The 113,605-nt window shown below is 44.3% G+C and carries 87 protein-coding genes, 2 tRNA genes and 1 pseudogene; 58 read left to right on the top strand and 32 right to left on the bottom strand.

Going from position 1 to position 113,605, the window contains the following annotated elements:
* Positions 1–57: 57 nt before the first annotated feature.
* Together gyrB and rpsT are read right to left on the bottom strand one after the other, a co-directional pair.
* Complete coding sequence (gyrB, locus tag HMPREF9145_RS12000; protein WP_021826722.1) at positions 58–2,028, bottom strand: DNA topoisomerase (ATP-hydrolyzing) subunit B; 1,971 nt, start codon at positions 2,026–2,028, stop codon at positions 58–60.
* Positions 2,029–2,636: 608 nt separating this feature from the next.
* The gene (rpsT, locus tag HMPREF9145_RS12010; protein ID WP_007134725.1) at positions 2,637–2,891 is read right to left on the bottom strand and encodes a 30S ribosomal protein S20; all 255 of its coding nucleotides are present in this window, start codon (positions 2,889–2,891) and stop codon (positions 2,637–2,639) included.
* A gap of 218 nt (positions 2,892–3,109) precedes the next feature.
* Between rpsT and recO the strand changes: the two genes are divergently transcribed.
* Positions 3,110–3,832 (top strand): DNA repair protein RecO, encoded by a 723-nt coding sequence (gene recO / locus HMPREF9145_RS12015; RefSeq protein WP_007134724.1) that lies wholly within the window; start codon positions 3,110–3,112, stop codon positions 3,830–3,832.
* 55 nt (positions 3,833–3,887) lie between these two features.
* Here recO and HMPREF9145_RS12020 read toward each other — a convergent pair whose 3' ends face one another.
* The 3 genes from HMPREF9145_RS12020 to HMPREF9145_RS12030 form a co-directional block, all read right to left on the bottom strand.
* Positions 3,888–4,589: an ABC transporter ATP-binding protein gene (locus tag HMPREF9145_RS12020; protein WP_021826689.1), complete on the bottom strand. Its 702-nt coding sequence runs from the start codon at positions 4,587–4,589 to the stop codon at positions 3,888–3,890.
* A 146-nt stretch (positions 4,590–4,735) separates the two neighbouring features.
* Positions 4,736–6,124, bottom strand: a complete 1,389-nt coding sequence (locus HMPREF9145_RS12025; protein ID WP_021826673.1) for a DUF5687 family protein — start codon at positions 6,122–6,124, stop codon at positions 4,736–4,738.
* Positions 6,125–6,161: 37 nt separating this feature from the next.
* Entirely contained in the window at positions 6,162–8,306 is a 2,145-nt protein-coding gene (locus HMPREF9145_RS12030) for a M3 family metallopeptidase (RefSeq protein WP_021826711.1), read from the bottom strand.
* A 193-nt stretch (positions 8,307–8,499) separates the two neighbouring features.
* Between HMPREF9145_RS12030 and HMPREF9145_RS12035 the strand changes: the two genes are divergently transcribed.
* The gene (locus HMPREF9145_RS12035; protein WP_021826652.1) at positions 8,500–9,042 is read left to right on the top strand and encodes a beta-class carbonic anhydrase; all 543 of its coding nucleotides are present in this window, start codon (positions 8,500–8,502) and stop codon (positions 9,040–9,042) included.
* Positions 9,043–9,527: 485 nt separating this feature from the next.
* On the opposite strand, the gene dgt is transcribed toward HMPREF9145_RS12035, so the two are convergent.
* A complete protein-coding gene (gene dgt, locus HMPREF9145_RS12040) occupies positions 9,528–10,865 on the bottom strand; it encodes a dGTP triphosphohydrolase (RefSeq protein ID WP_036907722.1) in 1,338 nt (445 codons plus the stop codon).
* A gap of 103 nt (positions 10,866–10,968) precedes the next feature.
* Here dgt and dut point away from each other — a divergent pair, with 103 nt between their 5' ends.
* From dut to HMPREF9145_RS12085, 9 genes are all read left to right on the top strand, one after another.
* Entirely contained in the window at positions 10,969–11,403 is a 435-nt protein-coding gene (dut, locus tag HMPREF9145_RS12045; RefSeq protein ID WP_021826624.1) for a dUTP diphosphatase, read from the top strand.
* An 18-nt stretch (positions 11,404–11,421) separates the two neighbouring features.
* Entirely contained in the window at positions 11,422–13,203 is a 1,782-nt protein-coding gene (locus tag HMPREF9145_RS12050) for a tetratricopeptide repeat protein (protein WP_021826738.1), read from the top strand.
* Between the two features lie 3 nt (positions 13,204–13,206).
* Entirely contained in the window at positions 13,207–14,112 is a 906-nt protein-coding gene (locus tag HMPREF9145_RS12055; RefSeq protein ID WP_021826686.1) for a DUF4292 domain-containing protein, read from the top strand.
* A complete protein-coding gene (locus tag HMPREF9145_RS12060; protein ID WP_021826731.1) occupies positions 14,113–15,786 on the top strand; it encodes a murein hydrolase activator EnvC family protein in 1,674 nt (557 codons plus the stop codon).
* A gap of 249 nt (positions 15,787–16,035) precedes the next feature.
* Positions 16,036–17,154: a glycoside hydrolase family 43 protein gene (locus HMPREF9145_RS12065; RefSeq protein WP_021826627.1), complete on the top strand. Its 1,119-nt coding sequence runs from the start codon at positions 16,036–16,038 to the stop codon at positions 17,152–17,154.
* A gap of 34 nt (positions 17,155–17,188) precedes the next feature.
* The gene (locus HMPREF9145_RS12070) at positions 17,189–19,012 is read left to right on the top strand and encodes a heparinase II/III domain-containing protein (RefSeq protein WP_021826638.1); all 1,824 of its coding nucleotides are present in this window, start codon (positions 17,189–17,191) and stop codon (positions 19,010–19,012) included.
* A complete protein-coding gene (locus HMPREF9145_RS12075) occupies positions 19,009–20,259 on the top strand; it encodes a DUF2264 domain-containing protein (protein WP_036907728.1) in 1,251 nt (416 codons plus the stop codon). The genes HMPREF9145_RS12070 and HMPREF9145_RS12075 overlap by 4 nt, the downstream gene beginning before the upstream one ends.
* Positions 20,260–20,277: 18 nt before the next feature.
* Positions 20,278–21,456: a DUF4861 family protein gene (locus HMPREF9145_RS12080; RefSeq protein ID WP_021826717.1), complete on the top strand. Its 1,179-nt coding sequence runs from the start codon at positions 20,278–20,280 to the stop codon at positions 21,454–21,456.
* 3 nt (positions 21,457–21,459) lie between these two features.
* A complete protein-coding gene (locus HMPREF9145_RS12085; protein WP_036907731.1) occupies positions 21,460–22,599 on the top strand; it encodes a glycoside hydrolase family 88/105 protein in 1,140 nt (379 codons plus the stop codon).
* A gap of 433 nt (positions 22,600–23,032) precedes the next feature.
* Here HMPREF9145_RS12085 and HMPREF9145_RS12090 read toward each other — a convergent pair whose 3' ends face one another.
* Together HMPREF9145_RS12090 and HMPREF9145_RS12095 are read right to left on the bottom strand one after the other, a co-directional pair.
* Positions 23,033–24,055, bottom strand: coding sequence for a LacI family DNA-binding transcriptional regulator (locus tag HMPREF9145_RS12090; protein ID WP_021826649.1), 1,023 nt, complete (start codon positions 24,053–24,055; stop codon positions 23,033–23,035).
* Between the two features lie 369 nt (positions 24,056–24,424).
* Positions 24,425–25,466 (bottom strand): annotated as a pseudogene (locus HMPREF9145_RS12095) (IS5 family transposase).
* A 467-nt stretch (positions 25,467–25,933) separates the two neighbouring features.
* Between HMPREF9145_RS12095 and HMPREF9145_RS12100 the strand changes: the two are divergent.
* From HMPREF9145_RS12100 to HMPREF9145_RS12140, 9 genes are all read left to right on the top strand, one after another.
* Positions 25,934–27,628, top strand: coding sequence for a sodium:solute symporter family protein (locus HMPREF9145_RS12100; protein ID WP_036907736.1), 1,695 nt, complete (start codon positions 25,934–25,936; stop codon positions 27,626–27,628).
* Positions 27,621–29,924: an FAD-dependent oxidoreductase gene (locus HMPREF9145_RS12105; protein WP_021826634.1), complete on the top strand. Its 2,304-nt coding sequence runs from the start codon at positions 27,621–27,623 to the stop codon at positions 29,922–29,924. Before HMPREF9145_RS12100 ends, HMPREF9145_RS12105 begins: the two co-directional genes overlap by 8 nt.
* Before the next feature lie 2 nt (positions 29,925–29,926).
* Positions 29,927–32,380, top strand: coding sequence for a glycoside hydrolase family protein (locus HMPREF9145_RS12110; RefSeq protein ID WP_021826630.1), 2,454 nt, complete (start codon positions 29,927–29,929; stop codon positions 32,378–32,380).
* A 186-nt stretch (positions 32,381–32,566) separates the two neighbouring features.
* The gene (locus HMPREF9145_RS12115) at positions 32,567–35,923 is read left to right on the top strand and encodes a hypothetical protein (RefSeq protein WP_021826674.1); all 3,357 of its coding nucleotides are present in this window, start codon (positions 32,567–32,569) and stop codon (positions 35,921–35,923) included.
* Positions 35,924–35,943: 20 nt separating this feature from the next.
* Positions 35,944–39,057, top strand: a complete 3,114-nt coding sequence (locus HMPREF9145_RS12120) for a SusC/RagA family TonB-linked outer membrane protein (protein ID WP_021826618.1) — start codon at positions 35,944–35,946, stop codon at positions 39,055–39,057.
* Between the two features lie 12 nt (positions 39,058–39,069).
* Positions 39,070–40,734 (top strand): RagB/SusD family nutrient uptake outer membrane protein, encoded by a 1,665-nt coding sequence (locus HMPREF9145_RS12125; RefSeq protein WP_021826655.1) that lies wholly within the window; start codon positions 39,070–39,072, stop codon positions 40,732–40,734.
* A gap of 281 nt (positions 40,735–41,015) precedes the next feature.
* Positions 41,016–43,142 (top strand): glycoside hydrolase family 31 protein, encoded by a 2,127-nt coding sequence (locus HMPREF9145_RS12130; RefSeq protein ID WP_021826647.1) that lies wholly within the window; start codon positions 41,016–41,018, stop codon positions 43,140–43,142.
* 87 nt (positions 43,143–43,229) lie between these two features.
* Positions 43,230–45,476: a GH92 family glycosyl hydrolase gene (locus tag HMPREF9145_RS12135; RefSeq protein WP_021826677.1), complete on the top strand. Its 2,247-nt coding sequence runs from the start codon at positions 43,230–43,232 to the stop codon at positions 45,474–45,476.
* 40 nt (positions 45,477–45,516) lie between these two features.
* The gene (locus tag HMPREF9145_RS12140; protein ID WP_021826694.1) at positions 45,517–47,160 is read left to right on the top strand and encodes a beta-N-acetylhexosaminidase; all 1,644 of its coding nucleotides are present in this window, start codon (positions 45,517–45,519) and stop codon (positions 47,158–47,160) included.
* Between the two features lie 354 nt (positions 47,161–47,514).
* Here HMPREF9145_RS12140 and HMPREF9145_RS12145 read toward each other — a convergent pair whose 3' ends face one another.
* Together HMPREF9145_RS12145 and HMPREF9145_RS12150 are read right to left on the bottom strand one after the other, a co-directional pair.
* Positions 47,515–48,519 (bottom strand): GNAT family N-acetyltransferase, encoded by a 1,005-nt coding sequence (locus HMPREF9145_RS12145; protein WP_007134694.1) that lies wholly within the window; start codon positions 48,517–48,519, stop codon positions 47,515–47,517.
* A gap of 25 nt (positions 48,520–48,544) precedes the next feature.
* Complete coding sequence (locus tag HMPREF9145_RS12150; protein ID WP_007134693.1) at positions 48,545–49,390, bottom strand: hypothetical protein; 846 nt, start codon at positions 49,388–49,390, stop codon at positions 48,545–48,547.
* 257 nt (positions 49,391–49,647) lie between these two features.
* On the opposite strand from HMPREF9145_RS12150, the gene mraZ reads away from it, so the two are divergent.
* The 23 genes from mraZ (at position 49,648) to HMPREF9145_RS12265 (ending at position 75,358) form a co-directional block, all read left to right on the top strand.
* Complete coding sequence (gene mraZ / locus HMPREF9145_RS12155) at positions 49,648–50,103, top strand: division/cell wall cluster transcriptional repressor MraZ (RefSeq protein WP_007134692.1); 456 nt, start codon at positions 49,648–49,650, stop codon at positions 50,101–50,103.
* Positions 50,104–50,145: 42 nt separating this feature from the next.
* A complete protein-coding gene (rsmH, locus tag HMPREF9145_RS12160; protein WP_021826718.1) occupies positions 50,146–51,096 on the top strand; it encodes a 16S rRNA (cytosine(1402)-N(4))-methyltransferase RsmH in 951 nt (316 codons plus the stop codon).
* Complete coding sequence (locus HMPREF9145_RS12165; protein WP_021826707.1) at positions 51,089–51,619, top strand: FtsL-like putative cell division protein; 531 nt, start codon at positions 51,089–51,091, stop codon at positions 51,617–51,619. The genes rsmH and HMPREF9145_RS12165 overlap by 8 nt, the downstream gene beginning before the upstream one ends.
* Positions 51,616–53,775 carry a penicillin-binding transpeptidase domain-containing protein gene (locus tag HMPREF9145_RS12170; protein ID WP_021826640.1) on the top strand — a complete coding sequence of 720 codons (2,160 nt, stop codon included), beginning with the start codon at positions 51,616–51,618 and terminating at the stop codon, positions 53,773–53,775. The genes HMPREF9145_RS12165 and HMPREF9145_RS12170 overlap by 4 nt, the downstream gene beginning before the upstream one ends.
* 24 nt (positions 53,776–53,799) lie before the next feature.
* The gene (locus HMPREF9145_RS12175; RefSeq protein WP_021826732.1) at positions 53,800–55,251 is read left to right on the top strand and encodes a UDP-N-acetylmuramoyl-L-alanyl-D-glutamate--2,6-diaminopimelate ligase; all 1,452 of its coding nucleotides are present in this window, start codon (positions 53,800–53,802) and stop codon (positions 55,249–55,251) included.
* A gap of 24 nt (positions 55,252–55,275) precedes the next feature.
* Complete coding sequence (locus HMPREF9145_RS12180) at positions 55,276–56,544, top strand: phospho-N-acetylmuramoyl-pentapeptide-transferase (protein WP_021826667.1); 1,269 nt, start codon at positions 55,276–55,278, stop codon at positions 56,542–56,544.
* A 1-nt stretch (position 56,545) separates the two neighbouring features.
* Positions 56,546–57,877, top strand: coding sequence for a UDP-N-acetylmuramoyl-L-alanine--D-glutamate ligase (murD, locus tag HMPREF9145_RS12185; RefSeq protein ID WP_021826692.1), 1,332 nt, complete (start codon positions 56,546–56,548; stop codon positions 57,875–57,877).
* 565 nt (positions 57,878–58,442) lie between these two features.
* Positions 58,443–59,717, top strand: coding sequence for an FtsW/RodA/SpoVE family cell cycle protein (locus HMPREF9145_RS12190; RefSeq protein WP_021826620.1), 1,275 nt, complete (start codon positions 58,443–58,445; stop codon positions 59,715–59,717).
* Between the two features lie 116 nt (positions 59,718–59,833).
* Complete coding sequence (gene murG / locus HMPREF9145_RS12195) at positions 59,834–60,940, top strand: undecaprenyldiphospho-muramoylpentapeptide beta-N-acetylglucosaminyltransferase (protein WP_021826728.1); 1,107 nt, start codon at positions 59,834–59,836, stop codon at positions 60,938–60,940.
* Complete coding sequence (gene murC / locus HMPREF9145_RS12200) at positions 60,941–62,320, top strand: UDP-N-acetylmuramate--L-alanine ligase (RefSeq protein ID WP_021826623.1); 1,380 nt, start codon at positions 60,941–60,943, stop codon at positions 62,318–62,320. It abuts the gene before it with no gap.
* Positions 62,321–62,334: 14 nt separating this feature from the next.
* A complete protein-coding gene (locus HMPREF9145_RS12205; protein WP_021826653.1) occupies positions 62,335–63,528 on the top strand; it encodes a cell division protein FtsQ/DivIB in 1,194 nt (397 codons plus the stop codon).
* 19 nt (positions 63,529–63,547) lie between these two features.
* On the top strand, positions 63,548–64,999 hold the full coding sequence (ftsA, locus tag HMPREF9145_RS12210) for a cell division protein FtsA (RefSeq protein WP_021826637.1): 1,452 nt from the start codon (positions 63,548–63,550) through the stop codon (positions 64,997–64,999).
* 39 nt (positions 65,000–65,038) lie between these two features.
* Positions 65,039–66,373 (top strand): cell division protein FtsZ, encoded by a 1,335-nt coding sequence (gene ftsZ, locus HMPREF9145_RS12215; RefSeq protein WP_021826739.1) that lies wholly within the window; start codon positions 65,039–65,041, stop codon positions 66,371–66,373.
* A gap of 1,158 nt (positions 66,374–67,531) precedes the next feature.
* On the top strand, positions 67,532–69,340 hold the full coding sequence (locus HMPREF9145_RS12225) for an AMP-dependent synthetase/ligase (protein WP_021826712.1): 1,809 nt from the start codon (positions 67,532–67,534) through the stop codon (positions 69,338–69,340).
* Position 69,341: 1 nt separating this feature from the next.
* Positions 69,342–70,472 carry a peptide chain release factor 2 gene (gene prfB, locus HMPREF9145_RS12230; protein ID WP_021826671.1) on the top strand — a complete coding sequence of 377 codons (1,131 nt, stop codon included), beginning with the start codon at positions 69,342–69,344 and terminating at the stop codon, positions 70,470–70,472.
* Positions 70,473–70,516: 44 nt separating this feature from the next.
* On the top strand, positions 70,517–70,666 hold the full coding sequence (locus tag HMPREF9145_RS13865; RefSeq protein ID WP_007134675.1) for a hypothetical protein: 150 nt from the start codon (positions 70,517–70,519) through the stop codon (positions 70,664–70,666).
* Positions 70,663–71,166 (top strand): CYTH domain-containing protein, encoded by a 504-nt coding sequence (locus tag HMPREF9145_RS12240; protein ID WP_021826723.1) that lies wholly within the window; start codon positions 70,663–70,665, stop codon positions 71,164–71,166. Before HMPREF9145_RS13865 ends, HMPREF9145_RS12240 begins: the two co-directional genes overlap by 4 nt.
* 4 nt (positions 71,167–71,170) lie before the next feature.
* Positions 71,171–71,527: an MmcQ/YjbR family DNA-binding protein gene (locus HMPREF9145_RS12245; RefSeq protein WP_021826714.1), complete on the top strand. Its 357-nt coding sequence runs from the start codon at positions 71,171–71,173 to the stop codon at positions 71,525–71,527.
* A gap of 153 nt (positions 71,528–71,680) precedes the next feature.
* Entirely contained in the window at positions 71,681–73,039 is a 1,359-nt protein-coding gene (locus HMPREF9145_RS12250; RefSeq protein ID WP_021826683.1) for a sodium-dependent transporter, read from the top strand.
* Positions 73,040–73,182: 143 nt separating this feature from the next.
* Positions 73,183–74,076, top strand: a complete 894-nt coding sequence (locus HMPREF9145_RS12255; RefSeq protein WP_021826633.1) for a ComEA family DNA-binding protein — start codon at positions 73,183–73,185, stop codon at positions 74,074–74,076.
* An 11-nt stretch (positions 74,077–74,087) separates the two neighbouring features.
* Positions 74,088–74,561, top strand: coding sequence for a DUF4252 domain-containing protein (locus HMPREF9145_RS12260; protein ID WP_081697778.1), 474 nt, complete (start codon positions 74,088–74,090; stop codon positions 74,559–74,561).
* Between the two features lie 317 nt (positions 74,562–74,878).
* Positions 74,879–75,007 carry a hypothetical protein gene (locus HMPREF9145_RS14215; protein WP_081697779.1) on the top strand — a complete coding sequence of 43 codons (129 nt, stop codon included), beginning with the start codon at positions 74,879–74,881 and terminating at the stop codon, positions 75,005–75,007.
* Between the two features lie 141 nt (positions 75,008–75,148).
* Positions 75,149–75,358 (top strand): hypothetical protein, encoded by a 210-nt coding sequence (locus tag HMPREF9145_RS12265; RefSeq protein WP_036907743.1) that lies wholly within the window; start codon positions 75,149–75,151, stop codon positions 75,356–75,358.
* A gap of 251 nt (positions 75,359–75,609) precedes the next feature.
* On the opposite strand, the gene HMPREF9145_RS12270 is transcribed toward HMPREF9145_RS12265, so the two are convergent.
* The 5 genes from HMPREF9145_RS12270 to folP form a co-directional block, all read right to left on the bottom strand.
* Positions 75,610–76,653 (bottom strand): sugar kinase, encoded by a 1,044-nt coding sequence (locus HMPREF9145_RS12270; RefSeq protein ID WP_021826626.1) that lies wholly within the window; start codon positions 76,651–76,653, stop codon positions 75,610–75,612.
* 219 nt (positions 76,654–76,872) lie between these two features.
* Positions 76,873–78,072: an acetate kinase gene (locus tag HMPREF9145_RS12275; RefSeq protein ID WP_021826696.1), complete on the bottom strand. Its 1,200-nt coding sequence runs from the start codon at positions 78,070–78,072 to the stop codon at positions 76,873–76,875.
* Between the two features lie 260 nt (positions 78,073–78,332).
* Complete coding sequence (gene pta, locus HMPREF9145_RS12280; RefSeq protein WP_007134664.1) at positions 78,333–79,355, bottom strand: phosphate acetyltransferase; 1,023 nt, start codon at positions 79,353–79,355, stop codon at positions 78,333–78,335.
* Positions 79,356–79,480: 125 nt separating this feature from the next.
* Complete coding sequence (cdaA, locus tag HMPREF9145_RS12285; RefSeq protein ID WP_007134663.1) at positions 79,481–80,257, bottom strand: diadenylate cyclase CdaA; 777 nt, start codon at positions 80,255–80,257, stop codon at positions 79,481–79,483.
* Positions 80,258–80,360: 103 nt separating this feature from the next.
* Positions 80,361–81,215, bottom strand: a complete 855-nt coding sequence (gene folP / locus HMPREF9145_RS12290; RefSeq protein WP_021826660.1) for a dihydropteroate synthase — start codon at positions 81,213–81,215, stop codon at positions 80,361–80,363.
* Positions 81,216–81,475: 260 nt separating this feature from the next.
* Between folP and HMPREF9145_RS12295 the strand changes: the two genes are divergently transcribed.
* Entirely contained in the window at positions 81,476–82,792 is a 1,317-nt protein-coding gene (locus tag HMPREF9145_RS12295) for a UDP-N-acetylmuramoyl-tripeptide--D-alanyl-D-alanine ligase (RefSeq protein ID WP_021826697.1), read from the top strand.
* A 331-nt stretch (positions 82,793–83,123) separates the two neighbouring features.
* On the opposite strand, the gene HMPREF9145_RS12300 is transcribed toward HMPREF9145_RS12295, so the two are convergent.
* Positions 83,124–83,354: a hypothetical protein gene (locus HMPREF9145_RS12300; RefSeq protein ID WP_021826621.1), complete on the bottom strand. Its 231-nt coding sequence runs from the start codon at positions 83,352–83,354 to the stop codon at positions 83,124–83,126.
* Positions 83,355–83,511: 157 nt separating this feature from the next.
* A tRNA-Phe gene (locus HMPREF9145_RS12305) sits at positions 83,512–83,584 on the bottom strand.
* A 122-nt stretch (positions 83,585–83,706) separates the two neighbouring features.
* Here HMPREF9145_RS12305 and HMPREF9145_RS12310 point away from each other — a divergent pair.
* From HMPREF9145_RS12310 to HMPREF9145_RS12320, 3 genes are all read left to right on the top strand, one after another.
* A tRNA-Pro gene (locus tag HMPREF9145_RS12310) sits at positions 83,707–83,779 on the top strand.
* Between the two features lie 219 nt (positions 83,780–83,998).
* Positions 83,999–84,319: a metal-sulfur cluster assembly factor gene (locus HMPREF9145_RS12315; RefSeq protein WP_021826670.1), complete on the top strand. Its 321-nt coding sequence runs from the start codon at positions 83,999–84,001 to the stop codon at positions 84,317–84,319.
* Complete coding sequence (locus tag HMPREF9145_RS12320) at positions 84,320–85,087, top strand: UDP-2,3-diacylglucosamine diphosphatase (protein ID WP_007134657.1); 768 nt, start codon at positions 84,320–84,322, stop codon at positions 85,085–85,087. It abuts the gene before it with no gap.
* A gap of 232 nt (positions 85,088–85,319) precedes the next feature.
* Here HMPREF9145_RS12320 and radC read toward each other — a convergent pair whose 3' ends face one another.
* The 3 genes from radC to efp all read right to left on the bottom strand — a co-directional run bounded on the left by radC (position 85,320) and on the right by efp (position 87,822).
* Positions 85,320–86,024, bottom strand: a complete 705-nt coding sequence (gene radC / locus HMPREF9145_RS12325; protein WP_021826740.1) for a RadC family protein — start codon at positions 86,022–86,024, stop codon at positions 85,320–85,322.
* A 103-nt stretch (positions 86,025–86,127) separates the two neighbouring features.
* Positions 86,128–87,177, bottom strand: a complete 1,050-nt coding sequence (locus tag HMPREF9145_RS12330; protein WP_021826682.1) for a glycosyltransferase family 2 protein — start codon at positions 87,175–87,177, stop codon at positions 86,128–86,130.
* A gap of 78 nt (positions 87,178–87,255) precedes the next feature.
* On the bottom strand, positions 87,256–87,822 hold the full coding sequence (efp, locus tag HMPREF9145_RS12335; protein ID WP_007134653.1) for an elongation factor P: 567 nt from the start codon (positions 87,820–87,822) through the stop codon (positions 87,256–87,258).
* A 251-nt stretch (positions 87,823–88,073) separates the two neighbouring features.
* On the opposite strand from efp, the gene rpmH reads away from it, so the two are divergent.
* From rpmH to HMPREF9145_RS12350, 4 genes are all read left to right on the top strand, one after another.
* A complete protein-coding gene (gene rpmH / locus HMPREF9145_RS13310) occupies positions 88,074–88,229 on the top strand; it encodes a 50S ribosomal protein L34 (RefSeq protein WP_021826639.1) in 156 nt (51 codons plus the stop codon).
* A gap of 132 nt (positions 88,230–88,361) precedes the next feature.
* Complete coding sequence (locus HMPREF9145_RS12340) at positions 88,362–89,054, top strand: PASTA domain-containing protein (RefSeq protein ID WP_007134652.1); 693 nt, start codon at positions 88,362–88,364, stop codon at positions 89,052–89,054.
* 24 nt (positions 89,055–89,078) lie between these two features.
* On the top strand, positions 89,079–90,146 hold the full coding sequence (locus tag HMPREF9145_RS12345) for an RluA family pseudouridine synthase (RefSeq protein ID WP_021826641.1): 1,068 nt from the start codon (positions 89,079–89,081) through the stop codon (positions 90,144–90,146).
* A 19-nt stretch (positions 90,147–90,165) separates the two neighbouring features.
* Positions 90,166–91,161 (top strand): D-alanine--D-alanine ligase, encoded by a 996-nt coding sequence (locus HMPREF9145_RS12350; protein ID WP_021826648.1) that lies wholly within the window; start codon positions 90,166–90,168, stop codon positions 91,159–91,161.
* A gap of 440 nt (positions 91,162–91,601) precedes the next feature.
* On the opposite strand, the gene HMPREF9145_RS12355 is transcribed toward HMPREF9145_RS12350, so the two are convergent.
* The 6 genes from HMPREF9145_RS12355 to glpA all read right to left on the bottom strand — a co-directional run bounded on the left by HMPREF9145_RS12355 (position 91,602) and on the right by glpA (position 98,903).
* Positions 91,602–92,363: a hypothetical protein gene (locus HMPREF9145_RS12355; protein ID WP_021826699.1), complete on the bottom strand. Its 762-nt coding sequence runs from the start codon at positions 92,361–92,363 to the stop codon at positions 91,602–91,604.
* 40 nt (positions 92,364–92,403) lie between these two features.
* Positions 92,404–93,177 (bottom strand): MIP/aquaporin family protein, encoded by a 774-nt coding sequence (locus tag HMPREF9145_RS12360; RefSeq protein WP_196809782.1) that lies wholly within the window; start codon positions 93,175–93,177, stop codon positions 92,404–92,406.
* Positions 93,178–93,231: 54 nt separating this feature from the next.
* Positions 93,232–94,716, bottom strand: a complete 1,485-nt coding sequence (glpK, locus tag HMPREF9145_RS12365) for a glycerol kinase GlpK (protein ID WP_021826617.1) — start codon at positions 94,714–94,716, stop codon at positions 93,232–93,234.
* Between the two features lie 65 nt (positions 94,717–94,781).
* The gene (glpC, locus tag HMPREF9145_RS12370) at positions 94,782–96,035 is read right to left on the bottom strand and encodes an anaerobic glycerol-3-phosphate dehydrogenase subunit GlpC (RefSeq protein WP_021826703.1); all 1,254 of its coding nucleotides are present in this window, start codon (positions 96,033–96,035) and stop codon (positions 94,782–94,784) included.
* Positions 96,025–97,284, bottom strand: coding sequence for a glycerol-3-phosphate dehydrogenase subunit GlpB (gene glpB, locus HMPREF9145_RS12375; RefSeq protein WP_021826643.1), 1,260 nt, complete (start codon positions 97,282–97,284; stop codon positions 96,025–96,027). Before glpB ends, glpC begins: the two co-directional genes overlap by 11 nt.
* A complete protein-coding gene (gene glpA, locus HMPREF9145_RS12380) occupies positions 97,281–98,903 on the bottom strand; it encodes an anaerobic glycerol-3-phosphate dehydrogenase subunit A (protein WP_036907748.1) in 1,623 nt (540 codons plus the stop codon). Before glpA ends, glpB begins: the two co-directional genes overlap by 4 nt.
* Positions 98,904–100,051: 1,148 nt before the next feature.
* On the opposite strand from glpA, the gene HMPREF9145_RS12385 reads away from it, so the two are divergent.
* Genes HMPREF9145_RS12385 through HMPREF9145_RS12395 form a run of 3 tightly spaced genes read left to right on the top strand, consistent with a single transcriptional unit; the run spans position 100,052 to position 102,754 of the window.
* Complete coding sequence (locus tag HMPREF9145_RS12385; protein WP_021826635.1) at positions 100,052–100,837, top strand: DeoR/GlpR family DNA-binding transcription regulator; 786 nt, start codon at positions 100,052–100,054, stop codon at positions 100,835–100,837.
* 32 nt (positions 100,838–100,869) lie between these two features.
* On the top strand, positions 100,870–102,069 hold the full coding sequence (locus HMPREF9145_RS12390) for a 1-acyl-sn-glycerol-3-phosphate acyltransferase (RefSeq protein ID WP_007134645.1): 1,200 nt from the start codon (positions 100,870–100,872) through the stop codon (positions 102,067–102,069).
* 7 nt (positions 102,070–102,076) lie between these two features.
* Positions 102,077–102,754, top strand: a complete 678-nt coding sequence (locus HMPREF9145_RS12395) for a NigD1/NigD2 family lipoprotein (RefSeq protein ID WP_021826665.1) — start codon at positions 102,077–102,079, stop codon at positions 102,752–102,754.
* Between the two features lie 85 nt (positions 102,755–102,839).
* Here HMPREF9145_RS12395 and HMPREF9145_RS12400 read toward each other — a convergent pair whose 3' ends face one another.
* From HMPREF9145_RS12400 to argR, 4 genes are all read right to left on the bottom strand, one after another.
* A complete protein-coding gene (locus HMPREF9145_RS12400) occupies positions 102,840–104,522 on the bottom strand; it encodes an AMP-binding protein (protein ID WP_021826705.1) in 1,683 nt (560 codons plus the stop codon).
* Positions 104,523–104,532: 10 nt separating this feature from the next.
* Positions 104,533–105,087, bottom strand: coding sequence for a helix-turn-helix domain-containing protein (locus HMPREF9145_RS12405; protein WP_007134642.1), 555 nt, complete (start codon positions 105,085–105,087; stop codon positions 104,533–104,535).
* A 176-nt stretch (positions 105,088–105,263) separates the two neighbouring features.
* Complete coding sequence (locus HMPREF9145_RS13315) at positions 105,264–105,473, bottom strand: PspC domain-containing protein (RefSeq protein WP_007134641.1); 210 nt, start codon at positions 105,471–105,473, stop codon at positions 105,264–105,266.
* 190 nt (positions 105,474–105,663) lie between these two features.
* Positions 105,664–106,137 (bottom strand): arginine repressor, encoded by a 474-nt coding sequence (gene argR / locus HMPREF9145_RS12410; RefSeq protein ID WP_021826734.1) that lies wholly within the window; start codon positions 106,135–106,137, stop codon positions 105,664–105,666.
* A gap of 721 nt (positions 106,138–106,858) precedes the next feature.
* Between argR and HMPREF9145_RS12415 the strand changes: the two genes are divergently transcribed.
* Positions 106,859–108,619 (top strand): alpha-1,3-galactosidase-related protein, encoded by a 1,761-nt coding sequence (locus HMPREF9145_RS12415; protein WP_021826654.1) that lies wholly within the window; start codon positions 106,859–106,861, stop codon positions 108,617–108,619.
* A 205-nt stretch (positions 108,620–108,824) separates the two neighbouring features.
* Here HMPREF9145_RS12415 and HMPREF9145_RS12420 read toward each other — a convergent pair whose 3' ends face one another.
* Complete coding sequence (locus HMPREF9145_RS12420; protein WP_021826658.1) at positions 108,825–109,472, bottom strand: DUF4923 family protein; 648 nt, start codon at positions 109,470–109,472, stop codon at positions 108,825–108,827.
* 24 nt (positions 109,473–109,496) lie between these two features.
* Complete coding sequence (locus HMPREF9145_RS12425; protein ID WP_021826687.1) at positions 109,497–110,231, bottom strand: Bax inhibitor-1/YccA family protein; 735 nt, start codon at positions 110,229–110,231, stop codon at positions 109,497–109,499.
* Between the two features lie 399 nt (positions 110,232–110,630).
* Here HMPREF9145_RS12425 and HMPREF9145_RS13875 point away from each other — a divergent pair, with 399 nt between their 5' ends.
* From HMPREF9145_RS13875 to HMPREF9145_RS12435, 3 genes are read left to right on the top strand one after another with little or no spacing between them, the layout of a single operon-like run.
* Positions 110,631–110,867: a hypothetical protein gene (locus tag HMPREF9145_RS13875; protein WP_021826709.1), complete on the top strand. Its 237-nt coding sequence runs from the start codon at positions 110,631–110,633 to the stop codon at positions 110,865–110,867.
* The gene (locus tag HMPREF9145_RS14085) at positions 110,837–111,139 is read left to right on the top strand and encodes a DEAD/DEAH box helicase family protein (RefSeq protein ID WP_021826619.1); all 303 of its coding nucleotides are present in this window, start codon (positions 110,837–110,839) and stop codon (positions 111,137–111,139) included. Before HMPREF9145_RS13875 ends, HMPREF9145_RS14085 begins: the two co-directional genes overlap by 31 nt.
* Complete coding sequence (locus HMPREF9145_RS12435; protein WP_021826679.1) at positions 111,097–113,403, top strand: hypothetical protein; 2,307 nt, start codon at positions 111,097–111,099, stop codon at positions 113,401–113,403. The genes HMPREF9145_RS14085 and HMPREF9145_RS12435 overlap by 43 nt, the downstream gene beginning before the upstream one ends.
* The last annotated feature ends 202 nt before the right edge of the window (positions 113,404–113,605 follow it).

Raw genomic sequence — 113,605 nt, forward strand, 5'->3', positions numbered from 1 at the left:
AAATCCCCCTCCTGCAAGGAGGAGAGGGAGTTATGAGTTGTTGATACCTATCAAATGTTAAGCATCAATGTTTGCATACGTAGCGTTTTGTTCTATGAATTCGCGGCGAGGTTCAACGTCGTCACCCATTAACATGGAGAAGATTTCATCAGCCTCTGCTGCATTTTGAATGGTCACTTGTTTCAACAGACGTGATTTTGGGTCCATAGTTGTCTCCCAAAGTTGCTCGGGATTCATCTCACCTAAACCTTTATAACGTTGTGTGTGCAGTCCCTTGTCGTCCTCTTTTCCGTCAACATACTTATCAATGAAAGCCTGACGTTGCTGTTCTGTGTAGCAATATTCACTGACTTTCTTATAGGTACACTTATATAAAGGAGGTGTAGCGATGTAGAGATGTCCGTCTTCTATTACCTTCGGCATAAAGCGATAGAAGAGTGTCATGATAAGCGTGTCGATGTGAGAACCATCGACATCGGCATCGGTCATAATGATAATCTTGTCATAACGCAGTTTATCGATGTTGGCTTCTCGGTCATCTTCGCCCTCAACTCCAAAGCGAACGCCGATACTTTGAATGATATTCATCACCGATTCTGCTTCGAAAACACGATGCCATTGCACTTTCTCCACGTTGAGAATCTTACCTCTTAATGGAAGGATTGCTTGTGTATAACGATCACGACCTTGCTTTGCTGACCCTCCCGCTGAATCTCCCTCGACGAGGAATATCTCACATTCCTTGGGGTCTTTATTAGAGCAATCGGCCAGCTTTCCAGGCAAACCACCACCTGTCATGACGTTCTTTCGCTGAACGCTTTCACGTGCTTTGCGAGCTGCAATGCGTGCAGTGGCGGCCAAAACAACCTTTTCGCATATCTTCTTTGCTTCGATAGGATGTTCCTCTAAGTAGTTTGACAGCGCCTCACCAACGGCTTGTTGTACGGCACCTGAAACCTCACTGTTACCCAATTTGGTTTTAGTTTGTCCCTCAAACTGGGGCTCTGCCACCTTAATGGATATCACTGCAGTGAGTCCTTCGCGGAAGTCTTCACCGGCAATCTCTATCTTTGCCTTCTCAATTTGCTTTGCAATGGTTGGTTCAGCGTCTGCATACGCTTTCAAAGTACGTGTTAAAGCAGCGCGGAAACCAGTCAAATGGGTACCTCCTTCAATGGTATTGATGTTGTTAACATAGCTATGGATGTTCTCCGAATAGTCTGTGTTATACATAATTGCCACTTCAATTGGGATGCCTTGCTTTTCAGTTTTCAGATAAATCACATCGTCAAAGAGGTGTGTGCGATGGCGATCTACGTAGCGAACAAACTCTTTTAGTCCGTCTTTAGCATGGAAAACCTCCTGTCGAATCTTGCCTTCTTCGTCATGACGCATATCTGTTAGTGTGATGCGTATACCCGCATTAAGATATGCAAGCTCTCTCATTCGGCTGGCAACTATATCCCATTTGTAAGTCGTTGTAGTGAAAATGGTGGGATCGGGCCAGAATTGTTGGCGTGTTCCGCGTTTAGTTGTCTCGCCAACCACCTTTACTGGGTAGAGCGGTTTACCCTTTTCGTATTCTTGTTGATATATCTTTCCGTCGCGAAATACCTGAGAAAGCATGTGAGTAGAAAGTGCGTTCACACAACTAACACCCACACCATGCAGACCACCACTTACCTTATAAGAGCCTTTATCGAACTTACCTCCAGCGTGAAGTACGGTCATTACCACCTCAAGTGCAGACTTATGGAGTTTCTTATGCTCATCAACGGGGATACCACGACCATTGTCTTCTACCGTGACGGAACCGTCTTCGTTGAGCGTAATCTCAACATCTGTGCAGTAACCTGCCATTGCTTCGTCGATAGAGTTATCCACTGTCTCGTTAATAAGATGGTGAAGTCCCTTCTCACTAATGTCGCCAATGTACATGGCTGGACGCTTTCGAACAGCTTCAAGACCTTCAAGGACTTGGATATTCGAGGCGGAATAACTTGCCTCGGAGTTTTGATTTTCTGCCATTTATTCTTAGAATGTGATTTAATTGCAAAGATACTAAAAAACTAAGAGATAGAGAAACTTTTATGCGCTAAAATATTTTAATGGATAAGGTGTTATAAGTTGAATTTCATGATGAATGAAAACTACTGCAAAAAAGTGTTGAATCGCAATGCAAAATGCGTCATATTACACGATAAAGTGCCTTATTTCATATGGTAAAATGCCTTATTTTACACAGTAAAGTGCCTTATTTTGCACGATGATTTGCCTCAAATCAGTTTGCTCTTAATTATTAACAATGTCAACACTTCTAATTAAGCCACAAACAATCCCCTTCATTTCCACGACTAACCACTCCCCTCCCTCTTCGGGGAACCATAGGTCGCTGTTCGTGAAGCCTGCGAAACGAGGAAAGCAAGGGGCTGGGGGAGAGGCTTTGTTGCTCTCCCTTTATAGCGTTAATGAGATGATATTGCTATGCAATAGCGTGCTTACAGAAGTCGATTCTGATATGCTTTCTATCGTGTTTTTCAGTATTTTGTTTTCTCAATACTATACTTTTATAAACAAATAAAGGTCGCAATTCCCCTTAGAATTACGACCTTTATCTATAAATAAGCCTTGCTTGATTAGCCGAGCTTATTGATATGTAGAGCTAAACCAGACTTAAGGTTAGCAGCTTTATTTGCATGAATGATGTTGTTCTTTGCCAACTTGTCGAGCATCTTCTGTACAACTGGGTACAACTTAAGTGCTTCTTCCTTGTCAGAAAGCGTGCGAAGCTTACGAAGAGCGTTACGCATCGTCTTAGCATAGTACTTATTATGCAACGTTCTTGTCTTTGTCTGACGTATTCTTTTGACTGATGATTTGTGATTTGCCATCTTCTGTTTCCTTCTATTTTATTTTACTTGTAGTCCCTAGCAGAGTCGAACTGCTCTTTAGAGAATGAAAATCTCTCGTCCTAACCGATAGACGAAGGGACCATGTGGCTATTTTGCGGGTGCAAAGTTAGCGTTAATTTTCGAATCAACCAAACTTTTCTTGAAATATTTTTCAAATGGGGTTGTTTTTTCATCTTTTTCATGTAACTTTGTCATCTATGTTGATGAAAACGAAGGCTATAGTGCTTCATGCATTTAAATTCGGTGAAAACAAGCTGATGGTTGATGTATTTACCGAGCAACAGGGACGCATATCGTTTGCTGTCCGCATTGTAAACTCACCGAAAGCAAAGATTAAAAAGCAGTATTTTCAGCCTTTTTCTGTGCTTGAAATCGAATATGATTATCGACAAAAGACAAACATTCAGACGTTCAACAACGTAGGGATTGCCTATCCGTTTGGCTCAATACCTTTTGAGCCGCTTAAGCTTTCGATTTGCTTTTTCCTTGCCGAACTGACTTCTTATGCCACACATGGCGAGCAGGAAAATACTCATCTGTTCAATTATATCGTTTCAAGCATCGAATGGCTTGACCGATGTGATACAGGGTTTTCTAACTTTCACCTCGTATATATCGTTCATTTATTGCGCTTTCTTGGCTTTTATCCCAACCTCGAAGATTATGAAGAAGGGTGTTGTTTTGATATGCGTAATGGTTGTTTTACAAGCACATTGCCGTCTCATCACGATTTTCTTTCTTCGCAAGATGCCTCACTTGTTGCCACATTTTCACGCATGGACTATGCCAATATGCACCTTTTTAAGATGTCACGTGCCGATAGAAACCGCTTTTGTGATATCGTTTTAACCTATTATCAACTGCATATTCCAAAGTTTCCGGAATTGAAATCCTTGCAGGTATTAAAGGAATTGTATTAATTGCAATGCCTTTTTGAGCAACGATGTGCAGCACATTGTTCAATAATATCGCCTTTTATGCCCCGAAATAAGCCTCAAGTTCGGTCATCGCTTCACCTTCTTTGTTGTTCAAATCCTTGATGAGTTGTCCCTTTTCCAATAGCAGAATACGAGACGAAATGTCTGAAACAAAGTTTAGATTATGGCTTGACAGGATGACGGTTGCCCCCGTTTCTTGACAGAAAGTGTGTATCATCTTGGCAATATGGATTTGAGATGACGGGTCAAGATAATTGAAAGGCTCATCCAAAATAAGTACTTTCGGGTGGATAAGCATTGCACCTATGATGCCAATCTTTTGTCGGTTGCCTTCTGAAAAGTCACGAATATACTTCTTAGTACCCAGAATTTCATCGTGCATTAGAATGTTATAAGCTGCCAACCGCTCATCAACCGTGTCCTTACTCAAGCCATATACATTGCCAATGAAGGTGAAATATTCCTCTGGAGTGTAGAAGTCGATGAGGAAACGGCCGTCAATAAACGAGCCCGTATATTGCTTCCAAGCTTCACTTTCGTTTACTTTCATGCCATTGCTCATAACATATCCTTCGGTGGCTTGAATCAAGTCGAGTATCAATCGCATGAGGGTTGTCTTGCCGGCCCCATTATTTCCAACGAGCCCTACAAGCTCTCCGCTGTGTATGTCGAGTGTAGGAATGTCGACAACGGTGTGAGTTTCATACACCTTTTTTAGGTCTTTGATTTCTATATCCATGTTGTTTAATTCATATTTTGTAGTTTATAATAACCTCAACTCATGCAAACGCTTCAAAAAGAGGGTAGACTTTGGAGTCTGTTCTCCTCCTTTTGGGAGTGTCATAAGGCGCTTTTTCCCTCCTGGGGAAGGACAGATAGTGCTCTTTACTTCATGAAATCCTCCATTCGTTTGTATTTTTTAGCCATGAAACGATGGGCTACCCATTGGATGAATGGGCGCGAAAAAGCCAGCATTATCAATCCGATAGCCGAGAGAATTGCATCAACAACGAGCGTGTTGTCAATGAAAACGATGAGACAAATATAGATAAAAATCGGGATGATGATAACAAACGCATAGACGTTCACACCCATACTGGCTCCTTGATAGTTGAAGAATGCCGAGCTAAAGAGGTCTATTCGCTTCGAGAAAAGACTTGTTGGCATGTATAAAAGGTTTACTCCTGCACAGAAAATAAATGCAGATAACACCATCAGTGGCGACCAATAGCCTAAGAATATGCCTGGAACAAGCAGCAGAGTTGCCGTTAGATTTAGGAGTATAAAGAACCAAAACTTCCGCCAAAGCATGTCGAAAACCGAGATGGGTTTCGTCATAAGTCCGTGAAAGAAGTTACCCTCTATGGAGAAAACCCATTGTCCTAAGATGAGCGAAGAGAACATAATAGTCATAAAAACATATATGCCTTCAACCCCATTTAAGTCATTATCAGGGTCCATTCCCATGCTTCTTATGTATGCTTGCAGTGACATGACGCCCAAAAGTAGTAGTTCTCCTCTGAGCAATCGCTTTGAACGAAGCAGTGAAATATACTCCATACTGAAGAGAGATGAGCCTCCAATGCGGCCCACCTTTGATGTTTGACTGCGTTGTTCGTTGTAATGTTTGACGTAACAAAGGTAGACATAGATGCTAATTCCAAAGCCTAATGTGATAAAAAACCATGCAATGGTGCTGCCGATGGCGCCTAACCAGTGCATGAAAAATATCATAAAGAGCGCTGAAATGCAATAGTAGAAGAGCAGTATCAACCATAATGGCAGCTTGTATTCCCATCCTTGAGCCTTTCTAACGCCTGTAATCATCAAGCCATCTGCAAAGTTTTGTGTCAGAGATAGGCAGAAAGCAAGAAGTGTATAGCCTATCGGCATGAGCGTCTTGCCTATGATCAGCACCATGACGGGAATGAACCAATTGAGATAATCAACAAGATTCGTCACGAGCAGGAAGTGATTCCATGTGGCCTTTGGAATGGGTTTGGAGCGCAAATAGTCATCCATTCCTGCGGCATCTGTCTTTAAGAGCAACTTCATCCATAGCTCTAAAGGAGACAAAATCACCACAAATGGGACTATGATTAGCCCTATCCCGCCTCGCGAAGTGAGTTGGTCAAGCTCACCTCCTGCTTGCCAATAGCCTGCACCTAAGCCCACAATAACACACAACATCATGTAGATAAAGAGCCCTAAACGCTTCCAATCAAACGTTCTTCGCTTCTGTATCCACCATAATTTGAGAAGAATCTTCAGCATCTTCAATCTTAACTAATCGTTCAACTAATGCTCGTTGTTACATGCCTCTTGCCTTTAGAAGGGCTGAAGTGTCGGGAGATTTAAGACCAGTAAAGTCAGTAAACGTCTGCATGAGGTCCTTTGTATTGCCTCGACTGAGTACTTTGTCACGGAAATCTTGGCCTGTTCTTGGGTCAAGCGCACCGCGTTTAGCAAAGCAAGTGGCTATATTGTCAGCGAGAACTTCAGTCCATAAGTAGCTATAATAACCCGCTGCATAGCCTCCTCCCCATACATGATTGAAGTAAGAAGTTGCATATCGTGGCGGAATCTGTGTGTCTAATAGTCCTACTTCCTTAAGCGCTTGCTGCTGGAAAGCGTCAGCTTTGTCGGCCGTTGGAATGTCTTTCTCTGGCAACATGGCCCAAGCCATGTCAATACATGTGGCTCCTAAGTTCTCACCGAGTGCGTAAGCAGGTTGGAAATTGATAGAGTTCAGCATCTTTTCTTTTAGGGTTTCGGGCATCGGTTCACCTGTTTTAGTATGGCGAGCAAAGTGATTAAACACTTCAGGTAGACTCGCAAAGCTTTCATTAAACTGTGAAGGCATCTCGACAAAGTCACGTGCTACGGCCGTGCCGCTTAGCGAATTATACTCGCAATTGGATAGAATCCCGTGCAAAGCATGGCCAAATTCATGGAACATTGTAGTCACTTCGTCCCATGTTACGAGTGTAGGTTGCCCCTCAGGTGCCTTTGCATAGTTGCACACATTATATATAATAGGTTGTTGTTTGCGGTATTTGCTCTGCTTAGCAAAGCTGCTCATCCATGCTCCTCCACGTTTAGTGGGGCGACGGAAGTAATCACAATACCACAAGGCTAAAGGCTTTCCGTCTTTGTCTATGACTTCAAACACACGCATGTCCTTATGATATGTGGGGATGTCTCTACGCTCTTTGAACGACAATCCATAGGCTCTGTGCGCGGCATAGAACACTCCATTGACGAGAACGCTATCGATATTGAAGTAAGGTTTGACGTCGTCTTCGGAGAAGTTATACTTCGCTTTCTTCATCTTTGCCGAGTAATAGAAGCGGTCATAGGGTTGAAGCGTGAAGTCTTTACCTTCGGTTTCACGTGCAAACTCCTGAATTTCACGCGTCTCTTCGTCGGCTTTTGGCTTATAAGATGCAATCAGTTGTTTCAAGAAAGCATAGACATTTTCTGGCGTTTTGGCCATAGTGTTCTCCAAAGAATAGGCTGCATAGTTGTTATATCCCATGAGTTTAGCCTTCTCTGCGCGTAGTTTTGCTATCTCAACTACAAGGGGATAGGTGTTAAACTCACCTGTTCCGTCGGCACGATGCACTGAAGCTTCAAACACTCTGCGGCGTAAGTCGCGGTTCTCCAAGTTTGTTAGTATGGCCTGTTGAGTGGTATTGACAATCACAATGCAATAAGGCGCCTTGCCACCACGGCTTTCTGCGTCTTTCTTACATTGCGCAATGTCTGCCTCGCTGAGTCCTTTCAGTTCGTCTTTGCTGTTCACCCATACCACCGCATGATTGGTTGCATCGGTCAAAGTCGTGCCCCATTGCTGTTGAAGTTCGGCAATACGTTTGTTGATTTGCTCCATTCTTGCCTTCTTTTCGGGTGAAAGTAGGGCGCCAGAACGTACAAACTGTTTATAAGTTTCGTCTAACAGTTTCAAGTTCTCACCTTTAAGTTTGCTTCGTTCGTGGTCGTAGACGTACTTGATGCGGTTGAACAGCTTTGTGTTAAACGTAATCTTGTTTTCCCAATCGGTAAGAACGGGCGTCATTTCCTTTTCGGTTTGTGCTATAATAGGCGTCTTATCAGCGCTCGTTAAGCAATAAAACACACTTGAAACGTGGTCAAGCATCTTACCACTTTCTTCAAAAGCCACAATGGTATTCAGGAAAGTGGGCTTCGCTTTGTTGTTAACAATCTTGTTGATTGCCTCGCGTTGCATACTGATAGCTTCTAAAAGTGCTGGCTGATAGTCGGTTTCTTCAATCCAATCAAACTTTGGTGCTTTGAAAGTTAAGTCGCTATAAACCAACAGAGGATTGGGTCTTGCGTCTTCATTCGCCTGTTGTGCTGAGGCTGAAAGAGTCATGGTAGAGGCCAAACCAGCTGTTAATAGCGTGTGTTTGAGGGCTGCTTGGATCTTTTTCATTGTCTATTTCTTTTGAGATTAATTTCATGTTATCGGTTACAAAAATAGCGTTTTCTATACAAAATGCAAAATAAAATGTCACAAACAATATGAATTCATAACAAGAAAACGCTTATTTGAGAATGAAAGAAAGTTTTGATTTCAGAATTTAATCCTTATCTTTGCAACATTGTTATACTCAAAATGCAAGATGATGATTGATGAAATTCTAAACTACAACGCAACGTTTGTTGAGCAAAAAGGCTATGAGCAGTTTATTACTTCAAAGTATCCAGATAAACATTTGGCTGTGTTGTCGTGCATGGATACGCGACTTACCGAACTCCTTCCTGCTGCTTTAGGACTTAAAAATGGTGATGCGAAGCTGATAAAGAATGCAGGTGGGCTTGTCATCTCTCCCTTTGATTCGGCCATGCGCAGTCTGTTGGTGGCCATTTATGAATTGGATGTGCGCGAGATTATGGTCATTGCACACACTGAATGCGGTGCATGCCACATGAGTTTTGAGGCCTTTCGTGAACACATTCTTGCGAGAGGAATCGATGAAAAGACGCTTGAAACCATCCAACATTGCGGGATTGACCTAAACAAATGGCTTGAAGGATTCCATGATACCGCCTCTTCTGTACGGCAAACGGTTGACACTATACGTCGCCATCCACTTGTTCCCACCGATGTGATTGTGCGTGGTTTCATTATCAATTCAGTCACAGGGCAACTTGAAGAGTGTCGATAGGCGTTCGCTATTGCTATCTGTAAATCGATGAAATGATGAGATTTATCTGTTGAAGGGATAGTTCTTGCATGTTGAAGAGATAGTTCTTGTCAGTTAAAAAGATAGCGCTTGCATGTTGAAGGGATAGTTCTTGCATCTTAAAAAGATGGCGCTTGTCAGTTAAAAAGGCCGATTTCATCGTTCCTTTTGCCCGCCATTTTCTTTTCTTCTCTTATCCATCATTTTCTTATGTGTGCCATCTGATAAAACAAAATGCGCCATTTCATCGATTAATTTGCACCATTTCATCGTGTGAAATGAGTCAAATTACACGCTCATTTGCCTCAAATCATTTTGCCTTTTAATATCATCCGTATTGATATCTCCAATTACCCCCAAAACAACTTCCTCCATTTCTAAGGGTAATTACTCCCCTCTCTCTTCGGGGAGGGGCTGGGGGTGAGGCTTTATCTCTACTTACCCACCCCGCTATCAGCGTCTATCCACTACACGATGGGGAGCGCAACGCCATTAATTTTCTGGTAGATATCGAGCGCATATACATCAGTCATGCCACTGATAAAGTCGATAACAGCCATGATTCTCGTTTCAAGATTATCGCTATGGATATCATATTGGCTGCTGACACGACGGATAAGTTGTTGAGAGTAGAATCGTTTGGGGTTGACAGCCGCCTCAACAAACACGCGCATTAGCGTCTCCATAATCTTATAACCCGATAGTTCTATGTCGAGAACAGGCTTACTATGATAGATTTTTTGATATGAAATTTGCGTACAACGATGATAGGCTTCGCGCTGAAGTGGTGCGATATTATCAATCAAACTGCCTTTAAACGTGCCATGAAGGATTTCATCTTCGTGTTCAACAAAGGTCTTAACGCATTCATTTTCAAGTTTACCGATGACGCTTGCACGCATGTAAACAACCTGTTCATTGGCATCCGTTAGTTCCTCTTCCCGTATGCGTTTCTTTATTTCTCCACGCATTTCGTCATCAAAGAAGCCTAATAACAGGTTGGCAGTTTCCTCAAACGATAAGATCTTTAGCTTGTGGGCGTCTTCTATATCCATGATTTCGTAGCAGATATCATCGGCAGCTTCAACGAGATAAACTAACGGATGACGAGCAAATTTCAATGGTTCTCCGGGCTCAGATAAGCGAATTAAGCCCAATTCATCGGCGATTTTGCAATAATCTTTGGCTTCACTTTCGAAGAAACCAAACTTTCCATGTGCCCCCGCAAGACTGCTTGAAAAGGGATATTTCACGATACTTGCCAACATGGAATAAGTCATAACGAAACCTCCTTGACGTCTTCCAAAGAAACGATGTGTTAGTAATCGAAACGCGTTTGCATTGCCTTCAAAGTGTGAAATGTCGTTCCAAAACTGCGAGGAAACTATGGTTTTAAGTTGCTTTCCGTCTCCTTCGGTGAAGAAAGTCTGTATGGCTTTCTCGCCCGAATGACCGAAAGGAGGGTTCCCCATGTCGTGAGCGAGGCAGGCAGCACTAACGATTGTGCCAATCTCTTCAAACAAAGTGTTTTGCAATTCAGGATGTTTCAGCTTCAAACGCTTGCATACATCATTCCCCAAAGACTGCCCGAGACTCGACACTTCCAAGCTATGTGTGAGCCGATTATGTACAAAGATGCTGCCCGGAAGAGGGAAAACCTGCGTCTTATTCTGTAATCTTCTGAAGGGAGCTGAATAGATTAACCGATCATAATCACGCTTAAATTCTGATCGATCATCATGTCTTTCGGCATGACGGTGCTCTTGTCCGAGCCTCTTATTACTGATAAGTTGTAGCCAGTTCATGCGACAAATATAATGTAAAAACATGGATTTTCTTTCTTTTTAAGCTGAAAAATAACATTATCTGCATAGAATTGCGTATTTTTGTGGCTTATAAGGAATAATAATGAAAATAAAAGTAGTAAACAAAGGACATCAACCTTTGCCCGAATATGCCACATCTCAGAGTGCAGGCATGGACCTTAGAGCCAACATCGACAGTCCCATTACGCTCAAACCCATGGCGCGTCAGCTTGTTCCTACAGGCTTGTATATCGCCCTACCAGCAGGATTTGAGGCGCAGATTCGACCGAGAAGTGGACTCGCTTTGAAGCATGGTATCACCGTACTCAATACTCCTGGTACCATTGATGCAGACTATCGTGGAGAACTTATGGTGCTACTTGTGAACTTCTCTGATACAGATTTTGTCATCAACGATGGCGAACGTATTGCTCAAATGGTTATAGCGCGCCATGAACAAGGCTCATTTGAACCGGTAGATATATTAGATGAGACCGAGCGAGGAGCAGGAGGTTACGGTCATACTGGAGTGAAATAAAAATAAAACTACATTGCTTTGAAATCGTCATTCAATAAATTTATAGTCGTAACAGCTATCGTTTTGGTGGCTGCAACAGCAGTAATCCCATCGTTTGCTAACCGCGAAAAGCAAGCAATTAAATCGATTCAATCGGATAAAACGACTTCATTGAGCTATGAAGACAGCGTGCGTTACAACACAATGTTCTTGGATGCGATACTTGCAGAGGCTGCCGGCAAGAATGATTCTGCCTATAGTTTATTGCAAAAATGCATCAAACTCAATCCTGATGCCGCTGAAGCCTATTATTATTTGGCATCATTTGAGTCGGAAAAGAAAAACGATTCGTTGGCCCTTTTCTATTTGATTAAGGCTCATGCGCTATCTCCTGACAATGAAGACTATCAGGAACAATTGGCTGAAAACTATATTAATGCACAGCAATATGCCAAGGCTATTGATGTATATGAAGCGTTAGTGAAGCGTCATGGCGACCGTTCGGATGTGCTTCAAGTGCTACTTCAGCTCTACAATCAGCAGAAAGACTACGATAATATGCTGCGTACGATTGAACGATTAGAGCAAAACGAGGGTAATAGTGAAGGCATAACATTGTCTAAAGTGCGTGTATATGAGCTCAAAGGTGACAAGAAACAAGCTTATAAAGCGCTACAAAACTTGTGCGAAACTTACCCTAACGACCCGAACTTTCGAGTCATGACAGGCAACTGGCTCATGCAGAATGACCGCAAGAAAGAAGCCTTTTCACTATACCAAGGGGTATTGAAAGAGGAGCCAAATAACGCCATGGCACTCGCTGCAATGTATGACTATTACGTGTCTGTAAATGATAGTTTGCAGGCAAAGACTATTATGAACCGCATCCTTTTGAGTGATAAGAGTGACTCAAAGACAAAGCAAAGCATGATAAGACAATTCATTCAGTCGAATGAACAAACGGGAGGTGACAGTCTGAAAGTGCTGAAAATGTTTGATGAAGTGCTGAAGGTTAGTCCCAAAGATGCAGCGATTGCCGAACTGAAAGCAGCCTATATGTCTTTAAAAAAGATGCCAACGGCACAAGTAGATAGTGCACTTGTTGAACTCTTAAGCATTGATCCAGACAACAAAGGGGCTCGAATTCAGTTGTTACAAGACGTGTGGTCATCGAAAGATTACACGCGAGTTATCCAACTAAGTAACATGGGATTGGCTTATGATCCGAATGAAATGAGCTACTATTATTTCATGAGTTTAGCTTATATTCAGCTTGAAAACACGAAGCAAGTTGTCGCGACTATACGCAAAGGAATGAGGCATGTGACCGACCAATCCAATAGGAATATGGTGGCAGAACTCTATGCAATCATGGGCGATTATCTACAGAAAGAGAATAAGTTTAAGGAGGCTTATGCTGCTTACGACAGCTGTTTGGCGTACAAAAGTGATAATATTTACTGCATGAACAACTATGCTTATTACCTTAGTATCAATGGAGATGACCTGCAAAAAGCCGAGCAAATGAGTTATAAAACGGTACAAGCTGAGCCGAAAAATGCCACATATCTCGACACGTATGCATGGATATTGTTCCTGCAAAAGCGCTATACTGAGGCCAAGATCTATATCGATTTAGCTATCAAAAACGATACAGATTCCATCCAGAATTCAGTCATTTGGGAACATGCAGGCGATGTATATGCGAAGTTAGGTGACATAAAAACAGCACTTGATTACTGGCATAAAGCACTCAAAATTGGAAGTGGAAACACGGCAATCCTTGAGAAAAAGATTCGTTTAAAGAAATATATCAAATAACAGATGAAAACAAAATTCAAATACAATAAACTTGTTTTATTGGCTTTACCAATGTTACTTGCGGCATGTGGAGCCAAGAAAAATCTTGTGAAAACAACGAATGCAACAACCACAACGACTGTAACGACGTCAAGAACAGGCACAAACACGGAAATGCAAAGGCTTGCTTTCTTACAGAAAGTGGCTGATAACTCTGTGTATGCAAAGAATATTGTGGGTGACATGAAGTTTAATTTGGTGATTGGAGACAAGAATATCACAGCGACAGGAGCACTTCGTATGCGCAAGAATGTGGTTATTCGGATTCAACTTTTCATTCCTTTGTTGGGCACAGAAGTAGGTAGATTGGAGTTCACTCCTAACTATGTACTTGTTATTGACCGTCTACATAAGGAATATGTCAAGGCAGATTACAACCAATTAGACTTCTTAAAGAACAACGGATTGAACTTCTATAGTCTGCAAGCGCTATTTTGGAATCAGCTGTTTCTACCGGGAACAGACCGTCTAAGCGAGGTTTCCTTGCACCAATTTGAAACCAATTTGCAGACCACCGGCACAACAACGCCTATCACACTGCATCAAGGCAACATGGATTTTGTGTGGAATGCCAACAAGCAGAGTGGCATTATAGACCAAACAAAGGTAGCATATAGAAGCCAACAACATGGTAATTCTACGCTCATTTGGGACTATTCAAACTTCATGAACGTAAGCGTTAAGCGGTTTCCTGCCAAACAAAGTTTCACGTTTACTACCACTGCAATGCGTCAAAAGAAGACGGTTCGTGTGACACTCGACATGGACGAGGTGACAACGAAAGACAACTGGGATGCCAACTCGACTGTATCGAGCAAATATAAAAGGATAGAAACCAACGATATCTTGGGCAAAATTATGACGTTTTAAATGAAAAAGATTGTATTCATCCTATTGATTGGTCTGCTGACATGTAATGTGTCGGCACAGAAAAAGACTGCCGTAAAGCAACGTCCCACGCAGGAACAGAAAGCAAAACCTTCAAAAAAAACAGCAAAAACGAAAGTAAAGACCACTAAAAACGCTGTTGTTTATACCAACGCCTCTATCCGAGGACTGCAAGGACAACGCTCTCTCATCCAGAAAAAGATAAAGGAACAAGAGCAGGCTTTACGCAAAAATCAAGCTGATGTGAAAGAAAGACTCAACACTTTGCTTACACTTAACTCGCAGATTGATGAGCGACAGAAGAACATTAACGGTATAGAAAGCGACATAAACCATATCAATGGGAACATCAATATCCTCAAAGCACAACTCCAAACGCTTGAACAGCAACTGCAAGATCGCAGGACTAAGTATATAAAGTCTATGCGTTATCTCGCTCATAACAGGACCGTTCAAGACAAGTTGATGTTTATCTTCTCGGCGAAAACCTTCACTCAGATGTACCGCCGCTTGCGTTTTGTGCGCGAATATGCCGACTTTCAGAAGGCACAAGGGCAGATGGTGCAGCTGAAACAGGCTCAAGTGGATGGCAAACACAAGCAACTTCAGCAGGTGAAGGGACAGAAAAGTAATCTTCTTTACAAAGGAAAGAAAGAGAAAGAAGCACTTGAAGGTCAGCAGGATGAACAGAAAAAGGTGGTTGCTTCATTGCAAAATCAACAGAAAACGATACAGAAAATCATCACCGAACAACGTCAAAAGGATGCTGCTCTCAATGCACAGATTGACCGATTAGTGGCACAAGAGGTGGCGAAAGCACGTGCACGTGCTGCAGAAGAAGCTAAGCGTCAGGCCGCCGCTAAAGCCGCCGCACAACGCCGGGCAGCTGAGTTGGCCAAGAGAAAAGCTGCTGCAGAGGCCGCAGCAAGAGAGAATGAACGACGCATTGCGGAGGCAAAAGAGCGGGAAGCACGCTTGAAAGCTGAAGCCGAAGCGGCTGCAAGAGCGGCTGAAGCGGCTCGACAGGCACAGCAAGTTGCCGATGAAGCCAAGAAGAAAGCTGCCGCAGAGGCTGCTGCAAGGGCTGCAACGGAGAAGAAAGAACGTGCAGAACAGGCTGCAAGAGAGGCGGAAGCACAGCGTCAAGCTGCTGAAAGAAAGGCAAAGGTTGAGGCTGATCGACAAAAGAAGGAACTCGCGGAGGTGAAGAAACAGGCGGATGACGCCGAACACTTATCTACCGTTGACCGCATGATTAGTGGTGGTTTTGAGGCTAACCGCGGTCGGTTGCCGATGCCAATCTCTGGAAGTTATAAGGTAGTTAGCCACTTCGGACAATATAATGTGACGGGATTGAACGGCGTGACCCTTGACAATAAGGGTATAAACATAAAGGGAAATCCGGGTTGTGTGGCTCGTTCCATCTATGATGGAGAGGTTAGTGCCGTCTTCGGTTATGCCGGAAGTATGGTTGTTATGGTGCGACATGGCGCCTTCATCTCGGTATATTGCAACCTGCGGTCAGTCAGTGTGAGTCGCGGACAAAAGGTAAGTACCCGACAAACACTTGGTGTTGTTGGCTCAGATAACATCCTTCAATTCCAGCTTCGCAAGGAAACCGCAAAGTTAAATCCTGAAGCATGGTTAGGAAGATAAAAGCACTTGCTGCCCCCTTTCACTAAGGGTGGCAGCTTGTTTGCTACACACGACTTTTTAAACTGAATGGAATGACACGATAAAACCATAGGAAATATGAGATAAAGTGCCTCAAATCATCGACTAATATGCCTGAAATCATTTTGCCAGTAAACCTAAGACCTCGCACCATATCCATTGAGCGATTTTGTCGTTCCTCATACATCATAGTCTAAGCCCCCATAAAAGCATCTGCCAAAACAAACCTATATGTCGAAAACCTATCTCATATCATTAACTCTTCTGCTCTCTATCATTGGATGTTTACGAGCAAAAGCCGATATCTTTCCAGGAAAATTATGGCCCGACAACCGTGGTATTCACATCAATGCACATGGTGGTGGTGTCATGAAATATCAGAAAACATACTATTGGTTCGGTGAACATAAGGCCGATTCGACTAATTCTGCAAGGGTGGGGGTTACTTGTTATCGCTCGAAAGACCTTAACTCATGGACTTATTGCGGTGTGGCGTTGGCCGTATCTGACGAAAAAGGCAGTGACATTGAGCGTGGTTGCATCATCGAACGACCAAAAGTGATCTATAATGCCAAGTCAAAACAATTTGTCATGTGGTTTCATTTGGAACGCAAAGGACATGGCTATGCGGCAGCACGCTATGGAGTTGCTGTGAGCAAACGGCCCGAAGGACCTTACACTTTCCTCTATTCTTCGCGTTCGTGTCCCGGCATTCGCCCTGTGAATCTCCCCGAATCACTCGATTGTACGACCTATAGCGCGGGCCTAAAAATGGCTTGGTGGACTCCCGAATGGCGCGAACTCATTGGTAAAGGACTTTTTGTTGACCGCGATTTAGCCCATGGTCAGATGGCAAGAGACCAGACCTTGTTTGTAGATGACAATCAAAAGGCCTATCACATCTATGCTTCGGAAGACAACCTTACGATTCAAATTGCAGAACTTACTGACGATTATCTTCATCACACGGGCCGCTACTGGCGCGTTGATCCGGGTGGACAGAACGAAGCACCTGCCTTATTTAAGCACGAAGATACATACTGGTTGATCACCAGCGGATGTACAGGTTGGGCGCCAAATAAGGCGCGTATGTTCTTCGCGCATAGCATAGAAGGACCTTGGACACAAGTAAGTAGTCCATGTCGGGGGCCGAAAGCTAACATCACCTTTGGCGGTCAAGGAACTTATGTCATCTCATTGGGCACACGAAAGAAGCCCCGTTATGTCTTCATGGCAGACGTTTGGCGACCTAATCACCCGAGTGATGGCCGATATATTTGGCTGCCAATAACGTTTGAAAAGCAACAACCTGTTATCCATTGGATAGAGCGTTGGACGCTAAAACCATAGCCTTTGATGCTTAAACGACTTCAAATCATCAAACATGATAACACTAAAAAAGATACTACTAACCCTTGTTTGTCTGACGAGTTCTATGATTCATGCGCAGACAATGCTGCCAACGGGCACGTCAAACTATTGGAAAGACGCTGTTCCTGAGGTCATGCGGCAAAGCTATATCGCCTATGCCAATGAATATTTGGGTAGGCCTTGGGCCTCAATTCCTGACTCTGTTTTCGGTGAATTTAGGCATAAGGGAAACCGAACACACTATGAACAACTTTGTTTTCAAAAGCGAACACAGCTCGCAGCAATAGCAATGGGTGAGATTATTGAAGGCAAAGGGCGCTTTATTCCCGATTTAATTGCAGGCTTGAATAACCTTCTTGGTGAACCATGGTGGGGCATTCCGGCACATTATGGGCCTGATTATCCAAAGGAAAGTGACCAGACTGTTGACCTCTTTAATGCCGAAACAGCAGGGTTAGTTGCGTGGATTCGTTACATGTTGGCAGACAGATTAGGAGACGAAATGCAGCAAAGGATTGATAAAGAAATCGACAAACGACTGCTTAATCCCGCACTAAACACAAACTATTGGTGGAAACATAGTCGCATGAACTGGACGCCTTGGATTTGTTCTAACTGGCTAACTGCAGTGTTGATAAGTGAGAAAGACGAGACAAAGAAACGTGAAGCCATCCGACAAATTAAGGCAGCTTTGCAGACGTTTATAGATGGATATCCGAATGATGGAGGTTGTGATGAAGGCACTTTCTATTGGGATCGTGCCGCAGGTTCACTCTTTGATTGCATCGAATTGATGGAAAGTTTCGGACTAACTACTAAGGAGTTTGCCTCTAATTTGAAAGTAAAGGCGATGGCATCCTACATATATAAGATGTATATAGGCAATGGTTTCTGCGTGAACTTTGCCGATGCTCACGACAATCATGCAGTCGTTCAACTCAACGTTCTCTATCCTTTTGCTTTGTGGACTGACGACATAACTATGCGCCGTTACGCTGCATGGATAGCGCAACAACAAGGCTTTTTCCGACAGCCGGCAAAGCTTTTTGCAGGTAGTGGCAACTTTCCTACACTCGGACGTGAGTTATTTCTGCTCACAAAACTGCGTCAACTGCAAAGTGAAAAGCCGTGTGAACCCAAGCTCGAAAGCGTCTGGTTACCTAATCTTCAGATAATGACGGCGCGGCGAAAGCTTAAGAATCATAAGACGTTTTATGTCGCAATGAAGGGTGGAACAAATGGAGAGAGCCATAATCATAACGACATTGGATCGTTTATTGTCTATGCCAATGCAAGACCATTACTTATTGATCCTGGGGTGGGTGAATACACTTCAGCCACCTTTTCTGCTAAGCGTTACGAGATATGGACAATGCAATCAGCCTATCATAACCTACCACAAATAAATGGTTTTGACCAACATGAGGGTGCTAACTACCATGCAACTAAGGTGCAATATGAGCCATTTTCGCTTGCAATGGATATTGCTTCAGCCTACCCAAAAGAGGCAGAAGTGAAGACGTGGAAGCGTAGTTTGTCTTTAAAAAGAGGCGATTCCATCGAGATAAATGAGCATTATCAGCTTGACAAATGGATGCAACCACAACGCATTATGCTTTTAACACCAGTGCAACCTGTCATGATTCGACGTGGTGTTTTGCAGCTTGGAGAAAACCAACTCCTTTATCCTCATCAACAAGTTACCATCAAAATAGAAGACATTAGCAGTAAGATGGACTCTCTTTTACACAAGGTTTGGGGAGACAATCTCTATCGTATTGTGATGACAATCGATTCAAAACAACTGATAAATAACATTAAATATACCTTGAAATGAAACAGAGATTAATCGTTCTTCTCATGCTTTTCGCATGCATAGAAGGCTTTGCAAAGAATCCAAAACCATGTGACCGCGACTACTGGGTAGGCCAAGCTTACAAGATGGCTCGACCCGTTTTAGAGAATATGGCCTATGGAAAGTTGCAACAAAACATGTTGACTGAGTTCAGTCCCAGCTTCGATAATCGAAACCGAAAGGTAGTATTCATGGAGACTTTTGGGCGACTTATGGCCGGAATTGCACCCTGGTTAGCACTGCCAGATGATGGTTCTGACGAGGCCAAACAACGCAAACAGCTTCGTGATTGGGCTTTAGCAAGCTACCGAAATGCCGTTGATCCATCTTCTCCCGACTATCTATGTTGGGGCGTTTCTGACCAGAATCTCGTTGACGCGGCATACATTGCAGAGAGTTTTCTGCGTGCCTATGACACACTATGGCAGCCACTTGACAGTCTAACTAAACGTCGATACTTCCAGGAATTTCAAAGACTTCGTCGCATAGATCCACCCTATACGAACTGGCTTCTCTTTGCTTCTACCATAGAAAGCTTCCTTGCAAAGGCGGGTGGAGGATGTGATAACTTCCGCGTAAATATGGCATGTCGCAAGGTAGAAGAATGGTATGTTGGAGATGGTTGGTATGCAGATGGCCCAGTCTTTGCCTTTGATTACTATAGTAGTTACGTGTTTCATGCGATGTATCTTGAGACACTTCAGGCTATGATTGATGCCAAAGTAAATACCAGAATAGACTATAACAAGTACTTCGATCGTGCCTTAAAGCGAGCTCAGAAGTATGCCATTATCTTAGAAAGATTTATCTCTCCAGAAGGTACTTTCCCTGTAATTGGACGCTCAACTCCCTATCGTCTTGCTGCCATGCAACCCTTAGCACTCTTAGCTTGGTATCAAAAGATGCCGAAAGAACTCTCCAATGGTCAGGTCAGAGCGGCCTTAACACAAGTGATGCACCGCATGTTTGACCATCAAAATAACTATAATCAGAAAGGATTTCTTACGATAGGATTCTGTGGTTCGCAACCCGAGACAGCCGATTGGTATACAAACAATGGCTCACTCTACATGACTTCGCTCTCCTTTATGCCTTTAGGTCTCCCGGCTAATCATCCGTTTTGGACAGACGCTCCACAGCCTTGGACACAAGTAAAGGCTTGGAATGGGAAACCTTTCCCAAAAGATCATCGTTGGGGTGATAATATTCAAACGCGTGATAAGTGGTAAAACATAGATAAAAAAACGATGAAATCGATAAAAATAACATCTTTATTATTCTTGCTTTTTAGTCTATGCACGACCCAAGCAAAGGATATTTATGTCACAATTACCAACCCCTTGGCTCATGAACGGCATCAATTGGTGGACCTATCTGCCGACACTATTAGAGCTAAAATGAATGTCAAAGCGACGTCACCCCTACGGGTTCTCAATGCAGCCGGACTTGAACAACCTTGTCAACTCACGTATGATGGCAAGTTAATCTTTGAGGTAAATATCCCTCCTTCAGGGCAAATGACCTATGTAATAGAATCAAAACAGCCTACAACTACACGCACTTGGGTTTATGGAAAGCAATATAAAATTAGAAAAGATGACATCGCTTGGGAGAATGATCGATGTGGATTCCGTGTCTATGGACCGGCACTTCAGAAAACGGGTGAACGCTCTTTTGGGATTGATGTATGGACAAAGAATACACCAGATCTTGTACTTCAGCGCCGCTATACAGACGATTATCAAGGCAATCTAAAAGAGGACTCACTCCAAAAAGCCGGAAAACGCGATGAAGCAGCAGTCATTGATCGGCATACTTCCTTTCATCTTGACCACGGAACAGGCATGGATGCTTATGGCGTTGGACCCACTTTAGGCTGTGGAACGCCTGCAATCATGAGGCATGATAAACTTATTTTTCCTTATTGTTACCATGATTTTAAGATATTGGATAACGGGCCTTTACGATTTACTTTGCTATTAAACTTTGCGCCAAATGCCGATGGTGTGATTGAACATCGCTTGATTTCCCTTGATAAAGCAACACATTTCAATCGCATGACGGTATGGTATGACCAGCTCAATACACCTGAAACTTTAGCCACAGGTCTTGTACTTCGTGGAGAGAATAAACTCAAAATAGACAAAGATTTCATTGCCTATGCCGACCCAACTGACAATCAAAAGGCTTGGGGCTCAACTATCTTTGTGGGCTTGTTATACCCTAATGGTGTCGATGAAACCGGTAAATTTGAAACCATCAACCATGCTCTTGGCTTAAAAAAGAACTATCATGGTGAGCCCTTTACCTATTATTTTGGTTCTGCTTGGAGTGCTTATGACATGCCAACGTTTGCACATTGGACGCTCGAATGCCAAGAATCGCTCGCCAATCTCAAACATCCACTAATCCTAACGATACGATAAAACATGAAAAAATCTATTATTTTATTTGCAATTTTGCTGGCGGTTGTACCCCTGAAAGCCAAGCAAATGACAGCTGAGAACGTTCTCGAAATCATCCAACGCGTAAATAACAACTGGCAGAAACGACATAAACCTGAGACGCGAGCCTTTTGGGATGATGCTGCATATCATACCGGAAATATGGAAGTTGTGAAGCTAATCCCACAACAAGATTATATCGATTATTCGATGAAATGGGCCAATTTTAATCATTGGGAGGGTGCAACAGAGAAAGATCCAAGGCTTTGGAAGTACAAACTTTACGGTGAAGATCAGTATCATGTACTATTTGGTGACTGGCAGATTTGTTTCCAAACATACATTGATCTCTATCATATTGCACCATCAGAACACATGATTTCACGCGCTAAAGAAGTGATGAATTACATGGCAAACTCAAAGGAAAACGATTATTGGTGGTGGGCTGATGCACTCTATATGGTTATGCCTGTGATGACAAAGATGTATCGTTTAACGGGTGAAACGAAATATCTCGATAAGCTTTATGACTGCATTGGCTATGCCGATAGCATTATGTTAGACCCTGAAACGGGCCTATATTTCCGCGATGCAAAGTATGTTTACCCTAAACATAAGACGCTACGTGGGCGCAAAGACTTTTGGGCTCGCGGTGACGGATGGGTCTTGGCAGGCCTCGCAAAGGTGCTACAGGATATGCCAAAAGACTATCGTCACTACGCCTTTTTCGTCGAAAAGTATCGCCGTTTGGCTCAAGCGGTCTCTAAACTCCAGCAACATGAGGGCTATTGGACACGTTCGATGATGGATCCAAGACAGGCACCTGGTCCCGAAACGAGTGGCACTGCTTTCTTTACTTATGGTCTACTTTGGGGCGTAAATAATGGAGTTTTGCCGATGAAATCGTATAAAAAGACTATTCAACGCGCTTGGAACTACCTCAGTACAAAGGCACTTCAGCCCGATGGTCATGTGGGATATGTTCAGCCTATCGGTGAAAAGGCCATTCCTGGGCAAATGGTTAATGCTGCCTCTGAAGCCAACTTTGGCGTTGGTGCCTTTCTGCTTGCTGCATGTGAATATTATAGATGGTTGAAGAATCAGAACGAAACAGCGCACCAGTAAAGGCAAAGAATTAATCATTGGAGCCTATAATGTTCGATGAAATGGGGGAGAAGAAGCCTCAACTCCAGCCCTCTTCAGCCTCACCCCCGGCCCCTCTCCGAAGAGAGAGGGGAGTAGTTATCCTTAGAAATAAAATTAGTTGTTTTGTTGGTAATTGGAGATATCAATACGGATGATATTGAAAGGCAAAATGATTTGACCCAAATGGTCGTGTAATTAGACTCATTTCACACGATGAAATAGTACAGATTATGGTGTAAAATGACATTGTTTATAATGCAATTATAGTTCAATGTCTACATCGTTGACTCATACAAGGCTGAAAAATTTGCACATGTCTGTTGTGTACTTTCGTTTAACAATGTATAGTTTAATAGAAATATCAATTATACTGCTCTATTATACTTATTTTTTATAATGTATCATGCCCTTATTATTTTCTTTTTCCTATGGGTAAGCTTGACTTTCTTATATTTAGTTTCCCATCTAACACAATAGTTTCTGTTGGAGTTGTTAATCCTCTTATCTGTTGAAGAAGATGTTGTGCTGCAAGTTTACCCATATCAAGCGTGGGTTGTGCTACGCTAGTGAGTTCCATAATTCTACCAATGGGTGACTCTGAGAAACCAGCTATTGCCATATCTTGTGGAATACGCAATCCTCGCTTACGTAATTCAAGCATACACCCAATAGCGATAGAATCATTTATAGCAAATATGGCTTTTGGACGTTTTTTGAGACTAAGAAGATAGTCTACCCCTACTTTTGCATGTTCCTGCTGCACTCCAACGTACATAATATATTTTTCTTGAATGGGGATATTGTGTGCAGATAAAGCATCTATATAACCTTGTAATCGCTCTTTTGTTACAGAAAGATTTTGGCAGCCCCCTAGATGTGCAATATTCCGGTATCCACAACGTATCATGTGATCAACAATTTTGAAAGCCCATTTACGATCATCAATAACAATTTGAGTTGCCTGTAGCTTTGGAGGCACACGATTAACAAATACTATAGGTGTTCCGTCAGTGATGATACGATTATAAAGATCTATATTTTGGGCGTCTTTGGTTACCGATACTATAAGACCTTCAACCATACTTGATTCTAACATTTCGATATTTTGACGCTCTATAACTCCTGATTCACTTGACTGACATATTAATACTTGATAACCTTCTGCATTCAGAACCTCTTGAATTCCAATAATAATTTCAGAAAAGAAAAAAGTAGTGAATTCTGGAACTACAACTCCAATCATGTTTGTACGCCGCCTCAATAAATTTCTAGCATTAATATTAGGCTTATAATTTAATTCCTTAGCCTTGCTTAATACAAGTCTGCGCATTTCCTCACTTATCTCATGACTATTATTTAATGAACGTGAAACTGTAGCAGCAGAAACTCTTAAAGCTCTAGCTATGTCTTTAATGGTAGTTTTAGATGATTTCATTCTTATGTGGCAATATTAGTGTGTTGTAAATCCTTGATATAAGACTATATCTTATTCAATTAATAATGCAAAGATAATAGATATTTTTAAATACGCTCTCTTTTATTACGAAAAGTACAAATTCTCTTTTAACATTTTGCATAGTCATAAAACCAAGTAGCTAATCCAAAATTATATATCAATGACAATTTTGTAAAAAATCATGCATTCAAATAAGTTAAGCCTATATCATAATTTTATTCTAATATAAAATATATTGAGACCTCTGCAAAACCACGCTTCACCCACTCCTTCCTACCAACAAAAGCATAAAAGCGGAGCATAAGTTGAGAAATGGTCCGTAGCGTCTTATTTCATCCCATATTTCCCTTATTTGAGAGGATTGGACATAATTATTCCTGGGCTCAATAAAGATTGTATGTCATGGCCTCTATCATGTGCTGCACATGTATCTTTGCCACTTTCTACTCCTCCAAGGAGCCATCTGTGTATGGAGCTGAATGTACGCTCAACACTATACCTGACCTTGCAGATGGCAACATTGATACGCTGTTCCCTTTCCGTGATCTTACGGCCACTGGTACTCTTTGTGCATGATGCGGCTTCTAAGTTTCATCCTGACCAGCGTCTCCCTGTTCTCCACCGAGTCATAGCCATTGTCGGCATAGACAGGCGTACCTTGTAGGAGGTTGGTTTTCTCCAGCGATGTCTCGAGATGTTTGATGTCGCTCTTATTGGCAGCCGTTGTCTCCTCGGCCAGAACCAGACCATTCTCGTCAGTTGCCGTATGGCGCTTGTAGCCGAAGTGGAGCTTTCCCATCTTCTTGCCCCACCAGGCCTCTCCGTCCACATTGGGCATGACAATTTCCTTGAACATGGCTTCTTCCGAGGCCCCCTCATCTTTCTCGTGACGATCCTCCATCACCTCATACTCCTTCCGGCCACGGGGACGGCGGGGAGTATCCGTGATACTTGTGCCAACGATGGCACCGCACTTGACGATAACACCTTTCACTTCAAGCTGGTGGTTGATTTCATTCAGGACCATGTCGTACAGGTCGGCCTCTACCAATGTGTTTCGGAAACGTCAGATGGTTGCGCTGTTGGGAGCAGTATCTTCTATGCCCAAATCGACGAAGCGACTGAAGGAGAGATGGTCGTTCACCTGGTTCTAAACCTCACCATCACTCAGCCCATACTATGTATGCAGAAGTTAGGTCTTGAATAGTAGCTGGCTGTCATAACTCGGACGGCCTGTTGATTTATAGCCCTTAGTATAGGCGATTTCTATGATACCCCGGAGTGGATTCTATTTGATAATCTGGTCTATCTGAGAGAAGATGGTATACTTAGCCTTGCGATGGCCGAGGAACATGTCGGCAAAATTGGGAGAGGAGGGCTTCTGTTTCATACCATAAGGGTACCAATTATGGCTGATATGGGAAAACTTTTAGGAGAATAGTTTTGCAGAGGTCTCATATTTCATAGCAAAGACAAATGTCTGCTGAATAATTTTGTAAAGCTATTAAAAATATCTTACGATTTGCCTCATTGTATTATGTAAAGTAAAATAGTTTATATAGTAAAATGAATGAGATTTTGAGTTCATTCGATACTAATTATAAATTGAGAATAAACTCCGAGCCTTTTCCTACATATGTATGAAAGTCAAGATAGGTAGAACTATTTACATTCTGAATTTATCATGAACTGGCGTATTGTAAAAACTATTTTTATTTCTGTTTATAGACTAATCTATCTGCAAACGTTTGCGTAAATATTCGTTTTTTGCGTTTTATATGTCATTTATTCATTATATCTTTGTCGCATATTATAACTACATATATTACACACACCTTTACAATAATCTTTATAACAATGAATCCTATCGATACAATAATGATGATCTTATTAACCATTGGCGTGCTTTCAGCTGGTATGGCATTTTCTAAACAAGGCAAGAACATAACCTCCTTCTTCGCTGCAGGCGGCGCTGTTCCTTGGCAAACCAGCGGTCTTTCGCTCTTCATGAGTTTCTTCTCGGCCGGCACTTTTGTCGTTTGGGGTTCTGTGGCCTACCTGCATGGCTGGGTAGCTATAAGCATACAATGGACAATGGCCTTGGCCGGGCTGCTCGTGGGCACATGGATTGCCCCACGATGGCACCGCACAGGCTCGCTCACCGTGGCCGAATACATCGACAAACGTCTAGGCGTACATATCCAAAAGACCTATACCTTCCTATTTCTCTTCATCTCACTCTTTCTCACGGCATCCTTCCTCTATCCCGTTGCCAAGATTGTGGAGGTTTCCACAGCACTAAACCTCAACCTCTGCATCATTCTCTTGGGAGTATTCTGCATACTCTATGTGTCGGCAGGCGGACTTTGGGCCGTTGTTTCCACTGATGTATTGCAGTTCTTCATCCTTATGGCAGCCATCATTATTGTGGTTCCGCTGTCGCTCGAACGCATTGATGGCCTCAATGCACTCCTATCACAACTGCCAAGCAGATACTTTCAGCTCACGGTCAACGAGTATCCCCTACTTTTCATCCTCGCATTCGGACTTTATAACGCCATCTTCCTTGGCGGAAACTGGGCCTACGTGCAACGCTTCACTTGCGTTCGCACCACTACCGATGCCAAGCGTGTGGGTTGGTTTTTCGCTGCTTTGTACTTTGTTAGCCCCATATTGTGGATGCTTCCACCAATGGTTTACTACCTGCTTAATCCCTCTTTGAGCGTGATGGAGAGCGAAGGCGCTTATCTGATGATGTGCAAAGAAGTGCTGCCAAAAGGCATATTAGGCTTGATGATAGGCGGAATGATATTCGCCACCACCAGTGCGATGAACTCGAAACTCAACATTGCATCGGGCGTAGTGACCAACGACCTTTACAAACGCCTTTATCCGCATAGCTCGCAACGGCGGCTTATGCTTGTGGCGCGTCTTTCCACAGTGGCTTTTGGCGTTATAAGCATACTCATAGCGCTGCTTATACAGCACATGGGTGGGGTTGTGAATGTTGTTATCAGCCTAGCAGCCCTCACAGGTGTTCCTCTCTACCTGCCCGTTATCTGGACTTTATTCTCGCGCCGGCAAACCGGCTCAACGGTATTGGCCACCACCATCACCACATTAATGGTGAATGTGGTGTTCAAGTTCGCAGTGCCAGTCCTAACAGGCTTTACGTTTAGTCACACGGGCGAAATGGTTTTCGGCTGCGCCTTGCCCATCATCATGCTCGCAGCCTTCGAGATTTATTTTATACTGACCGGTAAAACCAGTAACCGCTATGCCGAATATGCCGCATGGGAACAAGCCAACAACGCCAAGCGCAACGCCCTAACGGCACAAGCACAAGCCGAAGCCAAAAGCGAAAACACATACAGTAAGCGCATCATAGGCCTGGGAATATCCTTCATCGGCCTTGCCATCGCCCTGCTAGGACTGCTCTCCGAGGGGCATACCATGCTGGTTACAGGCACTGGGGCTTGCTTTATGCTCATTGGAGTGGCCTTAACATGGAGCATTAAAAAAACAATGAAAACAAGAACTAGCAATGATTGAAGAACTATTTGAAAACAATAAACGCACACAACGCGTTCAACACATCGACACCGACCTGCTTGTGGCAGGCGGAGGCATGGCTGGCGTATGCGCTGCCATAGCTGCCGCCCGACAAGGCCTTCGCGTTGCGCTGGTGCAAGACCGACCCGTGCTGGGCGGAAACGCATCAAGCGAAGTGCGGCTATGGGTGCTGGGCGCAACGTCACACATGGGCAACAACAACCGCTGGGCAAGAGGAGGCGGCCTGCTAAACGAATTACTGGTTGAAAACACCTACCGCAACAAGGAAGGAAACCCCGTTATCTTCGACACTGTATTACTAGACAAGGTGCTGGCTGAAAAGAACATATCGTTGTTTCTCAACACCGTGGTCTACGACATTGAGAAAAAAGGTTCGCGCAATATTGCCAGTGTAACGGCTTATAACCCACAGAACGAAACCCGCTACCACTTTAACGCAAAGCTGTTTTGTGATGCAACGGGCGACGGACTGTTGGCCTACATGGCTGGAGCCCAGTATCGGCAAGGGGCAGAAGATGCCGAAGAGTTTGGCGAAAAGTTCGCCCCCAACAAAGAAACATACGGTGAAAAGCTGGGCCACACCATCTTCTTCTACATCAAAGATGCAGGAAAGCCCGTGCAATATGTGCCCCCACATTTTGCACTTAGCATCAACGAAGTGGAAAGTAGCATCAACAAGATACACAATCCCGAGTATTTCTCAACCAAAGAAGCAGGCTGCAAATACTGGTGGATTGAGTACGGAGGCCGACTAGACACCATCAAAGACACAGAAGAAGTGAAATATCGGCTGCTCAGTGTGGTGTACGGCATTTGGAATTACATTAAAAACTCCGGCCGTTTTCCCGAGTCGCGCAACCTCACCTTAGAGTGGGCAGGTGCCATTCCGGGCAAACGAGAGAGCAGAAGGTTCGTGGGTTATTACATGCTTACCCAACAAGACATCATCGAACAGCGCATGCAGCCCGATGCAGTTGCCTTTGGCGGATGGTCGCTCGACCTGCATCCGGCCGACGGCGTGTTTAGCAAAGAGAAGAATGCCTGCACACAATGGCATGCCAAAGGCATCTACCCCATTCCCTACCGCTGCTACATCACGCCGCATTTAGACAACCTTTTTCTGGCCGGGCGTATCATTAGCGCCACCCATGTGGCCTTCGCCTCAACGCGAGTGATGGCCACTTGCGCCGCTGGTGGCGAAGCAGTGGGAACAGCCGCGGCATATTGCATACACCACAATTGCACACCAGACGAACTGATGGACGAGCAACACATGGCCAAATTGCAAACCTTGCTCACGCGCAATGGCGTTTACCTGCCGCAAACCGATGTGCAGATAGCCAACAACGCCCTGCAAACAGCCACCATCAAAGCATCGTCTACATTGGTTTTAGACCAACTGCCACCCAGTGGCGAGTGGAAAACGCTGGTACATTCGGCAGCACAGATGCTCCCGATAAGCAAAGGCGCAATGCCCAATATCAGCCTTTGGCTCCGAGCCAGCCAAGAAACAAGCCTGCAAGTGGAGCTACGCATTAGCAGCAAGCCCTTTAATCACACCCCCGACCAAACGTTAGAAACCTTTGAGCTGCCATTGCATGCGGGCGAACAAGAGGTTACATTAGCCTTTAAATGCCGCATCCCAACAGACTGCTACGCCTTTGTGTGCTTCATGAAGAACGAACACGTGGCACTGCAAGCATGCAACAGCATCATTAGCGGCGTAATGGCAACCTTCAACAAGTGCCTTCCGGCTGTGTCCAACTGGGGCAAACAAGAACCGCCTGCCCACATCGGCGTAGAGAGTTTTGAGTTTTGGTGTCCAGAAAGGCGCGAAAAGGCCTACAACATCGCCATGAAAATAACGCCCGGTTTGCGTTGTTTCGCTCCCGAAAACTTGCTCGCACCGCCCTATCGGCCCGTAAACAAGCCCAATGCATGGGTTGCGACCTTACACGACAAGCAACCCACGCTAACTTTTACGTGGGAAAACGAACAGCAGATAAAGGGCATTAAGCTGTTTACCGACGTGGATTACGACCATCCGATGGAAACCGTTCAATGGGGACACGCCGACAACCGCATGCCTCAATGTGTAGACGGCATCGAGATTATTGCCTCGCCCAACACGCATGTCACCATTACCAATAACTATCAGGCCACGGTAGATGTGCCGTTCGAGGGGCAAGGCATCACCACCAACCGTTTGGAAATACGCCTATCTAACGCTTCGCCCAATGCGGCTGTGGCCTTGATGGGCATTCAATTCATATAATCATGACGCAAAGAAGCATTACCCTCGCCCTAGGCCTGTTGCTTTCTGCATGCGCTTTGCCCCATGCACGCACGCCAAAGCAAATTGTTTATCGCCCAACCGACAACACATTGGTTGTGCCTACCACGTACGGCCAGGTGCGCTTGCCCCTTAGCGGGCAGCACCTGTTCGTTGCCGACACGGATTTTAAGCCGCAAGTAATCGACACTTTCAAAACCACGCACAACATACACTTCATCGAAGACAACTTCATATACCCACGACGGGCATGGCTAAACAACATCACCAACGTGTCGCTGCTCACGGCTGGCACGCACGTTAAGCTGCAAACATATCATGTTCTGTCGCGCCAACCGCTCACATTAAAGGCCGAAAGCCAGTGGGCCGATGTGTATCTGCGTTTCTCGGTAAACGGAAACACCCTCTTCGTAAACCAAACCCTCGTGCCAAAACAAGATGGCTGCTACTCGTTGTCCACCCCAAGCCTACCCATCGCCAAGCCCCAAACGAGGTTTAAGGCCGTAATACCCGGTTACGTGCATGCCGAATGGGTAAACCCCGACTTCGTTTCGGCTTACGTTTACGAACACGGAATACCCAACAAACCCGTTGTATACCAAGACAAGTGTGCCACAACGCCCGTGTCTATCATGCAAACGCAGGGTTTAACCATCGGCATAGCACCCGAAAGGCAGTTCCCACGCAAGCCTTACCTCAACGGAGAGAACACGCATGCCCAATGGAACGTGGGCTATGGTGCTATGGATGCCGAGGGAAAGCTTAGTCCCCAGTTATATTATCCTGTGCTAGGAACGCCCAAAGCAACATTAAAGAAAGGGCAAAAGTTGCATTTTGCCTATCGCATCATCCTCTCTAAAAACAATTGGTACGACGTTTATAAGCAGGTTATTTATGGAATGTACAGCTTTGACGACATGCGAAAGGCCACCAACGAACAACCGCTAACAACCCGCATAAACAAAATTTACCACTATATGCGTACCCAATCGGCACAGCTTTTCCGCAAGGCAGAGTGCGAAGGCGTGCCTATCTGTGCGCAAGATTATCGTGGAGGCGTGCATGGCGCAAACAACGATGCCATGAAAAACGCCGACTATGGGGCCATGTGGATGACGGTGCGCATGGCCAACGACACGGCCTTGGCCAACAACCTGCTACCCTACGTGCGCAATTTCAAACTAAAACAACAGTTTGCCATAGGCAAATACGCCGGTGCACCGCAAGGGCAATACTTTTTGTGGAAGAGCAAACGTTGGGTGGAAGAATGGGGCGAGCACATCGAACCAATCGCCATTACCTATTATTCGCTCATTGATGTGGCTAACATGCTGCTGTTCGAGCCCAACGACACCGCCCTGCAAGCAAGTCTGCGCACATCTGCCAACCTATTGCTGACTATGCAAAGGCAAGACGGCAGCTGGCCTTTGGGCGTAAGCCTAAAAGACGAAACCGACATCTTGCCCGACCTTAAAGACCTTCGTCCCACGTTTTACGGCATGTATGTGGCTTATAAAATGCTGGGCGACGACAAGTACTTGCAAGCCGCCATGCGGGGTGCCAACTGGTTTATAGCGTATGCCGTGCGCCCAACCGCCTTGGTTGGCGTATGCGGCGACACGCGCTTTGCACCCGATTTTGCCACGGCCATGTCGGTTCAGGCACTGCTCGACATGCACCAACTAACGGGCGATGTGCGCTATAAAGATGCTGCTCTTGACATGGCACGCTATTTCACCACCTATATATACACCCATCCGGCCGACGTAACTCCGCTTAAAGACAAGACAGGACACAGCCTCAACCCCCTACAATACACCCAAGCAGGACTAGCTTGCGAACATATCGGTGTCATAGGTTCGGCCAATCCGCAAGGTCCAATCCTCCTTTCAAGCTTCGCTGGCATGTTCGTTAGGCTTTATCAGCAAACGGGCGACTTGCTTTTTCTCGACATGGCGCGCGCCGCAGCCAATGGCCGCGACCGCTTTGTTGAACCCGAATCGGGCATTGCAGCCTACTATTGGGCACATTTCAACAAGGTAGCCTTACCCTATCCGCAACACGCATGGTGGCAATTGGGCTGGCTAACCGACTATCTTGTGGCCGAAGCCGAGTTGCGCAGCAAAGGGCGCATATCCTTTCCGCGAGGTTTCGTAACACCAAAAGTTGGGCCACACAAGGTTCTGGGTTTCTCTGCTGGCACTATCGACGGCGAAAACGTTGAACTAACCATTGGCAACAACAGCCTTTCGTGCCACAACCCCAACCTCGAATTGCTTGTTGCACGTTCCACAAAAGGCAGTCATGGCTATGCCATCGTTATGAACAGCACCAACCGCCCCACACAAATGCGCCTAACTAACACCAGCGGACAGTGCCTGAAAGCGAGTCTGGTGCCACCCTTTGGTATCGAAATTGTGAAAGTAAAAAACATATAGCCCAAACAAAATGGCTTTGAAATTACAGTAAAAAACGTTAGGTTTACATCGCAATTGCCTTTAAGTGCCTTACGGCTGCACGCACATGCCCCACTACAAGGGACTTTGTACAGACAGGTTGCTTACAACTTGCTGGCAAATGAACACCTAACAACCAGGTCTGTTTAAACAAAAATAAGTTGTGTTATGGCAAAAACCGTAGCTTTATTGTTGACTTTGTGGTTGGCCTTGCCGCTAAACGGGCAAACCTATATGCTGGAAGCAGAACGCTTTCAGTATGTGGGCGGCTGGAAAGTAGAGAAAGATGTCGAAGCTTTCAATAAGGCCGTGCTCATGGTTACGGCGGCCGGTAGCGGTGCTGCACATGCCACAACGGTGTTGGACGTGCCTCAAAGCGGACGTTATGTGTTTTGGAGTCGCACGAAAGACTTTCAAACCAAGGCTCCACGTACCCGCATTTCACGCCTAATGCTAGACACCATGCAACTTGCCCTGCAAGGAAGGCACGGCAGGGAGGGCTATCACTGGGAACAGCTTGGCACCATTGAACTGTGCAAAGGACTGCATGTGCTGCGGGCTTGCGATGTGGCTGCCAACTATGCGCGTGTTGATGCCGTGCTGTTTACACGCGACGAAGGCCTCGACCCCAACCAAATGACCTACAAACAGCTTACGAAATACGAGATACGACCCATCCCCACGCCCCTGGAAAAGCCGTCAACAACAATGGCACAAAACGCTCTTGCCTTGCTCAACACAAGTTCGCCTGTGGTTGATGAAATCTCAAACGGCCTGTTAAGGCTCCGTATTCATACGGCAAACAACCAATTGGTGCAACACATATCGGTACACACAAAGGAGCAATGGCGCAGCTGGGACAGCCCCCAACCTCACAACCGCTTGTACATCATTAAGTCGGCACGGCCCCAATTGGGCTATAACTCCATCTTTCCACTATGGTCAGGCGGGCAAGCGCCTTTGCTTCGCGTGGGCAATAACACCTATCCCGTATTTGAGCAAGCCCACTTGCAAAACCCCTTTCTGGCAGGTAAGGTTTGTCCAATGCACATATTCCGCCACGAAAAGGCTGGCCAAAACACACTACGCGTATGGTATGTGTCGACCGATAACGACACAATAGCCTCCACATGGACTTTACATGCCAACAGCCACGTGTTGGACGTGCAGTTAGAATATGTTGCACGCACGCCACAATATTACAGTTTAGCTTTTGAAGCCTTTCAGCCACAGGCAGAAAATGCAGTGACGAATGTTCTGCTTTCGCCCCTTTACCAGTTCAAACGTCTGCCAGCCACCCCCAATCTTTTGCCTATAACCCTCACGCCACAGCCCGTTAGCATCATCGAGACAGGCAACCTAAGCTGTTTCTTGGCACCCAACCCCCACCATCTGAAACGCAATTGGGGCATATACGACATGGGCTTATCGCTTAAAAACGCAGCCAACCAGGTGCAACCCGTGGCCTTTTCACCCATATTGGGCGAAAAAGACTCGTACAAAAAGAGAGGCGAAAAGCTTACAGTCCGTTTCAAACTGGGACTATTGCCTCTGCAATGGCACAACACCCTGCAATACCTGTCGGACAGTGTGTTTGCTGTTCGCGATTACAGAGTACAAACAACACCGCTCACCGATGCCGTTTTCCACACCATCAACCTAATAAAGAACGATGAGGCAGCAGGCTGGGATGCCGCCATGAGGGGGTTTCTAGACATCGAAAGCAACCCAAACGTAGGCACGGCAGTGGTTCAGGCCGCACCTTTGGCACTGGTTTCGGCTGCAGTCATTACCCACGATGAACAGCTATACACAACACGTGCCCTACCCGCCATAGAGTACATGCTCTCGCGAAAGGGGTTCAGATGGGGCTACCCGCAGGCAAACGACCCGCAAACACAAACCCCAACAAACACGTTCTCGCCATTTGGGTCGCAATACAACACGGCTCACTTCGAGGCACTACACCGACTTTTGGGCCATAACAACCCGTGGCTGGCCGACATTGCCATGCCCGAAGGCAAACCCAGATACAGCAAAGGCTACGGCGTAGACCAGACTTGGGCAGACGACTTGGCCGCCTTTCGGCTCACAAAAGCAGACAAATGGCTGGTGAAAGCCACTATCGGGGCCAACCACGAGCTGCATACGGCACTATACAACAACCCCTCGAAGCCCATTTTGCCGTGGATGTTCTACCATGCGCAGGCTTATCCGCAGTGGTTCGACCTGCTCGACCTCTATGATGTATGCAAAGACAAGGCCTTACTTGCAGCCTCTGCCTACGCCGCGCACTTCACTATCGCGGGCATCCGCACTTATCCCCCTGTCGGCAACGACACCATCCTCATCCACCAAGGAGGCAAATATGTGGGCAATGCCAATGTGTTTTGGAAGAAAGACAAGCCTTATAAGCTGGGTTATCCGCGGAAAACGGGCGATGTAAGCGAGAAAAAGGTGGCCCAACACACGCTTTCTCCCGTAGGACTGGGGTTTGAACAGCCCATGACCTTCTTCAACCGCGAGGGCAACATCAACCATACCTTCATGTCAACATGGGCACCTTCGCTCTTGCGGCTTAGCGGTTTGTGTGGCAATAGCCTGTTCGAGACCTATGCGCGCAACGCCGTTATTGGGCGTTTCGCCTCTTATCCGGGTTATTATGCCGCCGGCTACACCGACCTCCCGCTGGATTCGGTTTATCCTTACAAAGGTCCCGACGTCACATCTCTCTACTATCACCACATCCCCTCGCACCTCAGTTTCGTGCTAGATTACCTACTTACCGAAGCGACACAACGTTCCAAGGGGGCCATCGGCTTTCCTTATGGCAAGCAAGAAGGTTTCGTATGGTTCAACAACAGGGTGTATGGCGGCGAGAAAGGCTACATACTGCACGACCACGATGCACAACTTTATATGCAACAAGACATGTTAAGGCTATCGTCCACCCACGTAAACTGGCTCTCGGCAGTGTCTGCCAACAACCTTTGGCTCATTCTGATGAACGAGAAAGATAGCACCCTTAACGTAAGCTTGCGCTTAAACACGCCGCTGGTATCGCCTAACGGCATGGCTACCGAACACCATTTTGTGCAAACCAACTCGGTTGTGAGCGAAGAACGTAGCCTGAACCAAAACGCACTTACCACCACTATTGCGCCCAAGGACATAACGTTCGTGTCGTTTCCCTTGGCTAAATCGCTGCCAACTTACCCCTTTTCGCCCATTAGCAATGGGTTTAAGATGGTGCAACTAGACTCAAGCCACAGGCTATACCTCTTCCGCATACGGTCGCCTTTTGGCTGGGATTCGCTCTATGGATACATAGACACCCCCTTAACAAAGGGTTACTCGGCCAATTTAACCTGCCAAGCAGGTAGCGCGAAGCCACAGATAGAAGAGCGTATGGCCTTTCCCTACGAATGGAGCATAACCCACTTGCCCGCAACCATGGCCCTAAACATAACGATGAAGATTAGCAACGAGCACAAGACTATCATCACTAAGCTGATAACAATGTAATTACCTAAGTAACAATCTATATGAAAAAGTTTCTTTTAGCATGGGTAGTATTCGTTACTACTAGTTTAAACGCACTGGCCCAACACACGATTGAGGGCACAGTGGTAGACGACACGCGAACGCCTTTGTTAGGTGTAACCGTGATGGAAGAGAACACATCCAACGGAACTGTGACCAACCAAGATGGCCATTTCAGCCTTTCGGTATCAGGACAGAAGGCCGTACTGGTGTTCTCGAGTATTGGAATGAAGGCCGTTCACCAACAGGTGGGCAAAGCCAAAAGCATGTACATCGTGCTAGAACCCGATGCCAAAGACCTAGGACAGGTGGTGGTTATCGGCTATGGCTCGATGTTGAAGAAAGACCTAACAGGTGCTGTGGGGTCGATAGACATGCAAGACCTACGCAAATCTAATTCGGCATCGCTGCTTAACTCGATGGCGGGTAAGGTTGCAGGCGTAAACGTAACGGCTTCGTCTGGCGAATTGGGTGGAGATGTAAACGTGGTTATCCGCGGAAACAACTCCATCAACGCCGGAACACAACCGCTTTATGTGATAGATGGCACACTTATCGACGTGAACAACGGCGAAGTGGCGACCTCTACCATATCGGGTCGTGCCACATTCAACCCGCTCGCGGGGATCAACCCAGCCGACATCGAGTCTGTGCAGGTGCTTAAAGACGCCTCGGCCACGGCCATTTATGGTTCGGCAGGAGCAAACGGAGTTATCGTTATCACCACGAAGAAAGGTCAATACAATAAAACCGAGGTGAGCTTCGATGCACGTTTCGGCATCAGCAAGGCCACAAAGCACGTTGAGATGCTGCAAGGACAAGAGTTTGCCGACTATCGTTTCTCGCGTTTCCCCAACAGTCTTGAATGGGGAATAGACACAGACGGCGACGGGAAACCTGACCGCGCACGCATCTTTGGCCAAGAATTTGAAGACAACACATCGCACGATTGGCAGCGCGAGCTACTTCGTACAGGCTTTTCGCAAAACTACAACCTCAGCATTAACGGTAGTAGCAAATCTAATTCGCTGTTGTATTCGCTCAGCGGAGAGTATCTTAAGCAGAACGCCATAGCCAAGAACAACAGCTTTACGCGCTATACGGGTCGCTTTAAGGTGGAATACGCACCCAACGACAAGCTGCGCATAGGCGGTAACGCCACTATCGCGCGCACCGAACTCTATGGACCGGTGAGCATGGGAGGCGGACTTCAATACAATGGTTGGCTAGAAGCGATGTTCGTTTACAAACCCTTCAACTTTAAAGTAGACCCAGGCGACCCCGATAACGGCAATGTATCAAACCCTGCACAATCACTGTTCGACTCGTATAAGAAAACGCCACTCACGCGTATTCTCGCTAATGGTTTCCTGCAATACAAGCCATTGCCGGGGCTAACCCTACGCACAAGCCTCAACACAGGCCTTACCTTCTCTAAATCAGAAGAGTGGTACCCCTCAAGTACATCGTGGGGATATGCCCGAAACGGACTAGCTAACGTGCTGGAAGCGACAACCGAGCAATGGCAAAGCACCACAACGGCCACCTATGTTAAGAGTTTTGCTGGCGGTCACAGCCTAACGGCCATGCTAGGTTTTGAAACCAGCAGCTACGTTTGGGCCAACCTGAACGTCACGGCCGAGAATTTCCCCGTGCAAACCTACAATCCCGTGTTCGACTTGCAGCAGGGTGGAGCCGCTATGCGCAAGCCCTCTACCAACAAGTACCGCCAAACGCGCATGTCAGAGTTTGGCCGACTATTCTATTCGTTTAAGGATCGCTACCTCACTACGCTCACTTTACGTCGCGACGGCTCGTCAAAGTTCGGTGCCGACAACAAGTACGCCACCTTTCCATCGGTAGCCTTGGCTTGGAAAGCCCACAACGAGCAGTTCATTAAAGGCATAAAGGCCATTGATGAGTTGAAACTCCGCCTCAGCGCTGGTGTTTCTGGTAACGACCGCATCACGCCTTACCGCTCGTTGCAACGATTAGACAACACCTATTACCTCAACCTTAACGATGCAGCCGTATTGGGTTTGGCTCCATCAGAAAAGTCGAACCCCAACCTGAAATGGGAATCCACCGCCCAATACGACCTAGGACTCGACGTTAGTCTGCTGAAACACCGTCTCGGTTTTACGTTCGACGTCTATTACAAGCGAACCTCCGACATGCTTTTGCAAGGCGATGTGCCAGGTCAAAGCGGCTCGTACAAGCAGTGGCAGAACATCGGCGAGGTTGAGAACAAGGGCGTGGAGCTATCCATTAATTCGCTCAACATCAACTCACGCAACTTTAAATGGCGCACTACCTTTAACATTAGCAGCAACCGCAACAAGATCATTTCGCTTGGCAATGTAACCACCATACCAGTAAACATCAACGACGGCACCATCAACGAAGTGTCGCGACTGAAAGTGGGCTCGCCCATTGGCGGCGCATGGGGCTACGTATGGGATGGCATTTACCAAAAAACAGACTTCGACGAGCACGGAAAACTCAAGCCCGGTGTGGTTAGCATCAAGGGCATTAAGGTTAAACCCGGCGATTTGAAATACAGAAGTCTTAACGGCGACAACGAGGTAGACCCTGTAAACGATAAAACCTTTATATCGCGAGGCGAGCCAAAGTTCTTCGGCGGCTTGCTAAACAGCTTCGAGTACAAAGACTTCTCGCTCTCATTCTTCTTCAATTATAGCTATGGCAACGAGGTTCTCAACATTTCTCGCTGGAAATTTGAAGGCTATTCGGCCCACTACAACGTGGCTGCCGAATACTACCACAACCGCTGGACCGAAACGAACCCCACCAATCGCTACCCCGACATCAAATCGCCCAGAAAGAACGACGTGTCGTCTTACTATGTGGAGGATGCCTCCTTCCTGCGCTTACAAAACCTCACCTTTACTTACAGCTTGCCCCAAAGCGTGCTTAAACCCTTGAAGATAACCGCTTGCCAATTCTCGCTCTCGGCCGACAACCTATTTGTGCTTACCAAGTACACAGGCTTCGACCCCGAAGTGTCTTACCACAACAAGCTCATCACAGGCCTAGATAACGTAACCTACCCCCGCAGTCGTTCGTTCTCGCTGGGCATCAACATTAATTTCTAAACACATAGCATTATGAACACAAAGATAATGGCAACCTGCCTATCGCTCACATTACTTTGCAGTTGCGGCGATTTCCTTGATGAGAAGGTATATTCCTTTGCCGAGGGCAACACGCTCTTTGCAAATGCCAGCAACACAGAGAAAGCATTGACGGGCGCTTACGATGCCCTAAACGCCAATGCCATACAAAACCAAGCACCACATGCCTTATTCTCGCGCAACATCCACTTGCTTACACAACTAGGGTGCGACGAAATGATTGGCCGAATCGACTATATTGGCATTGCAGACATCAAGCCCTTCTGCAACTACACCTACAATTCCGAGTCGCGTTTTCTAGGCGATGCGTGGTTTGCACTTTACGCCGGCATATACAGAGCCAACGGCGTAATAGAGAATACGCCCAAAGTGGCAGACATGACCGACGAACGCCGCAAAGAGGTTGTGCTAGAAGCACGTTTCCTGCGTGGGTTCTACTACACTTACTTGGCATGGTTCTGGGGGGGCGTTCCCCTGCAAAAGTCGGTAAACGACAGCGAATTGACACCCCGTTCTAGTTTAAAAGACGTGTACGAACTTATCATTAACGACTTAAAGAGCGCTTACGAGGGTTTGCCCGAACGCAACACTTACGACTCGCGCGCCAACAAATACACGGCCGCTGCTATGCTGGCTAAGGTGTATCTCTACTTGGCTGCTTGCAAAGAAAACAATGTTGGGGCCGACCTTAACTTCCCGCTCAACTCCTTCGATTGGGTAGACAGTCCCACATTGTACGCTGATGCCAAAACGCTCTGTGCAGACATTTACGAGCACGGCGCCTATATCTTAAACCCCGAATATGCCTATAACTTCATTGCCGACCGCCCCGCGCTGAAAGCCGAGCAAGCAAAAGAAGCGGTAATGGTGGCTACCTTCGGAAAAGAAGCACCAAAGTATTTTGTCTTCGCTCATCTCACGGGAACTGTAGGCAACATCACACAAGACGGAGGGGGTGCAGGCTGGTTTCCAGCTCTGGGCGAACTAATAAGCCTTTACGATAAAACGGATGTGCGTTACAAGCAAAACGTTGGTGGAGCAAATACCAAGAACAAGGTAAATATTATGGGCGTGGAATACTATGTTCCCTCGGGACTCTACCAAAGCGGTGTAAACACCTTCCTCACAAAGTTCCGTCAGAGTTCGCCGGCAGCACGATTGGCTGCGGGCATACCCGCTGCTTCCAGCGTACTAAACTTCCCGATCCTGCGATTTGCCGATGTTATCCTGATGTATGCAGAGGCTACTTACAAAACAGGTGATGAGGCCGAAGCCCGCAAACTGCTCGAACCCATCCGACTACGCGCGGCAGGCAACAACGCTGCCGCTGCCCAAGACTTGGCAACGGCCTATCACAAAGACAACTTCATGGACGAGTTGAAGGACGAACGTTCGCGTGAACTCTGTGCCGAAGGCTGGCGAAGAATGGACCTTATTCGTTGGGGACGCTTGCAAACCGTGGTGCAAAGCCTCAAAACTAGCAATGAAAGCGGTGTAAAACCCAACATATTCCACTATAACACCAGACATGCACAAGCTGTTAAAGACAATTTCCAAAGCTACAAGATATGGTACCCCATACCCAAACGCGACAGGGAGGCCAACCCCAACCTGGTGCAAAACCCTGGATGGGAATAAGAGAAGTGTGTAGATAAATACACTTGCTATAGATTTGCCGTTAGAAAACATGAGGCAAGTGTAAGAAATATACTTTAACATGCGCCTTCAAGCGTCAGTACAAGTGGCTTGTAGCCCCACTACAAAGAGCTTGTACTGACGCTACAAAGGGCCTTGTACTGATAAATTGCCAATAACTTTGTTGGCAAACTGGTTCATCAAGGCATTCTCGCCTTACCGCAACAGCTTGCCAACTAGCTAGCACACCCCCGTCAACCCATAAAACTCATATATACTCAAACATGCGAACGTTTATCACATCATTAGTTCTAAGTGTTGCAATTATCACTCAGGCACAAACATTTAGGCAGATAGAGCCTGGCGTATACTTGCTCGCAGCTGGGCAGGAAGACGCCTACACGCCCCTGCGTTATAAAGAACCTGTGGCTAAACAGCTGAAAGACATGCCCGCAACGGATAATCCCTTCGCCAAAGAAGGGGTACACATCGAAGTGAATGCACGCGGGTGCGTGGTAGATATTCCGCTTGCAGCCGACGAAAACATCTATGGATTTGGTCTGCAAATGGGGTCGTTTGTGCAGAACAACAAGAAAAAGCGCCCTTTGGTGAACGACCATCCCTTGAAAGACCTTGGCTATACCCATGCACCGCAACCATTCTACATCTCGAACAGGGGATATGCCGTGCTGATAAACACCGCACGATATACCACTTTTTACATCGGAACGAACCGAAAGAACACAGACTATACGCTATCAGAAGACAGTCAAAAGGCAAAACTATCTACCGACGAGTTGTACCGTCCGTCAGCACAAAGCGGTTCAAAGCCACGCGTACAGGTTGACATCCCAGGCGCAAAGGGCATTAGCGTACTGGTGTTTGCCGGTCCCGACATGAACTCGGCACTTCGTCGATACAACCTTTTTGCCGGCGGAGGAAGCATGCCTGCGCTATGGGGGCTTGGCATGAAGTTTCGTTTGAAAACCGATTCAAAACAAGAAGATGCCTACCGCATAGCACATTATTTAAGAAACAAGCACATACCCTGCGACGTAATAGGACTAGAACCCAAGTGGCAAACGCGAGCCTACTCGTGCTCGTATGTGTGGAACAAAGATAATTTCCCCAATCCCAACGAACTGATAAGCCGCACACGCGCTATGGGTTACAAGCTTAACTTATGGGAACACGCCTTTGTTCACCCGTCCTCGCCACTGCATCCGCTGCTTAAAGCCAAAGCGGGCAGCCATTTGGTGTGGAACGGATTGGTGCCCGACTTTGCCGACTCTACCACACAACGCACCTTCGCCGCCTACCATGACACTTGCTTTGTGCAAAAGGGCATTGCTGCGTTTAAGATGGACGAATGCGACAACGCCAACATTACACGGGGTGACCTGAATTGGAGTTTCCCCGAACTTTCCTCTTTCCCCTCGGGCATCGATGGCGAACAAATGCACCAACTCTTTGGGCTGCTGTATCAGAAAACCCTTTATGGCGTATATCGCAAACATGGCATGCGCACCTGTTTAGACGTGCGCGCCTCGGGAGCGTTGGCCGCTCCATATCCTGTTTCTATTTATAGCGACACCTACGACTTGGAAGACTACGTGCGCATGGTATGCAACGCCGGACTTACAGGCCTGCTGTGGTCACCCGAAGTGCGCGAGTCGGCCGATGAAGAAGATTTCTTCCGCCGTGTGCAAGTGGCCGTGCTGTCTGCCCAAACCCTCTTTAATGGTTGGTATCTGCGTAATCCTGTATGGCTGCAATTCGACAAACAGCTCAACAACGAAGACAAATTCTTGCCTACGGCCACCAAAAACGAAGACGTGGTGCGCCAGTTGCTCAACTTCCGCATGTCGCTTGTGCCATACCTTTACGCCCAATTCGCCCACTATCGCACAGATGGCACGCCGCCTTTCAAGCCCTTGGTGCTGAACTATCCAAAAGACAAGGCCGCAGCGACGATAGATAACCAATTTCTTATTGGCGACGACTTGCTTGCCTGCCCCATTGTGGGCAAAGGCAACGAGCGAACGGTGTACCTGCCCGAGGGCAGCTGGTATAACTTCAACACCAACGAAAAGCTAGAAGGCGGCCGAAGCCACAACGTGCACTTCGCACTACACGAGGTGCCGCTCTTTGTTCGCGAAGGCACCATCTTACCCTTGGCCGAACCCACAGATTGTATTACACCCCAAACAACGTTCGTACTGAATTGCCGCGTTTATGGCAAGCAAGCCCGCAACACATCGCTTTTCGAAGACGACGGCATTAGCTATGGCTTTGAAAGTGGCATATATAATAAGGTGTTGCTTAGCTGGAACGGGCGCGGAAACATTAAACGCACAGGCAAATTTAAGGGTGTAAGATATAAGGTGAAGAGCTGGACGTTGATTGAATAAGCATATCATTGCATCCTTTCCACCATTCGCCACACTCGCAAGTCTCTACACGCATGTCATATATGTCAATTAACCCCCACTCAAAAAATGAAACGACCCAATAGCTATCTCTTAGCCTACCTCCTTGCATTTGCAGGCACAATGCTCTGCAAAGCAGAGGGACTGACCCACTATGTGAACCCACTGATGGGCACACATTCGAGCATGGAACTATCCAACGGCAACACCTACCCAACCGTTTGCCTACCCTTCGGCATGAACAACTGGGCACCACACACGGGAAAGCTAGGCAATGGCTTTCTGTATACCTATCAAGAGAACTTTCTCTACGGCTTTAAGCAGACCCACCAAGCCAGTCTTTGGATTAACGATTACGGCCAACTATCGGTAATGCCCATTACGCGCCGCAATGATTTTACCGAAGAACGCCGCCGCAGTTGGTTTTCGCACAAAACAGAAATTGCGCTGCCTCATTATTATCACGCCTACCTAGGCGATGCCCAAACCAACGTGGAGCTTACGCCCACCGAAAGGGCAGTGGCATTTAGAATGCGGTTTAACGGCGGCGACAGCGCGTACGTGGTGATAGATGCTTGTAATGGCGGTTCGTATGTTAAGCTTATACCCGAGCAAAGGCGTATTGTGGGCTATTCAACAAAAAACAACGGCGGAGTTGGTAAGGGGTTTAAAAACTTCTTCGTGATAACCTTCAACCGCCCTTTCCTCAACGCCACCATCTGGAAAGACAAGCAATTGCTAGATGGCCAATACGAACAGCAAGGACAACATGTGGGAGCCGTGGTGGGTTTCGACCTTAAACGGGGAGAAACCGTTGAGATGCACATCGCCACTTCGTATATTAGCGAAGAGCAAGCTGAGCTTAACTTACGCGAAATTGGCAGCCAGAGCTTCGACGAAGTGAAAGCAAAGGCCGAACAAATTTGGGATGCGGAATTGGCCAAAGTAAGCGTTGCGGGCGGCACCGACGATGAAATGCGCACCTTCTACACCTGCCTTTATCGCATGTTGATATTTCCACGCAAGTTCTACGAGATAGACGCCAAAGGCGACACCCTGCATTACAGTCCATATAATGGGCGCATCATGCCTGGCATCCTGTATGCCGACAACGGATTTTGGGACACGTTCAGGGCGCAATTCCCTTTCCTCAACCTGATGTATCCAAATATCGTGGCCGAAATTTTGCGTGGGTTGGAAAACGTTTATAAGGAAAGCGGATGGTTGCCCGAATGGTTCAGTCCTGGACATCGCGATTGCATGATTGGGCAACACTCGGCATCAGTTATCGCCGATGCTTACCTCAAAGGCATTCGCGGGTACGATATAGGCCTGCTTTATGAGGCCATCCGCAAGAGTACGGAAGGCGTTGGCCCTGTTAGTTCGGTTGGCAGGAAGGGCTTTGCCCAATACAACGCATTGGGATATGTGCCTTGCGATGTGGACGTTAACCAGAACGTGTCGCGCACCTTGGAGTATGCTTACGACGATTATTGCATCTATCGCCTGGCCCAAACATTGAACCGCCCCAAGAAGGAGCAAGAAACTTTCCGCCAAAGAAGTCTTAATTATCGCCACTTGTTCGACAAGAACACGGGATTGATGCGCCCCAAAGACAGTAAAGGGCGTTTCTTAACGCCTTTCGACCCATATCGCTGGGGCGACCACTTTACAGAAGGCAACAGTTGGCAATACACTTGGTTTGTTCCGCACGACGTTATTGGGCTGCAAAAGCTGATGGGCGGACAAGCCAAATTTGTGGAAAAGCTCGACTCGGTGTTCTCGCAAACCCAGCGTTACGACATTTCTTATTATAAGCGTGGCATCATCCACCTCATCAGGGAGATGCAGAATGCCGACATGGGACAATACGCCCACTTGAACGAGCCTATGCACCACGTGCCATACCTCTACGCTTTTTGCCAGCCGTGGAAGACACAACGCCTGGTGCGAACCATCATGTCGCGCCTTTATGCGCCACGTCCCGACGGCTATTGTGGCGACGAAGACAACGGGCAGATGTCTGCTTGGTACATATTCTCGGCCTTGGGCTTTTATCCTTTGTCGCCCATCAGCGGCGAATATGCAGTGGGCAGTCCGCTGTTTAGGCAAGCCACCTTGCACCTTCCCAATGGAAAAACCATCCATATTGTCGCTCCGCAAAACAGCCCCACAAATATATATGTATCGCAACTTTTGCTAAATGGGCAACCATATCACTCCCAATTCGTGAAGCATAGCGAACTGATGAAGGGCGCAAAGCTGGAATTTAAAATGCGTGCAGAAGAAAATGTACCAGTCATTCTCCATCAATAAGCCCAAGCCTTTACCCACAAAATAAACAAAACATAAGCTCATGACATTCAAACAAGCTCTCCTCCTGGCAGCCTTTTGCCTGCTGTCCATCACCACCCACTCGGCAACAGCCAATTACAACGTAGTGCCTTTGCCGCAATCCATCACGATGGTCAAAGGCAAGCCCTTCGTGTTAAGCGAAAGTACAGCCATTACTTGCACCACTTCCAACGAACTGATGCAGCACAATGCCCACTTCCTGGCAGAATACATCGCAGATGCCACAGGCATAAAGCTAGCCCACACAACCACAGCTCCCAAGGGTGCAGGCCATATCTTGCTCACACTAGACAATAAGATTGCCGGAAAAGAGGCCTATCGCATAACTGTGACACAAAAGCAAGTGACTATCGCCGGCAGCACTGCAGCTGGTGTTTTCTATGGCATTCAAACACTGCGCAAGGCCTTACCCGTAGCAACGAGCAACAAGGCGGCTGCCCCAGTGGAACTGCCTGCCGTGCAAATTGCCGATGCCCCTTTGCTGCCTTATCGAGGTATGATGCTCGACTGCGGTCGACATTTCTTCCCAGTAAGCTTTGTTAAACGCTTTATCGACATGATGGCCCTACACAATATGAACGTTTTTCACTGGCATCTAAGCGAGGACCAAGGCTGGCGTATTGAAATAAAGAAGTATCCTAAGCTGATGGAAATTGGCGCTTGGCGAAGTGGAACGGTTGTGGGGCATAACTCGGATGTGGACGACCATCAGCCGCATGGCGGCTTTTATACCCAAGAAGAAATAAAGCAGATTGTGGAATATGCCCGACAAAGGCACATCGAAGTAATACCCGAGATAGATATTCCCGGACATACCAAAGCGCTATTGGCTGCTTATCCCGAGCTGGGATGCACAGGCGGCCCCTACACCGTGGGCCACAACTGGGGCGTATACCACGATGTGCTCTGCGTGGGTAACGAGCGCGTCTATGCCGTTTTACAAGACATCATCGACGAGTTAAACCAAGTTTTCCCCTCAGCCTACTTTAACATCGGGGGCGACGAGGCGCCTTCCACGCGATGGCAACAGTGCAAACGCTGCCAAGATAAAGCCAAAGAGCAAGGCATCGACACCAAACATCTACAACAATATTTCACCAAGCGCATGGAACAATACATCAACCAAAAAGGCAAAACGGTGATTGGGTGGGACGAAATACTGGAAGGCGAACTGGCTAAGTCGACCATTGTGCTCAGCCGACGTTACCTATCAACGTGGACTAAGGCTGCAAATGCAGGGCACAATGTTATCACTTGCCCTGGTAAATATGCCTATTTCGACTATTATCAGACGAAAAACACGCTTCACGAGCCGCAAGCAATCGGCGGTTACCTACCCGTTGAGCAAGTGTATAGTTTTAATCCACGCCCTGATACAGTGTCGGCCGACATCACAAGCCGCATCATCGGCGTGCAAGGAAACCTCTGGACCGAGTATGTTCCCACCACTGCGCAAGCCGAATACATGATGTTGCCACGCATAGCGGCTCTTGCCGAGGTGCAATGGATGCCTGCTTCGCGCAAGAATTACACCGAATTTGTGGAACGTGTCACACGTCTGGCTCGCCTTTACGACCATTACGGCTATACCTATGCCCTACACATCTGGCCCGGAAGGTACAACCACAATAGAGATGATTGGTAATCCAGATGACAAGTAATACGAAGTTTTCCAAAGCTTTGTTGTAATGGAAAAAATGGTAGTGTAATTTCAACTGCTTCGAGATTCAAATTCTCGATGTAATAGATATTTTGTAAGCTGAACCCTATCGGAATCCTTTTATTTATTAACTTTTTAACATTTGAAAACCTATGAATTAAAATCGTATCTTCTGCAATGGTCCAAATGTTAAAAAGAGAGAGAGGGTGTCAGTGTGATGTTTAAATGTATCTTTGTAAGGATTGTGGTTGGCAATTTCAAGGTAGTTTCCGTATAAGTAATCGTTCTCTATGGAATGACCAACCAAATGTCTATTACTAAAACTAGAGAGGTTTTAGCTTACCAAATGTTATTACACTGATTTTTATAAATCACTTGGTTTGCACCGCTTGTGATATGCATTGCCTCTGGATGCTCTTTGACATAGCTATCAATGTGGCGAACGCGTTTATCTTCAAGGATTTCGTCGACAGCAATGAGGATACCGGTCTCCTCAACTTCGCCAAATCCGTAGTTGATGGCGGTGCCAAAGAGTTTCATTGTAGGGCTAAGGCCCATGTAAGCATTAATCAACGGCGGTATGTTATAGCCGAATTCACGTATATGTTTATTTAGGATTCGGTAGTCTTCCTTAAAGTTATCTTTGCAGAATAAGGCTGATAACTCTTGCTCAGGAGTTTCAATTTTCAGCGGTTTTATCGGCATAATGAGATGTTCTTTGTCGTCAAAATGCTTCTTCAAGAAATAGAGAATCATGTCTCTTCCCTTGCGAATATATGACGGATACATCGTCATTTTGCCAAAGAAATATTTGCAATTAGGGTTTATTACGGTAAGCGCTCCGAGCCCATCCCATAGATTGTCGAGTGCAAAGATACTCTTACTGTTAGTTCGAGCGTTTTGATATTCGAGAGAAACAAAGCTTCTTCCTAATTCAACGGTATAGGGAGCATACTCTTTCATGAACTTTTCGGAGAAATGAAACATGTGACTTGTGGCAAGAATGGGTTGGCCTTTGTCGTCTATTTTCCAATCCGATCCGAAGAGATAACGATATCCTCCGATGATTTCTTCAGCCTCGGGGTTCCACACAATGAGTTGTTTGCAACAGTTATCCATCGTGTCGAATTCATCGATATCCATAGCTTTTCCAGTGCCTCCTCCTGCACTTCGGAACGCAATCTCACGCAGTCTGCCTATCTCTTTCATGACATTTGGTGCCTCGTGTGACGTCACAACATAAATCTCATTGTTGCTTTTGTTCGTCATACGAAGCTGTCGTTCAAGAGTGAGTTCACGCTTTAGGAGAGCTCGGTCAATGGGTTGGATAATCTCTTCTTCCATTTCTTATCTTCTCTTATTAGGATCGTTATTCTTTATTGTCATTCGATGAAAGTGCATAAACGCGTTCTTCTACGAAATTAGCCCATTCCATCGGTGTTTTTGTTTTATTGAAAGTCTGCCATGGAATAGGTTTACCAATGGTGATGCGAAACGTCTTTCCAACATTTCGATACATCTCATCCACGAGGAAAAGCATGGCTAAATTGAAGGGTAAATAGCGGTCACTGAACTTGGCAATGCGGTAGAATCGTTTTGAGTTTTGACCGCTAAAGTGGATAGGAACCACGTCTCTGTGGGTCTCAACGCTTTTGGTTATGAACGTCTTTTTCCATGGAAGATCGTGGATTTCTCCATTGATCCTACGGCTATTTAACCCTGCAGGAAACATCAATAAGTGGTTATCGCTGTTGAAACCTGCCTCTACCATGCGTGGAAAGTCACGGCTTTGCTTGCCTGTTTTGTTGATTCCTATGCTGACAGGCTTTAGTCCTGGAAGGTTCAATAATAGGTCATTAACCAGATATCTGAACTTACCATCATAGTGACGGCCGATGATTGAGCCTAAAGAAACGCCGTCTTGACCTCCTAATGGGTGATTAGAGACGAAGGTATATAGCTTTCCATCGTTCTTATCGGGTAGGTTTTCAGCTCCTACAATGTCAAGCGTCATGTCGAGATATTGCACGCAAGCAGTAAGCCATTCAGTGCCTTTTAGGTTGCGATTCTCCCAAAGAAAGCGATTAACTTCATCTTCGTGAATAATCTTTTTCAGCCAAGCAACAAGAAAACAAGGCACAAAGCGTGCCTTACTACCCATCTTGTCTTTAAGAATTCTTTTGATGTCTATGGTCTTCTCTACACTTTCTTTCATCCTCGTTTCCTACTAACATCATGCAAAAATAACATAAGTTTTTCTAAAAAGTTACTTTTTCAACCAAAAATATTCATTTTTCCCGTTTGATGATTGATTTTCTTTCGTTTTGTAATTAAATGCGATGGAGGATGATGTTAAACATCTGTGAAGATGTTGTTACATTTGAGAAGAAAACTAAAATAAGTGGAGAAAAGTGGGGAAGTGTGGAGAATTTTATGTATCTTTGAACCCGGATACCCTATATTTAGGTACGCATGCGCTTTTTAGGTAACATAGAAGCTAAGGCCGATGCCAAAGGAAGAGCTTTCCTTCCGGCCATATTTCGCAAGGTGCTTCAAGCTTCAGGCGAGGATAATCTTGTGCTTCGCAAGGACGTATTTGAGTCTTGTTTGGTGCTCTATCCTGAGCGTGTGTGGAATGAACAACTTGATATTCTGAGGCAACGGCTAAACCGGTGGGATAAAGAACAATGGCAAATCTTTCGCCAGTTTGTGTCGGATGCCGAGGTGATTTCGCTTGATGGCAATGGTCGTTTTTTGATTCCTAAGCGCTATTTGAAGTTTGCTGGTATAGAACAAGAATTGAAATTCATTGGTGTCGACGATACGATTGAGATATGGAGTAAGGATAACAGCGAGACTCCTTTCGTTAATCCACAAAATTTTGGCAGTGCTTTGCAGTCACTGATGGAATTGAAAGAAGAAAAGTAATAAACGAAAAAAGATAGTGCGTAAGCACAAAACATCTTAGTTATGGTAAAGAAAGCAGAGACCTATCACGTGCCTGTGCTCTTGAAAGAGAGTGTAGATGGACTGAATATTCAGTCTGGGGGAGTCTATGTTGATGTCACTTTTGGTGGTGGCGGGCATAGTAGTGAGATCTTGTCTCGGCTGGATGAACAGGCTCATTTGTATAGTTTTGATCAAGATGCTGACGCAGAACAGAATGTGATGCGTAGTGAAGTTGGTGCAGAACGCCGGTTTGTTGATGATTCAAGATTTACGTTTGTGCGTAGCAATTTCCGTTATTTGAAAAACTGGATGCGTTATTATGGCGTTGAGAGTATAGATGGATTACTGGCTGATTTGGGGGTTTCGAGTCATCATTTTGACGACGAAAGTCGTGGTTTTTCTTTTCGTTTTGATGCGCAATTAGATATGCGTATGAATAAGAGAGCAGGCAAGACGGCAGCTGATATCGTGAATGATTATGACGAAGAAGCACTTGCAAATCTATTCTATCTCTATGGAGAAATAAAACAATCTCGGCGTCTTGCAGCAGCTGTTGTAAAGGCTCGGCTGCAGCAACGCATAGCAACGACGCAAGATTTACTTGGAATATTGGAGCCAATATTCAAGAAAGAACGTGAGAAAAAAGACTTGGCGAAGGTGTTTCAAGCCTTGAGAATAGAAGTCAATCATGAGATGGATGCACTGAAAGAGATGCTGAAGTCAGCAACAGAACTACTGAAACCAGGAGGTAGATTGAGTGTGATTACCTATCATTCGCTTGAAGACCGCATTGTAAAAAACATGATGAAGACTGGTAATGTGGAAGGAAAAAGGATACAAGACTTTTATGGAAGGATTGAGACTCCTTTCACTCTCATAAACAATAAGGTGATAGTACCTTCTGAAAATGAGCAACAGGAGAATCCCAGAAGCCGTAGTGCGAAACTAAGAATAGCAGAAAAGAATGAATGACGAGGGACTAAATAAGCTGAAAAGTGAAACGGCTGAAGTGTCAAATACAGCGAAGGAAAAGGAAAGGGGCCAAGAGAACAGCACGAAGTATGAATCTGAAGCTGTAAAAAGTGAGGTCACAACTTCGGTTGATGACGAAGGTCCTACGCTTAAAGAAGTCATAGAAAAGCAGGCCACAGAAGATGAATCGCCGCTTGCTTCGCATTTCACGTTGAAGAAAATCCTTGGTGGTGACGTGCTAACCACACAGACAATACGTCATCAGATAGGTGTATTTCTGCTTATTACGGGTTTCTTGATTGTGTATATTGCTAATCGTTATAGTGTGCAGAACGACCTTATAGAGATAGATAAGCTACAAGACGAATTGCAAGATGCCCGATATAAAGCACTTTCAAGCAGCAGTTCGTTGACGGAAAAGAGTAGGGAAAGCCACGTGCTTGAGCTGTTGAAGAACAATAAAGACAGTGTGTTAAAGATAGCAAGTCAGCCACCTTATATTATAAATGTACCCGAAGAATGAGTAAGTTTGATAGTAACAAAGTAATGCCGAGATACAGTGCCATCGCCATTTTGATGACGGTGATTGCTGTGTTAGTCGTAGGTAAGATGTTGTTCTTAATGACTGCGAAGCGTGATTACTGGATGAAGGTGGCTGATAGAGTAAAGAGAGATAGCGTCAGTGTAAAGCCGATGCGAGGCAATATCTTAAGTTGTGATGGACAATTAATGGCGAGTTCGTTACCTGAATTCAAGCTGTTCATGGACTTTAAGGCCTTGCATGATGCCAAGAGTGATTCGCTTTGGGATGCTAAAATCGATTCTGTCTGTATGGGGTTGAACCATATTTTCCCCGAGAAATCAGCTGCTGCATTCAAGCAAGAGCTTGCTGAGGGACGGAAAAAGCAAAGTCGTCATTGGGCGATATGGAATAAACGTGTAGACTATAACACGTATACGGAGGTGAAAGCGCTGCCTGTTTTTAACCTCTCTCAAAACAAAAGTGGCTTTCATGTTGAGGAGTATAACGCGCGAAAACGTAGTTATGGTTCTTTGGCCGGACGTACAATTGGTGCAATGTTTGGTGCAAAAGACACGGCGCGCTTTGGCTTAGAACTGTCTTACGACTCTATACTTAGAGGGTCAAATGGAATCATTCATCGCCGAAAAGTACTCAATCGGTTCCTTGATATCATGGATACTCCGCCAATAGATGGTGCAGATATCGTCACAACTATAGATGTAGGCATGCAGGATTTAGCTGAGCGTTCCGTCATTGATGAACTGAAATTAATAAATGGAAACGTAGGCGTTGCTATAGTAATGGAAGTCGCAACAGGAGATATTAAGGCTATAGTCAACATGGAAAAGTGTGTAGATGGCGAGTACAGAGAAATCCATAATCATGCTGTAAGCGACCTTCTTGAGCCGGGATCTGTATTTAAGACAGCCTCAATCATGACGGCATTAGATGATGGAGTGGTTGATACAAACTATCAAGTCAATACGGGATCTGGCGTGTGGCCTATGTATGGACGTGAAATGAAAGACCATAACTGGAGACGAGGTGGCTATGGTGTGCTTACTTTACCACAGACTTTGATGGTGAGTTCGAATATAGGTGTGAGCCGAATTATTGATGATCATTATCGTAATGACCCTGAAAAGTTCATACGAGGAATATACCGTACGGGCCTCGCGGATAACCTTCGGATTCCTTTAGTGGGTGCTTCTCCGGCACGAATTCGCATGCCAAAGAAGAATGAAAGAGGTGAATGGGTGAACTGGAGTCATACAGCTTTGCCTTGGATGAGTATTGGATATGAGACTCAAGTGCCTCCAATCTCGACGCTAACCTTCTATAATGCGATTGCAAATAATGGCAAAATGATGCGTCCACGCTTTGTGAAAGAGGTAGTAAAGAATGGCGAAGTCATCATGGAATTCCCTCCAGAGGTGATGCGAGCACATATATGTAAGGAGAAAACTTTACGTGAAATACAAACGATTCTCGACCATGTGGTCAGTCAAGGGCTTGGAAAGAAGGCTGGCTCTCCCTCGTTTAGAGTTGCAGGAAAGACTGGAACGGCCCAGATGTCTAAAGGTGCTCAGGGATACAAGAATGGCGGAACGAACTATTTGTTGAGCTTTGCGGGTTACTTTCCTGACGATGCTCCCCGCTATAGTTGTATTGTTTGTATTCAGAAATCTGGCCTTCCTGCAAGTGGAGGTGGCATGAGTGGTGTTGTCTTTCATAACATTGCAGAAGGTATTATGGCACAGAGCTTGAAGTTAGATGTTAAAGATGCGCGTGACTCTTCGTCGGTATTGATTCCTGATGTGAAAGCCGGTAACATCTTAGCTGCTGACTATGTGCTCACACATTTAGGCATAAATACAAATAAAAGCTGGAGCGGCAGTTATGCAGATGGCAATCCTATCTGGGGAAAAGCAGAGAAAAAGAATGGTAATAAGACTATACTCTTGGAACGAGAAACCATAAATAATGGGAAGTATATCCCTAATGTGGTTGGTATGGGAGCACGAGATGCAGTCTTTTTATTAGAGCGTCGCGGTGTGAAGACCATTGTCTCGGGACGTGGAAAGGTTGTTAAGCAAAGCTTAGAACCAGGACATTATATAAAGAAAGGTGAGCGTATCACGCTTGTTTTGGAATAAAAGAGAAACTGAAATACATACAATATGAAATTAAACGAAGTTCTCAAGAACATCACTCCGATAAAGATTGTCGGAAATGATAATGTAGAAATCACGGGTGTTAATATTGATTCACGCCGTATTAAGGCTGGACATCTCTTCGTTGCCATAAGGGGAACGCAGGTTGATGGACATCAGTTTATCGATAAGGCCATTGAGCTTGGCGCAGACGCTGTACTTTGTGAGGAGCTGCCTGAAAAGCTTTCAGACCACATAACCTATGTACAGGTGGAGTCAACTGAAGATGCTGTTGGCAAGGTTGCTACCTTATTCTATGGTAATCCATCGCATAAGTTGAAGTTAGTTGGCGTGACAGGAACCAATGGAAAGACTACTATTGCCACCTTATTATATAATATGTTCCGCAAGTTTGGCTACAAAGTAGGACTTCTTTCAACGGTATGTAACTATATAGATGACGTGGAAGTACCAGCTGATCACACGACACCTGACCCCATAGAACTTAATGAGTTATTGGCTAAAATGGTTGAAGCAGGATGTGAATACGCCTTTATGGAGTGTTCGAGTCATGCCATTCATCAGAAGCGTATTGGTGGTTTGAAGTTTGCAGGAGGCTTGTTTACCAATCTCACTCGCGATCATTTGGATTATCATAAGACATTTGAGAACTACCGAAATGCCAAGAAAGCTTTCTTTGATGGCTTGCCAAAGGATGCTTTTGCCATAACAAATGCCGACGATAAGAATGGGATGATCATGGTGCAGAATACCAAAGCAACCGTTAAAACTTATTCTATCCGTTCGATGGCAGACTTCCGTGCACGTATTCTTGAATGCCATTTTGAAGGCATGTATCTTGAGATTGACGGCCGAGAAGTTGGCGTTCAGTTTATTGGTAAGTTTAATGTCAGCAATCTTTTGGCTGTTTATGGTGCTGCAATCATGTTAGGTAAGAAGCCCGAAGATATCCTTTTAGTGCTCAGCACACTTCATAGTGTCAGCGGACGACTTGAACCTATCCACTCTCCTGAAGGCTTTACGGCTATTGTTGACTATGCACATACGCCTGATGCACTGGCAAATGTGCTCAACGCTATTCACGAAGTACTTGACGGAAAAGGCCATGTGATTACCGTATGTGGTGCTGGTGGAAACCGTGATAAAGGCAAACGACCCCTTATGGCACAAGAGGCGGTGCGCCAAAGTGACAAGGTTATCATCACAAGTGATAATCCCCGATTCGAAGATCCACAAGAGATTATCAATGAAATGCTTGCAGGATTGAATGAACAACAGATGCGAAAGGTGATATCAATTGTTGACCGTAAGGAAGCCATTCGCACTGCTTGCATGATGGCCCAAAAGGGAGATGTTGTGCTTGTTGCCGGAAAAGGCCACGAGAACTACCAGGAAATAAAGGGCGTGAAACATCATTTTGACGATAAAGAAGTGCTTCATGAGATTTTCAAAGCATAAAAATAAAGGTTAAATTAAAAGCAAATGTTATACTATCTCTTTAGATTTCTTGAGCATTATGGCATCAGTGGGTCACGTATTTGGGGGTATATCTCATTCCGTGCCCTATTGGCTTTGATTCTCTCCTTAGTCATTTCAGCATGGGCAGGAGAGCGGTTTATCAAGTTCTTAAAGCGTAAACAGATTACTGAAACACAACGGGACGCATCAATAGATCCCTTTGGTGTGAAGAAGATTGGCGTTCCTTCGATGGGTGGAGTGATTATTATTCTTTCCATTCTTGTGCCGGTTCTCCTGCTTGGAAGACTGCGTAATGTCTATCTTATCTTAATGATTATCACCACTGTTTGGTTAGGATTCCTGGGTGGTATGGATGATTATATTAAGATTTTTCGCCGTGATAAAGAGGGACTTAAAGGCAAATATAAAATCGTTGGGCAAATCGGTATAGGCTTAATCGTAGGACTTGTGCTATGGATGTCGCCCGATGTGAAGATAAATGAGAATATAGCCATAGAGCGACAAGGCAAAGAAATGGTGGTGAAACACCGTACTCAGGCCCATAAATCGTTAAAGACTACCATCCCATTTGTTAAGGGTCATAATCTAAGTTATAGCAATTTGATGAGTTTTTGCGGCAAACATAAGGTTGCAGCAGGCTGGATTCTCTTTGTAATTATGACGATTTTAGTCGTGACGGCAGTCAGTAATGGGGCTAACCTCAATGATGGCATGGATGGGATGTGTGCTGGAAACTCCGCGATTATAGGTGTTGCGCTTGGTATTCTGGCTTATGTGAGCAGCCATTTGCAGTTTGCCGCCTATCTAAACATCATGTATATACCTCAAAGCGAAGAGCTTGTGGTCTTCATGTGTGCCTTTATTGGTGCGCTCATTGGTTTCCTTTGGTACAATGCTTACCCTGCACAAGTGTTCATGGGAGACACAGGTTCGCTCACAATTGGTGGCATTATAGCCGTGTGTGCTATTATCATTCACAAGGAGCTTTTACTTCCGATACTTTGTGGAATCTTTTTCGTTGAGAGCTTAAGTGTCATCATTCAAGTTTACTATTTCAAGCTGGGTAAGCGGCGAGGCATCAAGCAACGCATCTTCAAACGCACGCCAATTCATGATAATTTCCGTGTCACCGACGACCAGCTTGACCCTGATTGCAAGTATCTTCTTAAGGCTCCACACAGTCCTAAGCATGAAGCCAAGATTACAATACGCTTTTGGATTATCACGATTATCCTTGCAGCGTTAACCATTATCACATTAAAGATTAGATAAGATGAGTAGAATCGTTATATTAGGAGCCGGCGAAAGTGGTGCCGGAGCAGCTGTTTTGGCAAAGCAAAAGGGTTTTGATGTGTTTGTTTCCGACATGTCTTCAATCCAAGATAAGTATAAAAACTTGCTTGACAAGCATTGCATTGAGTGGGAAGAAGGACATCACACGGCTGATAAAATCCTTAATGCCGATGAAATAATCAAAAGCCCCGGCATTCCAAAAGAGGCGCCAATGATTCAGAAACTCATGGCCCAGGGCACACATATCATTAGTGAAATCGAGTTCGCGGGACGCTATACGCAGTCTAAAATGGTATGTATCACGGGCAGTAATGGCAAGACAACAACGACCTCTTTGATTTATCATATCTTCAAAACTGCAGGTTATGACGTTGGTTTAGCAGGCAATATAGGAAAGAGTTTGGCGTTACAAGTGGCCGAAGATCCACACGAATACTACGTTATTGAGCTTAGTAGTTTCCAGTTAGATAACATGTATGACTTCCGCGCTAATATCGCAGTACTCCTCAATATCACTCCCGATCATTTGGATCGCTATGACTTTAAGTTCGAGAACTATGCCGATGCGAAGATGAGAATCCTTCAAAACCAAAGGCAGGAAGATAGCTTTATCTATTGGAATGATGACCCAGTGATTCAGAAAGAGCTTGAAAAGTTTGAAACCAAAGCCTTTGTTTGTCCGTTCTCTGAGCACAAAGAGCAAGGTGCTTTCGGCTATATTGAAGATGGAAACTATAAGCTTGACTATCCCACGCCATTCAATATGAAGCAAGAAGAGCTTTCGTTGACCGGCAAACATAACCTTCATAACAGCCTCGCGGCAGGCTTAGCAGCTAACATTGCAGGCATAAAGAGCGAGGCAATTCGTAAGGGATTAGGTGACTTCCCAGGTGTAGAACATCGTTTGGAAAAGGTTTGCAAGGTCAATGGAGTGCAATATATCAATGACTCTAAGGCTACAAATGTAGACGCCTGTTGGTATGCTTTAGACAGCATGACCACGCCAACGATTCTCATTCTCGGGGGTAAGGACAAGGGCAATGACTACACTCCGATTAAAGAACTCGTGAAGAAGAAGTGTCGAGCAATCGTTTATCTCGGTGCAGACAACAAGAAATTGCATGATAACTTCGATGACTTGGGCGTCACAATCAGGGATACCCACAGCATGAAAGATTGTGTTGAGGCTTGTCATACCTTGGCACAGCCCGGCGATACTGTGCTGTTAAGCCCATGTTGCGCCAGCTTTGACTTGTTCCACAACATGGAAGAGCGAGGCAATATGTTTAAGGACATGGTAAGAAAGCTATAGAAGCGAGGGCAAAGAAAGCTTTATAAACTCAATTTATAGGCTCCTTTAAGCTCGCTGAAAGCAAGAAAGTGTGAACCCTTAGAAGCTGTTTAAACCCTCTTTTAGGTGGGGAACATGGTCTCATGAAACTTAGATGATGGGGCGTGCTTAATGCATGAGGAATCATCTCATAGTCAAAACGGCACACAATATAGGCCGTTTTAGTGTGCAATATGGCTCAAAAAGCGGCATGAAATGCCCCAAATGATGGCATGAAATGGTGCAAATTAGAAGATGGGGCATAGGATGTTGAGAGTCAATAGGTTAGCGGTTGTCTCTCACATGAAATGAAAATGAGCATTAACGCATAGCGAGCGATGCTTTTAGAATAAAGAAAATATAAAATAATATTTGGTAGACGGTGATGGCTTCTGACGCCAATCCTCTATTGCCAAAACCTTCCTCAGCATGCGATATGGCACTTATTGTAGCGGGAAACATCGCGTGTTTAGTCGGTATTACAGGGTAAATAAAAGACAATGTTAGGCAATGATGGCGCGGATAAGACTCTCTTTTTCGAATAGTTATGGACAAAAAGACACTTAGTAACATTTTTAAGGGCGACAAGGTCATTTGGATGATCTTCTTCTTCCTGTGCATTATTAGTGTTGTAGAGGTGTTTTCGGCCTCTTCAGGACTAACTTATAAGAGTGGAAGTTATTTCTCTCCATTGATCAAACACCTTGGAATCTTGTTGATGGGCATATTCTGTATGGTCATCACGCTTAACATAAAGTGTAAGTATTTCAAGATACTTACGCCCTTCATGTTAGTCATTTCGTTCATCACTTTGATTTGGGTTTTCTTCGCAGGTCAGTCTACCAACGGCGCACAACGATGGGTAAGTTTCATCGGAATACAATTCCAGCCGTCGGAAATTGCCAAAGGTACTCTTGTGTTGGCTACGGCTCAGATACTTAGTGCGCTACAAACGGATCATGGAGCAGATAAGAATGCCTTTAAGTTTATCCTCATAGTGTGCGCCTTTATCGTGCCCCTTATCGGATTGGAAAACCTTTCAACGGCGGCACTTTTGTGTTTAGTTATCTTGTTGATGATGGTCATTGGCCGTGTGCCTATGCGTCAGTTGGGGAAACTAATGGGCGTAACTCTTGCGCTAATCTTAGTCATTTTTGCCGGTGTGATGTTGCTCGGCACAGACCGAGGTGACGTTGAAACATCAAAGAATATGACTGAACAGGTGGCGCAACAAAAGAAGGATGAGGGGCTGTTGGGCAAGATTTTCCACCGTGCCGACACGTGGAAATCGCGCATTGATAAGTTCACTTCTTCAAAAGAAGTCACGCCGGCTGAGGTCGACTTAGATACAGATGCTCAGGTGGCTCATGCCAATATCGCCATTGCTTCATCGAATGTGGTGGGTAAAGGACCAGGAAACAGCGTCGAACGAGACTTTCTTTCGCAGGCCTTTTCAGACTTTATCTATGCTATTATCATTGAAGAGTTGGGCGTAGAAGGGGCAGTTGCCGTTGCAGTTCTTTACATTATGCTGCTCTTTCGCACTGGGCGCATTGCCAGCCGATGCGAGAATAACTTCCCCGCTTTACTGGCTATGGGCCTCGCTTTGCTGCTTGTCACGCAGGCATTGTTTAATATGTGTGTCGCCGTGGGACTTGCTCCAGTCACCGGTCAGCCTTTACCGCTCATCAGTAAGGGTGGAACTTCGACGATGATTAATTGCATCTATGTCGGTGTAATCCTGAGTGTTAGTCGCTCGGCAAAGAAGAAAGGTGAACCAGGTCAGGGCGAGACAAAAACAGAAGTAAGCATAACGGAGTGAGCTTCTGTATTAAAACGTCAGTAAAACGCATTGTAAAAGGAGTGAAAAAAGAAAGTAAAATGGTATAAAACTAATTTTTTTGATTACTTTTGCAATATCATAGTAATTCGTAAAACATGGATAAGGAATTGAGAATAATCATCAGTGGTGGAGGTACTGGAGGGCATATCTTCCCGGCAGTATCTATTGCTAATGCCATCAAAGCAAAGCAACCAGAGGCTAAGATCCTTTTCGTTGGGGCCTTGGGACGCATGGAAATGCAGCGTGTTCCTGCCGCAGGATATGAGATTAAGGGCCTTCCCATCTGTGGTTTCGACCGCAAACATCTGTGGAAGAATATCGCTGTGCTCTTCAAAATATGGAAAAGCGAGCGCATGGCACGTCAGATTGTGAAACAATTCAAGCCTATGGTTGCCGTAGGTGTAGGTGGATATGCCAGTGGACCGACACTAAACGTGTGTGCAAAAGAAGGAATTCCTTGTCTGATTCAAGAGCAAAACTCCTATGCCGGAGTAACAAACAAGTTGCTTTCTAAGAAAGCTGACAAGATATGTGTAGCCTATGAAGGCATGGAACGCTTCTTTCCTGCAGACAAAATCATCATGACGGGTAATCCCGTTCGGCAGAATGTACTTGATTCAAAGCTTACCGTTGAGGAAGCACGTGAGTCATTTGGTCTCAATCCAAACATGAAAACAGTTCTCTTAGTGGGTGGAAGCTTGGGCGCAAAGACTATCAACGATAGTATGTTGCAATATCTTGATATCATCGGAAAGACTGATGTTCAGTTCATTTGGCAAACAGGTAAGGCCTATTATGAAGGCATTCAACAACAACTTCAGAATGAAGAGTTGCCAAATCTAAAGGTTACTGACTTTATCAGTGATATGGGAGCAGCTTACAAAGCAGCCGATTTGGTCATTAGTAGAGCAGGCGCAAGCAGTATCAGTGAATTCTGTTTGATAGGCAAACCCGTAATCCTTGTGCCTTCACCTAACGTTGCAGAGGACCATCAAACAAAGAATGCGATGGCCTTAGTCAATAAGAATGCCGCCATATATGTAAAGGATAGTGAGGCTGTTAACGTACTACTGAAGACAGCAATCCAAACAGTTGGCAACGCTTCTACACTCGAATCATTAAAAGAAAACATATTAAAACTCAGAAAAAAGAACTCGGCCGACGTCATCGCCGACCAGGTAATAAAGTTAGCATTAAATTAAATGGAACTGAAAGATATTAAGGCTGTGTACTTCATTGGGGCTGGAGGTATTGGTATGAGTGCCTTAGCTCGTTACTTCATTCATCGTGGTTTGGTTGTTGCAGGCTATGACAAGACGCCGTCAACCCTAACACATCAACTTGAGAAAGAAGGCATGTTGATTCATTACGAAGAGGATATTGAAGAGATTCCTCACGTGTGCAAGAATCCTCAATCGACGTTAGTCATCTACACACCTGCCATCCCTGACACGCACAAAGAACTGCAATTCTTCCGTGAAAAGGGCTTTGAAATCCAGAAACGGGCCCAAGTTTTGGGGACGCTTACACGCAGTCATAGAGGTCTTTGCTTTGCAGGCACGCATGGAAAGACCACTACTTCGACGATGTGTGCACACATAATGCATCAGAGTCACATGGATTGTAATGCCTTCTTGGGAGGCATTTCAAAGAACTATGGCACTAATTATATCTTGTCAAAGAATAGTGATTACATCGTTATTGAAGCCGATGAGTTTGATAGAAGCTTTCATTGGCTGAGGCCATGGATGAGTGTTATCACTTCAACCGACCCCGATCATCTTGATATCTATGGTACAAAAGAGGCCTATCTTGAAAGTTTTCGCCACTATACGGAACTCATTCAACCGGGTGGAGCATTGATAATCCATCGCAATCTTGAGATGAAACAGCATGTGCAAGAAGGCGTAAAAGTATATGATTACAGTCGTGAAGCAGGCGACTTCCATGCAGAGAATGTTGTGATTGATAATGGAGAAATTTGTTTCGACTTTGTTTCTCCGATTGAAAATGTAGCGCGTGTTAATCTCGGTCAGCCCATTCCAATCAATATTGAGAATGCCATCGCCGCCATGGCAATGGCACAATTGAATGGATGTACAGCCGAAGAACTACGTTATGGCATGAGAACTTATGCCGGTGTTGACCGCAGATTCGACTTCAAAATCAAGGATAATAGACATGTGTTCTTGTCTGATTATGGTCATCATCCAAAGGAAGTACTTCAAAGTGCGAGGAGTCTTAAAGAACTGTTTAGGGGCCGTAAGATTACGGTTATGTTCCAACCACACCTCTATTCGCGTACACGTGACTTCTATCTTGAGTTTGCTGATGCACTAAGTAACTTTGATGAAGTCATTCTTACAGAGATATATCCGGCACGAGAAGAGCCCATCGAAGGGGTAACGAGTAAGTTGATTTATGATCATCTGAAACCAAACGTAGAAAAAACGATGATTAAGAAGGACGAAGTTCTTGACTATGTGAAAGGTCGTGACTTTGATGTTCTTGTCGTTCTTGGTGCAGGTGACCTCAATAACTACGTTCCTCAGATTGCCAAAATCATTGAAAACAAGAAATAAAACGAAATTAACGGATGCGCATTAGCTGGAAAAAGACCTTCATTGTAACATCAGATGTATTGATAGCAATATATCTTTTGTTAGCATTTACGGCTTTTAATAAGCCCGATGAAGCGGCTCGTTTGTGCACGAAAGTAAACATAAATATTCAAGATGAGGCTACAAATGGCTTCATAGATGCGCGAGAAATTAAGGCAAGATTAGAGAAAGAACAGCTTTATCCATTGGAGAAACCAATGAAATATGTCAATCTTCGCAAGATGGAAGAGGCATTGAAAGCCAGTCCTTTCGTTAAAACCGCCGAATGTTATAAAACAGAAGATGGCGAGGTTAACATCTCTTTGACTCAACGAATGCCTGTTGTCAGGATCAAAGCTGCCAATGGTGACGATTATTATCTTGACGATAATGACTGCATTATGCCTAATTCTCATTACACATCTGACTTGATTATCGCCACGGGTAATATCAATAAGTGGTTCGCATCCAATTATATTTCGCCTCTAAGCAAAACTTTGATGGACAATGAACTATGGCGTAATCAGATAGAACAAATCAATGTGTTACCTGATCTCGGTGTAGAGCTTATTCCACGCGTAGGAAATCACATTGTTTATCTTGGTCAAATGCCTTTCTATAAAAATAAGGAGAAGCGCAAAGCTGCCGTAGTTGACTTTGTAAACAGAAAGATGAACCGACTTGAAAAGTTTTATAAGTATGGACTTTCTCAGGCTGGTTGGAATAGATATAGCTACATAAACCTTGAATTTGACAATCAAATCATCTGCAAACGACGCGACAAACGACGTGATGATAATGAGAGTCTTGGTGAGGCGTTAGCAGCAAGTGATGTCATCGGAAACGTCGAAGCTGAACCTAAAAAGGAAGAAAAGCCTGAATCTTCTTCGGCAGAATCGCCCACAAAGGCTAAGGAAGAACCCAAAAAAGTAGCTGAAAAGAAATTAGAAAAGCCTTCAACTTCTTCTCCAAAGGCTAAGGAAGAACCGAAGAAGAAGGCCGAAAAGAAATCGGAGAAAAGCTCAACCTCTTCTTCGAAAGACAAGGAGGAACCAAAGAAAACAACGACAAAGAAGTCGGAGAATCATACAGATAAAAAGACCGATAAAGCTGAAGTAAAGAAACAAAAGCCTAAGGATAAATCATCTAAAGACGCTCCGAAGTCGAAAGATAAAAAGAAACAGAAGTAGAATAGATAAAGAATTACGCATGGCAGAATTTATCGTTGCAATAGAACTGGGGTCAACTAAGATCACCGGTATCGCTGGAAAGAAGAACCTCGACGGCAGTATTACCGTGCTTGCTGTGGTCAGAGAGAACTCAACGCAATGCATCCGAAAGGGTGTTGTGTATAATATTGACAAGACGGTACAGTGTCTTACCAATATTGTTACAAAGCTAAAGACAGCGCTCAAGACGGATATCGCCCACGTATATGTAGGAGTTGGTGGGCAGTCTATGCGCAGTGTACGTAATGTTATCGTTAAAGATCTTCCCTCAGATACCATCGTTTCTCAAGAGATGGTTAACCAATTAATGGATGCTAACCGTACAATGAGCTACCCAGATCGTGAGATTCTTGAAGCCGCTACACAGGAATATAAGGTTGATCAGCAATATCAGCTTGACCCAGTAGGCATTCAATGCACGCGTCTTGAAGGCAACTTCTTGAACATTCTCTGGTTGCGCACCTACTATCGCAACCTTAATAAGTGTTTCGATCAGGCTGGAATAGCCATTGCCGAGATGTATCTTGCACCAATGGTTCTGGCCGATAGCGTGTTGACCGAAGCTGAAAAGCGAGCTGGTTGCGTGCTCGTTGACTTGGGAGCAGAGACAACTACTGTCTCCGTTTACTACAAAAACATTCTCCGTCACTTAGCCGTTATCCCACTTGGAAGCAATAACATCACCAAGGATATTGCCTCTTTACAGATGGAAGAGGCTGATGCTGAGAAGATGAAGATAAAGTATGCCAGTGCTTTTACAGACAATAGTGACATCGATAACAGTCTAATGCTCTCCATAGATGCCGAGCGTCAGATTGAAAGTCGTAAGTTTATAGAGGTCGTTGAGGCTCGTGTTGAAGAGATTATAGAGAATGTTTGGTTCCAGGTTCCAGCCGAATATGCCAACAATCTCTTAGGAGGTATCATCCTAACCGGTGGTGGTTCTAACCTCAGAAACATTGAAACGGCTTTCCGAAATCATACACATATCGACAAGATTCGTACTGCAAAGTTCGTCTCACAAACGATAAATTCTACTAACGAAAGCATCAATGCACACGATGGAATGATGAATACCATCTTGGGTATCCTGGCAAAAGGCGACATGAACTGTGCCGGACCAGAAATCAAGAGCGATCTCTTTGGAACAACACCTGACGCTAAAACCACGACAACAACAGTGGATTTACACCAGAAACCACGTACACTCAATGAGACAACTGGTAGTGGGGTAGTGCGTACAGAGGCTGAAAAGCAAAAGGCTGAAGAGGAAGAACGTCGTCGTAAGGAAGCCGAATTGCAGGCTGAACTCGAGGCAAAACGTCAGGAAGAAGAGCGACTTGCCAAAGAGAAGAAAGAGAATAGTACGTCTCATAAGCTATTCAAGGAGTTGAAAAGCTTCTTTGGTAAGATGATTTCTGAAGACGAATAACAGCATAAATACATAATTCTGACATCATAAATAGACAATATGGCTGACAATAATCATAAAACTTCGATCTTAGATTTCGGTGAACCCGATAAGGCAGATAGCATCATCAAGGTCATTGGTGTAGGCGGAGGAGGCGGTAACGCCGTTAACCACATGTATCGAGAAGGCATACATGACGTCACGTTTGTACTCTGTAATACGGACAATCAGGCGCTAAACGACTCGCCTGTACCCGTGCACTTACAACTTGGAAAAGAAGGACTTGGCGCAGGAAATAAGCCAGAAAAGGCGCGTCAAGCAGCCGAAGAAACACTTGACGACATTAAATATGCGTTGAGTGATGGCACAAAGATGGCATTCATCACAGCCGGAATGGGTGGTGGAACAGGTACAGGAGCGGCGCCAGTCATTGCTCGTGTGTCTAAGGAACTTGGCATTCTGACGGTCGGAATCGTTACAATTCCTTTCCGTTTTGAGGGTGATCGCAAGATAGATCAAGCCTTAGATGGTGTTGAAGAGATGTCAAAGCATGTCGATGCACTATTGGTTATCAACAACGAACGCCTCAGAGAGATTTATCCTGACCTTACCGTTCTCGATGCTTTCGGTAAGGCTGACGACACGCTTAGCATTGCAGCAAAGAGTATTGCGGAAATAATCACGAACCACGGACTTATTAATCTTGACTTCAATGATGTCAAAACCGTACTTAAAGATGGTGGAGTGGCAATCATGAGTACGGGATATGGCGAGGGCGATGGACGTGTAAAGAAAGCTATTGACGATGCTTTGAACTCACCATTACTCAATGATAACGATATCTTTAATGCCAAAAAGATTCTCTTAAGCATTAACTTCTGCAATGAAAAGAACGATAACTCGGGCCTCATGATGGAGGAAATGAACGACGTTAACGACTTCATGGCGAAGTTTGGAAGTGACTTTGAGATCAAATGGGGACTTGCTTTAGACCCTGAACTCGGTAAACGCGTCAAGGTAACTATACTTGCTACGGGCTTCGGTATAGAGGATGTAGACGGCATGAACAGCCATCTTAAGAAACATACTCAAGAAGAAGCCGACCGCATTGCACAGGAAGAGGAACGCAGAGCAGAGCGAGATGAACGGCGAGGACACTACTATGGCAACATCGGTAAGACCAATCAATACAAGCGTAGACCTCATATCTTCTTGTTTCGACCTGAAGATCTTGACAACGAAGACGTCATCTTGGCGGTTGAAAATACACCAACTTATAAACGAACACGCCAGATGTTAGAGGAAATTCGTAATATGGCATCGGGTGCTCACTTGGTGAAGAACGACGATAAGAATAGTGAAGAGCCCGAACAATCGGTCATTCGCTTCGATTAAGTGTGATTTTTCGGATTGGTAAATGAGGTAGACAAAGCCTCACCCCCAGCCCCTCTCCGAAGAGAGAGGGGAGTAATTAGTTTTGAAGATAGAGGGGGGTGTTTTGTAGTTGATTGGATGTTTTGATGTTAGTGATAACAAAAAGTAAAATGAATTGATGTAAAAGGCAATTCAATTAGGCTTGTTTTATGCGATGAAATGATGCAAATCGTACGATAAAATGACGCAAATTGTACGATAAAATGACGCAAATTGTATTATAAATTATATTCTTCAACGGCATAGGTGTTGAGCTTTTGATAGCCCAGGGTTGCCAAACGATAGTGCAGGTCAGCCTGGGTTAGCGTTTGTTGTATGGGGAACAATGTCATAGGTGTTGTGTTATCTTTGATTAATCTGCCATTAATCTCCTTGTTATAACCACACTTTCATGACATGCTTTGGTCTTATTTTGAGCACCTTATTAAATTACTGAACGATGAAAAAGATAGAGAAAGATTTGCACATTCACTCGAAATGTCTTATTTTCGCAATAGTTCTATAATGGGAAAGCATGAAAACAATCATGAAAAGCCCTGTGTAGATTTATAAAAACGATAAACTATGCCCACAAATATAAATCAACAACAAAACCAACTAACATCAAACAGCGAAAGAAGAAATGTTTAGTTACAATATAATTACTCCCATTTTGGTTATGGTTTGCATTGTATTAATCTTGTCTTTGATAGTACCTCACATGCTGCATAACATGAAATATGGGGAATTTCGCACTATACCTGGCGTGTTGATTGTGCATTCTTTTCCGAAGTATAAACCGATTTTGATTCATGAAATAACAAAGGTTGAATACTCGATACCACCTCGTTCTTTCGGCGCTTTTTTGTTTTCAATTTATACATCGAATGGGAACGTGGTGAAATTCAGTATTGATTTGCACAAAACAGCAGAGCGAGAACGCCTTGAAAGAGAGCTGCGCATGAATGGATATGAAGGTCCTTTTCAATATATTCCCCGTTAAATAGCTTTGGAAATCCTATCGGTGACTCCTAAAAACGAATTGCCTGAAAATGGGTTTGCAGGCAAAATCAATCCTTGTTTTCCTTTGCAGTATCGCTCAATTCTACTATCTTTGCAAGTATCAACAAAGAAAAAACTATGCAAACGAAATGTCATCTTTCGGTATTAATACATAAGCAGGCCGAGAAATATGGTGACCGTGACGCGATCACCTTCCGCAAATTTGGCAGTTTAGAGTGGCGTTCCATCTCATGGAATCAGTTCTCTCTGCGTGTAAAACAAGTCAGTAATGCCCTTCTTAACCTTGGAGCTAAGCCACAAGAAAGCATTGCTGTCTTCTCACAGAACTGCATTCAATATCTCTATACGGACTTCGGCGCTTATGGAATACGCTTGGTTTCTATTCCATTCTATGCCACATCAAGTGAACAGCAGATTCAATACATGGTCAATGATGCCCAGGTTCGTTTCCTGTTTGTAGGCGAACAAGAGCAATACGACAAAGCCCATCGTGTGTTTCCACTATGTCCTTCGCTTGAACGCATCATCATATTTGACCCCAGTGTGCGTATAAGTACGCATGACCCCAATGCACTTTATTTCGAAGATTTCATTGCTTTAGGCGAACAACTGCCTCGACAGAGTGAGGTAGAAAGGCTTTGGCATCAGGCAAACGATACGGATCTTTGTAACATTCTCTATACCAGTGGAACGACAGGAGATAGTAAAGGCGTGATGCTTACACACGGACAATATCGTGCTGCGATGGATGCAAACGACAAATGTGTGCCCATTGGTGAAAAAGATCGCGTCATAAACTTCTTGCCTTTCACGCATGTCTTTGAACGAGGTTGGGCATATTTGGCGCTGACGGAAGGCGCTCAACTGATTATAAACACTTATCCTAAGGAGATACAACAAAGCATGCGCGAGACACATCCAACGTGTATGAGTGCTGTTCCGCGTTTCTGGGAGAAGGTGTTCATAGCAGTTAAGACGAAGATGGATGAGTCGAATGCTATCCAACGCAAGCTTTTTAATCATGCATTAGCCGTAGGAAGGAAGCGAAATGTAGAGTATTTGAGTCGTGGAAAGCGTGTTCCGATGAATGTAGAACTTGAATATCAGGTTGTAAACAGAACGATATTGAGTCTTGTTCGCAAACAGATTGGACTTGAAAATCCTAATATCTTCCCCACAGCTGGAGCCTATGTGTCGCCAGAAGTCGAAGAGTTTGTACATTCGATAGGCATTTGTATGATTGTCGGTTATGGCTTAACGGAAAGCTTAGCGACGGTTTCTTGCGACCACAAAGATGAACCTTACACGATAGGTTCAGTCGGACGACCGATTGATAACCTTGAAATCAAGATAGGAGAAAACGATGAAATACTGCTCAAAGGCCCTACAATCACGCCAGGATATTACCATCGTGATCAGATAAATGCAGAGGCGTTTGATGCTGACGGCTTTTTCCACACGGGCGATGCAGGCTATCTTCAGAATGGAGAACTATTCTTAAAGGAACGCATTAAAGACCTGTTCAAGACCTCAAATGGTAAATATGTGGCGCCACAGATGGTTGAATCATTGCTCTTAGTGGATAAGTTCATTGATCAGGTGGCTATCATTGCTGACCAAAGAAAATTCGTTTCAGCTCTCATTGTGCCTGAGTTCCCTATGTTAGAAGCATGGGCTAAGGAGCACAACATCGTCTATTCAAGTCGTGAAGACCTTTGTAACAACGAAGAAGTGCATGCAATGATGCGCGAAAGAATAGAGACTTTGCAACAACAATTAGCAGCATATGAGCAGATAAAGAGATTCACTTTATTGGCTCACCACTTCTCAATGGAGAGCGGAGAACTAACAAATACGTTGAAGTTAAGACGTTCTGTAATCTATAAAAACTACAGAGATTGTATTGACAAAATGTACGAAGAATAATATGATTACAGCCGAACAACTAAAAGATATCATTGAGCGCACCGATGCACTTCATCGATATTTGGGCATAGACCAAAAGAAAATAGAGTTTGAAGAAGAGCAGTTGCGCACGCAAGCTCCTGACTTTTGGGACGATCCTAAACGTGCAGAAGCACAGATGAAAAAGGTAAAAGGCGTTGAGAAATGGCTCAAAGGCTATAACGCTTGCCGTGAGTTGGCAGATGAACTCCAATTGGCTTTCGACTTCTATAAAGACAATATGGTAACTGAAGAAGAAGTCGACACTGACTATGCAAAGGCAGTTAAGGCCGTAGAAGATTTGGAATTAAAGAATATGTTGCGTCAAGAGGAAGACGCAATGGATGCTGTTCTGAAGATAAACTCAGGCGCAGGAGGTACTGAAAGCCAAGATTGGGCACAGATGTTAATGCGTATGTATCAGCGATGGAGTGAGTCTCATGGATACAATGTGAAGGTAACCGACATACAAGATGGTGATGAAGCCGGCATAAAGAGCGTCACTATGACGATTGAAGGAGGTGATTATGCCTATGGATATCTAAAGAGTGAGAATGGTGTTCACCGTTTAGTTAGGGTGTCACCTTACAATGCTCAAGGGAAAAGAATGACGAGTTTTGCGAGCGTGTTTGTTACTCCTTTGGTCGATGATACTATCGAAGTGTACGTTGATCCGGCTAAAGTTAGCTGGGATACCTTTAGATCTAGCGGTGCAGGAGGACAGAATGTGAACAAGGTTGAGTCAGGAGTTCGCTTGCGATATCAGTATGAAGACCCAGATACTGGAGAGCAAGAAGAGATCTTAATAGAGAATACTGAGACCCGAGATCAGCCCAAAAACCGAGCTAAAGCGATGCTCCTTTTGAAGTCACAACTTTATGATCGTGCTTTAAAGAAAAAGCAAGCAGAGCAAGCTAAGATAGAAGCGGGCAAGAAAAAGATTGAATGGGGCAGCCAGATTCGAAGCTATGTATTCGATGATCGCCGTGTAAAGGACCATCGAACAGGGTTTCAAACCTCCGATGTTGATGCTGTTATGGATGGTAAACTCGATGGCTTTATCAAAGCATATCTAATGGAATTTGCTGCCACCGATGCCGAAAAGGAAGAATAATCACAAGAAAATAAACATTATAAATAATCTAAAAACCCTACACTATGAGCAGTAACAAAGCGTTAAGAAAGGCTAAGCATGAAGCCTACGAAAAGAAACAGGAAGCTAAAGGCAAGAATGTCGTGAACTATATCTTTGTTGGTTTGATTGTCCTTGCAGTCTTATATCTCGTCTTTATGGTTGCCATGCAATGAGCAGTGGATTGGAAATAGAACGCAAATTCCTTGTAAAGAAAGGCAGAACATATAGAGATCAGGCCTTCAATTGTACGCATATAAAGCAAGGTTACATTCCCGCTGACGGAGCAACTGTACGTATTCGTCTGCGTGATGACCATGCTTTCCTGACTATCAAGGGTCGTTCTACGAATCATGGTCTATCTCGTTATGAGTTCGAAAAAGAGATATCACCCGACGAAGCCGAGCATCTCATGACGCTTTGCAAGGGTGGTGTCATCGATAAACACCGCTATTTAGTCAAAAGTGGCAGTCATACATTCGAAATAGATGAGTTTCATGGCGACAACGAAGGACTCATTATGGCAGAAGTAGAGTTGCAAAATGAAAACGAATCATACGTTAAACCCGACTTCATTGGTATGGAAGTAACTGGTGATAAACGTTTTTATAACTCGCACATGCTACAATATCCCTTCAAACTTTGGCGCGATACACTACCTGAAGAATATCGATAAACCTATGAACATCGAAGAAATACGCACATTCGCACTGTCACTTCACCCCGAAGTTACCGAGGATTTGTTTACCGAAACCGCGCTTTCCATCCGCATACATGGCAAATGGTTCGTGCTCATCCGGCTCGAAACGGACGAGCCGAACATAGCCGTTAACATGCAGCCCGATGTGGCTCGTGAACTGAGAGAACGCTATGATGCCATCCGTCCGGCTTATCATATGAATAAAGAACATTGGAGCGACCTTTATATTGAGCAGCTTGACGACCACGTTATCAAGCAGCTCATCCGCCAATCGTATACAAATATTGTTCAGAAACTGCCTAAGAAATATCATGATTCACTTGCACTCAATCCTTAACATCCTACACTTCGCAATATAAAGAAATTATAACAATAAGCGGGCTAAACGCAGTATATCAACACGATAATTATAAATTACCTTTTAAAATAATACTGATTTTGAAATATTTTTTATAGTTTTGCTTTCAAAATATCATCAAAATGAGATGTAATGGCAGAAGAAAGAGTAAACTTCGGAAGTAAGATTGGTGTTATACTTGCCACAGCTGGTTCAGCCGTTGGCCTTGGAAATATTTGGCGTTTCCCCTATATGACGGGTGAAAATGGCGGTGCTGCCTTCATACTTATATATGTAGCTTGCGTCTTTATCTTAGGTATTCCTTGCATGATTGGTGAGTTCTTGATAGGTAGACACGGTGCTTCTAACACAGCAAGAGCCTATACTCGTCTCGCAAAAGGAAGCAATTGGAGGTGGATTGGCTATTTAGAAGTGCTCACAGGTTTCCTCATAACGGGTTACTATGCCGTTGTATCGGGCTGGTGTCTCAACTATATTTATGCCTCTATCATGGGCGAATTAAAAGGCGAACCAGCTTATATCACCTCATATTTCACGGCATTTTCAAACGATCCTATACGTCCCGTCTTTTGGACTATCGTTATCTTTGGCATCACACATTTTATCATTGTACATGGTGTTCGCAATGGAATAGAGAAGGCTTCTAAGCTGATGATGCCCACACTTTTTATCCTTTTGCTCGTCATTGTCGTTGCAGCGTGTCTGCTTCCAGGTGCAACTAAGGGCATAGACTTCTTGTTTAAGCCCGACTTTTCAAAGGTAACACGTGACGTTTTCCTTGGTGCCTTGGGCCAATGTTTTTATTCTTTGAGCATCGGCATGGGCTGTTTGTGCACCTATGCAAGTTATTTCAGCCGACAAACCAATATCAAGACTTCGGCGATTCAGATTGGATTAATCGATCTTCTCGTAGCCATCTTGGCAGGATTAATGATATTTCCTGCTGCCTTTTCAGTCGGAATAAGCCCCGATAGTGGTCCTTCGCTCATCTTTATCACCCTTCCCAATGTGTTTAATCAGGCATTTTCAAGTGTTCCTGTCATCGGATGGGTTATTGCTTTGCTGTTCTATGCATTGTTATCTCTGGCAGCTTTGACCTCATTAATATCCCTTCATGAGGTCAACACGGCCTTCTTCTATGAAGAACTCCACATCACTCGCAAGGCCGGTGCATGGATAGTGACGGTTGCTTGCTGTCTGATTGGTGCAATATGTTCAATATCTATCGGGCAGAAATCAAGCATGTCGCTCTTTGGAATGGACCTCTTCGATCTCTTCGACTTTGTTACTGGCCAGCTGATGCTACCCATTTGCGGCTTGTTAATGTGTCTTTTTGTGGGCTGGGTTATACCTAAACAGATTGTGAAAGACGAACTTTCAAACTGGGGAACACTGCGTTTCAGCTTCTATAAGCTGTTTCTCTTCACCATGCGCTTTGTTTGTCCACTTTGCATTCTGGCAATTATGTTACATCAGTTTCATTTTATCTAATCGATAGCATCCCTGTTTATATGCCCTCATTCCCTGCTGATAACACTACGAAACCTGGCTAAGACCAACGCCATAGCGGCTGGTTTGAGCCTTGGTTGCCACGTCTTCATCACCTGAATATACCTTTAACGTTTACTGATTCCATGAACATTCACGACTTTTTGTATTATAATAAGTCTGACCGCAATACGATTTTAGTGTTGCTTGGCATAGCTGTTGCGGCCCTTTTAGTTTGTTTTCTGTTCGACAAAGACGATGAAACATTGAGCGAAGGCTATACACAAACTCAGCAATTCCCTCAGAAACATTTTTCACAAACTCAGTCTTCATCTTATTATAATGTAGAAACACACCCGCATGAACTATTTCCTTTCGACCCAAACACGGCCGATAGTACGGCTCTTTTGCGTCTTGGCTTACAGCCATGGCAGGTAAGAGCTATCTACAAATACCGCGCTCGAGGAGGAGTTTATCGTCAACCTTCAGACTTTGCACGCCTTTATGGACTGACACAACAACGCTATCGGCAACTTAAACCCTATATACGCATAGGACAAGATTACCAACCTGCCGCTCTGTTACCTGAGGCTCAACGACGCAAAACAACAGCCGACAGCCTTTATCCTCACACAATTCAGAAGTTGAAATTGGGCGAAACCATAGACCTTAACACGGCCGACACAACCCAATTGCAGCGTGTTCCCGGCATCGGACACTATTATGCGCAGCGCATTGTGTATTATCGTGGCCGGCTTGGAGGCTTCAATGACGTCAATCAATTACTGGAAATAAATGGTTTTCCGACCGAAGCTATAAAATATTTCAAGGCAGATTGCGTTCATATTACAAAGCTAAATGTAAACCGAATGACGTTTGCCGACTTGCAACATCATCCTTACATAGGCTTTTATCGGGCTCGCGACATCATGGATTATCGGCGACTTCGAGGACCATTACGAAGCATTAATGACCTCAAACTGCTGAAAAGTTTCACGCCAGAAGCCATTGATCGCCTGCGTGCTTATGTCGTATTTTAAATTAAAAAGAAATGAAAAGATGGTTAATGTTGGCCTTGGTAGCCTTCACTTGCAGTGCAATGTTCGCTCAAAACAATACAGACGAACTCATCAGTCAATATAGTAAAGATAAGCATGTGCAGTATCTCCGCGTGCCACAATTCCTACTTAAAGCAGCATTGACAAAGTTAAAGAGTGCCGACGCCATTGAACTCGCACAACAAGTAAAAGGGGTTCGCATTCTGATGCTCGACAATTGTGGTCGTCATAAGCGTAATTCTTTCCGCAAAGATGTTAATAACTTGCTCACAAAAGGCTATCAAGAGTTTGCTAAACTCAAGGATGCCGACAACGACATCCTTGTGCTTGCAAAGGGTGACGAGAAGCTCATCACGGAGATAGGTGTATTGATGACGGGCGAGAAAGGCTGTAAATTCGCACAGATAACGGGTGAAATGAACCCCAAAGATATTAGTGCTATGGTCGAAACGGTAATGGATATGTAGGATATTACGGATGTAGCAAGCACGCAACGCCGTAGGTTTTACGGCGGTATTCCATTGGATATATCCGCCAATGGGATATTGTAATGGAGCACCGCCGTAGGTTTTGTGCCAATATTTCAATAGATGTATCCGTCAATGGGGATATTACAACCATACAACGCTATAGGTGTTACGCTAATATTTCGATGGATGTATTCGCCATTGCGAATGTTATGACTACGCAGCATCATGGGTTTTATGCCTGCATTTCAATGAATGCATCCGCCTTTGTAAATGTTACAACCATGTAACGCCGTAAGCGTTATACCTGTATTTCGATGAACATATCGCCCAATGTGAATGTTATAACGATGCAACTCGGTACGAGTTGTTCTTTTGATAGCCCGGGGTTGGTGAGGAACGAGCCTACCCCGGGTAAACATTCGCAAGGGGATTCAACGCCGTAGGTGTTGAGCTTTTTCTGTGAAGGCATGGTTATAACGGGGGGATTCATGGCGGATTACGCTTAGAAAGCGTAACACCTACGGCGTTGAAACGTTTATTCCACAAAATGATTGATATTTACACACAAATTAATAAATGGCAGGTTGCGCCGAAAAAGCACAACACCTACGGCGTTGTTTCCCACACAACATACGTTAACCCAGGGTAGCCTGCGCTATCGTTTGACAACCTTAGGCTATCAAAAGCGCAACATCTACGGCGTTGAAACGTTCTTTTTATATCATGATTCACATTTCTTCGTGCCTATATTTATGGTAGATTGCACCGAAAAAGCACAACACCTATGGCGTTGAAGAATTAAAATCATGATACAATCTGCGTCATTTTATGCGATGAAATGACGCAAATTATCGCATAAAACAAGGCTAATTACACGGTCATTTGCCTCAATTCATTTTGCTTTTTATTATCAGCAATGGCGCCACCTCTAATTAACCTTCAAACAACTCCTTCCATTTCCACGACTAACTACTCCCCTCTCTCTTCGGAGAGGGGCTGGGGGAGAGGCTTTATTTCCCTCTAATCCCCTCTCACTCTCACTCAATCAGCGTTCTATTCTCCCACCTTTACTTTGCATATTCGCTATGATTTCAGCCTCACTCACAAGGTTTTGGTCACCGATTATCGTGTTCTTTAATGCCGAAGCCGATAGGGCAAAGTCGAGACAATGCTGGTCGTCATTAGGCCATTTCAGTCGGGCGTGGATGAAAGCAGCCACAAACGCATCACCACATCCCATGGGGTCGACGACAGGTTGAATGTCATAGAGGCGTGTTTTGTAGAGTTTTCCTTCCGAAAAGAGCACACCTGTGAGGATGTGATGCGTCGAAGCAAGTTGGTTTCTCAGTGCAATCAGCATGCGTTTGCAGTTTGGAAACTGGCGCTTTAGTTGGTGAAAGTAGTCGAGATAGGCAGCTTCGTCAATCTCATAGTCAGCATCTTGTGCTTCAAAAGGAATGTGTTTGAGTCCACTTCCGACTTCCCATTCGTTCTGATCACCAAAGATAAAGCTGCTGTATTCCATGAGTTTATGGATGGTTTTTGCCGCATTTGCCCCCTCATAATGCCATAGATTGGCGCGATAGTTGATGTCACATGTAATCTCAACGCCCATGCTTTTAGCCGTTTCTAAGGCATCAAACGTGGTATCAAGTGCGTCTTTACTCATGGCACAAGTGATGCCCGAGCAGTGGAAAAGCATGGCATTTTGGAAGATGGGATGCCAGTCGATATCTCCATGTTTGAGTGTAAAGAACGAGCTGTTTGCCCGATCATAGACAACCATTGAATTGCGCATAGCGGCTGCAGGCTCAAAGAAATAACTGCCAAGTCGGTCACCTCCGTAAACAACGTGGCTGACATCAAGGCCAAACTCGCGTAGATGCATGAGGGCAGCATGGCCTATTGCGTTGTCAGGAACACGCGTAACATATTCCACTTCGTCGTTCATGACGGCCAAAGATACGGCAACATTGGCCTCGGAACCACCGTAATCGCCATTGAAGACGTGGCCTTGTGTCAGCCGATTATGGTTTTCTTTCGACAAACGGAATAGGATTTCTCCGAAGGTTACTATCTTTTTATTCATGTGTTAATTGGCTTTTACAAAATATTTTAGGTCAACAAATCGGGTTTTTTGGAATAAAAAAAGGGGACAATATCAAAAGATTGTCATGTTGTATAGGGCAGAAACGCTCGTGTTTCGTGCTATACGAGAGCATGAAATGACTGACATTTTGGGAGAATGTCTTTGCTTTTGATATTGTTCCTCTATCATATCGTGTCATCTGACACGTCAAACGAGCCTTTATTTCTTAATCAGTTCTTTTGTGTCTCGTGCGATAACGATTTCTTCATCCGTAGGAACGACAACCACTTTCACCTTACTATCAGGTGTAGAGATAATGGCTTCTTCTCCATGAATGGTAGCATTCTTGGCCTCATCAATCTTGATTCCCATGAACTCTAAGCCTTTACAAGCTTGTGCTCTGGTGCTCGTTTGGTTCTCACCAACGCCAGCTGTGAACACCACTACATCGACTCCGCCTAATGCTGCGGCATAAGCGCCGATGTATTTCTTAATGCGATAGTCATACATTTTCAGTGCTAACTTCGCACGTTCATTGCCTTCTTTCGCTGCGTTTTCAATGTCGCGCATGTCACTTGAGATACCCGTTATGCCGATAACACCACTCTTTTTATTGAGATAGTCACACATTTCTTGTGGCTTTTTGCCCAATTTGTCCATGAGATAGGTAACCGCTGATGGGTCAATATCACCGCAACGAGTTCCCATCATCAGGCCTTCGAGGGGGGTAAGTCCCATTGAAGTATCGACTACTTTGCCGTTAGTGATGGCAGCAACACTGGCTCCATTGCCGATGTGGCAAGTGATAATCTTCGCCTTATTGAAGTCAAGTCCGAGCATTTCACATACGCGATGCGAGACATATCGATGGCTTGTACCATGGAATCCATAGCGACGCACATGGTAGTTTTCATAGAGATCATAAGGTATAGCGTATAGATATGCGTAGTCAGGCATAGTGCTATGGAACGCATTATCAAAGACACAAACCTGTGGAGTGTTAGGCATGAGCTCGTTAACTGCACGGATTCCTTTCAAGTGTCCAGCGTTATGAACGGGTGCAAGGTCGCAAAGCTCTTCGATACCTTCCTCTACTTGCTTTGTAAGGATAACGCTTTTATTAAACTTGTCGCCGCCCTGCACGATGCGATGTCCTACGGCTTCGATGTCATCGAGGCTCTTAATTGCTCCGAATTCGGGGTCAAGCAGGCAGTTAAATACTAAGCTTACGCCTTCCTTATGTGTGGGAAGGTCGGCCATAATCTGCTTCTTCTCACCATTAGGTAACTTCACTTTGATGAACGCTTTGTCTAAACCGATGCGCTCAACTCCGCCTTGTGCCAACACAGACTCATTGTCCATGTCGTAGAGTTTGTACTTAATCGAACTGCTTCCGGAGTTTAATACTAAGATCTTCATAATGAATATGTTGAATAATTAATTTTGAATGTGGGGTAAAATAAGGATAGTTGGTTGAATGTAGACTGTAGGTTTGCGATGAATGTTGAATGTTTTAATAACCAAAACAGCACGCATTGATTCAATGGTTTGTTTCAGATAATCATGTAATAGATTTAACATTTTTGAATTTTCATTGATAAACGATACAACGATTCAGGGGTCATTGCTCGTTTATCAATAAGGATTCTCCGTGCGAAACTTTTCAGTTCTCCGTCACTTTACTTTTCGTTTGCCTTTGCTTCTTGGGCTTGACATGCCGTGATAGCAACCATATAATAGATGTCTTCGATTGAACATCCACGACTAAGGTCGTTAACTGGGCGTGCAATTCCCTGGAGAATAGGACCTATTGCGATTGCATCTCCGAGGCGTTGAACAAGCTTATAGCCGATGTTTCCTACCTCAAGATTAGGAACAATGAGTACGTTGGCATGACCAGCGATGTCACTTTCTGGTGCTTTCTTTGCGGCAACATCAGGTACAAGCGCTGCATCGGCCTGAAGTTCTCCATCAATCAATAAGTTAGGATCAAGCTCATGAGCGAGCTTTGTAGCTTCAACCACCTTGTCAACTACCTCATGTGAGGCGCTGCCTTTAGTCGAAAAGCTCAACATTGCCACGCGTGGTTGTGTGAAGCCGGCAACGCTTTTAGCTGTCTCTGCGGTACAAACTGCAATCTGAGCTAACTGACTTGCATCGGGAACGGGCGTCACAGCAACGTCTCCAATGACTACAACACCATCCTCACCATATTGCTTTTGTTTCGTGATTAATAGCAAGCCACCGCTCACACAGCTAATACCTGGCGCACATTTAATAATCTGTAACGCCGGACGTAGCGTGTCTCCGGTCGTACTTAAGGCTCCACTGATCTGGCCATCTGCACCTTCTGTCTTGATGATCATACAGCCTAAGTAGAGATTATTCTTAGTAACCAGCTCGCGAGCTTGGTCTAATGTCATACCTTTTTTCTTGCGAAGTTCGGCCAGTTTTTCGGCATATTCCTCGCTCTTTGGATTGTTCTGGGGGTCAAGAATGGTTGCTTTGTCGATGTTTTTCAATTCCCATTGTGTTGCCAACTCCTTGATATGGGCAGGGTTTCCAATTAAAATCAGCTCAGCGATTCCGTCAGCTAACACTCTATCGGCAGCCTTCAGAGTGCGCTCTTCCTCTGCTTCGGGGAGCACAATGCGCTGCTTTTCTGCCTTAGCGCGCGCCACAATTTGCTGTAATAAATCCATAGTTTGCTATATTTTCGATAAATATTTAGAGTTATTTCGATAGTGATAATTGTCACTTCTACTTTGCAAAAATAGCAAAAATAAATGAAATAGTGTGGCTGTATAGGCTAAAAAAGCCTAAAAAATCACTCAAGTTCGTTCGTCAATATACTTTCAAGTTCTTCTGCCGAAAGTCTAAGTTTGAACTGACCCTTTATGGCTACGCTGATGCGTCCAGTCTCTTCACTTACTACAATGGCTATAGCGTCGCTGTCTTGGCTTATTCCCATTGCCGCACGATGACGCAAACCAAGCTCTTTTGGGATATCAAAGTTGTGACTAACTGGTAGGATACAGCCTGCAGCTTTAATGCGTTTGCGAGATATTATCATAGCCCCGTCGTGCAAAGGAGAGTTCTTAAAGAAGATGTTTTCAATGAGTCTTTGGTTTATATTGGCGTCGATAGTATCGCCCGTTTCAACGATATCATCAAGTGGAGCGCTTCGTTCGATGACAATTAATGCCCCAACTTTGCCCTTAGCCATATTCATACAAGCCATTACAATCGGCATAATCATCTGACGAGTTGCCTCGCGACTCTTCCCATCCCGACGCTGTCCAAAGAACCGGCTGAGTTGTTTAATGCGCTGATGTGCACCGAGTGAGTAGAGGAAACGACGGATTTCTTCTTGGAAAAGCACTATCAAGGCGATGGCACCCACGCCAACTAACTTATCAAGTATAGACCCAAGGAGGCGCATTTCGAGTACTTGACTCACGAAAAGCCATACCAACACGAACACCATTACACCGATAAAGATGTTCAATGAACGGCTTTCTTTCATCAAACGATATAGATAATAGAGAATCAATGCAACCAAAAAGATATCGATTACATCTTTTATTCCGAAGCTAAAAGGCATTGTTTATATATTTAATGTATAGTGTTTACTGTATAATTTGATTTTACATTTGAGACTGAATGACTGATTTTTTCTCTCCGTTGCTTATTTTTCTGTGCATCAACTATGGCAGTTGAATCTCTGATGGCGACTGAATTGCCGACACAATCTTTACTGATTCTACGGCTTCTTGCACGTCATGAACGCGCAGAATGCCTGCACCTTTGAGCAAAGCTGCCGTGTTGAGTACGGTTGTTCCATTCAATGCAGTTGTCGGATCACCTCCAACGAGTTTATAAATCATTGTCTTTCGCGAGATACCTACAAGCAAAGGAAGTTGTAAAGTGCCTAATCTTTCCATGTCATTATATATCTCATAGTTCTGTTGAAGCGTCTTTCCGAAGCCGAAACCAGGGTCAAGTATGATGTCTTTTACACCGCGATTGCGCAGTTGTTGCACCTCATCTGCAAACGAAATCATCATGTCATGAAGGTTTGATTTGACAGACATCAGGATGTAGGGAACCTTTAACTGTCCGATGATGTCAAACATATTTTCGGCTTCATGGATAGGCGTGTTGACGATACCCGTAAGCCCTCCCTCACTCACATCATTGATAATATCAGCTCCCCAGTCTTCAATGCAGTGACGAGCTACGTTGGGTCGATAGGTATCTACAGACACAACAGCGTCTGGTTGCTCACGTCTTACAACCTGCAATGCTGCTTTCAGTCGTGCCATCTCTTCCTCTTCACTCACCTCTTTGGCTCCCGGACGCGTAGAAAATGCACCAACATCAATCATTGTTCCACCTTCTTGAATAATCTGATTGGCACGTTCGGCAATGTCATGTTCGGTTTGTTTGCGACTGCCCACATAGAAACTATCGGGTGTGCAGTTGAGGATTCCCATCACTTTTGGCGTGGCGAGATCTATCAATTTGCCTCTAATGTTGAGGGTATAGCTTATTGGTTTCATATTGTGCAAAGTTATTATATTTCATGTTATAATCCAAATTAAATCATGGTCTAACCACAATTCATTAACATTATATAGAAAAGCATTCGATGAAAAGGCTGCATGCACGATGCTTTTTTATTGCTTTTGTTATGCCATTACCATTGAAAGGCTGTCTCATAGCGATGGCATGATACTTAAATATATTGTCAATTATTTGACGACTCCGATGGTTCATATTCAAAAAAAGCGTAACTTTGCAGTATAACATCATTGATTCTATGAATATAAAAGAACTCTATGACCTCTATCTGCAGCATCCTTGTATCACTACGGATAGTCGAAACTGCCCCAAAGACAGTATTTTTTTAGCGTTGAAAGGTGCTTCTTTCGATGGTAATAAGTTTGCAAAAGCAGCATTGGAAAAGGGTTGTGCCTATGCCATTATAGACGAACCAGCTTATGCTGAGGCCGATAATGACCGACTGATTCTTGTAGATGATTGCCTTAAAACATTCAAAGAGATTGCCCGTGAGCATCGTCGCAGCTTTCAAATCCCAGTGATTGGCATTACAGGTACTAACGGAAAGACAACTACCAAAGAGCTTGTTTCTGCTGTTTTGGCCGAGCGTTATCGCGTGATGCACACCGAAGGAAACTTCAATAACGATGTAGGCGTTCCTAAAACATTGTTGCGTCTTGATGCAACGCATGAGATAGCAGTGGTCGAAATGGGTGCAAGTCATCCGGGAGATATAGAGAAACTCGTCACGTATGTAGAGCCAACATGCGGTATGATTACGAATGTTGGCCGGGCACACCTGTTGGGTTTCGGTAGCTTTGAAGGCGTAAAGCGAACCAAAGGCGAACTCTATGACTACTTGAAAGCCCATGATGGACTGCTGTTTCTCAACGAAAGTAATGCTGATCTCGTAGAGATGGCACGCCAGCGTGAAATGAATCGCATCATGACCTATGGTCAAAGTGACGATGCAAACGTGCAAGGTGAGGTCTTAGATTGTGCTCCTTTCCTGAGGTTTACATGGAGAAATATGGCCACAACGGAATCAAAGGCGCGTACTTATGACGTTCAAACCCACCTGATTGGTGCCTATAACATCGACAATATGCTTGCGGCCATTACGATAGGACTGCATTTTGGTGTTACGCCTGAACAGATAAATCACGCTCTTTCGCACTATATTCCAGCCAATAACCGCAGTCAATTGGAGGTAACGGCAAAGAATAAACTCATTGTCGACGCCTATAATGCAAACCCATCAAGCATGGCTGCCGCAGTCGAAAACTTCAAATTGATGAATGTGGAGCATAAAATGGCTATCTTGGGAGATATGCGTGAGCTTGGAGAAGTATCGGCTTTGGAACATCAAAAGCTTGTAGACAAGCTCGCAGAAGATGGATTTAAGGAGGTGTGGCTTGTCGGAGAGGAGTTTGGAAAGACACAAACGGCCTTCCGAAAGTTTAAGAATGTCGATGAGGTGAAAGCCGAAATCGCTGCACATTGCCCTGAAAACTACTACATATTGATAAAGGGTAGCAATGGAATTAAACTCTTTGAATTGCCCGAATTGCTCTAAATGACTTTATAGTGTGTTGGTCATCATGTTTGATGAAGGCTTGTAACCTAAGATAGTTGCACAGCCTTTGACCTGTAGGATATATGAATCTATTTTATGCCTCCCTCTTTTCTGTTGAAAGGAGGGAGGCATTTGATTTCTTTTTACAATCTCTTTCGCAAAACTCGTGGATTTGAAACGAGATAAGTTTTCGGTTGAAATACGCCGTGTTTTTCGCCGTTTCCTAACCTGTTGAGAATGAAAAGGTTATGAAAAATCAGCCGGAAAGTGGTGAGGTTAAGCCCTGGATATATTGCGAAAAGGCGCAAATCAGCTTACATTTTGCCCCATTTCATCGTGCAATTTGATGTGTTTGACTCGGCCATTTGATGCAAATGGTGAGCTGATTTGATAGAAGTTGCGATACACCTATACTCAATTTACCTGTAAGTTGGGTGGATTGAACACCATAAAGGCCGTTTTTCTCCTTTACCTTTTCTAAATGGGCATGGAATGAAGTGTTAAATTTCGGATAATAATCTTTACATGGTTGCTGGGTGATGTTCTTTGCTTTTGCTTCCAAGTGGAGGGCGGATGTAAAGCGAATTTGTGCTGTTGGTCGTAAGTTTTTCGGTGAAGCACGATATGTTTACATCGAAAGCGTCTTATTTGTTGAGGCAAAGGAAAAGAGAAAGCCGCTTGTCTCAGCTGAGTACAAACGGCTTAATGAAAGGAGGAAGTGGTACCACCAGGAATCGAACCGGGGACACAAGGATTTTCAGTCCTTTGCTCTACCAACTGAGCTATGGCACCTTTACTTCTTGATTTGCGTCTGCAAAGGTAGTTTTTTTTCTGTAAACACACAAATTTTTCAATCAAAAAATATCATAGTTGCAGATTTTTGTGTAACTTTGCACGTGCAAATTGCAAGGTTACGGGATTTAGCGCAGTTGGTAGCGCACTACGTTCGGGACGTAGGGGTCGGGCGTTCGAGTCGCCTAATCCCGACACTTTTTGAGGAGAGGAAAGCGAAAAGGCTTTCCCTTTTTTGTTTTATTATGGTGTGAGTAGGAGGCCAAGAGTTGGCGAATAACGCCGTTTTGTCTTGTTATCTTATTCGTCAGAGCGGCCAGTTTCATGGTGGTTTATTCGTTTTCTGTATTTTTTTATGCGCTAACTCCTTTTGTTTCATTTTATTTACTATCTTTGCAATATAAACAAAATGATATGACACAACAAGAAAAAACACAGATAGAAGAGCGCATAGTCGATGTATTGAAGACCGTTTATGACCCAGAAATACCTGTGAATATATGGGATTTGGGCATGATTTACAAGATAGATGTAAAGGAAGACGGCAGTGTTGACCTCGACATGACATTCACAGCACCGAACTGTCCGGCGGCAGATTTCATCTTGGAAGATGTCAGAACAAAGGTTGATAGCGTTGAAGGCGTGACCTCAGCAAACGTGAATTTAGTGTTCGAACCAGCCTGGGATCAGAGCATGATGACTGAAGAGGCGCGCGTAGAATTAGGATTTGACTAAATGGGAAAGAACATTTATTTCTTGAGTGACGCCCATTTGGGCTCATTGGCGATAGCACATGGCCGCACACAAGAGCGTCGGTTGGTGCGTTTTCTTGATAGTATCAAGGACAAAGCTTCGGCAATTTACCTGCTCGGAGATATGTTTGACTTTTGGGATGAGTATCGTTATGTTGTGCCAAAAGGCTTCACTCGTTTCCTCGGAAAGCTCAGTGAACTCACTGATAGTGGGGTAGAGGTGCACTTCTTTACTGGAAATCACGACCTGTGGACCTATGGTTATCTTGAAGAAGAGTGTGGCGTTATGGTACATAAAGCCCCAGTTACGACTGAGATTTACGGCAAAGTGTTCTATTTAGCCCATGGAGATGGGTTGGGAGATCCTGATAACAAGTTTAAGTTTCTGCGCAAAGTGTTTCATAATCGCACGTGCCAACGTCTTCTAAACTTTGTTCATCCACGTTGGGGAATGGCTTTAGGTTTGAACTGGGCCAAGCATAGTCGCTTGAAGAGAGCAGACGGAAAAGAAGCTCCTTTCATGGGAGAAGACAAGGAATATCTTGTGAGATTTGCTCGTGAATACAAACATTCTCATCCCAATATCGACTTCTTTCTCTTTGGACATCGGCACATAGAGCTCGACCTTCCCATTGATAAAACGACACGGATGCTGATTCTTGGTGATTGGATTTGGCAGTTTACGTATGCTGTTTTCGATGGAGAACATCTGTTTTTGGGTGAATATGTGGAGGGAGAATCAAAGTTCTGATAAGGTGGTTTGCATCTTGTGTTCAGCTGATGCAAAATGAAAGCATGTGAATCTGCTATAATATAACAAGGTAGGGTGGCATAGATGGCGGCCTACTATCCTTGTAGAAGAGATTTAATATGATGAAAAAGACAATACCATTACTTGGTTTTATATTTGCATTTCTTGGTGTTTTTGTTTATCAATTACACTTAAATAGTGGATAATTAGAATGGAATTGCACGAAGAATACTCACAAACGATCGTTGTCATGATATGAGTAGAAATCGCCATCTGTAACGATAACATGATCAAGAAAATGGATTCTGACGGCTTCGCAGGCTTTCTTTACGCGCTGAGTTAATTGATCATCGGGCTTACTTGGCTGGATATGATTGCTCGGATGGTTATGAGCTAAGACGAGAACAGTGGCATTACAGAGTAAGGCTTCTTTGAGAATAACGCGCACATCGACTGCCGTTTCGGTGATTCCTCCATGACTAATGGCCATGGCCTTAATGAGTTTATAATGCTGATTGAGTAACATTATCCAGGCTTCTTCAACATCTAAGTCTTGCATTCGTGGGTGAAGATATTCATAAATGGCTTTAGAGGAGTCGATAGATGTACGTTCTTGTGCCTTTTCCATGGCCCTTCGCTTCCCTAATTCGCATGCCGCGAGGATAGAAATAGCCTTTGCTGGTCCTACTCCTTTATATTGTTCTAACTCACGAATGCTTAGTTTTCCGAGAGTATTTAGATTGTTATTGCAATCTATCAGGATGCGTTTCATCAGGTCAACAGCACTCTCTTTTTGTGTGCCGCTACCGATAAGGATTCCTAAAAGCTCGGCATTGCTCAAAGCAGATGGGCCAAGTCGCTCAAGCTTCTCACGTGGTCGGTCTTCTTTTGCCCAATTAACAATGCTCTTATAGGTGTTGTTTAATTCTGTTTCCATGGTTATTTTATTTAGGTTTTCTCACCTTTTTAAAAGGTGATATAGCGTGATAGGTAGAACCTTTTGTAGTTGGTTCCCTCCTAAGAAAGGCTGGCTGAGGTGCTTATTTATAGAAGTTCTTCTCGTAAGCACTAAAGATATCTTTGCCTAAAACACAGCGTTTCCACCATGCTTCAAGGAAACCGCAGCCGTAACCAGTAAGTTGTATGAAGGCAGCGGCTATGCTTAATATCCCTATTTTCGCACTATTGTTCTTGGAAGTAGCGTCAGCAAAGATTAAGAAACTATAGAGAATGAGCGGTTGGAGAGCAAGAATCGAAAGCCCAAGACCTGTTGCTTGTGGCATACCTGCCGGCAAAACAAAGAATAAGATGATACCTAAGAGGAATAGAAAGGCAAGGAATGCACAGCCCAAAGTAAACACCATAGGAAGCAAGTGGACGAGTTTTAAGCTGTCAGGATACTTCTTATAGAGGTTGATACGTGCGATTCCGCTGTTATATACCTGTCTCCAGAACTTACGAAAGTCAGTTCTTCGTTTGTGCCATACCCATGCTTTAGGAAATAATCTGCATGAATAGCCTGCCTTAAAGATACGAATACTGAAGTCGATATCCTCTCCGAAGCGCATCTTACTGAAGCCCCCGAGTGCCTCATATACATCGCGTCGGATGCCCATATTAAACGAACGAGGATAAAACTTGTCTAACTTCTTCTTGCCACCACGTATACCTCCTGTCGTGAAAAAGCTTGTCATGGCATACGAAATGGCTTTTTGCTTGTCGGTAAAAGACTCGTGTGCGCAGTCAGGACCACCGAAAGCATCCGCAGGTTCGCGTCTTAACTCGTCTTCAATTGCAGCGAGATAGCGCGTAGGAAGCACCACATCACTATCGAGAATCAATAGATATTCGCCCGTAGAATGAGCTGCTCCATAGTTCCGACTCTGCCCCGGTCCGCTGTTATCTTTCATGAAATACTTAATATCAAGACGCTCTTTGTATTGTCTGCACACAGCTTCGCATGTGACTTTTGAACCATCTTCGACAATGATTACTTCGAAATCATGAAACGTTTGCATGGTGAGACTCTCCAAGAGTTCAGCCACTTCGTCGGGTCGATTGAATACAGGAACGATGATAGAGTATTTCATAGTAGTAATAATTTAATAGAAATAAAAAAGCCTACCCGCGGATTTCACGCAGATAGACTTGTGTAGTCATAATATCTTTTATTCTGAAATACGACCTAAATAGCTACCATCGCGGGTGTCAACCTGGATAGTTTCTCCTTCATTTATAAAGAGAGGAACGCGGATTTCAACTCCCGTTTCCAAAGTAGCAGGCTTAGTTGCGTTTGTAGCTGTATTGCCTTTGATGCCTGGTTCGCTATGAGTAACCTTCAAAGTAGTCTTTACTGGCATCTCAGCAGAAAGGATAGTACCGTCTGTTGTGTCTGTAACAACGTCAACAATGTCGCTTTCTTTCATGAACTCTACACCCGTAATTTGGTCTTTATTGATTGGAATCTGCTCGAAAGTCTCTTGATTCATGAAGATGTATCCAGTCGGATCTTCATACAAATACTGGTAAGGACGGTGCTCAACTCGAACGTCATCAAGCTTAAAACCGACTTGGAATGTGCGCTCAAGTACGCGTCCATCGGCAACGTTTTTCAGCTTTGTGTTCATTACAGTGTTGCCTTTTCCGGGCTTACGATGCTGAAAGTCGATGCACTTCCAAATGCCTCCGTCCATTCGGATGCATGTACCAATTTTGATTTCCTGTGAATTAATCATTGTTATTGAATTGAATGTTTATTGTTATCTCTTTGAAAAACGAATCCAGAATGCCTGAATTCTACGCATGCAAAGTTACTATATTTTTATAAAAAAACATCAAATCATTGCTGAAAATTCATTTAATTCTTTGGTATTTCGAAAATTATGAGTAATTTTGCAGCCCAAAGTGGAGAGATTATATGATTCAACTTAGGGTCTCATCTGCTACATTATCAGCGAATCAATAACAAAAATAAATACGTAAAAAGATGAAAAGAACATTTCAGCCTCACAACCGTCGTCGTGTAAACAAGCACGGTTTCCGTGAAAGAATGGCAACAAAGAAAGGTCGTCGTGTACTCGCTTCGCGTCGCGCTCACGGTCGAAAGAAGTTGACAGTATCTGATGAAAACCACGGAAAATAATCCATATTAGGATATAAAGAGGACGATAAAAAGCAGCAAGGAGAAGCTTTCCTTGCTGCTTTTTGTGTTTTTTATTTTGTTTTTCAGTGGGATTATCTTACCTTTGCAGTATAAGTTTATAATGTAATAAAGATGAAGTCGTCGGAATTCGTCAGTAAGTTTAAGGACTGGTATCTATGGAAAAACCTTATTGCTATGGGTGCCGTTGTGGCCTTACTTTGCCTTAGTGTGAAGTTCGGACTTGACCTTTATACGCATCATGGGGAATCAATTGCGATTCCAAATCTAAAGCATAAGCAGCTTGTTGATGCCCAACATATTCTTGAAACGCTTGGACTTGAGGTGCAAGTTGTTGATACTGGTTACGTCAAAGGGCTTCCGGCAGATTGTGTTTTGGAGCAATCTCCAGCGCCAGGAGAGTGTGTTAAGTCTGGTCATATCATTTATTTGACAATCAATTCTACGCATTCTCCCAAGATAACTCTACCCGATGTAATTGATAATTGCTCGTTACGTGAGGCCATGGCTAAGCTCACTGCAATGGGCTTTAAGCTTGGAACGCCGCAGTATATCCCTGGAGAAAAGGATTGGGTTTATGGCATTCTTGTTAATGGGAGGCATGTTGTTACGGGCGACAAAGTCTCCATTGATGACACATTGATTATCCAAGTGGGCAACGGAATGCGTAGTGCCGACGACTCTGTCGACTATGTTGATCCTGAGGTTAACAGCAAAACAGAGGATAATGGCGATGTAGATGAGTTCGAAGTTGTGCCTGAAACCGAAAGCAATGAACCCACAAAAGGGCATAGCCAGAGTGAATAAACACCATAGACAGCTTGAAAAAATATGGCAGAAGACTTGATTTACGATATTGAAGACCTTGAGAACGAAGAGCAACAGCTCTTTGAACATTGGAAGATTGAGGTCGATAAGGGACAAACTCCCGTGCGTATTGATAAGTTCTTAGCCGAAAAGAATCCTTATCAAAGCCGCAATCGTATTCAACAAGCGGCTGATTCGGGCTGTATACGCGTTAATAATCAGCCCGTGAAAAGCAACTATAAAGTTCGTCCGGGCGATGTTATCACACTCATGCTTGACCGACCTAAGCACGACACGAGTATCATAGCAGAAGACATTCCGCTTGATATTGTCTATGAAGATGACGTGTTGATGGTTGTCAATAAGCCTGCAGGCATGGTGGTACACCCTGGTGCTGGCAACTTCACGGGTACGCTTATCAATGCTGTTGCGTGGCATTTGAAAGACCTGAAAGGCTTTGATGCCAACGACCCTGAAGTAGGATTGGTTCATAGAATCGATAAAGACACGAGTGGACTCCTTGTGGTTGCGAAGACACCTGAAGCCAAAACGGCACTTGGAAAACAGTTTTTTAATAAGACAACGCATCGTAGTTACAACGCCTTGGTATGGGGAAATCTTGTTGAAGACGAAGGAACCATTGAGGGAAACGTTGCCCGTGACCCCAAGAATCGACTGAGAATGAAGGTATTTTCACCTGAAAGCGGCATCGGAAAGAATGCAGTTACCCATTACTGTGTTATCGAACGATATGGTTATACAACGCTCGTTGAGTGCATACTTGAAACAGGTCGCACGCATCAGATACGCGTTCATATGAAACATATCGGTCATCCGCTCTTCGCAGATGCCACATATGGTGGTGAAGAAGTGCTGAGAGGACAACGCAGTAGCACGTATAAGGCGTTTATAAATAATTGCTTCAAGTGCTGTCCGCGGCAGGCTTTGCACGCTAAAACCTTAGGATTCATCCACCCCATAAAAGGAGTTCAGATGGACTTCGATTCCGAATGGCCCGATGATTTCCGCCAACTCATAGAGAAATGGCGCGGATATATTCACGGAACAACACAGAATACATTTGTAGAATAATAAGTAAATCAATATAATTATGGATAGTTCAAAGAGAAACATAGCCATCGTTTGCGGTGGCGATTCATCTGAACACGACGTTTCTTTGCGTTCAGCACAAGGACTTTATTCCTTTTTCGACAAGCAGAAATATAACGTTTTTATCGTTGATGTGAAAGGAACCGACTGGCATGTACACCTTGACAGCGGTGCAACTGCAGCCATTGATAAGAATGATTTCTCGTTTAAACTCGATGGAAAATCAGTCTTTTTTGATTATGCCTACATTACAATCCATGGCCAACCCGGTGAGAATGGTGTGATGCAGGGTTATTTTGATCTCATTCATCTGCCTTATTCTACAAGCGGAGTTCTTGTAGAAGCCATGACCTTTGACAAGTATGTGCTCAACAACTACCTTCGCGGCTTTGGCGTACGCGTGGCAGATAGCATGCTGCTTCGCCGTGGTGAAGAGTATGATGAGGCTAAGATTGAGGCACGTTTCGGTATGCCTTGCTTTGTGAAACCCGCTGCCGACGGAAGTAGTTTTGGTGTTTCAAAGGTGAAAAATGCCGACCAGCTCGCGCCTGCATTGCGCAAAGCATTCATGGAAAGCGATGAAGTCATGATTGAAGGGTTCTTGAATGGTGTTGAAATCTCACAGGGAATCTATAAAACAAGGGAGAAAACGGTGGTGTTCCCAGCTACAGAAGTCGTGACAAAGAACGAGTTCTTCGACTATGATGCCAAGTATAATGGTCAGGTACAAGAGATTACTCCGGCTCGACTTAGTAAGGAAACGGCCGATAAAGTGGCTGCCGAAACCAGTCGTATTTATGATATTCTCCACGCCAATGGCATCATTCGCATTGACTATATCATTTCAAAGGATGCCGAAGGAAACGATGTTGTCAACATGCTTGAAATCAATACGACACCAGGAATGACCGTAACGAGCTTTATTCCTCAGCAGGTTCGCGCTGCAGGTCTTGACATTAAAGACGTGCTAAGCGATATCGTTGAGAACCAATTTTAAGTCCTTTAAAGGCCAATCTCAATAGGTTTCAAAGATATAAGGCAACAAGTAGCAATGCTTGTTGCCTTTTTTCTTTTCTTGTTTTCTATACCATGGTGTCGGTGTTTGCTTTCTTTCTCAGCTTCGTTGATAATCAGTTGCTTAGGCCTATACCTTGATTTGAAAATAAAAATGGTGCAGATTACGGCCTAAAATGACTGAGATTGTAGGGTGATATGACGCAGATGACGGCGCAAAATGAGTGGAATCACGTTGTAGGTCGCAAGTGGTTGATTGTCAAAAGGATAGGTCTCAGCTTATGTTTACTAAATCATGCAGTCGCAAAATGAGGTTTTTGATGTTCTGGTATTTGCCTTTATATTGGGTCAGTTGCTTATTTACAAAAAAGAGAATGAACCCATTTGATTCATTCTCTTTGTTGTTTACTACGCTATTTCTATTTATAAATCAAGCAGATTTACGGCTACACGGAAGTAACCTTTATTTGCTTCAGGATTCCACATGGCTTGAGAGGTGATGGGAAGTGGGTGATTTCCAATCTTCAACTTATACGTACAACTTAGTCGAACGTCATTAATGCCGGTTGTTTTGCCGTAAAAGTTGGCGCCATCATTCTCTTTATAGTTGTTAAGTGCAAAGGCTCCAGCCACTGAAGCGTCAACTTTGAACTTGTCATCATTGTAGAGTGTGTAGCCCGCTTGAACCCAACTTGAATATATATTCTGTTTGTTGATGTTGCCACGGTCGCGACCTGCAACGACGGTTGACCATGTAAGAGTCAATGGGAAGTTGCATTTTGCACCGAAATCATAGCTGATTGCTGCATCAATAAAATGGCCAGTGTTGTGGCAGTTGTAGTTACCGATGCGATAAGCCTTGTCGGTTGAATAGATGCCATCAGAGAAATTGTAGATATCCCAGACTGCAACATTGAAGCCACTATTGTTATAATTCAAGTAGTAATCAAACTCTTTGTAGTTTCCATTGATTTGCATTCCGCCCCAAAGTCCTACTCTGAAGTGGTTGTTATTATCTGAAAGACTAAATTCATTGTTGAAAGTTAGTCCCTTGGAAACCTCAAGTCCGCGCCAAAGGTGAGTTGTTTCGATACCTGCATTGTAGTGCAGTTTCTGTGCATTTGCACTGAAGGTCATGGCCATTGCAGCCAAAAGGGCGCCAAGTCGATATAGATTCTTTCTCATGATATGTGTTTTTTGAGTTAAGATATAACTGTGTTTGAGTTTAGAGCGTAAGCAAAAGCGTGCCGAGGAAGCCTGCAATTGCGCCGCCAATCATAGGACCTACGACGGGAACCCAAGAGTACCCCCAGTCGTTATTGCCTTTCATCACGAGCGCATGTGCTATGCGTGGGGATAGATCGCGGGCTGGATTCATGGCATAACCAGTGGTTCCTCCGAGCGACATTCCTAAGGCAATGATAAGCAAGGTCACTGGAATTGGACCGAGAGCTGCCAGACCTATCTTGACATTTAGTTGGCCTGCACCAACATTTCCGAGGCTTCCGAAGACGTCAGTTAAGTTACCTGAGTTGCCATCTGTACTGAAACAAATGATGATAAACACTAAGACTATCGTTGCAATCACCTCACTTAACAAGTTCATGGGATAGTTTCGAATGGCTGGAGCAGTAGCAAAGGTACCGAGTTTTGCAGCTTCATCGTCTGTAGCATCATAGTGGTTCTTGTAGAATAACCATACAAGTAGACCGCCAAGAACGCCACCTATCATCTGCGCTGCAATGTAATAAGGCACTGAAGCCCATGGAAACATGCCGGAAACTGCCAAACCTACAGACACCGCTGGATTGAGATGAGCTCCTGTATAAGGTCCAGCGACGAGCACACCCATACACACTGCAAGGCCCCAAGCGATAGTAATTACAATCCAACCTGCATTTTGTCCCTTGCTCTTATTAAGCGTTACACAAGCACAAACGCCATCTCCGAAGAGCACAAGTACAAGAGTTCCTACCAATTCCATCATGAATTGGGTCATCATTGAGATTCCATGATTTTCTGATATTTAGTTATTCATTAAGGTGTTACATTCTTATTTCGTCAGTGTTCGACGGACAGCATCAGCCCAACCCTGTTTAGCGGCAGCGATTTCTTCGTTGTCTGACACGGGGTCGAACGTGCGTTCAACTTGCCATTGCTGTTTAATTTCGTCGAGATCTTTCCAGAAACCTACTGCGAGTCCAGCCAGATAGGCCGCACCTAAAGCCGTAGTCTCAGTGATTTTGGGTCTAACCACCTTGATACCCAATAGATTTGCTTGATACTGCATCAGCAGATTGTTGCGTGAAGCACCTCCGTCTACCTTGAGTTCTGTTAGTGGAGCGCCCATGTCTTTAGCCATTGCACGAGCTATATCATAGGTTTGGAAGGCTATACCATCAAGCGCTGCACGGGCTATGTGGGCTGTAGTTGTGCCGCGAGTAATACCAATTATCGTGCCTCTTGCATGCTGATCCCAGTATGGAGCGGCTAAACCAGTGAGGGCAGGAACAAAGAAAACTCCTCCACTATCAGGCACAGAAGCAGCTAATTCTTCTATTTCTGACGATGACTTTATACAGCAAAGACCATCTCGAAGCCATTGAACGACTGAACCACCAACGTAGATTGAGCCTTCAAGAGCATAGTTAATCTTGTCTCCTATCTTCCAAGCTATCGTGGTAAGTAGGTTGTTTTCTGACTTGACAGGCTTCTCTCCAGTGTTCAACATGACGAAACATCCGGTGCCGTATGTGTTTTTTATTGCTCCAGGTTCAATGCACATTTGACCAAAAAGGGCTGCTTGTTGGTCGCCAGCAATGCCAGAAATGGGCACCTCATGAGCGAAAATGGTAGTCTTAGTGTGGCCATACACCTCAGAAGATGACTTCACTTCTGGCAACATGCTAATGGGTATATCAAGTAGTTTCAGTAAGTCTGCATCCCATTTCAACGTGTTAATATTGAATAACATGGTTCTACTTGCGTTGGTAACATCGGTAACATGCACCTCGCCTCGCGTCAAACGCCAAACTAACCAGCTATCAACGTTGCCGAAACGCAACTTACCTTGCTCTGCGCGTTGACGTGCTCCTGGTACGTTATCCAATATCCATTTAATCTTAGTTCCACTGAAATAAGCATCAATAATCAAGCCAGTCTTTTCACGAATTGTGTCAATCAAGCCTTCAGCTTTAAGCTTATCACAGTAGTCTGCGGTACGTCTGTCTTGCCAAACAATGGCATTGTAGATGGGTTCTTCAGTGTCAACATCCCATACAATGGTTGTTTCTCTCTGGTTGGTGATACCAATTCCCGCAATGTCGAGACCATTAATGTCGATTGCAGAGATTGATTCGGCAATCACAGATGCCTGAGAAGACCAGATTTCATTAGGGTTGTGTTCTACCCATCCCGGTTTAGGGAAGTACTGAGTAAACTCTTTTTGTGCCACAGAACAAATCTTTCCATCGTGGTCAAAGACGATAGCTCGTGAACTGGTTGTGCCCTGATCAAGGGCTAAAATGTACTTCTTCATCTTTAATTAAGGTTTTAGTTAATAGATAATGTAAAAAGATAAACGGTTCTGAGTGGCTAATGTCGTTAGGCGTTTGCTTGTCTTGTAGCTTCTACATCGAGTGCTTCGGCAATGAGAGAAATAGGATTTATAACCTTATATCGGGTCGACATTTCTATCTGCCACTTGCAAGTCTCGCAGTCAGTAGACACACAGTCGGGGTCAATTTCATTGATATGGTCGAACAAAGACTCTCCAATCTTTTGAGAACGCTCGTAGTTTTCCTTCTTGAAACCATACGTTCCGGCGATTCCACAACATTGACTTTCAAGCATAATTAAGTCAAGTCCCGGAATCATTCGCATCAGTTCTGTGCTATATACGACCCATCCCATGCGCTCCATGTGGCATGCTGTGTGGTAAGCAACCTTTCTTTGGAAGTCGTTTCTAAAGACAAGACGAATCTTTTTCTCATGAATGAGATTATAAAGGAAGCGTGTTGCCAACATCAAACTACTTCTAACGTCTTCGTTTTTGATTTCAAGCAGGTGCTTATATTCGTCTCTCATGGTGAACGTACAAGTCGAACTGGTCGTAACAATGGCTTCATCCTTGTTTTGAATAGCCTGTCTCATCGACTTCATATTAACCTCTCCTTGTCGCTTTGCCTGTCCCGATAGGCCGTTAGCGATAAGGGCTACGCCGCAACATTGCTCCTTTTCAAGCAGATGAACGCCATATCCTACGGCATTAAGTATCTTGACTAAGTCCTTACCTAATTGGGGATAGTTGTAGTTTACGTAACATCCGTGGAAGTAACTAACGAATTTTGAGAAGTTCTTTTGCTTTTCAGCAGCTTCCTTTTTGAACCAAGTTTCAAACTTCTGTGAACTATATGACGGGAAGGTGCGATGCTTATCAATGCCCATTACCGTATGTAATACAGCCTTAGCTGGCTTTAATCCCAATGAGAAATTTACCAAAGGAGCAGCTAATGTGGCCATCGTTCCAACGAAATCTGTATTGGCTAACATGCGATCTCGTAGCGAAGGACCATGTGAACTGTATTTAATTCGCGCCTCTTGTATAATGTCTCCAATCTTCACTCCATTAGGACATGCGACCTCACAACGCTTACAATTCAGGCACATCTTTAAGTTATCATTGAAGAAATGCTCATCTTTCATGCGATAACGCATAAGATCTGGGCCCGCATGTTTAGGCCCGGGATACTGTGGTTCGACGGCCGATACAGGGCAATATACTGTGCAAATGGAACATTTCATGCACTGTTCCAGCTCGTGACTACTTATATTTCGTAATTGTATTTTAGCTTGCATGATCTTTTATATTTAGGATATTGTGGGCTACATTGATAGCCGTAAGCATTGAAACTCCTGTGCCATTGGCCTGTCGAATGCTGTTGTTTCCACTTAAAACTGAACCTACTGCGAAGACGTTTTCTATTGTTTTGCCTTCTTTTATCACATGGAATTTGTCATCAGTTAGTATGCCAAAGCCCATATAAGCATGTTCATCGAAGAGATATTCTGACGTCCATTGGTCACGTTGTTGAAGTGTGTTTATGTCACAATTCAATATCGGTTCACAAATGGTTTCATAGTTTGAAACGAGTCCTCCGCTGATAAATGAGCCTGTAGCAAGCACAAATTGGTCGGCCTCAAGTAGGGTTTCCTCCAATTTCTCCGTAGTAACGGCTACAAGACGATTATCTTTGAGTTGCCCACTTTCAACGGTATCACTGTTGAATATCACTACACCTAACTGATGAAGTAAGTCGGTCAGTCGGTTTTGTATATAGTTGCCAGGCACTGAAGGAGGCATCGTTGCCACAAATTGAATGGGCTTTTGCACTTCATTCTGCAACAAACGAAGTTCTTTTTCATTGTGTAATCTCAGCACCGCTGGCATCAAAATGCAGTCGCAATCTTCTGCAATGGCATTGAGTTTCTGGGCAATTTCCTTTACGCGTTCAGGCTTTTGAAGATACTTTGCGATGTTTGTTGCACGCATTTCTGTTGTACTTGTCCGCGCAAACTCAAGGATATCAGTCGTAAAAGTGACGCTTCTTACCTCAGCACCTAACGTCAAAAGACTGTCTGAAAGATAGGGCATTGGCCAGTCAAGAAAGCCTTCTATATTGGCTAAAAGCAGTTTCTTTCCTTTCAGTTCTTCGGCATTTTCAACCGTAAACAGCGTGTCAAGGGTCAACCAAGTAGGTTTCAAAACACCGATAGGAGATAGTCTGAAATGGTTTTTCTCAGCGGTTCCTTTGAATGTTAGGCCTGCTTCTTCGAGCAGTTTCTTAGCTTCTTCTATATAGGAACCTATCTTGTCACTGCCTATTTTGTGATAGGGATGTCCCTCAGGCAACTGCTTTAATGCCTCCAAAGGATGCTCAACAGCTTGTCCTTCGACGTATCCCATCAAGTCAAATGACCCAGAATTGAATTGAAGCGTACTCTTTCCGGTAGTCACTAAGCCCACCTTGTGGCCGCCTTTGGTTAACATTGCGGCACAAGTCATTCCACTTAGTCCGCCACCTATTATGATAGTATCAAATCTCATTGTGCAATCTCCTTTATGTTTTCAGTGCGTTCGTTCAGTCCACAGAGTCCTTCGTAGACCATAGACATGAGTTGTGACTCCTTCAAAGTATCTCCCCAAGCCACTGGTCGCATACCTTTCCAGCGCTCGTTCATTACAGATGCTAAGTCGGCTTGACTCTTTTTGGCGTCTGTTTTCGTGAGTTCTGAGAGCACACATGCTGCTCTACACGCACAAAGTGTACCTTGACAAGTGCCCATACTGACACGAGTGCGGCGACGCATATTAATGAGTTGCTTCACATGTAGCTTTTCAACAGCGTATTTCATCTCACCAATGCTGACCCCTTCACACTCACAAACTATCGCTTTCTCTAAGCTGTTGTTCGCAGGAATGAAAGAGGTTCGTGTGCCATGACGGCCTTCTTCGGCAAGGCGTTCGGTTGAAAGACCTTTCTTTTCCATGGGTTCTTCTGAACCAGGCAATGGAATCTTGGCAGTCATACATGGCTTGTCGATGCCCAATTTGGTGCAAACGAGGTCTGTAGCAAGTTCGGCCATCAAACGATAAGTCATCATCTTACCACCCGTTATCGTGATAAAGCCTGATAGGCCGTCACGTTTCTCATGGTCGAGCAACACAATTCCGCGGCTGATACTACGCCCAGAAGGGTCATTATCGGCTGCAACGAGTGGTCGAACACCGGCATAAGCGCGCAAAATGCGTGTCGAAGCAAGTGCCGGAGCCAGTTTTTCGCCTTCGCGAATCAATATATCTACTTCTTCGTTTGTAACCTTAAGGTGGTCTATTTCGTCATAACCCACGCGGTCACTTGTAGTTCCTATCACACAAACGGCATCGTCGGGAACGAGTATATCGGCATTGGCTGGCTTGCGACATCTATTGATTACCATCTGGTTTACACGGTGACCGAAGATCAATAATGAACCTTTTGCGGGGAACATATTAATCGAAATACCGGCTTTTTCGGCTATAAGGTGCCCCCAAATGCCTGCTGCATTGACGATAATCTTTGAGTAAGCTTCGTGCGTTTCGCCTGTAAGGTTGTCGCGCATCACGACACCTTTCATGCGCGTTTGATTGATAATAAACGATGTAACCTCGTGATAGGTCAATATTTCTGCCCCATGCAAGCGTGCATCGAGCACGTTGGCAGTGGTCAGTCTGAAGGGATCGATTGAGGCATCAGGCACTCGAACCGCACCAATGAGGCTGTGGTTGACTGCCGGTTCCAATCGAATGGCCTCCTCGGGGGCTATGATATCGGCGCGGATACCTGCATTTTGGCAGGCCGTTACAAACGTTTTCTGATAGGAAAGGTCATCTTCGGGCAGCGTAATGAATAGTCCATCGGTCTCTTCTACGCAGTGGCGGGCAATCTTTCTGAGAATCATGTTCTCTTGAATACACTCTGTTGCCGACTCGTTATCGGTCACTGCATAGCGTGCTCCACTATGAAGTAGGCCGTGATTACGCCCGGTTGCGCCGTTGGTCATATCGAATTTCTCAACCAGTAGCACTTTTAGGCCACGCAATGCGCAGTCTCTCGCGATGCCGGCTCCCGTGATTCCTCCACCAATCACAATGATGTCATAAGTTGTACGCTGATTTTTATTCATTACTTTAGATTTCAAATTGCTGCTTTGTCGTTAATGGTGTTATAACAATGAATGTTGAACCATTAGATGTTTTGAATGATATTATTATGGTTTCATTACGCAACAAAAGTAGATTTTATTTCTGATAATTCAAAATTTACAGGGAGTTTTGTTTTGATTTTAACTTTTATTTTGAAACGAAAGCCGTTTTTATTCGTTCTCTTGTGGGTATACTTGTAGGGCTGTTAAACAGGATAGGTGTGGCGGCTAAAGACGAATTGGAAGGAGGGTTGTTTTGATTTTGAAACGAAAGGAGGTGAGATGAAAGAGTGATGTTAGTACTTTGTTGCTTTCGTTTTGAAACATTCGGCGTGAATTTTGTCCCATTTTAGGGACTCATGGTAAGGAGCTTACCTGCCGGGATGTAGTGTTCTATGGGAGGAAGAGGCTGTTATGTGGCACTTTTCAGCGATGTTTAAGTTAATTTTCTATGGTGTTTCTTGGAATGAAGTTGCTGTAGAGGTATTAAAAAGGAATAAAAAAGAGGAAATTTTACAAAAGACTTTATAAAACGAGAAGTTTTTGTTGGCGTGAATGTTTGTTGGAAAATAAAGGCTGTTTTTAGGCATTTGATAACCTGCTGAGCATCAAAGCATTTCAAGTTTGATAGCAAAAAGAAGCATGAAATAACATGAAAAATGATGGTGTTTTGCGTCAAAACGTGCGACGATATGGGTGAAAAAGTGTCGTGAAATGAGGGATTTGGCAGTGTGATTTGCCCCATTTCTCATTGATTTTGGTATGGGATCTTATGTTTTTTCGTTGCTTTTCGCCTTTCAGGCGGCTATGAAGCATGCTGTTTCTGCTATTTGCCCATATAATGAACTGTTAAAAAATGATGAATCATCTTTACAAGAAAATAGATGTATTTAAGGCTGTTGCTGTCGGGTTTAATGTTATTCTTTAACCGCATTCGAATGGAAAAGGTTCTGGATGTTAGGTAATTAGGTTTATCATTCTAAGCGATGTGGCTCGTTGTTTAATTTGTTCGCGCGTGTATGTGTTGTTAATAATTATTTAAAACAGAGGCTTTTCTTGGCGAATGTAGAATAAAAGACCTATCTTTGTGTAGTTACTTTAAACGGATAGTCTCATTAAAATCCTAACCAATGACTAAGTTAGAACGCCATACTTTTATATTAGAGGAGCTGCTGAAGCAGGGTTCTTTGCTCGTTTCTGAACTGGCAGAGCGGCTTGATGTGTCTTCAGTAACGATTCGTAAAGACCTTACAGAGCTGGAGCGTGCAGGCAAATTGTACCGCAGTCATGGGAAGGCTATCCTCATAAATCCCTTTGCCAACAACCGATCGGTTAACGAAAAGGAAGGTCTTAACGCTGAAGAGAAGCAGCAAATAGGCTTAGAAGCGGCCAAACTTGTGTCTTCTAATGACTCCATTCTATTGGCTTCGGGAACTACTATTCATGCTTTGGCGCGCAATCTGCATACAACAGACAAGCTAACGGTGGTCTCGGCATCGCTGCAAGCCACAGAGTTGTTGGCGCAGAATGACAATGTTGACATTATCCAATTGGGCGGAGTGGTTCGTCATAGCAGTCTTTCGGTTGTGGGACAATATGCAGATATGATTCTCAAAGGGTGCTCATTTAGCAAGCTTTACTTAGGCGTTGATGGCATAGACCTTGACTTTGGCATCTCAACAACCGACATGAATGAGGCTGAACTCAATCGGTCGATGATTCGAACTGCACAGAAAACCATTGTTCTTGCAGACTCAAGTAAGTTTGGAAGGCGTGGGTTTGCGCGCATTTGTAGTATGGATGACGTCGACATGATTATCACAGACAGTCATATTTCGGCTCAATTGGTGCGCGAAATAGAAGAGTTGGGCATCGAACTTATTATTGCTCATGGAGCAAGTTCAGCCCTATTGTAATACAATGAAAATTAATTTTAAAACCACATGATATGAAAATTCCAGCTGAGTTTGATTGTATCAGACCGTTTGAACCCGAGGAACTGCCCGAGGTTTTCGACAGATTATTGAGTGATTCCCAATTCCAAAAGGTCTTGGCTTACTTATATCCCGGTGTTGCTCTTGACGATATAGCTGCCAAGATGCGTGCATGTAAGACGAATATTGAGTTTCAAAAGGCTTTCTGTTATCCCTTCTTACAGCAACTAATCGTAAAGGAGAGCTTGGGATGTGATATGGATGCCTATAACATTAACATCAAAAATCGATATACTTTCGTAAGCAATCACCGCGACATCGTGCTTGATTCGGCTTTTCTTGATAAGCTTTTAATCGATGTTGGCTTTGATACTACGTGCGAAATTGCCATAGGAGATAACCTGTTGACCCTGCCTTGGGTGAAAGATCTCGTGCGTGTAAACAAGTCGTTTACAGTCGAACGGGCTCTCCATTCGGTAGAGATGTTGAAGGCAAGTAAGCGCATGTCAGAGTATATTCACTTTGCCGTTAACGTGAAAAGAGAGAATGTTTGGATAGCACAACGACAGGGACGGGCCAAAAACTCGAATGACCTTACACAGCCTGCAATATTGAAGATGATGGCCATGGGAGGCGAAGGATCTATCGTTGAGCGTCTAACGCAGTTGCATATAGTTCCACTTTCAATCTCTTATGAATACGATCCATGTGACTACTTAAAGGCTCGTGAGTACCAGTTAAGACGCGATGTACCGTTCTGGAAGAAGACAGCTGAGGATGATATTGAAAGCATGTTGACCGGCATTAAAGGCTTTAAAGGTCACATTCACTATAAATGTGCGCCATGTATTGACGACTGGTTACAAGGTATTGACCAAGAACAGCCGAAGAATAAACTATTTGATGAGATTGCAACGCATATCGATTTAGAGATCCATCGGAACTATCGTCTCTACCCATGTAACTACATTGCACTCGACATGATACAGGATACGAGAATGTATTCTGACCATTATACCGATGCCGAACGAAACGATTTCGAAGATTATATGATGGGACAGTTGGAGAAGATTGATATAGAGAACAAGGACGAACGTTATCTTCGGGCTTGCTTGTTGAGTCAATATGCTTACCCAGCAAAGAACTATCTGTCTGCAACTAACGGCAATCGTAAGTTTAAATCGTTTCTGAATCATCTGCCATTCCTAAAATAAGATAGGCATGGTGCATGGTTATCGTTGGACAATTTTAAGTATTGCACTCGTCATATTGTTTGTGGCGAGTGCATGTTCTCATGGGGGATATGAGGTTGGCGATGGCAAAGATTCTTATGTTCAGGCTGACTTCGTCGAGGCTTATACGGCATCTGACAACGCTGTTTATAGTGCCGTTACGGATGAAGGTGATTCACTTCTGCTCGTGCCTCGATTGAAAGTGTCGTGGATAAAGCAAGCCAATGCGAAGGTGAGAGGCTTACTCTATTATAATAAGGTGGTGGATTCATCGACAGAAGGCCTTCGATTGGTGGCTGTTCCTGTGGTAGATTGGCATCCAACGACTTGGTTTCGTAGTCTCCATGTCGACCCCATTACGTTTGAAAGTGCCTGGATAAGCAAGAATAATCGCTATCTAAATATTGGTTTTTCGGTATTAACGGGCGAGCAAACCAGTGAGATGAAGGGACAAACTTTGGGCTTAATAGCCACCGATAGCCTTGTTGTTGGAGGAAAGTTACGCCGTATTGACCTCACACTCTACCACGATCAAGGAGGTGTTCCGCAGTATTATTCGAGCCGAGGGTATATTAGTGTGCCGCTTACTCGACTGCCTTCAGGTTGCTTAATCAATCTCCGCATCAACAGTTATAAAGGAGTTATCTTTAAAACCTTTAAGAAATAAGTTTCTCATTATTGTTTGATGAAGAGAAGATACAATAAAAAATGTGGAGCAAAGCGTAAGCTTTCGTTCCACATTTTCTGTTTCATCAAGACTTCTTTTGATTGTCTTTTTCTCGTATTTCCACTCTTCTTATCTTACCGGAAATAGTCTTTGGCAGTTCATTTACAAACTCAATGAGACGTGGATACTTATAAGGCGCCGTCTCATGCTTTACATGATTCTGCAACTCTTTAATCAGTTCATCGCCTGCTTTGGCTTTATATTCCGGTGCAAGTACTACAGTTGCCTTGACAATCATCCCTCGAATTGGGTCGGGAACGCCTGTAATGGCACACTCAACAACGGCTGGATGGGTCATCAGGGCATTCTCTACTTCAAACGGACCAATGCGATAGCCTGAGCTTTTGATAACATCATCCGTCCTTCCTACAAACCAATAATACCCTTCTTCGTCGCGCCATGCCATGTCACCAGTGTGATATATGCCATCGTGCCAAGTCTCCTTTGTTCGTTCTTCATCACGATAGTAGCCTTTGAACAGGCCTAAGGGTTTCTTATCTCCTATGCGAATACAAATCTCTCCCTTTTCTCCGTCCTCGCATTCTGTACCATCTTGGCGTAGCAACTGAACGTCGTATTGAGGGTTTGGCTTACCCATTGAGCCGGGTTTTGGCTTCACCCAAGGGAAGGTTCCAAGTGTCATTGTGGTCTCAGTCTGGCCAAATCCTTCGTAGATTGTAACGCCTGTAAGCTCTTTAAACCTATTCGCTACTGAAGGATTCATAGCTTCTCCGGCCGTGGTACACCATTCAAGACTGCTCAAATCATATTTAGAGAAGTCTTCACGAATCATAAAACGATAGATGGTTGGAGGCGCACAGAACGATGTAATGTGGTATTTCTCCATCTGGCGCATAATCTTTTCGGCCGTGAACTTCTCGTGATCATATACAAATACGGTTGCACCTGCAAACCATTGTCCATAGAGTTTGCCCCAAACGGCTTTGCCCCAACCCGTATCTGCCACAGTAAGATGCAGACTGTTTGCATGGAGATTATGCCAATATACACCCGTTGTGAGATGTCCCAAGGCATAAAGGAAGTCATGAGCCACCATCTTTGGTTCACCACTTGTACCGCTTGTGAAGTACATTAACATGGTATCTTCGTTGGTATTCACGTTGTCTGGTCGCACAAAGGCTGATGCTTCTGCCCACTCTTTGCGCCAATCGTGGAAACCTTCTGGTATGGGCTTGTCAAGTTCTGAGAGTGCATTTACAGCCACTAATGCCTTTACTGTTGGGCTATCGGGCATGGCTTTAGCGATTTGTTCGGTGATATATTCATCGTTAGCACAAATGATATACTTCACACTTGCACTCTGATTGCGATATACAATGTCGTGTACTGTCAGCATGTGTGTAGCCGGAATAGCTATCGCTCCGACTTTACATAGCGCCATCATTGATAGCCACCACTGATAATGTCGCTTGAGAATAAGCATCACTTTGTCGCCATGTTTGATGCCCAATTGCATGAAATAGGCGGCCGTTCTGTCTGTTTGTTCCTTAAACTCTCTATAAGTTGTGCTCACCTCTTCGCCTCTTTCACTCGTCCAAAGCAAGGCAACCTTATCAGGCTTTTCCTCTGCCCACGCATCCATTACATCGTAGGCGAAGTTAAAATTCTCTGGAACAATGAAATGAAGATGCTTTGCATAATCATCTTCTGAAGTGAATTTTGTTTGCGTTAAAAAACGTTCTATCATAGTCTTTCGTTTAGTTTACGACACATAAAAACTTAGCTGGTTCTCCGTTTAGTGCGTTCATGCAGTGTGGAAGGGTTGCATCGAAATAGACACAATCGCCTTTTTCCAACACCAATACTTTGTCTTCAATCGTCAATTCCAATGTTCCTTCAAGAATATAGTCAACAACTTGTCCGTCGTGTGTATTCTTACTATATCGTTTTCCGGCTGGAAGCGGGTCGACAACAACAAGGAATGGATCCATTTTCCGACCTCTAAAACCTCCTGCCAACGTTTGATATTGATACTTATCTCCGCGGTCTATCTCCTGACCTTGCCCGTCTCGGGTGAGATAATAGCTACTCATGCGAGGCTCTTCTCCAAAGAGTAACACGTCAAGTGAAATGCCATAGCGTTTTGAAATCTTAGAAAGTCGATATACAGAAGGGTCTGCTTCTCCAGCTTCTATCTTGAGATAGTGCTCTAAAGTGATGCCACAAAGCTCAGCAACTTCCTCTGCCGGGATGTCAAGTACATCGCGAAGGCCACGCAAGCGCTCGCCAATTTGTTTGATAGATTCTTCCATTTTCAATCTTTTTTATTTTATTTCATGGCCAAAGATACAAAAAGTTGTCGAATAGTTACTTTTGGTTTGCTTTTAATTTCAATATAACATTAATAAACCAAAAAATGCTGCACACACCCTAATGGTTTGTGCAGCATCTTATGCTTTGTTTGTAACGACGCTCTCGTTTCCCTGTTTTATGGTTGCGTGTTGATGTCTTGAGGCATACACATCCATAGAATGATATATGCAATAACACCGGGGAAGCCCACACTGCAAAGGGTCAATAGCAGATAACAGAGGCGTAGCAAGGCTGGATCCCAACCCAAATAATTGGCTATTCCACCTAAAACTCCTGCAAGCCATTTGTCAGATGAGGAGCGCATTAATTTCTTTTTATCTTCCATATTCTTTCCTTTTATGTTTTGTTTCTTTATTTGTCATTCATGCGTTAGACGCATTTTGATGATGGAAAAGTTGCAGTAGGGGCAAAAAATAACTCAAATTATTATCTTCTTCTATAAGAATTGATGTTCAATTCCTTATTTCTTACACTCCAAAATCATAAATAAGACACGAAACATTGAGCGTAATGCTTTAGAATCCCGGCATCAGTTGACTCAATCTTTCAGTCACTTCTTCATGACTTACGCCTTCTTTGATCACAACAATAATCGTGTCATCGCCCGCAATTGTACCCAATATTTCGGGCATTTCGCTGGTGTCAATGTTATAAGCGATGCTACTTGCATACCCCGGTCGCGTCTTAATGACAGCTATATTGCCTGAAAAGTTAATGGAAATAAAGCCTGGTGTCATCATCATCTCAGCCGCAGAAAGTGGCTTATGAATGCGTTTATACATGGTTTCATTAGGCAAAACGTAAACATATTTGCCGTTCATGCTTGCGGCTTTTGCTACTTTCAGCTGCTTCAAGTCACGACTAAGTGTGGCCTGAGTCAACGTGAATCCTTCTTTCTTTAGTGCCGCAAGTACTTCTTCTTGGCTACCATATTCACCGCTGGAGATAAGGAGTTTCAACGTTTCTAATCGGTTTGTCTTTACTTTCATCAGTTTGTATGTTTATTCGTTTTAGGCCTGCAAAGGTACGAATAAACCGCAGTTGAACCAAATAAAAATACAAATAATCTGCCTTTTTCATAGAAAATAACGTTCAACAAATCATGCTTTTATTCCTTGTTGAATGCTTATTGACTCGCACATGATGATAAATTGAAAGCTCGTCTTTCTTGTATTGAGCCATCATATTTGTTCTTTCTAATGCTATATCCATACAAACAAACGCAAGCGCTCGGTCTTGTTCTATCCTCAAAAGAATAGATTTATTTGTAAAACCATTTCGTTTTAATTCTTCATAACAATGCAGCCGTGCCACTCTTTATGTCCCGTTGTGCCGCGCCCCGCCTCCTTTCTGCCAATGCTTATTTACAGGGCATTTCCTCTTCCTATGCCACCGATTTTATAAACAGCGTCAAATGGTTGGGTCATTTGACTCAGATGGTGCCACCATCTGCGTGCTTTTATCGCGTCATCTCAGTCAAATTGTTTTCCAGAGTTAAGTCCCTTTCAATCAGATGGATGGGCAATGGAAAAATGGGTTAATGGCTGTTGGGGTTTCATTCGGCGGATGTTCTTCACTGCAGGAGATTTGTTTTTCGTGGAATATATCTTATTAAAGGGGGTGATTTATCGGAGATAATGCTTATCTTTGCCAAATATCGTCGCGTTTTTTGGAGCGATGCACCTTACATGTAGATATGAAAATTCACAAATGATGAAAGAAAATAAATTGCGGTTGTTGCTGAATGTATGCTTGTTTTTTGTCACGTTGTCTGCACAAGCAGCCCTCCATGATACGCTGTTTGTGGCCGACTATGGGGTGCAGCCCAACACTTACGAAGACCAAACGGCTCGTTTGCAGACCTTGATAGCCGACTGCAAGCGTTGGAAAAGCAAGGTTATTGTGTTTCAATCTGGACGTTATGACCTGTGGCCTACTGATGCGTCGCGGCGTGAATACTTTATTTCCAACACCTCGTCTGAAACAGAATGTCCCTCAAAAGTAAAGACAATAGGCCTTTTGTTCGAAGAGATGAGCGGCCTAACCATTGAAGGAAATGAGTCAACGCTGATGTTTCATGGCAAGATGACGATGCTTTCTTTTGCCCATTGCAAGGGGATGAGGCTGCAAAATATTCATTTTGACTTTGAAAGACCTGGCGGTTCGGAACTTACTTACCTTAAAGTTGATGCGCATGGAGTAACGGCTCGTGTGCACCCCGACTCCAAATTTGCGATTGTCGAAGGGAAGATGATGTGGATAGGAGAGGGTTGGCGGACGAACAAACCGCATTGCATAGAGTATGATCCCACTAATAAGCACTTTTATTATAGCCGTGATTGGGACATTCTCTCACAGGCTAAGGCGGTTGAAGTGGCGCCAAATGTGGTACATTTTGCAACAGATTTAGCGAAGGATTTTAAGGAAAACCATACCATTACGGTGCGCGACATCATTCGAGATCAGGTGGGAATGTTTTTGTTTGAAAGCCAAAATATCACGTTTTACAATGTAGGCGTGCACTATATGCACGGATTAGGCATTGTGAGTCAGTATTGTCGAAACGTCAAGATGCTTCAGGTAAGATGTGAACCGCGTGAAAACAGCACACGAATATTGGCATCTTCGGCCGACTTTATGCATTTTTCGGGTTGTAGTGGCAAGGTTGTGATTGACAGTTGTAGGTTTCTTGGTGCGCAAGATGATTGCATTAATGTGCATGGAACCAATTTACAAGCCGTAGAAAAGGTTGATGATTATACGCTCAAATTACGCTTCATGCACCCTCAAAGCTATGGTTTTCGTGCCTATTTTATTGGCGATACAGTGGCTTTTGTGCGTCCTTCTACCATGCAACGCTATGCAGAAAACACCATTAAAGCAGTGCGAATGGAGTCACCGCGGATAGTAGAAGTGACGTTCATGCGGCCCATTCCAGGTGATGTTCGCTTGCAAAGTGATTGCGTAGAGAACCTTAGTTGTACGCCCGAAGTAGACATTCGACATAGTTTTTTCTCTCGAACCAGCACGCGTGGCACGCTTGTTACCACACCGCGGAGAGTGATTATCCGTGACAACACCTATTGTTATACGGGCATGAGTGCCATTCTTATTGAGGGCGATGCTGCCGGATGGTATGAATCTGGGCCTGTAAAGGATGTGCTGATTGAGAACAACAAGTTTATAGATTGTGCCTATAATAGTGGTCCTTCACGTGCCGTTATAGCCTTAAATCCTTCGAACACGGAGGTTGATGCACGTCGACCTGTGCATCAAAATGTGCGTATCCTCAATAACTTCTTTGTCACTTTGGGGAATCCTTTGCTTTATGCCAAGAGCACATCGCAGTTGGTTTTCAAAGGAAATGAGGTGAAAGTAGAAGCGCCTTCCTCATGGGTTGGGAATAAATGGACGATTCTTGAGGGGTGTAGTAGGGTGACTATCAAGGGAAATAAGTTTCTAAAACCATAGCAGGGAATAGTTTGTTACCTTATGTTTCTTTCTTCTTTCTTGAGAAAAGCGTGGTGAGAAGTTGAGGCGTTAGAGGCTATTTATAACGCTGATTGAAAACAAAATGGAGAATATCTCAGCCAAAGTCTTTGATATTCTCCATTTCAGTTTATGATTGTTATCACGTTTCAATCGGCTGATGTCCACGTGATGAAGGCGCAAAAGCTTATTTTTTCATTTCAAATCCCATGCGTATTCCGTCATAGTTTTTGCTCAAGTCGCCAACCGTTTGCAGGGTGTTGTTGCCACTGAGGGCTGAAACCGTCTGCAGAATGGTTAATAGTTTCTTGGACTCCATGAGGTAACTCATTCCCGAGGTGGTGCGCTTTGCATAGACGGGGATAGTGAAGAGCAGCGTCTTTAGTGTAATTTTCTGCTCATTATTGTCGTAAGTCCATGTGCCATTAAAGGTCTTTCCAAGCAGTCGAGCATTGAAAGTTTTGTTGCTGTTGAACGTTAGTTGCGTATTATCGCGCCTGAAACCAACCGACCGATAGCTTTCTTCCAACTTTGCTTTTGCCTGAGCTGCAGCGACTTCGCCACCTGCTTTGGCCAAGGCATTCTTACTGGTGAAGGCCACACCTGGTTCACTATAGTGCCAGCTTCCAATGACATCGCGTTCCGAAGGCTTGTCAATACCAAGCACACTGCCTAACACATTGCCCACCGTACCGATGTTTCCCATGTTGCCAAGTACTTCACTTAAGATGTTACCTCCATTGTTATTGCCCGAGCCATTGGCTGTAATGCCACAGCTACTCAGCATGAGAGAGGTGGTCAGCACACCTGCTGCCACTAAGTTTCTTATCTTCATTACGATGTCGAATATAATTAATGATTATCTGTCGCGACTGAAAATGCGCAGCAAGTAGAGGAACAAGTTGATGAAATCCAAGTACAAGCTGAGTGCACCGCATACGGCAAGCTTCTGTGAAGCCTCACTAACGTCGGGCATTTCTGCCAGTTGGCGTTTGATGGTTTGGCTGTCCCAGATGGTCAGACCCACGAAAACAATCACGCCAACAATACTGATAATAAAGTCTAAAGAACTGCTCTTTAGGAAGATATTGACTACAAGTGCAAGGATAAGACCAAGCAAAGCCATTGTGAGGAAACCGCCCCAGTTAGATAAGTCCTTCTTTGTGAAGTAGCCATAAGCCGCAGTTGATACAAACATTCCGGCCGTAATAAAGAATGTTTTGATGATGGCTGTCGGTGCATAGACAACGAAGATGAATGACAATATGGCACCCGTGAGTACCGAATAAAGGGCAAACATCAATGTCGTGGCAGCCAATGAGCGATTGGGTTTCATTGTACTTCCACTAATCTTCCATACCAATAGGAAATTAACGGCTATGATTCCCCAGAATACAAGCTTGTTAGAATAGATGAGCATCAATAGATTGGGTGATGTCGCTACGCCGTAAGCAACGATGCCACTGATAGCCAATGCAAAGGTCATCCATAGATATACTTTGCGAATCAGTGCCGGAAAGGCTGCTGAATAAGACGGTCCAGAGTTGCCATATTCTATGTCTCGCACTCTGTCATTAAATTCTTTGAAATCCATATTCTCTTTGTTTAATAATAATTTTGTTTGTGTTTGTGATGCAAACCGAAGGTCGTGCGGCATTGCATAACATTCTCTTACAGCACTTTGCAAATTTACTTCTTTCTTTGTCTCCCTACAAATGTAATGCCATTTTTTGTCCTTTGTTTAGTAATCTTTAAATTCTTTCTATTGAAGACATCATGGGGTGAGGGCGCATTGTAAGCGGATTGTCGGTTGTTCGGAGATAAAGCATGGGCTATGGAAACCTTATTTGAAAGAAACAGACAGGGAGAAAATGAAACCAAACAAGGGGCTTCGTGACGCAAAGAATCAATAAACAAATCGCTTTTTCTTAGAGATTCATTCCTTTTGTTCATTATTTTTTTGTTACTTTGCATTCACTAACCCGATTAAATCATGTCAGAACCAATAGATATTCTTGAGAATAGAGTGCTTAAAGAGACGCCAGGCCTGCTCGAAGTACTATTGAAAGACCACACCACACAACAGAATATCTTCTGGGCAACGGATAGTTATGCCGAGTTGGGTGACGGTTTTAGGTGGCACGATAGCATCACTGTAGCCGCCATTACGGGTGAACATGGCGATGTAAATTGCACGAAGTGGCTAAGCTTCAGTGGGATTTACTCGTGATAGACGAGGCACATGAGGGGGTAGACACATTTAAAACAGACCAGGCTTTCAGCAATATCAAGCGCCTGTTTACGCTGCATTTGAGTGGCACGCCGTTCAAAGCATTGGCCAATGAGAAGTTTCCTGCCGAGGCAATCTTTAATTGGACCTATGCCGATGAATGCAAGGCAAAGGATGAATGGGACGAGGAAAGAGGGCTAAATCCTTATGAAGAGATGCGAAACTCAACATGTTTACCTATCGAATGGGTGATATTGTCATGGCAAAGGTGAGAGATGGTGTTGAGATTGATGGCGATACAGAAGCTTATGCCTTTGACTTGAATGAGTTTTTTCGTGTTGATCGGGGCAAGTTTGTACACGATGAGGCCATTGACAAATGGTTAGATGCGTTGTCGCGGCAGCCACGTTATCCTTTTTCTACGCCCGAATTGCGTCATGAATTGCGCCACACGTTTTGGTTGTTGAATCGTGTTGATGCTGCAAAGAAACTTGCAGAGAAACTCAGAGACATGCAACGTCATCCCGAATTTGCCGACTTTGAGATTGTGGTTGCAGCCGGAGATGGTAAGACCGACAATGATGAAGTGATAGAAGATGAGGGAGCTTTGCGTCGCGTTCGTAAGGCTATAGCCGAACATCCGCAAGGAACGATAACGCTATCTGTTGGTCAACTCACCACCGGAGTGAGTGTTCGGGAGTGGACAGGCGTGCTGATTTTGAGTAACATGAAAAGCCCAGCGCAGTATATGCAGGCTGCTTTTCGTGCACAAACACCTTATTTATATAAAGGGAGTGATGGGCAGTTTCATCGTAAAGAGAATGCCTATATCTTTGACTTTGACCCGGCACGCACGTTGACCAATTATGAAGAAATGGCCAATGGGCTTTCGGCTGATACGGCTTCGGGCGGAGGTGACGCTGACACGCGCAAGCAACATGTTCGCGAACTGCTGAATTTCTTTCCTGTTATTGGCGAAGATGAGGACGGAGAAATGATGGAACTTGATGCTGAACAGGTGATGTTGATTCCGCGAAAGATTCGATCTCAAGAGGTGGTTCGTAGTGGGTTTATGAGCAATTTCCTTTTTGCCAACATCAGTAGTATTTATGGTTGTTCGGCTGGAATCATCAATATCATCAATCAATTTGATGCAGTGTCGGCTTCGAAAAACGGCATGGTAGATGCTGAAAGCGTTGAAGAATTGTCGGGAGTCGTTGATGAAGACGGCAACACTCGGCCCGATCAAGCTATGGTTAAAGAGGTGCAGGCGGCGTTATTTGGCCCAAAAATCTATGGAGATAAGGAGGCGGAACTCGGTGATTTGATAGCCCATAGCATAGAAAAATATAGTGAAAAGAAAGAAAAACAAGGAAAGAGTGCCGAAGAACAGCTGATTGATCACGTGAGTAGTCAATTGACTTCGTCTCTGCTTTCTTATGCAAACGAACATTCGGAGACAACCGCCGACTTGCTGACAAAGCGTAATCAGAACGTTGCTTCGGTGAGAATCAAGAAGGAAGTGAATGAGCAATTTGGAGCACACTGCTATCAGGCTTCGATTGAAAAGAAGCAAATAGATTTGCAATGTCAACACGATTGTCAGGGCAAAACAACGCAACAACAAAGAGAACTTCATCAGAAGGCTGAAGAGAAGAAGCGTGTTATCGATGAAAAGCTGTCTGAAACATTGTCTGAAAAGGTGAAAAATTTATTGGAAAAAGGTACGGAAATCTTGGCTGACACAATAGAACAGCAACGCATTGACAAAAAGAAAGGTGAGACAAATGAGCAGGTGCGCGACCATTTGCGAGGCTTTTCGCGCACAATTCCTTCGTTCTTGATGGGCTATGGAGATGATGATACCACGCTGCAGAACTTCGATAGTCGAGTTCCCGACGAGGTTTTCTTGGAGGTAACCAGCGTGACAAAAGAGCAGTTTCATTTGCTTCGTGATGGTGGCGACTTTGTAAATGAGGAAACAGGAGAATTGGAACACAGCGCCGGACATTTCTTTGATGAGGTGGTTTTCAATGATTCGGTGAAAGAGTTTATGAAACTTCGGCGGCGGTTGGCAAACTATTTTGAGGCTACATCAGATGAAGATATCTTTAATTATATTCCTCCACAGAAGACAAATCAGATTTTTACACCGAAAAAAGTGGTAAGAAATATGGTTGATTTACTGGAAGAAGAGAATCCCGGTTGCTTTGATGACCCTGATAAAACGTTTGCCGATTTGTATATGAAATCGGGACAATACATTACGGAAATCGTGAAACGGCTGTATAATAGCGAGGGAATGCGTCATGCTTTTCCTGATGATGAAGAGCGATTGCGCCATATTTTCAAACATCAGGTCTATGGACTTGCACCGACGGAGTGTATCTATCGCATTGCTTTGCGTTATATTCTGGGCTTCGATGACACGATTCATATTGCAGAAAATGAGCATCATTTGCGCTTCGCTGATAGTCTTCCGGCTGCAAAAGCGGGTGAGATGGAGACATTCTTGGATAGTGTGTTTAAGTCGTAAACTCTGACTTTGCACTATATATAATAAGGTGGGAGGGGCTCAGTCAAATCATTTGGCAGCCTAATCCCATCTTTTTCGTGGGGTAATTTTCCTTAATTCTTGCTCGGTTTTCACTCCAATCTTCTCCCATTTCTCAGCGAACGTTCGATGGTTTAGATAAATTAACAAATGGAACTATTGATAATCAGGGAGTTAGATTCCC

This window comes from Segatella salivae F0493, from assembly GCF_000477535.1.
Lineage (GTDB): Bacteria > Bacteroidota > Bacteroidia > Bacteroidales > Bacteroidaceae > Prevotella > Prevotella salivae.

What these genes read in the sequence shown, in the direction of transcription:
- gyrB (WP_021826722.1), bottom strand. Translation starts at nt 2,028, where the DNA reads ATGGCAGAAAATCAAAACTCCGAGGCAAGTTATTCCGCCTCGAATATC.
- rpsT (WP_007134725.1), bottom strand. Translation starts at nt 2,891, where the DNA reads ATGGCAAATCACAAATCATCAGTCAAAAGAATACGTCAGACAAAGACA.
- recO (WP_007134724.1), top strand. Translation starts at nt 3,110, where the DNA reads ATGTTGATGAAAACGAAGGCTATAGTGCTTCATGCATTTAAATTCGGT.
- HMPREF9145_RS12020 (WP_021826689.1), bottom strand. Translation starts at nt 4,589, where the DNA reads ATGGATATAGAAATCAAAGACCTAAAAAAGGTGTATGAAACTCACACC.
- HMPREF9145_RS12025 (WP_021826673.1), bottom strand. Translation starts at nt 6,124, where the DNA reads ATGCTGAAGATTCTTCTCAAATTATGGTGGATACAGAAGCGAAGAACG.
- HMPREF9145_RS12030 (WP_021826711.1), bottom strand. Translation starts at nt 8,306, where the DNA reads ATGAAAAAGATCCAAGCAGCCCTCAAACACACGCTATTAACAGCTGGT.
- HMPREF9145_RS12035 (WP_021826652.1), top strand. Translation starts at nt 8,500, where the DNA reads ATGATTGATGAAATTCTAAACTACAACGCAACGTTTGTTGAGCAAAAA.
- dgt (WP_036907722.1), bottom strand. Translation starts at nt 10,865, where the DNA reads ATGAACTGGCTACAACTTATCAGTAATAAGAGGCTCGGACAAGAGCAC.
- dut (WP_021826624.1), top strand. Translation starts at nt 10,969, where the DNA reads ATGAAAATAAAAGTAGTAAACAAAGGACATCAACCTTTGCCCGAATAT.
- HMPREF9145_RS12055 (WP_021826686.1), top strand. Translation starts at nt 13,207, where the DNA reads ATGAAAACAAAATTCAAATACAATAAACTTGTTTTATTGGCTTTACCA.
- HMPREF9145_RS12060 (WP_021826731.1), top strand. Translation starts at nt 14,113, where the DNA reads ATGAAAAAGATTGTATTCATCCTATTGATTGGTCTGCTGACATGTAAT.
- HMPREF9145_RS12065 (WP_021826627.1), top strand. Translation starts at nt 16,036, where the DNA reads ATGTCGAAAACCTATCTCATATCATTAACTCTTCTGCTCTCTATCATT.
- HMPREF9145_RS12070 (WP_021826638.1), top strand. Translation starts at nt 17,189, where the DNA reads ATGATAACACTAAAAAAGATACTACTAACCCTTGTTTGTCTGACGAGT.
- HMPREF9145_RS12075 (WP_036907728.1), top strand. Translation starts at nt 19,009, where the DNA reads ATGAAACAGAGATTAATCGTTCTTCTCATGCTTTTCGCATGCATAGAA.
- HMPREF9145_RS12080 (WP_021826717.1), top strand. Translation starts at nt 20,278, where the DNA reads ATGAAATCGATAAAAATAACATCTTTATTATTCTTGCTTTTTAGTCTA.
- HMPREF9145_RS12085 (WP_036907731.1), top strand. Translation starts at nt 21,460, where the DNA reads ATGAAAAAATCTATTATTTTATTTGCAATTTTGCTGGCGGTTGTACCC.
- HMPREF9145_RS12090 (WP_021826649.1), bottom strand. Translation starts at nt 24,055, where the DNA reads ATGAAATCATCTAAAACTACCATTAAAGACATAGCTAGAGCTTTAAGA.
- HMPREF9145_RS12100 (WP_036907736.1), top strand. Translation starts at nt 25,934, where the DNA reads ATGAATCCTATCGATACAATAATGATGATCTTATTAACCATTGGCGTG.
- HMPREF9145_RS12105 (WP_021826634.1), top strand. Translation starts at nt 27,621, where the DNA reads ATGATTGAAGAACTATTTGAAAACAATAAACGCACACAACGCGTTCAA.
- HMPREF9145_RS12110 (WP_021826630.1), top strand. Translation starts at nt 29,927, where the DNA reads ATGACGCAAAGAAGCATTACCCTCGCCCTAGGCCTGTTGCTTTCTGCA.
- HMPREF9145_RS12115 (WP_021826674.1), top strand. Translation starts at nt 32,567, where the DNA reads ATGGCAAAAACCGTAGCTTTATTGTTGACTTTGTGGTTGGCCTTGCCG.
- HMPREF9145_RS12120 (WP_021826618.1), top strand. Translation starts at nt 35,944, where the DNA reads ATGAAAAAGTTTCTTTTAGCATGGGTAGTATTCGTTACTACTAGTTTA.
- HMPREF9145_RS12125 (WP_021826655.1), top strand. Translation starts at nt 39,070, where the DNA reads ATGAACACAAAGATAATGGCAACCTGCCTATCGCTCACATTACTTTGC.
- HMPREF9145_RS12130 (WP_021826647.1), top strand. Translation starts at nt 41,016, where the DNA reads ATGCGAACGTTTATCACATCATTAGTTCTAAGTGTTGCAATTATCACT.
- HMPREF9145_RS12135 (WP_021826677.1), top strand. Translation starts at nt 43,230, where the DNA reads ATGAAACGACCCAATAGCTATCTCTTAGCCTACCTCCTTGCATTTGCA.
- HMPREF9145_RS12140 (WP_021826694.1), top strand. Translation starts at nt 45,517, where the DNA reads ATGACATTCAAACAAGCTCTCCTCCTGGCAGCCTTTTGCCTGCTGTCC.
- HMPREF9145_RS12145 (WP_007134694.1), bottom strand. Translation starts at nt 48,519, where the DNA reads ATGGAAGAAGAGATTATCCAACCCATTGACCGAGCTCTCCTAAAGCGT.
- HMPREF9145_RS12150 (WP_007134693.1), bottom strand. Translation starts at nt 49,390, where the DNA reads ATGAAAGAAAGTGTAGAGAAGACCATAGACATCAAAAGAATTCTTAAA.
- mraZ (WP_007134692.1), top strand. Translation starts at nt 49,648, where the DNA reads ATGCGCTTTTTAGGTAACATAGAAGCTAAGGCCGATGCCAAAGGAAGA.
- rsmH (WP_021826718.1), top strand. Translation starts at nt 50,146, where the DNA reads ATGGTAAAGAAAGCAGAGACCTATCACGTGCCTGTGCTCTTGAAAGAG.
- HMPREF9145_RS12165 (WP_021826707.1), top strand. Translation starts at nt 51,089, where the DNA reads ATGAATGACGAGGGACTAAATAAGCTGAAAAGTGAAACGGCTGAAGTG.
- HMPREF9145_RS12170 (WP_021826640.1), top strand. Translation starts at nt 51,616, where the DNA reads ATGAGTAAGTTTGATAGTAACAAAGTAATGCCGAGATACAGTGCCATC.
- HMPREF9145_RS12175 (WP_021826732.1), top strand. Translation starts at nt 53,800, where the DNA reads ATGAAATTAAACGAAGTTCTCAAGAACATCACTCCGATAAAGATTGTC.
- HMPREF9145_RS12180 (WP_021826667.1), top strand. Translation starts at nt 55,276, where the DNA reads ATGTTATACTATCTCTTTAGATTTCTTGAGCATTATGGCATCAGTGGG.
- murD (WP_021826692.1), top strand. Translation starts at nt 56,546, where the DNA reads ATGAGTAGAATCGTTATATTAGGAGCCGGCGAAAGTGGTGCCGGAGCA.
- HMPREF9145_RS12190 (WP_021826620.1), top strand. Translation starts at nt 58,443, where the DNA reads ATGGACAAAAAGACACTTAGTAACATTTTTAAGGGCGACAAGGTCATT.
- murG (WP_021826728.1), top strand. Translation starts at nt 59,834, where the DNA reads ATGGATAAGGAATTGAGAATAATCATCAGTGGTGGAGGTACTGGAGGG.
- murC (WP_021826623.1), top strand. Translation starts at nt 60,941, where the DNA reads ATGGAACTGAAAGATATTAAGGCTGTGTACTTCATTGGGGCTGGAGGT.
- HMPREF9145_RS12205 (WP_021826653.1), top strand. Translation starts at nt 62,335, where the DNA reads ATGCGCATTAGCTGGAAAAAGACCTTCATTGTAACATCAGATGTATTG.
- ftsA (WP_021826637.1), top strand. Translation starts at nt 63,548, where the DNA reads ATGGCAGAATTTATCGTTGCAATAGAACTGGGGTCAACTAAGATCACC.
- ftsZ (WP_021826739.1), top strand. Translation starts at nt 65,039, where the DNA reads ATGGCTGACAATAATCATAAAACTTCGATCTTAGATTTCGGTGAACCC.
- HMPREF9145_RS12225 (WP_021826712.1), top strand. Translation starts at nt 67,532, where the DNA reads ATGCAAACGAAATGTCATCTTTCGGTATTAATACATAAGCAGGCCGAG.
- prfB (WP_021826671.1), top strand. Translation starts at nt 69,342, where the DNA reads ATGATTACAGCCGAACAACTAAAAGATATCATTGAGCGCACCGATGCA.
- HMPREF9145_RS13865 (WP_007134675.1), top strand. Translation starts at nt 70,517, where the DNA reads ATGAGCAGTAACAAAGCGTTAAGAAAGGCTAAGCATGAAGCCTACGAA.
- HMPREF9145_RS12240 (WP_021826723.1), top strand. Translation starts at nt 70,663, where the DNA reads ATGAGCAGTGGATTGGAAATAGAACGCAAATTCCTTGTAAAGAAAGGC.
- HMPREF9145_RS12245 (WP_021826714.1), top strand. Translation starts at nt 71,171, where the DNA reads ATGAACATCGAAGAAATACGCACATTCGCACTGTCACTTCACCCCGAA.
- HMPREF9145_RS12250 (WP_021826683.1), top strand. Translation starts at nt 71,681, where the DNA reads ATGGCAGAAGAAAGAGTAAACTTCGGAAGTAAGATTGGTGTTATACTT.
- HMPREF9145_RS12255 (WP_021826633.1), top strand. Translation starts at nt 73,183, where the DNA reads ATGAACATTCACGACTTTTTGTATTATAATAAGTCTGACCGCAATACG.
- HMPREF9145_RS12260 (WP_081697778.1), top strand. Translation starts at nt 74,088, where the DNA reads ATGAAAAGATGGTTAATGTTGGCCTTGGTAGCCTTCACTTGCAGTGCA.
- HMPREF9145_RS14215 (WP_081697779.1), top strand. Translation starts at nt 74,879, where the DNA reads ATGAACATATCGCCCAATGTGAATGTTATAACGATGCAACTCGGTACG.
- HMPREF9145_RS12270 (WP_021826626.1), bottom strand. Translation starts at nt 76,653, where the DNA reads ATGAATAAAAAGATAGTAACCTTCGGAGAAATCCTATTCCGTTTGTCG.
- HMPREF9145_RS12275 (WP_021826696.1), bottom strand. Translation starts at nt 78,072, where the DNA reads ATGAAGATCTTAGTATTAAACTCCGGAAGCAGTTCGATTAAGTACAAA.
- pta (WP_007134664.1), bottom strand. Translation starts at nt 79,355, where the DNA reads ATGGATTTATTACAGCAAATTGTGGCGCGCGCTAAGGCAGAAAAGCAG.
- cdaA (WP_007134663.1), bottom strand. Translation starts at nt 80,257, where the DNA reads ATGCCTTTTAGCTTCGGAATAAAAGATGTAATCGATATCTTTTTGGTT.
- folP (WP_021826660.1), bottom strand. Translation starts at nt 81,215, where the DNA reads ATGAAACCAATAAGCTATACCCTCAACATTAGAGGCAAATTGATAGAT.
- HMPREF9145_RS12295 (WP_021826697.1), top strand. Translation starts at nt 81,476, where the DNA reads ATGAATATAAAAGAACTCTATGACCTCTATCTGCAGCATCCTTGTATC.
- HMPREF9145_RS12315 (WP_021826670.1), top strand. Translation starts at nt 83,999, where the DNA reads ATGACACAACAAGAAAAAACACAGATAGAAGAGCGCATAGTCGATGTA.
- HMPREF9145_RS12320 (WP_007134657.1), top strand. Translation starts at nt 84,320, where the DNA reads ATGGGAAAGAACATTTATTTCTTGAGTGACGCCCATTTGGGCTCATTG.
- radC (WP_021826740.1), bottom strand. Translation starts at nt 86,024, where the DNA reads ATGGAAACAGAATTAAACAACACCTATAAGAGCATTGTTAATTGGGCA.
- HMPREF9145_RS12330 (WP_021826682.1), bottom strand. Translation starts at nt 87,177, where the DNA reads ATGAAATACTCTATCATCGTTCCTGTATTCAATCGACCCGACGAAGTG.
- efp (WP_007134653.1), bottom strand. Translation starts at nt 87,822, where the DNA reads ATGATTAATTCACAGGAAATCAAAATTGGTACATGCATCCGAATGGAC.
- rpmH (WP_021826639.1), top strand. Translation starts at nt 88,074, where the DNA reads ATGAAAAGAACATTTCAGCCTCACAACCGTCGTCGTGTAAACAAGCAC.
- HMPREF9145_RS12340 (WP_007134652.1), top strand. Translation starts at nt 88,362, where the DNA reads ATGAAGTCGTCGGAATTCGTCAGTAAGTTTAAGGACTGGTATCTATGG.
- HMPREF9145_RS12345 (WP_021826641.1), top strand. Translation starts at nt 89,079, where the DNA reads ATGGCAGAAGACTTGATTTACGATATTGAAGACCTTGAGAACGAAGAG.
- HMPREF9145_RS12350 (WP_021826648.1), top strand. Translation starts at nt 90,166, where the DNA reads ATGGATAGTTCAAAGAGAAACATAGCCATCGTTTGCGGTGGCGATTCA.
- HMPREF9145_RS12355 (WP_021826699.1), bottom strand. Translation starts at nt 92,363, where the DNA reads ATGAGAAAGAATCTATATCGACTTGGCGCCCTTTTGGCTGCAATGGCC.
- HMPREF9145_RS12360 (WP_196809782.1), bottom strand. Translation starts at nt 93,177, where the DNA reads ATGACCCAATTCATGATGGAATTGGTAGGAACTCTTGTACTTGTGCTC.
- glpK (WP_021826617.1), bottom strand. Translation starts at nt 94,716, where the DNA reads ATGAAGAAGTACATTTTAGCCCTTGATCAGGGCACAACCAGTTCACGA.
- glpC (WP_021826703.1), bottom strand. Translation starts at nt 96,035, where the DNA reads ATGCAAGCTAAAATACAATTACGAAATATAAGTAGTCACGAGCTGGAA.
- glpB (WP_021826643.1), bottom strand. Translation starts at nt 97,284, where the DNA reads ATGAGATTTGATACTATCATAATAGGTGGCGGACTAAGTGGAATGACT.
- glpA (WP_036907748.1), bottom strand. Translation starts at nt 98,903, where the DNA reads ATGAATAAAAATCAGCGTACAACTTATGACATCATTGTGATTGGTGGA.
- HMPREF9145_RS12385 (WP_021826635.1), top strand. Translation starts at nt 100,052, where the DNA reads ATGACTAAGTTAGAACGCCATACTTTTATATTAGAGGAGCTGCTGAAG.
- HMPREF9145_RS12390 (WP_007134645.1), top strand. Translation starts at nt 100,870, where the DNA reads ATGAAAATTCCAGCTGAGTTTGATTGTATCAGACCGTTTGAACCCGAG.
- HMPREF9145_RS12395 (WP_021826665.1), top strand. Translation starts at nt 102,077, where the DNA reads ATGGTGCATGGTTATCGTTGGACAATTTTAAGTATTGCACTCGTCATA.
- HMPREF9145_RS12400 (WP_021826705.1), bottom strand. Translation starts at nt 104,522, where the DNA reads ATGATAGAACGTTTTTTAACGCAAACAAAATTCACTTCAGAAGATGAT.
- HMPREF9145_RS12405 (WP_007134642.1), bottom strand. Translation starts at nt 105,087, where the DNA reads ATGGAAGAATCTATCAAACAAATTGGCGAGCGCTTGCGTGGCCTTCGC.
- HMPREF9145_RS13315 (WP_007134641.1), bottom strand. Translation starts at nt 105,473, where the DNA reads ATGGAAGATAAAAAGAAATTAATGCGCTCCTCATCTGACAAATGGCTT.
- argR (WP_021826734.1), bottom strand. Translation starts at nt 106,137, where the DNA reads ATGAAAGTAAAGACAAACCGATTAGAAACGTTGAAACTCCTTATCTCC.
- HMPREF9145_RS12415 (WP_021826654.1), top strand. Translation starts at nt 106,859, where the DNA reads ATGATGAAAGAAAATAAATTGCGGTTGTTGCTGAATGTATGCTTGTTT.
- HMPREF9145_RS12420 (WP_021826658.1), bottom strand. Translation starts at nt 109,472, where the DNA reads ATGAAGATAAGAAACTTAGTGGCAGCAGGTGTGCTGACCACCTCTCTC.
- HMPREF9145_RS12425 (WP_021826687.1), bottom strand. Translation starts at nt 110,231, where the DNA reads ATGGATTTCAAAGAATTTAATGACAGAGTGCGAGACATAGAATATGGC.
- HMPREF9145_RS13875 (WP_021826709.1), top strand. Translation starts at nt 110,631, where the DNA reads ATGTCAGAACCAATAGATATTCTTGAGAATAGAGTGCTTAAAGAGACG.
- HMPREF9145_RS12435 (WP_021826679.1), top strand. Translation starts at nt 111,097, where the DNA reads ATGTTTACCTATCGAATGGGTGATATTGTCATGGCAAAGGTGAGAGAT.